At 71.1% G+C, this 112,995-nt stretch carries 101 protein-coding genes (2 of these 101 running past the window's edge); 50 read left to right on the top strand and 51 right to left on the bottom strand.

The window, feature by feature from the left end; all coding sequences use genetic code 11:
* Positions 1 to 387, top strand: partial view of a nitroreductase family deazaflavin-dependent oxidoreductase gene (locus tag ACIPTO_RS35500; protein ID WP_401198919.1) — the 3' portion only. 63 nt of this gene lie to the left of the window's left edge; the window shows 387 of its 450 coding nt (coding positions 64–450); the start codon falls outside the window, past its left edge; it ends in the stop codon at positions 385 to 387.
* Here ACIPTO_RS35500 and ACIPTO_RS35495 read toward each other — a convergent pair.
* A complete protein-coding gene (locus tag ACIPTO_RS35495) occupies positions 377 to 1,648 on the bottom strand; it encodes a geranylgeranyl reductase family protein (RefSeq protein WP_401198917.1) in 1,272 nt (423 codons plus the stop codon). The two genes, ACIPTO_RS35500 and ACIPTO_RS35495, sit on opposite strands and share 11 nt — an antisense overlap.
* Positions 1,649 to 1,780: 132 nt before the next feature.
* Here ACIPTO_RS35495 and ACIPTO_RS35490 point away from each other — a divergent pair, with 132 nt between their 5' ends.
* The 3 genes from ACIPTO_RS35490 to ACIPTO_RS35480 are packed head-to-tail and all read left to right on the top strand — an operon-like array spanning position 1,781 to position 4,538.
* Positions 1,781 to 3,136, top strand: coding sequence for a dipeptidase (locus ACIPTO_RS35490; protein WP_401198915.1), 1,356 nt, complete (start codon positions 1,781 to 1,783; stop codon positions 3,134 to 3,136).
* Positions 3,137 to 3,174: 38 nt separating this feature from the next.
* A complete protein-coding gene (locus ACIPTO_RS35485; RefSeq protein WP_401198913.1) occupies positions 3,175 to 3,471 on the top strand; it encodes a DUF1905 domain-containing protein in 297 nt (98 codons plus the stop codon).
* Positions 3,472 to 3,485: 14 nt separating this feature from the next.
* The gene (locus ACIPTO_RS35480) at positions 3,486 to 4,538 is read left to right on the top strand and encodes a protein kinase family protein (protein ID WP_401198911.1); all 1,053 of its coding nucleotides are present in this window, start codon (positions 3,486 to 3,488) and stop codon (positions 4,536 to 4,538) included.
* Here ACIPTO_RS35480 and ACIPTO_RS35475 read toward each other — a convergent pair.
* From ACIPTO_RS35475 to ACIPTO_RS35425, 11 genes are all read right to left on the bottom strand, one after another.
* Positions 4,511 to 5,581 carry an ABC transporter ATP-binding protein gene (locus tag ACIPTO_RS35475; RefSeq protein ID WP_401198909.1) on the bottom strand — a complete coding sequence of 357 codons (1,071 nt, stop codon included), beginning with the start codon at positions 5,579 to 5,581 and terminating at the stop codon, positions 4,511 to 4,513. The genes ACIPTO_RS35480 and ACIPTO_RS35475 overlap by 28 nt on opposite strands.
* The gene (locus tag ACIPTO_RS35470) at positions 5,578 to 6,675 is read right to left on the bottom strand and encodes an ABC transporter ATP-binding protein (protein ID WP_401199085.1); all 1,098 of its coding nucleotides are present in this window, start codon (positions 6,673 to 6,675) and stop codon (positions 5,578 to 5,580) included. Before ACIPTO_RS35470 ends, ACIPTO_RS35475 begins: the two co-directional genes overlap by 4 nt.
* A gap of 17 nt (positions 6,676 to 6,692) precedes the next feature.
* Positions 6,693 to 7,613 (bottom strand): ABC transporter permease, encoded by a 921-nt coding sequence (locus ACIPTO_RS35465; protein ID WP_401198908.1) that lies wholly within the window; start codon positions 7,611 to 7,613, stop codon positions 6,693 to 6,695.
* Positions 7,606 to 8,592, bottom strand: coding sequence for an ABC transporter permease (locus ACIPTO_RS35460; protein ID WP_366320406.1), 987 nt, complete (start codon positions 8,590 to 8,592; stop codon positions 7,606 to 7,608). The genes ACIPTO_RS35465 and ACIPTO_RS35460 overlap by 8 nt, the downstream gene beginning before the upstream one ends.
* 112 nt (positions 8,593 to 8,704) lie before the next feature.
* The gene (locus tag ACIPTO_RS35455) at positions 8,705 to 10,522 is read right to left on the bottom strand and encodes an ABC transporter family substrate-binding protein (RefSeq protein WP_366320408.1); all 1,818 of its coding nucleotides are present in this window, start codon (positions 10,520 to 10,522) and stop codon (positions 8,705 to 8,707) included.
* Positions 10,523 to 10,772: 250 nt separating this feature from the next.
* On the bottom strand, positions 10,773 to 11,816 hold the full coding sequence (locus ACIPTO_RS35450) for an NUDIX domain-containing protein (RefSeq protein WP_401198905.1): 1,044 nt from the start codon (positions 11,814 to 11,816) through the stop codon (positions 10,773 to 10,775).
* A gap of 139 nt (positions 11,817 to 11,955) precedes the next feature.
* Entirely contained in the window at positions 11,956 to 12,150 is a 195-nt protein-coding gene (locus ACIPTO_RS35445; RefSeq protein WP_266774491.1) for a hypothetical protein, read from the bottom strand.
* A 30-nt stretch (positions 12,151 to 12,180) separates the two neighbouring features.
* Positions 12,181 to 13,152 (bottom strand): TIGR01777 family oxidoreductase, encoded by a 972-nt coding sequence (locus ACIPTO_RS35440; protein WP_401198903.1) that lies wholly within the window; start codon positions 13,150 to 13,152, stop codon positions 12,181 to 12,183.
* 65 nt (positions 13,153 to 13,217) lie between these two features.
* A complete protein-coding gene (locus ACIPTO_RS35435; RefSeq protein ID WP_366320414.1) occupies positions 13,218 to 14,138 on the bottom strand; it encodes a carbohydrate ABC transporter permease in 921 nt (306 codons plus the stop codon).
* Complete coding sequence (locus ACIPTO_RS35430) at positions 14,138 to 15,049, bottom strand: sugar ABC transporter permease (RefSeq protein ID WP_366320416.1); 912 nt, start codon at positions 15,047 to 15,049, stop codon at positions 14,138 to 14,140. The genes ACIPTO_RS35435 and ACIPTO_RS35430 overlap by 1 nt, the downstream gene beginning before the upstream one ends.
* Before the next feature lie 40 nt (positions 15,050 to 15,089).
* Positions 15,090 to 16,358: an ABC transporter substrate-binding protein gene (locus ACIPTO_RS35425; protein WP_366320418.1), complete on the bottom strand. Its 1,269-nt coding sequence runs from the start codon at positions 16,356 to 16,358 to the stop codon at positions 15,090 to 15,092.
* Positions 16,359 to 16,623: 265 nt separating this feature from the next.
* On the opposite strand from ACIPTO_RS35425, the gene ACIPTO_RS35420 reads away from it, so the two are divergent.
* On the top strand, positions 16,624 to 18,636 hold the full coding sequence (locus tag ACIPTO_RS35420; RefSeq protein ID WP_401198901.1) for an NPCBM/NEW2 domain-containing protein: 2,013 nt from the start codon (positions 16,624 to 16,626) through the stop codon (positions 18,634 to 18,636).
* 63 nt (positions 18,637 to 18,699) lie between these two features.
* On the opposite strand, the gene ACIPTO_RS35415 is transcribed toward ACIPTO_RS35420, so the two are convergent.
* Positions 18,700 to 19,653 carry an ROK family protein gene (locus tag ACIPTO_RS35415; RefSeq protein ID WP_401198899.1) on the bottom strand — a complete coding sequence of 318 codons (954 nt, stop codon included), beginning with the start codon at positions 19,651 to 19,653 and terminating at the stop codon, positions 18,700 to 18,702.
* 205 nt (positions 19,654 to 19,858) lie between these two features.
* Here ACIPTO_RS35415 and ACIPTO_RS35410 point away from each other — a divergent pair, with 205 nt between their 5' ends.
* Complete coding sequence (locus ACIPTO_RS35410; RefSeq protein ID WP_366320649.1) at positions 19,859 to 20,896, top strand: LacI family DNA-binding transcriptional regulator; 1,038 nt, start codon at positions 19,859 to 19,861, stop codon at positions 20,894 to 20,896.
* A 19-nt stretch (positions 20,897 to 20,915) separates the two neighbouring features.
* Positions 20,916 to 21,704: a hypothetical protein gene (locus tag ACIPTO_RS35405; RefSeq protein ID WP_401198897.1), complete on the top strand. Its 789-nt coding sequence runs from the start codon at positions 20,916 to 20,918 to the stop codon at positions 21,702 to 21,704.
* Here the strand turns inward: ACIPTO_RS35405 and ACIPTO_RS35400 are convergent.
* Positions 21,650 to 23,575 (bottom strand): protein kinase, encoded by a 1,926-nt coding sequence (locus ACIPTO_RS35400; protein ID WP_401198895.1) that lies wholly within the window; start codon positions 23,573 to 23,575, stop codon positions 21,650 to 21,652. The two genes, ACIPTO_RS35405 and ACIPTO_RS35400, sit on opposite strands and share 55 nt — an antisense overlap.
* A 67-nt stretch (positions 23,576 to 23,642) precedes the next feature.
* Complete coding sequence (locus ACIPTO_RS35395) at positions 23,643 to 24,947, bottom strand: DUF6986 family protein (protein ID WP_401198893.1); 1,305 nt, start codon at positions 24,945 to 24,947, stop codon at positions 23,643 to 23,645.
* A gap of 182 nt (positions 24,948 to 25,129) precedes the next feature.
* On the opposite strand from ACIPTO_RS35395, the gene ACIPTO_RS35390 reads away from it, so the two are divergent.
* Positions 25,130 to 26,029 carry an endonuclease/exonuclease/phosphatase family protein gene (locus ACIPTO_RS35390; RefSeq protein ID WP_366320430.1) on the top strand — a complete coding sequence of 300 codons (900 nt, stop codon included), beginning with the start codon at positions 25,130 to 25,132 and terminating at the stop codon, positions 26,027 to 26,029.
* 70 nt (positions 26,030 to 26,099) lie between these two features.
* Here the strand turns inward: ACIPTO_RS35390 and ACIPTO_RS35385 are convergent, their stop codons facing one another.
* The 5 genes from ACIPTO_RS35385 to ACIPTO_RS35365 all read right to left on the bottom strand — a co-directional run bounded on the left by ACIPTO_RS35385 (position 26,100) and on the right by ACIPTO_RS35365 (position 29,287).
* Complete coding sequence (locus ACIPTO_RS35385) at positions 26,100 to 27,062, bottom strand: electron transfer flavoprotein subunit alpha/FixB family protein (RefSeq protein WP_366320432.1); 963 nt, start codon at positions 27,060 to 27,062, stop codon at positions 26,100 to 26,102.
* Between the two features lie 55 nt (positions 27,063 to 27,117).
* Positions 27,118 to 27,906 carry an electron transfer flavoprotein subunit beta/FixA family protein gene (locus ACIPTO_RS35380; protein WP_366320434.1) on the bottom strand — a complete coding sequence of 263 codons (789 nt, stop codon included), beginning with the start codon at positions 27,904 to 27,906 and terminating at the stop codon, positions 27,118 to 27,120.
* Positions 27,907 to 28,149: 243 nt separating this feature from the next.
* Positions 28,150 to 28,665, bottom strand: coding sequence for a flavin reductase family protein (locus tag ACIPTO_RS35375; protein WP_401198890.1), 516 nt, complete (start codon positions 28,663 to 28,665; stop codon positions 28,150 to 28,152).
* Between the two features lie 44 nt (positions 28,666 to 28,709).
* A complete protein-coding gene (locus ACIPTO_RS35370; protein ID WP_401199083.1) occupies positions 28,710 to 28,790 on the bottom strand; it encodes a putative leader peptide in 81 nt (26 codons plus the stop codon).
* 83 nt (positions 28,791 to 28,873) lie between these two features.
* Positions 28,874 to 29,287 carry a thioredoxin family protein gene (locus ACIPTO_RS35365; protein ID WP_366320440.1) on the bottom strand — a complete coding sequence of 138 codons (414 nt, stop codon included), beginning with the start codon at positions 29,285 to 29,287 and terminating at the stop codon, positions 28,874 to 28,876.
* 75 nt (positions 29,288 to 29,362) lie between these two features.
* Between ACIPTO_RS35365 and ACIPTO_RS35360 the strand changes: the two genes are divergently transcribed.
* Positions 29,363 to 29,779 (top strand): DUF4395 domain-containing protein, encoded by a 417-nt coding sequence (locus ACIPTO_RS35360; protein WP_366320442.1) that lies wholly within the window; start codon positions 29,363 to 29,365, stop codon positions 29,777 to 29,779.
* A gap of 184 nt (positions 29,780 to 29,963) precedes the next feature.
* Positions 29,964 to 30,692, top strand: a complete 729-nt coding sequence (locus ACIPTO_RS35355; RefSeq protein ID WP_366320444.1) for a lysophospholipid acyltransferase family protein — start codon at positions 29,964 to 29,966, stop codon at positions 30,690 to 30,692.
* Positions 30,693 to 30,696: 4 nt separating this feature from the next.
* Here the strand turns inward: ACIPTO_RS35355 and ACIPTO_RS35350 are convergent, their stop codons facing one another.
* The 5 genes from ACIPTO_RS35350 to ACIPTO_RS35330 form a co-directional block, all read right to left on the bottom strand.
* Positions 30,697 to 31,389 (bottom strand): B3/4 domain-containing protein, encoded by a 693-nt coding sequence (locus ACIPTO_RS35350; protein ID WP_401198887.1) that lies wholly within the window; start codon positions 31,387 to 31,389, stop codon positions 30,697 to 30,699.
* Entirely contained in the window at positions 31,386 to 31,970 is a 585-nt protein-coding gene (locus ACIPTO_RS35345; RefSeq protein ID WP_401198885.1) for a transglutaminase domain-containing protein, read from the bottom strand. Before ACIPTO_RS35345 ends, ACIPTO_RS35350 begins: the two co-directional genes overlap by 4 nt.
* 91 nt (positions 31,971 to 32,061) lie before the next feature.
* A complete protein-coding gene (locus ACIPTO_RS35340) occupies positions 32,062 to 33,141 on the bottom strand; it encodes a threonine aldolase family protein (RefSeq protein WP_401198883.1) in 1,080 nt (359 codons plus the stop codon).
* Entirely contained in the window at positions 33,138 to 33,884 is a 747-nt protein-coding gene (locus ACIPTO_RS35335; protein WP_401198881.1) for an SDR family NAD(P)-dependent oxidoreductase, read from the bottom strand. The genes ACIPTO_RS35340 and ACIPTO_RS35335 overlap by 4 nt, the downstream gene beginning before the upstream one ends.
* Positions 33,885 to 33,922: 38 nt before the next feature.
* On the bottom strand, positions 33,923 to 35,320 hold the full coding sequence (locus ACIPTO_RS35330) for a DUF6421 family protein (RefSeq protein WP_401198879.1): 1,398 nt from the start codon (positions 35,318 to 35,320) through the stop codon (positions 33,923 to 33,925).
* 417 nt (positions 35,321 to 35,737) lie between these two features.
* Between ACIPTO_RS35330 and ACIPTO_RS35325 the strand changes: the two genes are divergently transcribed.
* Positions 35,738 to 36,421, top strand: a complete 684-nt coding sequence (locus ACIPTO_RS35325; protein WP_366320456.1) for a glycerophosphodiester phosphodiesterase family protein — start codon at positions 35,738 to 35,740, stop codon at positions 36,419 to 36,421.
* 12 nt (positions 36,422 to 36,433) lie between these two features.
* Here ACIPTO_RS35325 and ACIPTO_RS35320 read toward each other — a convergent pair whose 3' ends face one another.
* A complete protein-coding gene (locus tag ACIPTO_RS35320) occupies positions 36,434 to 36,973 on the bottom strand; it encodes a GNAT family N-acetyltransferase (RefSeq protein WP_366320458.1) in 540 nt (179 codons plus the stop codon).
* A gap of 76 nt (positions 36,974 to 37,049) precedes the next feature.
* Here ACIPTO_RS35320 and ACIPTO_RS35315 point away from each other — a divergent pair, with 76 nt between their 5' ends.
* Complete coding sequence (locus tag ACIPTO_RS35315) at positions 37,050 to 37,442, top strand: VOC family protein (RefSeq protein ID WP_401198876.1); 393 nt, start codon at positions 37,050 to 37,052, stop codon at positions 37,440 to 37,442.
* 97 nt (positions 37,443 to 37,539) lie between these two features.
* The gene (locus ACIPTO_RS35310; RefSeq protein ID WP_401198874.1) at positions 37,540 to 38,307 is read left to right on the top strand and encodes a VOC family protein; all 768 of its coding nucleotides are present in this window, start codon (positions 37,540 to 37,542) and stop codon (positions 38,305 to 38,307) included.
* A gap of 22 nt (positions 38,308 to 38,329) precedes the next feature.
* Here the strand turns inward: ACIPTO_RS35310 and ACIPTO_RS35305 are convergent, their stop codons facing one another.
* From ACIPTO_RS35305 to ACIPTO_RS35295, 3 genes are all read right to left on the bottom strand, one after another.
* Positions 38,330 to 40,963 carry a cellulosome protein gene (locus ACIPTO_RS35305; protein ID WP_401198872.1) on the bottom strand — a complete coding sequence of 878 codons (2,634 nt, stop codon included), beginning with the start codon at positions 40,961 to 40,963 and terminating at the stop codon, positions 38,330 to 38,332.
* A 118-nt stretch (positions 40,964 to 41,081) separates the two neighbouring features.
* Complete coding sequence (locus tag ACIPTO_RS35300; RefSeq protein WP_401198870.1) at positions 41,082 to 41,654, bottom strand: MarR family winged helix-turn-helix transcriptional regulator; 573 nt, start codon at positions 41,652 to 41,654, stop codon at positions 41,082 to 41,084.
* Entirely contained in the window at positions 41,651 to 43,336 is a 1,686-nt protein-coding gene (locus ACIPTO_RS35295) for an FUSC family protein (RefSeq protein ID WP_401198868.1), read from the bottom strand. Before ACIPTO_RS35295 ends, ACIPTO_RS35300 begins: the two co-directional genes overlap by 4 nt.
* A gap of 187 nt (positions 43,337 to 43,523) precedes the next feature.
* Between ACIPTO_RS35295 and ACIPTO_RS35290 the strand changes: the two genes are divergently transcribed.
* The 6 genes from ACIPTO_RS35290 to ACIPTO_RS35265 all read left to right on the top strand — a co-directional run bounded on the left by ACIPTO_RS35290 (position 43,524) and on the right by ACIPTO_RS35265 (position 47,952).
* Complete coding sequence (locus ACIPTO_RS35290; protein ID WP_401198866.1) at positions 43,524 to 44,105, top strand: DUF5134 domain-containing protein; 582 nt, start codon at positions 43,524 to 43,526, stop codon at positions 44,103 to 44,105.
* Positions 44,106 to 44,250: 145 nt separating this feature from the next.
* Positions 44,251 to 45,186, top strand: a complete 936-nt coding sequence (locus ACIPTO_RS35285) for a M56 family metallopeptidase (protein WP_401198864.1) — start codon at positions 44,251 to 44,253, stop codon at positions 45,184 to 45,186.
* Between the two features lie 49 nt (positions 45,187 to 45,235).
* Complete coding sequence (locus ACIPTO_RS35280) at positions 45,236 to 45,880, top strand: phosphatase PAP2 family protein (RefSeq protein WP_401198862.1); 645 nt, start codon at positions 45,236 to 45,238, stop codon at positions 45,878 to 45,880.
* Positions 45,877 to 46,392 carry a hypothetical protein gene (locus tag ACIPTO_RS35275; RefSeq protein WP_401198860.1) on the top strand — a complete coding sequence of 172 codons (516 nt, stop codon included), beginning with the start codon at positions 45,877 to 45,879 and terminating at the stop codon, positions 46,390 to 46,392. The genes ACIPTO_RS35280 and ACIPTO_RS35275 overlap by 4 nt, the downstream gene beginning before the upstream one ends.
* A 9-nt stretch (positions 46,393 to 46,401) precedes the next feature.
* A complete protein-coding gene (locus tag ACIPTO_RS35270) occupies positions 46,402 to 47,118 on the top strand; it encodes an HAD family hydrolase (protein WP_401198858.1) in 717 nt (238 codons plus the stop codon).
* Positions 47,119 to 47,247: 129 nt separating this feature from the next.
* Positions 47,248 to 47,952, top strand: a complete 705-nt coding sequence (locus ACIPTO_RS35265; RefSeq protein WP_401198856.1) for a Clp protease N-terminal domain-containing protein — start codon at positions 47,248 to 47,250, stop codon at positions 47,950 to 47,952.
* Between the two features lie 108 nt (positions 47,953 to 48,060).
* On the opposite strand, the gene ACIPTO_RS35260 is transcribed toward ACIPTO_RS35265, so the two are convergent.
* On the bottom strand, positions 48,061 to 48,309 hold the full coding sequence (locus ACIPTO_RS35260; RefSeq protein WP_366320477.1) for a DUF2630 family protein: 249 nt from the start codon (positions 48,307 to 48,309) through the stop codon (positions 48,061 to 48,063).
* Between the two features lie 267 nt (positions 48,310 to 48,576).
* On the opposite strand from ACIPTO_RS35260, the gene ACIPTO_RS35255 reads away from it, so the two are divergent.
* Complete coding sequence (locus ACIPTO_RS35255) at positions 48,577 to 49,296, top strand: TetR/AcrR family transcriptional regulator (RefSeq protein ID WP_401198853.1); 720 nt, start codon at positions 48,577 to 48,579, stop codon at positions 49,294 to 49,296.
* Between the two features lie 99 nt (positions 49,297 to 49,395).
* Here the strand turns inward: ACIPTO_RS35255 and ACIPTO_RS35250 are convergent, their stop codons facing one another.
* Positions 49,396 to 49,869: a DUF6214 family protein gene (locus tag ACIPTO_RS35250; protein WP_401198851.1), complete on the bottom strand. Its 474-nt coding sequence runs from the start codon at positions 49,867 to 49,869 to the stop codon at positions 49,396 to 49,398.
* 225 nt (positions 49,870 to 50,094) lie between these two features.
* On the opposite strand from ACIPTO_RS35250, the gene ACIPTO_RS35245 reads away from it, so the two are divergent.
* Together ACIPTO_RS35245 and ACIPTO_RS35240 are read left to right on the top strand one after the other, a co-directional pair.
* A complete protein-coding gene (locus ACIPTO_RS35245; protein ID WP_401198849.1) occupies positions 50,095 to 51,441 on the top strand; it encodes an FAD-dependent oxidoreductase in 1,347 nt (448 codons plus the stop codon).
* Positions 51,442 to 51,578: 137 nt separating this feature from the next.
* Positions 51,579 to 52,934, top strand: a complete 1,356-nt coding sequence (locus ACIPTO_RS35240) for a nucleobase:cation symporter-2 family protein (protein ID WP_401198847.1) — start codon at positions 51,579 to 51,581, stop codon at positions 52,932 to 52,934.
* Here the strand turns inward: ACIPTO_RS35240 and ACIPTO_RS35235 are convergent.
* Both ACIPTO_RS35235 and ACIPTO_RS35230 read right to left on the bottom strand, forming a co-directional pair.
* Positions 52,931 to 54,217: an SGNH/GDSL hydrolase family protein gene (locus tag ACIPTO_RS35235; RefSeq protein WP_401198845.1), complete on the bottom strand. Its 1,287-nt coding sequence runs from the start codon at positions 54,215 to 54,217 to the stop codon at positions 52,931 to 52,933. The two genes, ACIPTO_RS35240 and ACIPTO_RS35235, sit on opposite strands and share 4 nt — an antisense overlap.
* Before the next feature lie 77 nt (positions 54,218 to 54,294).
* Entirely contained in the window at positions 54,295 to 55,620 is a 1,326-nt protein-coding gene (locus tag ACIPTO_RS35230) for a PHB depolymerase family esterase (RefSeq protein ID WP_401198843.1), read from the bottom strand.
* Between the two features lie 253 nt (positions 55,621 to 55,873).
* Between ACIPTO_RS35230 and ACIPTO_RS35225 the strand changes: the two genes are divergently transcribed.
* Both ACIPTO_RS35225 and ACIPTO_RS35220 read left to right on the top strand, forming a co-directional pair.
* The gene (locus ACIPTO_RS35225) at positions 55,874 to 56,824 is read left to right on the top strand and encodes a polysaccharide lyase family 1 protein (RefSeq protein ID WP_401198841.1); all 951 of its coding nucleotides are present in this window, start codon (positions 55,874 to 55,876) and stop codon (positions 56,822 to 56,824) included.
* Positions 56,825 to 56,856: 32 nt separating this feature from the next.
* A complete protein-coding gene (locus ACIPTO_RS35220; RefSeq protein WP_401198839.1) occupies positions 56,857 to 57,651 on the top strand; it encodes a pectate lyase in 795 nt (264 codons plus the stop codon).
* Positions 57,652 to 57,713: 62 nt separating this feature from the next.
* Here ACIPTO_RS35220 and ACIPTO_RS35215 read toward each other — a convergent pair whose 3' ends face one another.
* Positions 57,714 to 58,469 carry a PaaX family transcriptional regulator C-terminal domain-containing protein gene (locus ACIPTO_RS35215; protein WP_401198837.1) on the bottom strand — a complete coding sequence of 252 codons (756 nt, stop codon included), beginning with the start codon at positions 58,467 to 58,469 and terminating at the stop codon, positions 57,714 to 57,716.
* A gap of 74 nt (positions 58,470 to 58,543) precedes the next feature.
* Here ACIPTO_RS35215 and ACIPTO_RS35210 point away from each other — a divergent pair, with 74 nt between their 5' ends.
* Positions 58,544 to 60,211 carry an acyl-CoA dehydrogenase family protein gene (locus ACIPTO_RS35210; protein WP_401198835.1) on the top strand — a complete coding sequence of 556 codons (1,668 nt, stop codon included), beginning with the start codon at positions 58,544 to 58,546 and terminating at the stop codon, positions 60,209 to 60,211.
* An 87-nt stretch (positions 60,212 to 60,298) separates the two neighbouring features.
* Positions 60,299 to 62,395 (top strand): HEAT repeat domain-containing protein, encoded by a 2,097-nt coding sequence (locus tag ACIPTO_RS35205; RefSeq protein ID WP_401198833.1) that lies wholly within the window; start codon positions 60,299 to 60,301, stop codon positions 62,393 to 62,395.
* A gap of 150 nt (positions 62,396 to 62,545) precedes the next feature.
* Here ACIPTO_RS35205 and ACIPTO_RS35200 read toward each other — a convergent pair whose 3' ends face one another.
* The gene (locus ACIPTO_RS35200; RefSeq protein WP_366320502.1) at positions 62,546 to 63,130 is read right to left on the bottom strand and encodes a hypothetical protein; all 585 of its coding nucleotides are present in this window, start codon (positions 63,128 to 63,130) and stop codon (positions 62,546 to 62,548) included.
* Positions 63,131 to 63,381: 251 nt separating this feature from the next.
* On the opposite strand from ACIPTO_RS35200, the gene ACIPTO_RS35195 reads away from it, so the two are divergent.
* The 4 genes from ACIPTO_RS35195 (at position 63,382) to ACIPTO_RS35180 (ending at position 67,367) form a co-directional block, all read left to right on the top strand.
* Positions 63,382 to 64,497 (top strand): WD40/YVTN/BNR-like repeat-containing protein, encoded by a 1,116-nt coding sequence (locus tag ACIPTO_RS35195; RefSeq protein WP_401198831.1) that lies wholly within the window; start codon positions 63,382 to 63,384, stop codon positions 64,495 to 64,497.
* 133 nt (positions 64,498 to 64,630) lie between these two features.
* On the top strand, positions 64,631 to 65,308 hold the full coding sequence (locus ACIPTO_RS35190; RefSeq protein WP_366320506.1) for a uracil-DNA glycosylase: 678 nt from the start codon (positions 64,631 to 64,633) through the stop codon (positions 65,306 to 65,308).
* Complete coding sequence (locus ACIPTO_RS35185; RefSeq protein ID WP_401198829.1) at positions 65,305 to 66,348, top strand: N-acetylglucosamine kinase; 1,044 nt, start codon at positions 65,305 to 65,307, stop codon at positions 66,346 to 66,348. The genes ACIPTO_RS35190 and ACIPTO_RS35185 overlap by 4 nt, the downstream gene beginning before the upstream one ends.
* 95 nt (positions 66,349 to 66,443) lie before the next feature.
* Complete coding sequence (locus ACIPTO_RS35180; RefSeq protein ID WP_366320510.1) at positions 66,444 to 67,367, top strand: hypothetical protein; 924 nt, start codon at positions 66,444 to 66,446, stop codon at positions 67,365 to 67,367.
* Positions 67,368 to 67,464: 97 nt separating this feature from the next.
* Here the strand turns inward: ACIPTO_RS35180 and ACIPTO_RS35175 are convergent, their stop codons facing one another.
* Both ACIPTO_RS35175 and ACIPTO_RS35170 read right to left on the bottom strand, forming a co-directional pair.
* Complete coding sequence (locus tag ACIPTO_RS35175) at positions 67,465 to 68,502, bottom strand: lactonase family protein (protein WP_401198827.1); 1,038 nt, start codon at positions 68,500 to 68,502, stop codon at positions 67,465 to 67,467.
* 96 nt (positions 68,503 to 68,598) lie between these two features.
* The gene (locus ACIPTO_RS35170) at positions 68,599 to 70,107 is read right to left on the bottom strand and encodes an FUSC family protein (RefSeq protein WP_401198825.1); all 1,509 of its coding nucleotides are present in this window, start codon (positions 70,105 to 70,107) and stop codon (positions 68,599 to 68,601) included.
* A gap of 179 nt (positions 70,108 to 70,286) precedes the next feature.
* Here ACIPTO_RS35170 and ACIPTO_RS35165 point away from each other — a divergent pair, with 179 nt between their 5' ends.
* From ACIPTO_RS35165 to ACIPTO_RS35145, 5 genes are all read left to right on the top strand, one after another.
* Positions 70,287 to 70,763 carry an Lrp/AsnC family transcriptional regulator gene (locus ACIPTO_RS35165; protein WP_366320516.1) on the top strand — a complete coding sequence of 159 codons (477 nt, stop codon included), beginning with the start codon at positions 70,287 to 70,289 and terminating at the stop codon, positions 70,761 to 70,763.
* Positions 70,764 to 70,782: 19 nt separating this feature from the next.
* Positions 70,783 to 71,460 carry an HAD family hydrolase gene (locus tag ACIPTO_RS35160; RefSeq protein ID WP_401198823.1) on the top strand — a complete coding sequence of 226 codons (678 nt, stop codon included), beginning with the start codon at positions 70,783 to 70,785 and terminating at the stop codon, positions 71,458 to 71,460.
* 74 nt (positions 71,461 to 71,534) lie between these two features.
* Positions 71,535 to 73,748 (top strand): hypothetical protein, encoded by a 2,214-nt coding sequence (locus tag ACIPTO_RS35155; protein WP_401198821.1) that lies wholly within the window; start codon positions 71,535 to 71,537, stop codon positions 73,746 to 73,748.
* A 171-nt stretch (positions 73,749 to 73,919) separates the two neighbouring features.
* Entirely contained in the window at positions 73,920 to 74,624 is a 705-nt protein-coding gene (locus ACIPTO_RS35150) for a class I SAM-dependent methyltransferase (RefSeq protein WP_401198819.1), read from the top strand.
* A gap of 52 nt (positions 74,625 to 74,676) precedes the next feature.
* Positions 74,677 to 76,467, top strand: coding sequence for a SpoIIE family protein phosphatase (locus tag ACIPTO_RS35145; RefSeq protein WP_401198817.1), 1,791 nt, complete (start codon positions 74,677 to 74,679; stop codon positions 76,465 to 76,467).
* A 61-nt stretch (positions 76,468 to 76,528) separates the two neighbouring features.
* Here ACIPTO_RS35145 and ACIPTO_RS35140 read toward each other — a convergent pair whose 3' ends face one another.
* A complete protein-coding gene (locus tag ACIPTO_RS35140; protein ID WP_401199081.1) occupies positions 76,529 to 78,010 on the bottom strand; it encodes an MFS transporter in 1,482 nt (493 codons plus the stop codon).
* Positions 78,011 to 78,298: 288 nt separating this feature from the next.
* Here ACIPTO_RS35140 and ACIPTO_RS35135 point away from each other — a divergent pair, with 288 nt between their 5' ends.
* Positions 78,299 to 79,198 (top strand): amidohydrolase, encoded by a 900-nt coding sequence (locus ACIPTO_RS35135; RefSeq protein ID WP_401198815.1) that lies wholly within the window; start codon positions 78,299 to 78,301, stop codon positions 79,196 to 79,198.
* Between the two features lie 22 nt (positions 79,199 to 79,220).
* Here the strand turns inward: ACIPTO_RS35135 and ACIPTO_RS35130 are convergent, their stop codons facing one another.
* Both ACIPTO_RS35130 and ACIPTO_RS35125 read right to left on the bottom strand, forming a co-directional pair.
* A complete protein-coding gene (locus ACIPTO_RS35130) occupies positions 79,221 to 80,681 on the bottom strand; it encodes a glycoside hydrolase family 76 protein (protein ID WP_401198813.1) in 1,461 nt (486 codons plus the stop codon).
* A 34-nt stretch (positions 80,682 to 80,715) separates the two neighbouring features.
* Positions 80,716 to 82,329, bottom strand: a complete 1,614-nt coding sequence (locus ACIPTO_RS35125) for a glycoside hydrolase family 27 protein (protein ID WP_401198811.1) — start codon at positions 82,327 to 82,329, stop codon at positions 80,716 to 80,718.
* Between the two features lie 204 nt (positions 82,330 to 82,533).
* On the opposite strand from ACIPTO_RS35125, the gene ACIPTO_RS35120 reads away from it, so the two are divergent.
* On the top strand, positions 82,534 to 83,703 hold the full coding sequence (locus ACIPTO_RS35120; RefSeq protein ID WP_401198809.1) for a glycoside hydrolase family 76 protein: 1,170 nt from the start codon (positions 82,534 to 82,536) through the stop codon (positions 83,701 to 83,703).
* A gap of 2 nt (positions 83,704 to 83,705) precedes the next feature.
* Here ACIPTO_RS35120 and ACIPTO_RS35115 read toward each other — a convergent pair whose 3' ends face one another.
* The 3 genes from ACIPTO_RS35115 to ACIPTO_RS35105 form a co-directional block, all read right to left on the bottom strand.
* Positions 83,706 to 84,695 carry a LacI family DNA-binding transcriptional regulator gene (locus ACIPTO_RS35115; RefSeq protein ID WP_366320532.1) on the bottom strand — a complete coding sequence of 330 codons (990 nt, stop codon included), beginning with the start codon at positions 84,693 to 84,695 and terminating at the stop codon, positions 83,706 to 83,708.
* Between the two features lie 307 nt (positions 84,696 to 85,002).
* A complete protein-coding gene (locus tag ACIPTO_RS35110) occupies positions 85,003 to 85,437 on the bottom strand; it encodes an OsmC family protein (protein WP_366320534.1) in 435 nt (144 codons plus the stop codon).
* An 82-nt stretch (positions 85,438 to 85,519) separates the two neighbouring features.
* Positions 85,520 to 87,376 carry an N-acetylmuramoyl-L-alanine amidase gene (locus ACIPTO_RS35105; RefSeq protein WP_401199079.1) on the bottom strand — a complete coding sequence of 619 codons (1,857 nt, stop codon included), beginning with the start codon at positions 87,374 to 87,376 and terminating at the stop codon, positions 85,520 to 85,522.
* Positions 87,377 to 87,827: 451 nt separating this feature from the next.
* Between ACIPTO_RS35105 and ACIPTO_RS35100 the strand changes: the two genes are divergently transcribed.
* Entirely contained in the window at positions 87,828 to 91,061 is a 3,234-nt protein-coding gene (locus ACIPTO_RS35100; RefSeq protein ID WP_401198807.1) for an alpha-L-rhamnosidase, read from the top strand.
* An 81-nt stretch (positions 91,062 to 91,142) separates the two neighbouring features.
* Here the strand turns inward: ACIPTO_RS35100 and ACIPTO_RS35095 are convergent, their stop codons facing one another.
* Positions 91,143 to 91,571, bottom strand: coding sequence for a YjbQ family protein (locus ACIPTO_RS35095; protein WP_401198805.1), 429 nt, complete (start codon positions 91,569 to 91,571; stop codon positions 91,143 to 91,145).
* 124 nt (positions 91,572 to 91,695) lie between these two features.
* Here ACIPTO_RS35095 and ACIPTO_RS35090 point away from each other — a divergent pair, with 124 nt between their 5' ends.
* From ACIPTO_RS35090 to ACIPTO_RS35065, 6 genes are all read left to right on the top strand, one after another.
* A complete protein-coding gene (locus tag ACIPTO_RS35090) occupies positions 91,696 to 91,779 on the top strand; it encodes a putative leader peptide (RefSeq protein ID WP_365505671.1) in 84 nt (27 codons plus the stop codon).
* A 117-nt stretch (positions 91,780 to 91,896) separates the two neighbouring features.
* Positions 91,897 to 92,823 carry an ABC transporter permease gene (locus ACIPTO_RS35085; RefSeq protein WP_401198803.1) on the top strand — a complete coding sequence of 309 codons (927 nt, stop codon included), beginning with the start codon at positions 91,897 to 91,899 and terminating at the stop codon, positions 92,821 to 92,823.
* Positions 92,796 to 93,563 (top strand): ABC transporter ATP-binding protein, encoded by a 768-nt coding sequence (locus ACIPTO_RS35080; protein ID WP_401198801.1) that lies wholly within the window; start codon positions 92,796 to 92,798, stop codon positions 93,561 to 93,563. The genes ACIPTO_RS35085 and ACIPTO_RS35080 overlap by 28 nt, the downstream gene beginning before the upstream one ends.
* Before the next feature lie 42 nt (positions 93,564 to 93,605).
* A complete protein-coding gene (locus ACIPTO_RS35075; protein WP_401198799.1) occupies positions 93,606 to 94,649 on the top strand; it encodes an ABC transporter substrate-binding protein in 1,044 nt (347 codons plus the stop codon).
* Position 94,650: 1 nt separating this feature from the next.
* Complete coding sequence (locus ACIPTO_RS35070; protein ID WP_401198797.1) at positions 94,651 to 95,793, top strand: LLM class flavin-dependent oxidoreductase; 1,143 nt, start codon at positions 94,651 to 94,653, stop codon at positions 95,791 to 95,793.
* A 42-nt stretch (positions 95,794 to 95,835) separates the two neighbouring features.
* Entirely contained in the window at positions 95,836 to 96,987 is a 1,152-nt protein-coding gene (locus ACIPTO_RS35065; RefSeq protein ID WP_401198795.1) for an NAD(P)-binding domain-containing protein, read from the top strand.
* Positions 96,988 to 97,130: 143 nt separating this feature from the next.
* On the opposite strand, the gene mltG is transcribed toward ACIPTO_RS35065, so the two are convergent.
* On the bottom strand, positions 97,131 to 97,973 hold the full coding sequence (mltG, locus tag ACIPTO_RS35060; RefSeq protein WP_401198793.1) for an endolytic transglycosylase MltG: 843 nt from the start codon (positions 97,971 to 97,973) through the stop codon (positions 97,131 to 97,133).
* A gap of 43 nt (positions 97,974 to 98,016) precedes the next feature.
* A complete protein-coding gene (locus ACIPTO_RS35055) occupies positions 98,017 to 99,819 on the bottom strand; it encodes an ABC transporter ATP-binding protein (RefSeq protein WP_401198791.1) in 1,803 nt (600 codons plus the stop codon).
* Between the two features lie 130 nt (positions 99,820 to 99,949).
* On the opposite strand from ACIPTO_RS35055, the gene ACIPTO_RS35050 reads away from it, so the two are divergent.
* The gene (locus tag ACIPTO_RS35050; protein ID WP_401198789.1) at positions 99,950 to 100,477 is read left to right on the top strand and encodes a MarR family winged helix-turn-helix transcriptional regulator; all 528 of its coding nucleotides are present in this window, start codon (positions 99,950 to 99,952) and stop codon (positions 100,475 to 100,477) included.
* A 365-nt stretch (positions 100,478 to 100,842) separates the two neighbouring features.
* On the opposite strand, the gene ACIPTO_RS35045 is transcribed toward ACIPTO_RS35050, so the two are convergent.
* Positions 100,843 to 101,481, bottom strand: a complete 639-nt coding sequence (locus tag ACIPTO_RS35045; RefSeq protein WP_401198787.1) for an HD domain-containing protein — start codon at positions 101,479 to 101,481, stop codon at positions 100,843 to 100,845.
* A 158-nt stretch (positions 101,482 to 101,639) separates the two neighbouring features.
* Between ACIPTO_RS35045 and ACIPTO_RS35040 the strand changes: the two genes are divergently transcribed.
* The gene (locus ACIPTO_RS35040; protein ID WP_401198785.1) at positions 101,640 to 102,614 is read left to right on the top strand and encodes a GlxA family transcriptional regulator; all 975 of its coding nucleotides are present in this window, start codon (positions 101,640 to 101,642) and stop codon (positions 102,612 to 102,614) included.
* A 35-nt stretch (positions 102,615 to 102,649) separates the two neighbouring features.
* On the opposite strand, the gene ACIPTO_RS35035 is transcribed toward ACIPTO_RS35040, so the two are convergent.
* Positions 102,650 to 103,315, bottom strand: a complete 666-nt coding sequence (locus ACIPTO_RS35035; RefSeq protein ID WP_401198783.1) for a TetR/AcrR family transcriptional regulator — start codon at positions 103,313 to 103,315, stop codon at positions 102,650 to 102,652.
* Positions 103,316 to 103,374: 59 nt separating this feature from the next.
* Here ACIPTO_RS35035 and ACIPTO_RS35030 point away from each other — a divergent pair, with 59 nt between their 5' ends.
* A complete protein-coding gene (locus ACIPTO_RS35030) occupies positions 103,375 to 104,238 on the top strand; it encodes an SDR family NAD(P)-dependent oxidoreductase (protein WP_401198781.1) in 864 nt (287 codons plus the stop codon).
* An 81-nt stretch (positions 104,239 to 104,319) separates the two neighbouring features.
* Here ACIPTO_RS35030 and ACIPTO_RS35025 read toward each other — a convergent pair whose 3' ends face one another.
* The 3 genes from ACIPTO_RS35025 to ACIPTO_RS35015 all read right to left on the bottom strand — a co-directional run bounded on the left by ACIPTO_RS35025 (position 104,320) and on the right by ACIPTO_RS35015 (position 108,328).
* Positions 104,320 to 105,702, bottom strand: a complete 1,383-nt coding sequence (locus ACIPTO_RS35025) for a cation:dicarboxylate symporter family transporter (protein WP_401198779.1) — start codon at positions 105,700 to 105,702, stop codon at positions 104,320 to 104,322.
* Positions 105,703 to 105,879: 177 nt separating this feature from the next.
* The gene (locus ACIPTO_RS35020) at positions 105,880 to 107,562 is read right to left on the bottom strand and encodes a peptide-N4-asparagine amidase (protein ID WP_401198777.1); all 1,683 of its coding nucleotides are present in this window, start codon (positions 107,560 to 107,562) and stop codon (positions 105,880 to 105,882) included.
* A 10-nt stretch (positions 107,563 to 107,572) separates the two neighbouring features.
* Positions 107,573 to 108,328 (bottom strand): L,D-transpeptidase family protein, encoded by a 756-nt coding sequence (locus ACIPTO_RS35015; RefSeq protein WP_401198775.1) that lies wholly within the window; start codon positions 108,326 to 108,328, stop codon positions 107,573 to 107,575.
* 297 nt (positions 108,329 to 108,625) lie between these two features.
* Between ACIPTO_RS35015 and ACIPTO_RS35010 the strand changes: the two genes are divergently transcribed.
* The 3 genes from ACIPTO_RS35010 to ACIPTO_RS35000 all read left to right on the top strand — a co-directional run.
* A complete protein-coding gene (locus tag ACIPTO_RS35010; protein WP_401198773.1) occupies positions 108,626 to 110,692 on the top strand; it encodes an ABC transporter ATP-binding protein in 2,067 nt (688 codons plus the stop codon).
* Positions 110,689 to 112,470 (top strand): ABC transporter ATP-binding protein, encoded by a 1,782-nt coding sequence (locus ACIPTO_RS35005; RefSeq protein WP_401198771.1) that lies wholly within the window; start codon positions 110,689 to 110,691, stop codon positions 112,468 to 112,470. The genes ACIPTO_RS35010 and ACIPTO_RS35005 overlap by 4 nt, the downstream gene beginning before the upstream one ends.
* A gap of 438 nt (positions 112,471 to 112,908) precedes the next feature.
* Positions 112,909 to 112,995: the start of a DUF5709 domain-containing protein gene (locus ACIPTO_RS35000; RefSeq protein WP_401198769.1), read on the top strand. 390 nt of this gene lie beyond the right edge of the window; only the first 87 of its 477 coding nucleotides appear in the window; its start codon is at positions 112,909 to 112,911; its stop codon lies beyond the right edge, outside the window.

Raw genomic sequence — 112,995 nt, 5'->3', positions numbered from 1 at the left:
TGGACCACCCGCCGCGGCCTCAGCGTGTGGGGTTCGCGGGTACTGGCGGTCCGCGGCCGCAAGAGCGGCGAGTGGCGGACCACCCCGGTGAACCTGCTGACGGTGGACGGACAGCAGTACCTCGTCGCCCCGCGCGGACACGTCCAGTGGACGCACAACATGCGCGCGGCGGGCGGCGGCGAGCTGCGGCTCGGCAAGAAGGTGGACGTGTTCACCGCGACCGAGGTCACCGGCGACGACAAGGTGCCGCTGCTGCGCGCCTACCTCAAGCGGTGGAAGGCCGAGGTCGGGGTGTTCTTCGGAGGAGTCGGCCCGGACTCCTCCGACGACGAGCTGCGCCGCATCGCCCCCGACCACCCTGTCTTCCACATCACGGTCAGGAGCTGACCTCGCCCTCCACGGGCTCCTCGGCCGGCTCGACCGGCACGACCGGCTCCGCGTTCCTGCGGTCGATCGCGGTCAGCGCGCGCTGGGCCATCGGATGGCTGCGCACGAGCTCGCCCAGCGTCGTCGAGCCCCTGGTGATGTCCATGAACGCCTTCCAGGCCGGCCGGAAGCCGGTGAGCGCGGCGTGGAACAGACCCGGGCGCCGCTCGAAGATCGCGAGCATGCTCTTGCCGACGCTCATCTCCACGCCCAGGCCCGCCTTGATCGCGAACGCGTAGTTCAGCGCCTGGCGGCGGGTGTCCACCGCGTCGTGCGCCTCGGCGATCCGGACCGCCCACTCCCCCGCGAGCCGTCCCGACCGCAGCGCGAACGAGATGCCCTCCCGGGTCCAGGGCTCCAGCAGCCCCGCCGCGTCGCCGCACACCAGCACCCGCCCGCGCGAGAGCGGCGAGTCGTCGGCCCGGCAGCGGGTCAAGTGCCCCGAGGAGATGCTCGGTTCGAAGCCGGCGAGACCGAGCCGGGCGATGAAGTCCTCCAAGTACCGCTTCGTGGCGGCGCCTTCACCGCGCGCGGAGATCACGCCGACCGTGAGCGTGTCGCCCTTGGGGAAGACCCAGCCGTAACTCCCGGGCATGGGGCCCCAGTCGATGAGCACCCGGCCCTTCCAGTCCTCGGCGACCGTCTCCGGCACCGGGATCTCCGCCTCCAGACCCAGATCCACCTGGTCGGTCTTGACGCCGACGTGCGCCCCTATGCGGCTGGCACTGCCGTCGGCGCCGACGACGGCCCGGGCGAGCACCGTCTCACCGCCCTGGAGGACGACCGCGACCGTACGCCGGTCCGGGACCGCCGAGCCGTGCTGCTCGACCCGGGTCACGGTGACGCCCGTGCGCAGCTCGGCGCCCGCCTTCTGCGCGTGCTCGACGAGCTGCTGGTCGAACTCGGGCCGGTTGATCAGCCCGAACAGCATCTGCCGGGAGCGGCGGGTGCGCGTGAAACGTCCGTTGTTCGAGAACGTTATGGCGTGCACCCGGTCCTTGAGGGGCAGGTCGAAGCCGGGCGGGAGGGAGTCGCGGGAGGGTCCGATGATGCCGCCGCCGCATGTCTTGTAGCGGGGCAGCTCGGCTTTCTCCAGCAACAGCACGCGCCGTCCCGCGACCGCCGCCGCGTAGGCGGCCGAAGCCCCCGCAGGGCCCGCGCCCACCACGACGACGTCCCACACCCGCTGTTCGTCGTCCGCCGAAGAGTTCTCGCTGCTCACGATGGTCTACTGCTCCCGATCAAGCCGCTGCCGCACCTGTCCCCCGCATCCTACGGCGGACATCGCCACAGACCGCTGTGGGAGGATCGTCGGCATCATTCGTACAACGTCGCACCCACGAGGAGCGTGCCCATGCCGTCGAATCCGGTCGCCGAGACCGTCGCCTCGCTCATGCCCACGGCGCGGAGGGAGCTCACCGAGCTGGTGGCCTTCCAATCGGTGGCGGACTTCGACCAGTTCCCGAAGAGCGAGAGCGAGGGCGCCGCGAACTGGGTCGCCGACGCCCTGCGCGCCGAGGGCTTCCAGGACGTGGCCCTGCTCGACACCCCGGACGGCACCCAGTCGGTCTACGGCTTCCTGCCCGGCCCGGAGGGCGCCAAGACCGTGCTGCTGTACGCCCACTACGACGTGCAGCCCCCGCTGGACGTGGCCGGCTGGACGTCCCCGCCGTTCGAGCTGACCGAGCGCGACGGCCGCTGGTACGGCCGCGGTGCCGCCGACTGCAAGGGCGGCGTGATCATGCACCTGCTCGCGCTGCGCGCCCTCAAGGCCAACGGCGGCGTTCCGGTGCACGTCAAGGTGATCGCCGAGGGCTCGGAGGAGCAGGGCACCGGCGGCCTGGAGCGGTACGCCGAGGCCCACCCCGAGCTGCTGGAGGCCGACACGATCGTCATCGGCGACACGGGCAACTTCCGGGTCGGTCTGCCGACGGTCACCACGACCCTGCGCGGCATGACCATGCTGCGGGTGCAGGTCGACACCCTCGAAGGCAACCTGCACTCCGGACAGTTCGGCGGAGCCGCGCCGGACGCGCTGGCCGCGCTGATCCGCGTCCTGGACTCGCTGCGTGACGAGGACGGCTCCACGGCGGTCGAGGGCCTCCCCGCCGACTCCTCCTGGGACGGACTGGCCTACGCGGAGGAGCAGTTCCGCCAGGACGCCAAGGTGCTGGACGGCGTCGGGCTGATCGGTTCCGGCACGGTCGCCGACCGCATCTGGGCGCGCCCGGCCGTCACGGTCCTCGGCATCGACTGCCCGCCGGTCGTCGGCGCCACCCCGTCCGTGCAGGCCGGTGCCCGTGCCCTGGTGAGCCTGCGGGTGCCGCCGGGCACGGACGCGGCCGAGGCGACCAAGCTGCTCCAGGCCCATCTGGAGTCCCACATCCCGTGGGGCGCCCGCGTCCGCACCGAGCAGATCGGCCAGGGCCAGCCGTTCAGCGCCGACACGACCAGCCCGGCGTACACGGCGATGGCCGACGCGATGGCGGTCGCCTACCCGGGCGAGGAGATGCAGTACGCCGGTCAGGGCGGCTCCATTCCCCTGTGCAACACCCTCGCGGCCCTCTACCCGCGGGCGGAGATCCTCCTCATCGGCCTCAGCGAGCCGGAGGCCCAGATCCACGCGCTGAACGAGAGCGTTTCTCCTGAGGAGTTGGAGCGGCTGTCGGTGGCGGAGGCGCTGTTCCTGCAGAACTACGCGGCCAACTGAGCCCGGGCCGACGGACGTTGAGGAGGGGCGGTGCGGCGATGAGGTTCGTCTTCACCGGCCGGGTGATCGAGTGGCGCGGCCCGTCGCCGTACCACTTCGTCCCCGTGCCGGACGAGGAGTCGGCCGACATCCGCGAGGTCGCCGCCCTGGCCTCGTACGGCTGGGGCGTGATCCCGGTCGAGGCCAGGATCGGTGACGTGGTCTTCACCACATCGCTCTTCCCCAAGGACGGCGGCTATCTGCTGCCGCTGAAGAACGCGGTGCGCGCGCCGCGAGGTCTCGCGGCGGACGACGAGGTCACCGTGGAGATGGCCGTCCGGCTCGGCACCGCCTGACCGAGGAGGGTGGCATGTCCCGCACCGAGCGCGTCGCCGCGCACACCGGCATCGCCACGCACCTCGCCCTGCTCTCCGACCGTGAAATCGCCGAACTGGTCGACGCGGGCACTCCGTTGGGGGTCGGTATCGGGGGGCGCTCGGTACTGATCGAGGTGGACGGCCGGAAGGTGTTCGTGAAGCGGATGCCGCTCACGGATGTGGAGCGGCGGGCGGAGAACGTGCGGTCGACGGCCAACGTGTTCGGGATGCCCGCCTATTGCCACTACGGTCTCGGAAGCCCGGGCTTCGGTGTCTGGCGCGAGCTGGCCGTGCACACGATGGCCACGAACTGGGTGCTGGCGGACCGGTTCCCGGGCTTTCCGCTGATGCACCACTGGCGGGTACTGCCCGACACGCCCCAGCCCCTGCACGAGGAACTGGCCGATGTGGAAAGGGTCGTGGCCTACTGGGGCGGCGCCCGACAGGTGCGTGAGCACATCGAGGCCCGGCGCACGGCGAGCGCGAGCCTGACCCTGTTCGTCGAGCACTTCCCGCACACACTCCACGACTGGCTCGACGAGCAGCTGCGCACCGGCGATCCGGACACCGCCTGCACCCTCGTCGAGCAACGGCTCAAGGCCACCACCGGCTTCCTGGACGAGCAACGGCTGCTGCATTTCGACGCCCACTTCGAGAACATCCTCACCGACGGCCGCCAGCTCTATCTCGCCGACTACGGCCTGGCCGTCTCCTCCCGCTTCCGACTCGCCCCCGAGGAGCGCCAGTTCTTCGACCGGCACCGGCACTACGACCGCTCCTCCACCACCGCCCGGCTGGTGAACTGGCTCGTCGTCGCCCTGTACGGGTACGGACTCCCGGAGCGCGAGGCCTTCGTGCGCGCCTGCGCCGACGGCGAGCGGCCCGGCGGAGTCCCGGACGCCGCCGCCTCGATCATCACCCGGCACGCGCCGCTCACCGCCGTGCTGGCGGACTTCAACCACCGTGTGCAGAACGAGAGTCGGCTCACCCCGTACCCGGGCGACGAACTGAACCGCGTCTACAACAACTCCACGCTCTCCGCGTAGTGACAGGCGACCGGGTTGCCGCCGCCCCGGTCGACCAGCGCCGGTACCTCCTCGACGCACGACGTCCTTTCGCTGTCGGTGAGCTGGCCGGCGAACTTGGGGCAGCGGGTGCGGAAGCGGCAGCCGCTGGGCGGACGGACCGGACTCGGCACATCGCCCTGGATGGTGATGCGGGTACGGGCCCGTTCCTTGCGCGGGTCGGGCAGCGGGATGGCCGAGACCAGGGCCTGGGTGTACGGATGCGCCGGGCGCGCGAACAGCTGCCGCGCCGGGGCGATCTCGACCAGCCGCCCGAGGTACATGACGGCGACCCGGCCCGCGACGTGCCGCATCACCGACAGGTCGTGGGCGACGAAGAGGAAGGACAGGCCGAGTTCGCTCTGCAGGTCCATCAGCAGGTTGAGGACGCCCGCCTGGATCGACACGTCGAGCGCCGACACCGGCTCGTCGAGGATGACCACCTTCGGGTGCAGGGCCAACGCCCGTGCGATGCCGATGCGTTGGCGCTGTCCGCCGGAGAACTCGTGGGCGAAGCGGTTGCCGTGCTCGGGGTTGAGTCCGACGAGACGCAGGAGTTCGCTCACCTCGCCGCCCGCCCCGACCCCGTACCGGCCGTGGATGCGCAGAGGTTCGGCGACGATCTCGTGGACGGTCATCCGCGGATCGAGGGAGGCGTACGGATCCTGGAAGACGATCTGCAACTCCCGCCGCAGGGGCCGCATCTGACGTCGACTCAGCTCCGTGAGCTCCTGCCCGCCGTATCGCACCCGGCCCGAGGTGGCCCGCTCCAGGCCGAGGACGGTGCGGGAGATCGTGGTCTTGCCCGAGCCGGACTCGCCGACCAGGCCCAGGGTCTCGTTCTCGTGGAGGTCGAAGGAGACCCCGCACACGGCGTGCACGTCGCCGACGCGGCGGCGGACGACGCCCTTGGACATCACCGGGAAGTGCTTCACCAGGTCCCGCACCTGGAGGACGGGTTCGCCGGTGCCGCCGTGGCCGGGCAGGGGCGGCAGCGGGTCGGCGGCCCGCACGGGCGCGGTCATACGGCGTCCTCCTCGGGGTGCGTGGCGGGGGCGGCGTCCGCGAAGCGGGCCAGGGCCTCGGCGTCCGCGCCGACCGCGCCGAAGACCTGGCCGGCGCCGGTGTCGACGAGGTCGTCGGCGAAGTGGCAGGCACTGAGGTGCAGGTCTCCCCCGGCTCTGCGCAGGGCCGGTTCGTCGGTGTCGCACACGTCCCGGCGCATGGGGCAGCGCGGTGCGAAGGGGCAGCCCGGTGGCAGGTTGAGCAGGCTGGGCGGTGAGCCGGTGATGGGGGTGAGACGTGCCTCCTCGCGGTCCATGCGGGGCAGGGAGCCGAGCAGGCCCAAGGTGTACGGCATGCGCGGGGTGTAGAAGATGTCCTCGACGGAGCCGGTCTCCACTATCCGTCCGGCATACATGACCGCGACCCGGTCGGTGTGGCCGGCCACCACACCGAGGTCGTGGGTGATGAGGACGAGCGCCGCGCCGGTCTCGGCGCGGGCGGTCTCCAGGGCCTCCAGGATCTGCGCCTGCACGGTGACGTCGAGGGCGGTGGTCGGCTCGTCGGCGATGATGACGTCCGGGTCGTTGGCCATCGCGATGGCGATGACGACGCGCTGGCGCATGCCGCCCGACATCTCGTGCGGGTAGGTGTCCACGCGCCGTTCGGGGCTGGGGATGCCGACCGTGCCGAGCAGGTCGACCGCCCGCTTGCGGGCGTCGCCGCGTTTCATCTCGGGGTTGTGGCGGAGCAGGGTCTCGGCGATTTGATAGCCCACGGTGTAGACGGGGTTGAGGGAGGTCATCGGGTCCTGGAAGATCATCGCGATGCCGCTGCCGCGCAGGTCGGACAGGCGTGCGTCGGACAGCCCGAGGAGTTCGGTGCCCTCGAAGCGGACCGAGCCGCGCACCCTGGCGCCGGACGGGAGCAGCCCCATCACGGCGAGCGCGGTGACCGACTTCCCGGACCCCGACTCCCCTACGATGCCCAGCGATTCGCCCCGGTCGAGCCGGTAGCCGACGCCGCGCACGGCCCGTACGGGACCGTCCTCGGTGGCGAACTCCACGCTGAGGTCCTCGACTTCGAGCACGGCGGACGTCACGGGGACCTCCCGCACTCCATGACTCGTGGTCGTCACTGTCGCACCCTTTGCTGCCGGGGGTCGAAGGCGTCGCGCAGTCCGTCGCCGATGAAGTTGATGGTCAGCGCGATGGCGATGATGAACGCGCCGGGGATGTAGAAGAGCCAGGGCCGGGTGTCGACCGCCGTCTGCGCCTGGGAGACCAGCAACCCCAGGGAGGTGTCCGGGGGTTGGACGCCGAAGCCGAGGAAGGACAGCGCGGTCTCGGTGAGGATGCCGGTCGCCACCAGGATCGTCGCGTTCACGATGATCGGGCCCAGCGCGTTCGGCAGCAGGTGCCGGAAGATGATCCGGGTGTCCGAGGCGCCGAGCGCCCGTGCCGCCTCGATGAACTCCTTCTCGCGCAGCGACAGGACGGCCGAGCGCACCACGCGGGCCACGTACGCCCAGGTGAGTCCGGCGATCACGATGGCGATCCAGTACCAGGAGCCGCCCGTGCGCGAGGAGATGACGAGCGCGATGGCGAACAGCGGCAGCGTCAGCACCAGGTCGGCGATGCGCATCATGACCGCGTCGACGATGCCCCGGTAGAAGCCGGCGACGGCTCCCCAGACCGCGCCGAGCAGGGTGGAGCCGAGCGCGATCATGATGGCGATCTTCAGTGAGGTCTGGGTGCCGCGCATGACCTGTGCGTAGCCGTCGTAGCCCGAGGAGTCGGTGCCGAACGGGTGCTTGAGGGAAGGGGGTTGGGAGTTGTCCTCGGTGTACTTCCGGTACGAGTAGTGCCACAGGTGCGGGCCGATGAACGCCCACAGGATGATCAGCACGAACACGACGAGGCTGACCATCGCGGCCCGGTGGCGCAGGAAGCGGCGCAGCACCAACTGGGTCTGGGTGCGCTGTCGTACGGTGAACTCGTTGTCTCCGCGCGGTAGTTGAGTACCCGCGGACCCCGGTGCCTCGATGTCAGTCATAGCGGATCCTCGGGTCGAGTACGGCGTAGAGCAGATCGGCGATGAGGTTGAACCCGATGACGACGACGGCGGAGAGCAGCAGCCAGGCCATGGTGCGGTAGACGTCGAGCGTGGTCGCCGCCTGGACCAGCATCTCGCCCATGCCGTGCCACTGGAAGATCGTCTCCGTGATCACCGCGCCGCCCAGGATGATCGCGATGTCGAGCGCGGTCACGGTGGCGAGCGGGATGAGGGCGGTGCGGAGCGCGTGCCGGGTCATCACCCTGCCGCGCCGCAGCCCCTTGGCGCGGGCGAGCCGTACGTAGTCGCTGTTGAGGACCTCCAGCATGGAGGCGCGGGTGTAGCGGGTCCAGGACGCGAAGGAGACCAGGGCGAGGGTGATGGTGGGCAGGATCAGATGGCCCACGTGGTCGGTGAACTGGTTCCAGGTGGTGTCGACTTCGAGGTACGGGGACTTCTCGCCGATGGTGCCGAGGAACTGGCTGCCGGTCTTCTGGTTGAACCAGATCCCGGCCTGCTTGAGCAGCACCGCGAACCAGAACACCGGCATGGCGAGGAACAGGAAGCCGAAGAAGGTGATGGTGTAGTCGGCTGCGGAGTACTGCCGGATCGCGCTGAACACCCCGAAGACCACGGCCAGGATCAGCGCGAGGACCATCGCGGCGGCGACCAGGGTGATGGTCACCTTGAAGCGGGTGAACAGGTCGTGGCCGATGTTCAGGTTGGCCTGCACGGACGGGCCGAAGTCGCCGTGCAGGACGCCGGTGATCCAGTTCCAGTAGCGTTCCATCACCGGCTGGTTGGCGTGGATGTGGCGGGCGAAGGCGGCCACCGCCGCCTTGCTGGGCGCGGGTTGGCGTGAGGTGGCGAAGTTCGCCACCGGGTCACCGGAGTTGATGACCACGAGGAACACGACGAACGTCGAGACGATCAGGACGGGTATGGAGACGAGGATGCGACGCACGGTGTAGGCGAGCATGCGGTCTTCTCTCGGGGCCGGCGGGTCGTGGATGCCGTCCGGGCCGGACCCGGCCCCGCTGCCGGCGGGGCCGGGCTCGACGGGCGTGCCGGTGGAGCGGTCGGCCGTGGGACTACTTCTTCAGGCCCCACTCGGCGGTGTTGTAGGCCGGTCCGACGTTGGTGGAGTTGTTCCGCATGTTGACGAACCGCGTCTGCGTCGCGAAGAACGTCGGCTTCTGGTAGAGCGGCAGGACGTAGGCGTCGTTCACCATGAGCTGGTCGGCCTGGTTGAGGAGCGCGGCGGACTTCGTGGCGTCCGTCTCGCCCACGGCCTGCGAGATCAGGGCGTCGGCCTTCTTGTTGCTGTAGCCGCCGTAGTTGCCGCCACCGCCGGTGAACCAGTTCTGCTGCGCGCCGCTGCTCGGGAACGGGGCCGCGACCCAGGCGAAGACGATGATGTCGTACTGGTGCCCGGCGAGGACCGTGCCGAGGTCGGCGGCGCCGATCGGCTTGATGGTGATCTTGATGCCGAGGCTCGCCAGGTTGCTCTGCAGGATCTGGCACTCGCTCTGCCGGATCTGGTTCCCGGTGGTGTAGCGGCAGTTGAAGGGACCGACGGCCTTGCCGTCCGGGGTCTTCAGCGCGGTGCCCACTCCGGTGAACTTGGCGGCCGTGAGGTAGGCCTTCGCCTTGGTCAGGTCACCCGACCCCTGGCCGGTGCCGCTGACCACGTCCTTGTAACCGGCCTGCCCGGGAACGAAGTTGTGGTTGCCGAGCGGCTTCACGACCGGGTCGAACTGGCCGACCGTCTTGGCGATGATGTCCTTGGTGTTGATCGCCGTGAACATCGCCTGCCGCAGCGCCAGGTACTTGCCGATCACCGGATCGTGCAGGTTGAGGTCGAAGTGCTCCCAGGTCAGCCCGTTGCCGATGACGTACGTGATGCCGGGGATGTCCTTGACCTGGTTGACCAGGTCCACCTCGGGCTGCGGGTAGATCGCCTGGACCTCGTTGTTCTTGAGGGCGGTCGGCTCCTGCGTGGCGTCCGAGATCACCTTGAAGATCAGCCGCTGGAGGGTGGCCTTCTTGGCACCGGTCCACTTGGGGTCGGGCACGTAGGTGGCGTGGTCGTTGTCGACCCACTGCTGCATCTTGTAGGCGCCCGCCGTGGGGTACTTGGTGGGCGGCGTCTTCAGGAAGTACTGCCAGGCCTTGGCCATCTGGGCGGCCGTCATCGCGGTGGCGTCACCGGCCTTGGCGCCGGAGATCTTCTCGGCGGTGTGGGCCGGGTACAGCGGATAGCCCGCGCCGAACAGGGACTTCCAGTCCGAGTACGGCTGCGACATCACCATGGTGACGGTCTTGCCGTTGTCGGAGGGCGTGAGGGACTTGATGCGGTCGTAGCCCGCGGTGCTCTGCGGCAGACAGCCGTGGGTCTGGGTGGAGTCGCTGGCGGGCGGCGGCGGGCAGTCCTTGCCGTTGTTGGTGCGCCAGTAGTACGTGAAGTCGTCGGCGGTGATGGGCGTGCCGTCGTTCCACGCCGCCTTGGGGTTGATCTTGTAGACGATGGTCTGGGGGCTGGTGCTGGTCTGGGTGGCCGAGGTGACCAGGTCGGTGTTGAGGGCGACCGTGAAGTCCGGCTGGGGGATGAACACCTGCGGCAGGACGACCTCCAGGGCCTCCCCGTTCTCGAAGGTGTTGCCGTTGACGTCCTGGACGTTCCACTGCTGGATGTTCTTCTCCAGCACATAGGTGAACGTTCCGCCGGACTTGGTGGCGGCCGTGTTGCAGGTGTTGGCCTTGCCCACGGTGTTGCAGGAGGTGAGTCCGGCCGAGCTGCTCTTGCCGGAGCCGCCGCCCCCGCCGCCGCTGCTGCAGGCGGTGAGCACCAGGGTGAGCCCGGCGGCGAGGGTGAGGGCCCGGGTGAGGGCGGAGGATGGCGCGCGCATGTTCCTCTCCTTCGACCGGCGATGTGTCCGGTCCCGTCAAGGCGGCCGGCGGCCGCGAGAGAACTGAGCTGCGCAAAGACGTTAGAGCTCGGATGTACCTTCTTCACGTTCTTGTTCATACCGGGAAGGCGACAATTCACCCTCGCTTTGTTATCGGAATGACCCACGCTCCGCAAAGTCGCCAGGTGGTGTTCCCGAAAGCGCAAAGTCCCGACCAACATCGTTGATCAGCAAGCGCGTTGACGGGCTGTCAGCCCACGGGGACGCCCGCCTCCAGATACAGCGCGGCCCCGCGCTCCCGGGCCCTGAGCGCCCAGCGCAGCCGCTCGTAGCGGACCGGCGGCAGGAGGTCAGCGGCCTCCTCCTCGGAGGCGAAGCACCAGCCGCGCAGCTCCGGTCCGGGCAGGAGCAGTTGGCGGGCCACGGCGGCGTCGAGCCGGCCGCCGTCGAAGAGGAAGCGGAGTCCGCCGTAGCCGGGCGGCGCGGGCGGTTCCCAGTCGACGACGAGCAGTCGGGGTACGTCGTCGAGGACGAGGCCGGTCTCCTCGGTGACCTCGCGCATGCCGGCCCGGGCGGGTGCCTCGCCGGATTCGACGACGCCGCCGGGGAACTCCCACCCCGCCTTGTAGGTGGGGTCGACGAGCAGCACGCGGTCGTGTTCGTCGAAGAGGAGCACACCGGCCGCGAGGGTCTCGGAGGTGGGCTCCGGGGTCTGCACGATGTCGCACACGGGCACGGTGCCGCTGCCGACGGCGCCGGCGATGCGGACGGCCGTCTCGTACGGGGTGAGCGCGCTGGTGTCGACGGGGTGGGCGTCGGCGGTGAGCCAGGAGCCGAGTGCGGCTCGGTAGGTCTCGATGTGGTCGTAGGCCCACTGCCGGGTCCTGATCTCGCCGTCGGGGAGGTCCGGTGGGATCTCCCGGCCGGATATTCGCTCGCGCAGGATCGTTTCCGCCGGAGCGAGGAGGACATGCCGGACCGCGACCCGGCGGGCCGCGAGACCACCGAAGATCTCGTCCCGGTACTCCTGGCGCAGCAGGGTCATCGGGACGACGAGGGTCCCGCCCAGCTCGGCGAGCATCGCCGCCGCCGTGTCGATCACGAGCCGCCGCCACATCGGCAGGTCCTGGAGGTCGCCGACCTCCGCGAGGTGCTTGGGCGGGAGCAGCTGAGGCAGCGCTCCGCCGATGACATCGGGGTCGAAGAGTGTGCTGTTCGGGATCAGGTCCACCAGTTCCCGTGCGGTGGTCGTCTTCCCCGCACCGAAAGCGCCGTTGATCCAGACGACGGTCACAGTTCCCCCTCTTCTGTTGGCCCCATGAGGCTTGCCCGTTCCACCCTGCCACGGAAACCAGCCGCAGTTGAGGGCGCGCATACGACGGCGCCGGTGCCCCCTCCGACGAGGCACCGGCGCCGAGCTCTTCCGGGTGGTATCAGGTGTTCTGTCCCAGGACGCCTTCGTCGGCGGCGAAGCTGCCGTCGCTGACGAGGTGATCCATGGCACCCACGGTGTCCTTGACGTTCAGGTCGCCGAGCACGTCGTGGTCGTGGGAGTGCGACGGGGTGATCGCGGCGACGACGAACCCGGTGGCGAGGGAGGCGATGGCCAGCATGCTGCGCTTCTTCATGCCCCGTTCAACTGACGAGGCGCGCAGGGGTCACGCCCGAACCGGCCGCCGGGCGGAACCCGTCCCGTGCCGGGCCCGCCGGACGAGGTCGACGGCGGCCTCGGGCCAGTGCGGATGGTCGAAGGCGAACCCTTCGTCGAGCAGCCGTCCCGGGACGACCCGTCGGCTCTTCAGGAGGAGTTCGGTGTCGGAGCGCAGGGCGAAGGCGCCCAGTTCCGCCATCCACTTCGTGGCGGGCAGGCCGACGGGGAGGCCCCGGGCGGCGCGCAGGACGCGCATGAAGGCGCGCTGCGGGAGCGGGCCGGGGGCGGCGAGGTTCACCGGTCCGGCGATGTCGTCCCGGTCGACGAGGAACTCGACGGCGCGCACGAAGTCCTGGTCGTGGATCCAGGAGACGTACTGGGCCCCGCCCGCGACCGGACCGCCGAGGCCGAGCCGGGCCAGCCCCAGCAGGACGTCGAAGACGCCGCCGCGGTCGGGGCTCATCACCATGGCGGTACGCAGGGCGACCTTGCGGGTGTGCGGGGTGTCGGCGCGGTCCTGCGCGCGTTCCCAGGCCTTGGCGATGTCGACGCTGTAGGACCAGTAGGCGGGCACGCCGGGCTCGTCGCCGCCGATCACGCCGGTGGCCTCGTCGTTCGGGGCGTCGTGGCGGTGGGCGTAGATGGTGGCGGTGCTCATCTGGAGCCACACGCGCGGCGGGTGCGCCGCGGCCGCGACGGCCTCGCCGACGACCCGGGCGGAGTGCACGCGCGAGTCCATCATGGCCCTGAGGTTGGCGGGGGTGTAGCGGCAACTGACGCTGCGGCCAGCCAGGTTGATCACGACGTCGCTGCCGTCGATCTCCCGGGCCCAGGAGCCCGGGGTCGCGCCGTCCCACCACACCTCGCGGTCGCGCGTCGGCCGCCGGGTCAGGACGACGACCTCGTGGCCGGCCCCGGTCAGGGCGCGGTCCAGGACCGCGCCCACCTGTCCCGTGCCACCGGGAATGACGATCTTCACCGGGCTCCCCCTTCTGTCGGGAGGAGCCTAGCGCAGAAACTTGAACGCGTTCAAAACCTAGCGCGTCACCCCTTGGTGGAGCCCAGCGTCAGCCCCGCGATGAAGTGCCGCTGCAGCAGCAGGAAGACGAGGATCGTCGGGAGGGCGACCAGGACCGAGCCCGCCGCGAGGAGGTTGTAGTCCGTGAAGAACTGCCCGCGCAGATTGTTCAACGACGAGGTGATCGGCAGTTTGTCCGGGTTGGAGATGAAGATCAGGGCCCACAGGAAGTCGTTGTAGACCCAGGTGAACTCCAGGGTCGCCAGCGCGGCCAGGGCCGGACGGCAGAGCGGCAGCGTGATGCGCCAGAACTGGGTCCACACACCGGCGCCGTCCACGATCGCCGCCTCCAGGATCTCCTGGGGCAGCGTGCGCATGAAATTGGACAGCACGAAGACGCAGAACCCCATCTGGAACCCGATGTTGACGATCACCACGGCCCACAGGGAGTCGTACATCGTCAGCGAGTCGGACATCCACCAGGGCAGCGGGACCTTGTTGAACAGCACGTACAGCGGCGTGACGATGACCTGTTGGGGCAGCAGGTTGCCCGCCGTGAAGAACATCAGCAGGACGATGCCGCCGCGCAGCTTCAGCCGGGACACCGCGAAGGCCACGAAGGAGGAGAGGAAGAGCGTGACGATCACGGCGGGGATCGCGATCGTCAGGGTGTTGGTGAAGTACTTCCCCATGTCGGACTGGGTGTAGGCCTGGCGGTAGTACGTGAGGGAGATGTGCTTCGGCCAGGAGAAGTAGCCGTGCTGCGCCGTCTCGTCGTACGGGCGCAGCGAGGCGTAGACGGCGAGCAGGAGCGGTGCGACGAACGCCAGCGAGACCGCCGACAGGAAGATGTGCACGCCCCAGCGGCCGCGCCGGGGGCGGGGCTTGGGGGCGGTGGCCGGTGCCGCGGCCGGGCGGACGGGTGCGGTGCGGATGTCTGCGGCCATCAGTCGCGCGCACCTCGCAGCTCTTGGACGAGGAACGTCACGATGGACCCCAGGGAGACGACGAGCAGGACGACCGCGATGGCGGAGCCGAAGCCGATGCGGCTGGCCTCGCCGATGATGTTGTCGGTGATCAGCACGGACAGCAGTTCCAGGCCGTTGCGGCCCTTGTTGACGGCGTAGACGATGTCGAAGGCCCGGAGTGCCTCGATGACCGTGATGACGCCGACGATGACGTTGACCGGGCGCATGGCCGGGAACACCACACGGAAGAACGTCTGCCGTTCGTTCGCGCCGTCGATCGCCGCCGCCTCCTTCAGCTGCGGGTCGACGGACTTGAGGCCGGCCAGGTACAGGATCATCACGTAGCCGACGTGCCGCCAGCTCGCCGCGATCATCATCATCCAGATGTTGAGGTGGGCGTTGCCGAGCCAGTCGACCGGATCCTCGCGGTTGTTGAGGATCGTGTTGACGACCCCCTGGTCGGTGCCGAGGATCAGCTGCGAGATGAAGCCGACGATGGCCAGCGAGAGCACCACCGGCATGTACAGGATCGACTGGTAGAAGCGGCTGAAGCGCACCCCCCGGTCGATGACGACGGCCAGCAGCAGGCCGAACGGGGTCGCGATCAGGCCGAGGAAGAGCAGCCACAGGATGTTGTGGCGGACCGCGGGCCAGAACGGCGGGTAGTTGGTCGCGAGGTTCTTGTAGTTGTCCAGGCCGACCCAGTGGATGTCGCCGATGCCGTCCCAGGCCGTGAAGGACAGGCCGATGGAGGCCAGCGTCGGGCCCCAGATGATGACGACGTCGAGCAGGACGGGTATGCCGAGCAGCACGCCGAGGACGACGACGTCACGGCGGGTGAACCGCCTCAGTCGCCGTCCTCGGGCGCGCCGTGGAGAGGTGAGCGCCACGGAACGTATCTCCCAGTGAACGGATCGTGTCTCGCGGTGATCAGCCGACGGGCTGCGAGAAGATGCTCTTCTTCTGCCGTTCGATGCTGTTGCAGAGCCCGTCGACGTCCTTCGGGTTGCCGATGAACTGCTGGATGGACTGGATCATCACCGTCGAGGCGAAGTCGGGGCGGGTGTCGCGGTCCATGAACTGCGAGATCTGCTTGGCACTGGAGACCAGCGCGGCGGACTTCTTCTGCAGGGCGCTGTACTTGGCGGTGTCCGCGCCCGAGTTGACGGCCACGTTGTTCGGGTCGAGGGCGAGGTAGTCGTCCTCCGCCTCGGGGGTGCCGAGCCACTTGAGCAGGGCCTTGGCGCCGGTGATGTTCTTCGACTTCTTGGCGATCAGGAAGCCGTCGATGGGCGCCTCCACGGCGTCCTGGCCGTACTGCGGGTCGATCTCGGGGAAGGCGAAGAAGTCGATGTCGTCGCGCTGGTCCGCCGGGAACTGGCTGCCGGGGTGCGGCATCCCGAAGACGGCCATCGCGGTCTCGCGCTTCTGGAGACCCTGACCGGCCTCCTCCCAGGTCCGGCCGAGGGCGCCCTTCTGGTAGTACGGCATAAGCTCGCGCCAGGTGTCGAACACGTTCTTGACCTTGGTGTCGGTCCAGGACTTCTCGCCGGCCATCAGGGCCTTGTGGAAGTCGTAGCCGTTGAGGCGCATGTTGATGTAGTCGAACGTGCCCATGGCGGGCCAGCCGTCCTTGTCGCAGAAGGCGACCGGTGTGCCGTCCTTGCTCATCCGCTTGGCCAGCGCGATGAACTGGTCCCAGGTCGTGGGCTGTTCGTAGCCCTTCTGCTGGAAGAGGCTCTTCCGGTGGAACACGGCCCACGGATAGTAGTAGTACGGCACGAAGTACTGCTTGCCGGCGTGCGTGGACTGTGCCTTGAGCGCGTCCGAGAACCCGTTGAAGGAATTCCAGACATCCGTGATCTCGCTGAGCAGCCCCTTCTCCGCGAAGTACTGCATGCGGTATCCCGCGAACCACATGAAGACGTCGTCCGGAGAACCCTGCAGATAGCGGTTGATGTTCTCCTGGAAGTCGTTGTGGTCCTTGGTGTTGACCTTCACCTTCTTGCCGGACTTCTTCTCGTACGCGGCAAAAGCCGCGGCAAAGGCTTTCTTCGGCACCGGGTCCGACGCGTTCGAGCCGACGGAGACCTCGTTCTTGTCCCCGCCGGGCCCCGAGCCGCACGCCGACAGCAGGGCGGGCAGCGTGACCGCGCCGACCCCCAGGGCCGCACCACGCAGGAGTTTCCGTCTGGACATCCGATGTCCTGGCGCGTCTGTAGGCAGAACGAGCCCATCGAACGATGACTGTGCCATGTCCCCCTCCTCGGGGTGCCACCCAACACAACCGAACGCGAGGGTTGGATCTCACCCTCATGTGACCGTGCAGTCAAGAGGTCTGACGAGATATCGAACAACCGTTACTCAAGTCTTCCAACAGAGTCCGACACGTCCTACCGTAAACGCGCACCATGACACGTACATGCAGTCATCCCATCTTTCGCGAGTCCGGAGGAACGTCACGATGCGTCACCTTCACACCCGCACGACCCGCAGAAGACTGGTCGGAGCCGTCGTCACCGGGCTGTTGTGCACGGGCGGCCTCACCGTGCCGGCCGTCGCACAGGACCCCGTGTCCCCCGCTCTTGCGGACGGTCAGGCGCTCACACCTCCCATGGGTTTCAACAACTGGAACTCCACCAACTGCCGTCCCGAGTTCAACGAATCCATGGTCGAGGGAATCGCGGACATCTTCGTCGACAAAGGCCTGAAAGCGGCGGGTTACCAGTACGTCAACCTGGACGACTGCTGGGCCCTGCCGAACCGCGACGCCGACGGCAAACTCGTCCCCGACCCGGTCCGATTCCCGCACGGAATCAAGGCGGTCGCGGATTACGTGCACTCGAAAGGGCTCAAACTCGGCATCTACACCAGTGCGGGCACCAAGACGTGCAACAGCGCGGGATTCCCCGGCGGGCTCGGCCACGAGTACAGCGACGCCCAGCAGTTCGCCGACTGGGGCGTGGACTACCTCAAGTACGACAACTGCAACAACCAGGGCGTGGACGCCAGGACGCGCTACACCACCATGCGTGACGCTCTGAAGGCGACGGGCCGTCCGATCGTCTTCAGCATCTGCGAATGGGGAGAGAACAAACCCTGGGAATGGGCCTCGGACATCGGACATCTGTGGCGCACGACCGGCGACATCAGCGACAACTGGGGCTCGATGCTCTCGATCCTCAAGCAGAACCTGCCCCTCGCGCAGTACGCCGGTCCCGGGCACTGGAACGACCCCGACATGCTGGAGGTCGGCAACGGCGGCATGACCGACACCGAGTACCGCTCGCACTTCTCGCTGTGGTCGATCATGGCCGCCCCGCTCCTCATCGGCTCGGACCTGCGCACGGCGACCCCGGCGACCTTCGGCATCCTCGGCAACAAGGAGGTCATCGCGGTCGACCAGGACCCGCTGGGCAAGCAGGGAAACGTTGTCACGTCCGAGGGCGGACGCTGGGTCGTCGCCAAGGAGATGAAGGACGGCAGCCGTACGGTCGCGCTGTTCAACGAGTCCGGCAGCCCGCAGCGCATCGCCACCACCGCGGCGGCCGTCGGCCTCCCCGGCGCCCGCGCCTACACCCTGCGCGACCTGTGGCAGCACCGGAGCTACAACACCGCGGGCACGATCTCCGCGACCGTCCCGGCCCACGGCACCGTCCTGGTACGGGTGTCGGCCGACCGGCACACGCTCACGAACCCACCCGCCGTCGAACTCGGCCTGAGCGACGCACCGTTGGTGCAGGCGGCCACTCCGGCCCCGCTCACCACGACGGTCACCGACCTCGGCCGGACGACCGCGGGACACGTCTCCACCGGCCTGACCGGGCCCGCGGGCTGGAAGATCCGGGCCCTGTCCCCGACGACCGCGAGCGCCGTACGGACAGGCCGGACCCTGCGCACGAAATGGACGCTCACCGCGCCCGCCGGGACACCGACGGGGTCGTACGACCTGACGCTCAGGGCGAGTTACCGCTCGCCGTCCGGTGCCCGGGTCACCGGCACGCTGCCGTTCACCGCGACCGTGGTGGTCGCGCCGCCGGCCGGGACCTCGTATCTCGGTGACCTTCCGTGGCTGTCGGCCGCCAACGGATACGGGCCGGTCGAGCGCAACACGAGCAACGGGGAGAGCGCGGCCGGGGACGGTCATCCGATCACCTTGGGCGGTGTCGTGTACCCCAAGGGGCTCGGTGTCCACGCCGAGAGCGAGGTGCGGTACTACACCGGGAAGGCGTGCGAGAAGGTCACCGCCGACGTCGGTGTGGACGACGAGAAGGGCGCGGGCGGCACCGTCGCCTTCGAGATCTGGGCGGACGGCACGAAGGTCGCCTCGACCGGCGTCCTCACCAACGCGATGCCCGCCCAGCCGGTCACGGCGGACGTGACCGGCGCCCAGGTGGTCCGACTCGTCGTCACCGACGGCGGCGACGGGATCGACTCGGACCACGCGGACTGGGCGGACGCTCGACTCACCTGCTGAGCCGGACGAACTGCCGTTCAGGGGGCATAGGCCGCCGAACGAACGTTTCGGCCGCTCGGCGTCTCACACCACGGCCGAGGTCGTGCTCGTCCGCCCCGCGAGCGCGGCCGCGGCCGCTCCCACCAGCCCCGCGTCCGTCCCCATCTGGGCCGGCGTCACCGTGAGGCGCTGCACGAAGGACAGCGTCGCGTAGTCGCTCAGCGCCTTGCGCAGCGGCGTGAAGAGCACGTCTCCCGCCTTGCCCACGCCGCCGCCGATCACGGCGATGTCGATCTCCACCAGGGTCGCGGTGGCGGCGATGCCCGCGGCCAGGGCCTGCGCCGCCCGCTCGAAGGAGGCCACGGCGACCGGGTCCCCGGCACGGGCCGCGGCGGCCACCGCGGCGGCCGAGGCATCGCCGTCCGGACCCGGCCGCCAGCCGCCCTCGACCGCCCGCCGGGCGATGTTGGGACCGCTGGCGATCCGCTCGACGCAGCCGCGCGAACCGCACGGGCAGGCGTCGCCGTCCAGGTCCACGCTGATGTGGCCGATGTGGCCCGCGTTGCCGGTGGGGCCCGGATGCAGCTGGCCGTTGAGGACGAGGCCCCCGCCGACGCCCGTCGAGACGACCATGCACAGCGCGTTGTCGTGTCCGCGGGCGGCGCCCTGCCAGTGCTCGGCCGCCGTGATCGCCACGCCGTCGCCGATCAGCGCGACGGGCAGGTCTCCGGTCGCCGCACGCACCCGCTCCACCAGCGGAAAGTCACGCCAGCCCGGCACGTTGACCGGGCTGACGGTGCCCGCGGAGGCGTCCACGGGACCCGCGCTGCCGATGCCGAGGGCGCCCGCGCGGGACCACGAGGGCGAAGCGGTGAGTTCTCCGAGCACCTCCTCCACGGCCCGCATCACGGTGTCGCCGTCGTCCTGCGAGGGTGTCGGGCGCTGTGCTCGCACCAGGATCTTGCCGTGGCCGTCCACCAGCGCCCCGGCGATCTTGGTGCCGCCGATGTCGAGCGCGGCCACGAGGTCGGTGTGCATCAGTGTCAGATCTCCCCGTCAAACATGAGAACCACCAGAAGGTGAGATGGGCCGGTCTCGCGGTGGGGGCGCAGGCCGGAGATATCGGTGGACAGTCTCTCTCGCACATGACAACGTTGTCCAGGCTCTATGCTCGACGCCACATCCTCATACAAACCCATGGACCTATGCATCCCCCGTGGACGACAGGACAGGACAGCGCATCGTGCCAGAGACCGCCCGCCGCCCCGAGAACCGCTACGGCAACCGTCCGACCATGAAAGACGTGGCCGCACGCGCCGGTGTCGGACTGAAAACGGTGTCGCGCGTGGTCAACGGCGAACCGGGCGTCACCCCGGACACCGAGCGCCGGGTCCAGGAGGCCATCGACGCGCTCGGCTTCCGCCGCAACGACAGCGCCCGCGTCCTGCGCAAGGGCCGCACGGCCAGCATCGGCCTCGTCCTGGAGGACCTCGCCGACCCGTTCTACGGCCCCCTCAGCCGCGCCGTCGAGGAGGTCGCCCGCGCCCACGGCGCCCTGCTGATCAACGGCTCCAGCGCCGAAGACCCGGACCGCGAGCAGGAGTTGGTGCTCGCACTGTGCGCCCGCCGGGTGGACGGTCTGGTGGTGATCCCGGCCGGGGACGACCACCGCTATCTGGAGCCCGAGGTCAAGGCAGGCGTCGCGACGGTGTTCGTGGACCGTCCGGCCGGGCAGATCGACGCGGACGTCGTCCTGTCGGACAGCTACGGCGGCGCGCGGGACGGCGTCACCCACCTCATCTCGCACGGCCACCGGCGCATCGGCTTCATCGGCGACATGCCCCGCATCCACACGGCCGCCGAGCGACTGCGCGGGTACCGGGCGGCGATGGAGGACGCGGGCATAGAGGTCGAGGACGCCTGGATGTCCCTCGGCGTGACCGACCCGGTCCGGGTGCGGCGGGCCGCCGAGGAGATGCTGACCGGCCCCTCCCCCGTCACCGCGATCTTCGCCGGCAACAACCGTGTGACGGTCACCGTCGTCCGCGTCCTGGCCGAACAGTCGCGCCGGATCGCCCTGGTGGGCTTCGACGACTTCGAACTCGCCGATCTGCTCCAGCCGGGCGTGACGGTCGTCGCGCAGGACGCGGCGGCCCTCGGCCGTACGGCGGCCGACCGGCTCTTCCGGCAGCTGGACGGCACGCTGATCGCGCCGGAGCGCATCGAGTTGCCGACCCGGCTGATCACCCGGGGATCGGGTGAACTCCCGCCCGCGGAGTGAGCGGCGCGAGGACGAGCGCATGAGCGACCGCGCGGACCGTACGCTGGAGGCGCTGGGGCTTGACCGGGCGCCGCGTGAGGAGCCGCTCCTGTATCCCGGCGCGTGGCCCGCCGAGTCCGGACTCCTCGTCGGGGACCGGCTGTTGCCGCTCGACGCGCACGCGGCGTACGAGGGCCGCACACCCGTCCTGGCCATCGGCTCCAACGCCTGCCCCGCTCAACTGCGGCACAAGATGGCGGAGTTCGCGATCACGTCGCCCGTCCCGATGGTGAAGGCACGGGTCACGGGGATCGGCGTCGGTGTATCCGCGCATGTGAGCCTGGTCGGATATGTGTCGGCGTCGCCGGTCCACGCACCCGGTGCGGTGCGGGAGTTGTTCGTGACGTGGTTCGACGAACGGCAGCTCGCGGTGGTGGACCTGAGCGAAAAGGCTTATGACAGGGCGTGGTTGCCGGGGTCGGCCGTCCATGTCGCGCCGGAGGCGGGGCCGTCGCTGCGGGGCGTGTACGTCTACGTCAACCGGAACGGTGTCCTGCGGGACGGTACGGGTGCACCGCGCCGGCATCCGGGCGAGCGGGCGCTGCTGACCGAACTCCTCGGCGGCTCGGCGGAGTTGAGGAGACTGTTCGGGCGGACGCCGGAGGAGTTCTGCGCGCGGGCGCGGGCCGACCGGTCGCTGTGCGAGCGGGGTACGCGGCTGTTCCTGGAGGAGGGGCTGGTGACGGTGTCGGGGCTTGAGCGCTTCGTACGGGCTCAGCAGACCGGGAGCCCCGGGACCGGCTCGTCGTTGTCGCCGCCCTTGAGGTAGACGGCGCTGACGTAGACGTTCGTGTTGCCGCTGTCGTCGTCCGTCTTCGCCCACCAGGTGTTGGTCCACCGGCCGTAGGTCTCGCGGCGGCCCAGGTTCTGCTGGCAGAAGAAGTAGTTGGTACCCGCGCCGAGGACGCCGGCTTCGGCGCCGGACGCGGTGTAGGACGTGGCGCTGCGCCACACCTGGCAGTCGTACTTGCCGCCGCCGATGGCCCGGCAGGCGGCGGCCGGACCGGGCGAGCCGGAGCCGTCCGTCGAACCCCCGCTCCCCGAACCGCCGTCGGCGCCGCGGGTCGTACTGCCGGCCGTGGGCTCGGCCGGGGCCGGGGCGGAGCCCCGCTCCGAGGGCGTGGCTCCGCTGTGCCCGCCCCGTGTCCCGGCCGGGGCCGGAGTCCTCTCCTTCCCCTGCCCCGTGGGCCTGGGCGAGCCCGAGTGACCGGCGTCGGTGTGCCCGGTGGGCGAGGAGACGGCACTGGCCGGAGCGGACGCCACCGAAGGCCGCGTGCCGGCCTCGTTCTCGTGCGCGTTGTGCAGGGCGTAGGCGACGCCCGCGCCGACGAGGACGACGGCACCGGCCACGGCGGCGATCAGGACGCGCGCCCTTCGGCGGGGCGGGGTGGCGGGGTCCAGAGGGCCGGTGGTAGCGGACGTGTGGGGTGCGGGGGCGAGGGGCGGGCCGAAGCCCTGCGGTGCGGCCGGGGACGGAGCTGTCGAGCCAGGACCTTGCGGGTGCGCCGCCGCGCCGAACTCTCCCGAGGAACCAGGGGGCTCCGCCGCTGTCTCCGCCGGGTACGCCGACGCCCGGGGGTTCCGCGGTGGCGCGGGTGCCGGTGTGTCCTCCCGCCCGGGGCTGTCGGCGCCAGGGTTCCCGGCCGCCTGGGCACTCGGCTGCCGGGACGGGTCGGCACTGTGCCGCGCCGCGGCGGCCCCGCCGTTCGGCACCCCGTGCGCACCGCGCAACACGGCCGTGGGCAGATCCGTCCCCGCGCTCCGCGCGACCCTCTCCAGCATCTCCCGCGCCCGCTCGGCGTCGGGGCGTGACTCCGGCCGCTTCTCCATCAGTTGGCGCAGCACGGGCCCGAGTCGCCCCGCCCGTACGGGTTCCGGCAGCGGCTCGGAGACGATGGCCGTGAGGGTGGAGTACGTGGACGTGCGGCGGAACGGGGAGGTGCCCTCGACGGCCGCGTACAGCGTGGCGCCCAGGGCCCAGACGTCGGACGACGGGCCGGGGTCGGCGCCCTGCGCGCGCTCCGGGGCCAAGTAGTCCAGGGAGCCGATGAGTTCGCCGCTGCGGGTGAGGTGCGTGGCGGAGCCGTCGCCCGGGTCGTCCATCGTGGCGATGCCGAAGTCGGTGAGGACGACCCGGCCCGAGCGGTCCAGCAGGATGTTCCCGGGCTTCACGTCGCGGTGCAGGACACCCACGGCGTGTGCGGCGGCCAGCGCCTCCATCACCTTCGCGCCGATCCCGGCGGCCTCGCGCGGGTCGATCGGGCCGCGTTCGCTCACCACGTCGTCCAGGGACGGGCCGTCGATCAGTTCCATGACGATCAGCGGGCGTCCGTCGACCTCGGCGATGTCGTGCACGGCGACCACGCCGGGGTGGCGGATCCGCGCCGCGGCCCGTGCCTCGCGCTGCATCCGCAGCCGCAGATCGGCGAGTTCGGGGCCGTGCGCGTCGGTGAAGGTGCGCAGTTCCTTGATGGCGACCTCGCGGCCGAGGACCTCGTCGAGGGCCCGCCAGACGACACCCATGCCGCCGCGCCCGAGCCGCGCCAGGACGCGGTACCGCCCGGCCAGCAACCGGTCGGCCCCGTCCGCGCGTTCGCTGTCCCCCGAAGGCACCGCCGCTCCGTCCCGTGGCACGTCCATGAACGCCGTACAGCCTACGGGGCGGCGGTGACGGCGGCGGCGGGCACCAACACCTGTGACGGGTCCGCTACTTGGCGGAGGCCGTGAGGTCGCCCCGGCGGGGTGACGCGAAGCCCTCCAGGTCCATCCGGGTCAGGCCGGTCGCCCTGGCCACCTCGGCGATGTCGAGCGCGCCGCAGTCCAGGCCGCGCAGCAGATAGCCGCTGAGGGCCTTGGCGGTGGCGGGCTCGTCCATGACGTCGCCGCCGGCGTGGTTGGCGTAGCGGGCGAGGCGCGCGGCGGCCTGCTCGAAGCCCTCGCGGTAGAAGGCGAAGACGGCCGCGTAGCGGGTCGGGATGTGGCCGGGGTGCATGTCCCAGCCCTGGTAGTACGCGCGGGACAGGGCCCGGCGGGTGAGGCCGTAGTGGAGGCGCCAGGCGTCGTGGACCTTGGCCGTCGGGCCGACCGGCAGCACGTTCGTCGAGCCGTCCGACACGCGTACGCCCGTCCCCGCCGCCGCGACCTGCATGATCGCCTTGGCGTGGTCGGCGGCGGGGTGGTCACTGGCCTGGTAGGCGGCGGAGACGCCGAGGCAGGCGCTGTAGTCGAAGGTGCCGTAGTGCAGGCCGGTGGCGCGGCCCTCGGCGGCCTGGATCATGCGGGCGACGGTGGCGGTGCCGTCGGTGGCGAGGATGGACTGGCTGGTCTCGATCTGGATCTCGAAGCCGATCCGGCCCTGTTCGAGCCCGCGTGCCTTCTCGAAGGCCTCCAGGAGGCGGACCATCGCGGTGACCTGCTCGGCGTAGGTGACCTTGGGGAGGGTCAGGACCAGGCCGTCCGGGAGTCCGCCGGCCTCCATGAGCCCGGTGAGGAAGATGTCGAGGGTGCGGATGCCCCGGTCGCGCACCGGCGCCTCCATGCACTTCATACGGATGCCCATGTACGGCGCCGCGGTGCCCTGATCGTAGGCCTCGGCGACGAGACGGGCCGCGCGGGCGGCGGCCGCGTCCTCCTCGGCGTCGGGGCGGTTGCCGTAGCCGTCCTCGAAGTCGACGCGCAGGTCCTCGATCGGCTCGCGCTCCAGCTTGGCCCGCACGCGCGCGTGGACGGGCTCCGCGAGGTCGTCGGAGAGGCCGAGGACGGCGGCGAAGGAGGCCGCGTCGGGGGCGTGTTCGTCGAGGGCGGAGAGCGCGCGGTCGCCCCAGGAGCGGATGGTGTCGGCGGCGAAGGCGTCAGCGGGGACGTAGACCGTGTGGACGGGCTGGCGGGTGCCGGGGTCGCCGGGGTAGCGGCGCTCCAGTTCGGCGTCGACCGGTGCCAGGGAGGCGCTGATCTCCTGGCCGACCGCGCCCGCGAGGCTCGTCGCCACCTTCTCCTGCTCGCCCTGACTCATGTCCACACCCTCCAGTTTTCCGCTCTACGGAATCAACAATCCGTAGAGCGAAGTTATCCATGGAGCTTCGCGCCGGTCAACACCCTGTCCACGCCGTGAACCGTCGTGTCACTGCCGCCCCGAGGCCCTCTTCCGCCCGGCGCCGCGCACCCTCATCCTGACTCGCAAGGGGAGGGATGCACATGCCGACTGCCAGGACGGTGACCCGGCGCACGGGCCTGACCACACTGGTGGCCGCCGCCATCGCCCTGCCACTGATCGGAACCGTACGCGCCGCGTCCGTCCGGAAGGAGACCCGCCTGTTGGACGTCATGACGTTCAACCTGCGCTATGCCGACACCACCGAACCCAACAGCTGGAAGGTCCGCCGCCCGGTCATGCGCGACCTGCTGCTCCGCGCGGCCCCCGACGTCATCGGCACCCAGGAGGGCCTCTTCGCGCAGCTCCAGGACATCAAGCAGGACCTGGCGCCGCACTACGACTGGATCGGCGGCGGCCGCAAGGGCGGCAGCTTCGACGAGGAGACGGCGATCTTCTACGACACCCGCCGGCTCGCCCCCGTCGAGTACGACCAGTTCTGGCTCTCCGACACGCCCGCCGTGATCGGCTCGAACACCTGGGGAGGCGCCCACCCGCGCATCGCCACCTGGATCCGCTTCCGCGATCTCGGGGACGGCGGGCGGGAGTTCTACGTCCTCAACACCCACCTCGACAACGCGAGTCAGTACGCACGCGAGCGTGCCGCCACCCTCATCGCCGAACGCCTGGCCCGCCTGGACGGCTCCCTGCCGTTCGTGGTGACCGGCGACTTCAACACCGCCGCGTACACCACCTCGGTGTACTCCACGCTGCTGGCGGCGGGCCCGGGCCTCAGGGACACCTGGGACGCGGCGTCCGCGCGCGGGCAGCTCTACGGCAGCTTCCACGGCTACCGCGCGCTCGTTCCGGAGGGCCCCCGCATCGACTGGATCCTGGTCTCCCCCGGGATCACCGTGCGCCGGACGGCTCTGGACACCTTCTCGGAGAACAGCCAGTTCCCGAGCGACCACCTGCCCGTGCGGTCCACGATCAGCCTGGGGTGAGCGGGCCGGGGACACGCGAGAGGCCCCCGCGACCGCTCCGGTCGCAGGGGCCTCTCGGCATCCGGGGAGATCAGCCCTTGCGGGACTTGACCTCGTCGGTGAGCTGCGGGACGACGTCGAAGAGGTCGCCGACGACGCCGTAGTCGACGAGGTCGAAGATCGGGGCCTCGGCGTCCTTGTTGACGGCGACGATCGTCTTCGAGGTCTGCATGCCCGCGCGGTGCTGGATCGCGCCGGAGATGCCGTTGGCGATGTAGAGCTGCGGGGAGACGCTCTTGCCGGTCTGGCCGACCTGGTTGGAGTGCGGGTACCAGCCGGCGTCCACGGCGGCGCGGGAGGCGCCCACGGCCGCGCCGAGGGAGTCGGCGAGGGCCTCGATGATCGCGAAGTTGTCCGCGCCGTTCACCCCGCGTCCGCCGGAGACGACGATCGCGGCCTCGGTCAGCTCCGGGCGGCCGGTCGACTCGCGCGGGGTGCGCGCGGTGACCTTGGTGCCGGTGGCCTTGTCCGAGAAGGTGACCGCAAGGGCCTCGACCGCACCGGCGGCCGGGGCGGCCTCCACGGCGGCCGAGTTGGGCTTCACGGTGATGACCGGGGTGCCCTTGGAGACGCGGGTCTTGGTGGTGAAGGAGGCGGCGAACACCGACTGCGTGGCCACCGGGCCCTCGTCACCGGCCTCCAGGTCGACGGCGTCGGTGATGATGCCGGAGCCGATGCGTACGGCCAGGCGGGCGGCGATCTCCTTGCCCTCGGCGGAGGACGGCACCAGGACGGCGGCCGGGGAGACGGCGTCGTAGGCGGCCTGGAGGGCGTCGACCTTGGGGACGACGAGGTAGTCGGCGTATTCGGAGGCGTCGTGGGTGAGCACCTTCACCGCGCCGTGCTCGGCGAGCGCGGCGGCGGTGTTCTCCGCGCCGGCGCCGAGGGCGACCGCGACGGGCTCGCCGATACGGCGGGCCAGGGTCAGCAGCTCCAGGGTGGGCTTGCGGACGGCGCCGTCCACGTGGTCGACGTAGACGAGAACTTCAGCCATGGGAATGGTCTCCTGCGTGCGTGCGAAGTCTGAGGGGCGGTGGGCGGGTCGGGGCTCAGATGAACTTCTGGCCCGCGAGGAACTCGGCGAGCTGCTTGCCGCCCTCGCCCTCGTCCTTGACGATCGTGCCGGCGGTGCGCGCGGGGCGCTGGGCCGCGGAGTCGACGGCGGTCCAGGCGCCTGCGAGGCCGACCTCGTCGGTGTCGATCTCCAGGTCGGAGAGGTCCCAGGCCTCGACCGGCTTCTTCTTGGCGGCCATGATGCCCTTGAAGGACGGGTAACGCGCCTCGCCCGACTGGTCGGTGACCGACACGACGGCCGGCAGGGAGGCCTCAAGCTGCTCGGAGGCGGTGTCGCCGTCCCGGCGGCCCTTGACGACGCCGTCCTCGACGGAGACCTCGGAGAGCAGGGTGACCTGCGGGACGCCCAGCCGCTCGGCCAGCAGGGCGGGGATCACACCGGCGGTGCCGTCGGTGGAGGCCATGCCGGAGACGACCAGGTCGTAGCCGGCCTTCTCGATCGCCTTGGCCAGCACCAGGGAGGTGCCGATGGCGTCGGTGCCGTGCAGGTCGTCGTCCTCGACGTGGATCGCCTTGTCGGCGCCCATGGACAGCGCCTTGCGCAGGGCGTCCTTGGCGTCCTCCGGGCCCACGGTCAGGACGGTGATCTCCACGTCGTCGTCCGAGTTCTCGGAGATCTGCAGCGCCTGCTCGACCGCGTACTCGTCGAGCTCGGAGAGCAGACCGTCCACGTCGTCCCGGTCGACGGTCAGGTCATCGGCGAAGTGCCGGTCGCCAGTGGCGTCGGGCACGTACTTCACAGTGACAACGATCCTCAAGCTCACGCCGGCTCTCCTACTGCATCGTCATTTTCGGCTGCCTACTTCCAGGCAGCATAGGCGCCCTGAACGGCCGTTCCCGGTGGGGGCGACCGGTGCTCCCGACGAAATATTACTCGCCAGTACGCACCTCTACGCTCCCCCAACGGGTGCCCGCTAAGCAAGCGCTTTGAACTGTGACCTGTGCAACGCAGCGTAATCGGAACTCGACGCTTCCGCAGGGTGGCCCGTCACCCACCCGGAGTGGCCTCAGTCACGCAGTCCGTTGAAGCGCCCCTGGTGGTAGAGGAGCGGACGACCGGAGTTCGAGTGGTCCCCGAGGACGACCTCGGCCAGCACGATGCGATGGTCCCCCGCGGGCACCCGGGCGACGACCCGGCACACCAGCCAGGCGAGCACGCCGTCGAGGACCGGCACGCCGTCGGGACCGTCGTGCCAGACGGTGGGCGCCCCGAACCGGTCGGCGCCGCTGCGGGCGAAGGTGGCCGCGAGTTCCTCCTGGTGCTCACCCAGGACGTGGACGCCGACGTGACCGGCCTCGGCTATCGCGGGCCAGCTGGAGGCGCCGGTGCCGACCCCGAAGGACAGCATCGGGGGCGTGGCGGAGACGGAGCTGAGCGAGGTGGCGGTGAAGCCGACCGGGCCGTTCTCACCGCGCGCGGTGATCACCGCCACACCGGCCGCGTGCTGCCGGAAGGCGGACCTCAGCAGGTCGGGAGAGGCGTGCCGGGGAGTGCGGGTGCCGAGGTCGGGCGTGGCCGTCATGGACGTGTCCTTCTGCCGGGGGGACGGGCTGGGGCCGTGGCTGCTCAACAGCCCGGACAGCGCGCGCTCGCGGTGCGGGCCAGGTCGACGTGCACCCGTCCGTAGAGAAGGAGGTCCGAAGGCATACGGTCAGGCTGACGATAGGTGGCACGCACAGTCAAGTACGTTCCGGCATATGGGAGATGGCTCACCGTCATCGTCACAACCGTCAAACCGCCTCACCCAGAGCCGCGATGACGTCCGCCTTGCGGGGGAGGCCGGTGGCCCGCCGGACGACCCGCCCGTCGGCGTCCAGGACGAGCACGGTGGGGGTCTTCAGGATGTCGAGTTCCCGTACGAGGTCCAGGTGATCCTCGGCGTCGATCTCGATGTGGCTCACTCCCGGGACCATGCCGGCCACCTCGCCCAGCACCCGGCGTGTGGCCCGGCAGGGCGCGCAGAAGGCGCTGGAGAACTGCACCAGGGTGGCCTTCTCGCCGAGGTCGCCGCCCAGCTCGGCGGAGCCGAGCCGTTTCCCGCCGTCGCGCCCACGCACGCGTACTCTCCCGCTCCGCCGCCGATGCAGCACTCCGTAGGCGCTCGCCGCCGCGAGCACCACCACGCACACCACGAGTCCGGTCATCGGTCCTTCCAGCGTTCACGAGACTGCAAAGATTCCCGGTGCCCCGAATCCTTTCCGCTGCGGAATCCTTGATTCATGGACATCGACGCGAGAGGACCGCGCTTCGGGGCGGCCCTGACGACCGTAGTACTGGCGGTCGTGCTCATCACCGGCAGCTTCTGGCTGCTGGCCTGGCAGACCCTGGCGTTCGCGCTGGGCGCGGCGGGCGGCGTGGGCCGCTCCCCGTACGGCTGGCTGTTCCGGACGGCCGTACGGCCCCGGATCGGGCCGCCGACCGAGTTCGAGGCGCCGGAGCCGCCGCGGTTCGCGCAGGCGGTCGGGCTGGTCTTCGCCGGGGTGGGGCTGGTCGGCTTCGGCGCGGGTCCCGAGTGGCTGGGACTCGCGGCGACCGGGGCGGCACTCGCCGCAGCGTTCCTCAATGCCGCGTTCGGGTACTGCCTGGGGTGCGAGATGTACCTGCTCGCGCGGCGAGTGACAGTTCGCGCACAGTAAAGGAAACTTAAAAGACCGAGGTGGATCAAGCGATGGACGTGACGAGGATCTCGCCGTTCTGGGGCACGGGGACTGGCCACCCGTCCGTTCTTCGGGCACGATCTGCGCAATGCCGTAAACCTACGGCTGCGTAACTTCCCGCCCGGAGCACCCCTTCAGGCAGAGAGAAGGGTCCACCCCGTCCATGGCTGAGCTTGTCTACCGCCCCGTCATCGGTCTCGCCCAAACGCTGTTCAAGGCCTGGGACCTCAAGATCGACTGCAAGGGGTCGGAGAACATTCCGCGCTCGGGCGGCGCCGTGCTGGTCAGCAATCACATCAGCTACCTGGACTTCATCTTCGACGGCCTGGCCGCCCTGCCGCAGAAGCGCCTGGTGCGCTTCATGGCGAAGGAGTCGGTCTTCCGGCACAGGATCTCGGGACCGCTGATGCGCGGCATGAAGCACATCCCGGTGGACCGCAAGCAGGGCGAGACGGCGTACCAGCACGCGCTGCAGTCGCTGCGGTCCGGCGAGATCGTCGGCGTCTTCCCGGAGGCGACGATCTCGCAGTCCTTCACCCTGAAGAGCTTCAAGTCGGGTGCCGCGCGCATGGCGCAGGAGGCCGGCGTCCCGCTGATCCCGATGGCGCTGTGGGGCACCCAACGCCTGTGGACCAAGGGCCACCCGAAGAACTTCAAGCGCAGCCACACCCCGATCACCATCCGGGTCGGCGAGCCGGTGGAAGCCCCGCAGGACCAGTACGCGGGCGCGATCACCCGCCGTCTGCGCGAGCGCGTCCAGGAGCTGCTCGAAGCGGCCCAGCGCGCTTATCCGGTACGGCCCAAGGGCCCGGACGACACCTGGTGGATGCCGGCCCACCTCGGTGGCACCGCCCCTACCGCCGAAGAGGTCAAGGCCGCCGAGGCGCGCTGAGTCCTCACGCCGGGGCGTGGACGGTGATCCGCGCCCCGGGGCTGAACTTCCCGAGCAGTTCGGCGAGTTCGGCGCCCGCGGTCTCGACCTCGGCGACCGGCATCGGCGCCAGGCTCTCCAACAGGAAGACGGCGGACGTGGATTGCTCCGTCAGCCGGGTGCGCGGCCCCTGCCGCCAGTTCCAGCGGCGGCAGGTGACACCGGCCTCGTCCCGCCACACCACCTCGCCCGCGTCGGGATGCTCGACGACCTCCTCACCACCGGCGACGGTCACGAACTCCTCGTCCCCCACAGCCCGTTGAAGGACCATCCCGCCCTGGATGCGGTCGATGTCCTCGCCACCCACGGGGATCAGGTGCGCGACGCTGATGGCGTTGTAGAGGTCGACCAGCACGTTGATCCGGGGCAGCCCCGCGTCCGTCAGCGCCCTCTTGGCCAGCGCCTCCGCCGAGTTGCGCGTCCGCGACGGCTTGGACCCGAACGCCGTGTACACCTCGCGCCAGGTCGCCATGTGCGGGTCCTCGTGCGGCGCGCGCCCGTCCAGGCGGACGGCGAGCCGCCGGGCCGCGTCGTCGAGCAGCGCCGAACTCGCTTCGGTGCTGGGCCCGTTGACGAGTCCGTGGGCCTCGATCGCGACATGGGTGAACCCGGGCGCGAGGGCGCGGACCTCGTCGGACACGGTGAGCGTGAGCGTCATGACTTGCCTCGGAGTGCGGTCGGGAGCGTCTTCCAGAGATGCGGCCGGTCGGGGGCGGCCTTGAGGGCGCTCAGGACGGCCGGGTGCGGTTCAGCGTACAGCACCGGATAGTCCATCTCATTGAACTCCGGGTCGGGCACGAAGGCCAGCCGCTCCCCGTCGAGCGAGAACTGCGCGTCCACGCCCGGTTTGTTGCCGCGCGGATCCTGCCGGTGCCAGGCCCCGTTGAACCGCACGGCCACCAGCCCGTGCACCACGTCGAACTTCTGATAGCAGAACGCCGTCGGAATGTCCTCCGCGCGCAGCAGCGCGGCCAGCGCGTGGGCCTTGGCGTAGCAGATCCCGGTGCCCTGCTCCAGGACGTCGGAGGCCCGCCAGGTGACGCGCGGATCACCGGAGTCCTGGGAGTGCGGAATGGCGTCGCGCACGAACTCGAACGCCAGTCGCGCATACCCATACGAGTCGGCGGCATCCCTGGCCAGTCGCGCGGCCGTCTCCCGAACCCGGGGGTGGTCGTGGTCGATGACCTCGTCGGCGGCCAAGTAGGCGGAGAGGTCGGGGGTGTTCTGGATCAGCTCCATGGCTGCAGAGCATAGGAAAGCGATCACCCGACAGTCAATGACTTTTCAGGTGACCGCATACCTATGCATGAGGGATTCCGTGCCGTCCAACCTAGCGGGCCATCTCCTCCTTGAGCGCTGCCACGAACGCGTCCACGTCGTCCTCGGTCGTGTCGAAGCCGCACATCCAGCGGACGTCTCCGGCCGCCTCGTCCCAGAAGTAGAAGCGGAAGCGCTTCTGCAGGCGCTCGCTCACGTCGTGCGGGAGGCGGGCGAAGACGCCGTTGGCCTGCACGGGATAGAGGATCTCCACGCCGTGCACCGCGCGCACCCCCTCGGCGAGGCGCTGGGCCATCTCGTTGGCGTGCCGGGCGTTGCGCAGCCACAGGTCCTTGGCGAACAGCGCCTCCAACTGCACGGAGACGAAGCGCATCTTGGAGGCGAGCTGCATGGACAGCTTGCGCAGGTGCTTCATGTGGCTGACGGCGTCCTGGTTGATGACGACGACCGCCTCACCGAAGATCGCGCCGTTCTTCGTCCCTCCCAGGGAGAGGATGTCGACGCCGACCGCGTTGGTGAACGTCCGCATCGGGACGTCCAGGGAGGCGGCGGCGTTGGCTATCCGTGAGCCGTCGAGGTGGACCTTCATCCCGTGCGCGTGGGCGTGGTCGCAGATCGCGCGGATCTCGTCGGGCGTGTACAGGGTGCCGAGTTCGGTGCTCTGGGTGATCGAGACGACCTGCGGCATCGCGCGGTGCTCGTCGTCCCAGCCGAAGGCCTGCCGGTCGATCAGCTCGGGCGTGAGCTTGCCGTCCGGGGTCGCCACCGTGAGGAGCTTCAGGCCGCCCATGCGCTCGGGGGCGCCGCCCTCGTCGACGTTGATGTGGGCGCTCTCGGCGCAGATCACCGCGCCCCAGCGGTCGGTGACCGCCTGGAGGGCGACGACGTTCGCGCCGGTCCCGTTGAAGACCGGGAACGCCTCGGCCGCGGCCCCGAAGTGGCTGCGGATGATGCCCTGGAGGTTTTCCGTGTAGTCGTCCTCGCCGTAGGCGACCTGGTGGCCGCCGTTGGCGAGGGCGAGCGCGGCGAGGACCTCCGGGTGGGCGCCGGCGTAGTTGTCGCTGGCGAAACCGCGGATCTCCGGGTCGTGATGGCGACGGGCCTGCGTGAAGGGAGCCTTCGGAGGGTTCACGGCTTCTCGGTCAGCCACAGACGGTTTCCGTTCACTTCGGTGGCGGGCTTGTCCCAGACGCCGGCGATGGCCTCGGCGAGGTCCTTGACGTCGGTGAAGCCGGCGAACTTGGCGTTCGGGCGTTCGGCGCGCATCGCGTCGTGCACCAGCGCCTTGACCACCATGACGGCGGCGGCGGAGCTGGGCCCGTCCTCGCCGCCGGCCTTGCGGTAGCCGTCGGCCATGGCGAGGGTCCAGGCCTCGGCGGCGGCCTTGGACGCGGAGTACGCCGCGTTGCCCGCCGTGGGCTTGCTCGCGCCCGCCGCGCTGATCAGGAGGTAGCGTCCGCGGTCGCTGCGCTCCAGGCCGTCGTAGAAGGCCAGGGAGGTGTGCTGGACGGTGCGGATGAGGAGTTTCTCCAGCAGGTCCCAGTCGGCGAGGTCGGTGTCACCGAAGGACGCGCTGCCGCGCCAGCCGCCGACGAGGTGGACCAGTCCGTCGACGCGGCCGAAGTCCTTCTCGATGTGCTCGGCCCACTCGCGCGTCGCCTGCGGGTCGAGCAGGTCGACGGTGTCCCCCACGACGGTGGCGCCGCCGTGCGCGTAGCGGGCCGCGTCCACGGCCTCCGCCAGTCGTTCGGGATGCGCGTCCGCCCCGACGACGGTCGCACCCGCCTCGGCCAGCCGCAGCAGCACGGCCCGGCCCGCGGGCCCGCCCGCTCCCGCGACCGCGATCACCGCGCCGTCCAGCGCCCCGTTCCCCATGGTCCTCGCCTCCTGAGCCACTTCGGTCGTACGGCCGCTCACGCGGCGATCCGCTCTGCGCTCTCCGCCGTGATGCCCCGCGTGGAGGCGATCACGTTCTTCAGCTTCTTGGAGAGGGCCTCATAGAACATGCTCAGCGGAAACTCGTCCGGAAGCACGTCATCCACGAGTTTCCGCGGCGGCAGACTCAGGTCCAGCGCGTCCGGGCCCTTGGCCCAGCGGGAGCCGGGGTGCGGGGCGAGGTAGGTCGCGACCAGCTCGTAGGCCTTGAACCAGTGGACGAGCTTGGGGCGGTCGATGCCCGCGCGGTAGAGGTCCTCGATCTCGGCGCACAGCTGGTTGGTGACCTCGGGGGCGCGCTGCCAGTCGATGTGCAGGGTGTTGTCGGTCCAGCGGACGACGTCGTGCTTGTGGAGGTAGGCGAAGAGGAGCTGGCCGCCGAGTCCGTCGTAGTTGCGGACGCGTTCGCCGGTGACCGGGAAGCGGAACATGCGGTCGAAGAGGACCGCGTACTGCACGTCACGGGCCTGCGGGACGCCGTCGGCCTCCAGCTTCACGGCCTCCTTGAAGGCGGTGAGGTCGCAGCGCAGCTCTTCGAGGCCGTACATCCAGAACGGCTGGCGCTGCTTGATCATGAACGGGTCGAAGGGCAGGTCGCCGTGGCTGTGGGTGCGGTCGTGGACCATGTCCCACAGGACGAAGGCCTCTTCGCAGCGCTTCTGGTCGTCGACCATCGCGGCGACGTCCTCGGGCAGGCTCATGCCGAGGATGCCGACGGCGGCCTCGGTGACGCGGCGGAAGCGGGCAGCCTCGCGATCACAGAAGATGCCGCCCCAGGAGAATCGTTCCGGCGCCTGCCGTACGGCGATGGTCTCCGGGAAGAGGACGGCCGAGTTGGTGTCGTAGCCGGAGGTGAAGTCCTCGAAGGTGATGCCGCAGAACAGCGGGTTGTCGTAGCGGGTCGCCTCCAGCTCGGCCAGCCAGTCGGGCCAGACCATGCGCAGGACGACCGCTTCGAGGTTGCGGTCCGGGTTGCCGTTCTGCGTGTACATGGGGAAGACGACCAGGTGCTGGAGTCCGTCCCGGCGGTTCGCGGCGGGCTGGAAGGCCAGCAGCGAGTCGAGGAAGTCGGGCACCTGGAAGCCGTCGTCGGCCCACCGGCCCAGATCCCCGGCGAGCGCGGCGTGGTAGGCGGCGTCGTGTGGGAGCAGCGGGGAGAGCTCCTCCACCGCGCCGGTCACCCGGCGCACGGCCTCCTCGGCCTCCGCGCGGGCCGGTGCGCCCTCGGCCGCGAAGTCGATCGAGCCGTCCTTCGACTGCCATGGCCGGATCCGCTCCACGGCATCCTTGAGCACGGGCCACGCCGGATGCTCCACCACCCTGGTCATGGGAGGAAGCCCCTGCTCCGAACCCACCTGCACAAGAATTTCCGTCATGTCCCATCCTCCACGGGAGAACCTCGCGTATGGACACCGTATGCGTTCATGGATTCCCCTAGCAAGGCAAGGCTCCGGAAATTATCCTGCACCCCTTGCTCGCCACCGCTCTTTTTCCTGCCGGACACATGGAAGGCGATTACTTCCGCCGTAGCGGGGTAGATAGGTCAACCCTCCACGATCACGGGCCACCGGGGACCGGTTTCGGTCAGGGCCCGGCGGACCCGTCCACGGCCGAGCCTCGGCGGCGCGCGGTGCGGCGCGGAAACACCTCGGCCATCACCCGCGATCCCCCGTGTACGCACGGGTACATCGCCGGGCCCGGCCATTAGGCTGCGGCTCTGCCGCGTGGACGCCGGTGTCCGGCCGCGCTCACGCGCGCATGCCGAGCCGCTGTCGACGGAAGAGAGTTGAACCTTGAACTTCCTTACCATCGGTCACCGCGGAGTCATGGGTCTCGAACCCGAGAACACGCTCCGCTCCTTCGTCGCCGCCGAGCAGGCCGGCCTCGATGTCATCGAACTCGATCTGCATCTGAGCCAGGACGGCGCCCTCGTCGTCATGCACGACGCCGACGTGGACCGCACGACCGACGGGACCGGTCCGATCGCCGGGCGGACCCTCGACGAGCTGCGCACCCTGGACGCGGGCCGCGGCGAGCGCGTCCCCGTCCTCGAAGAGGTCCTGGACGCGGTCCAGTCGCCGATCCAGGCCGAGATCAAGGACCTGGCGGCGGCGCGGGCACTGGCCGAGGTCATGCAGCGGCGCAACCTCGTCGAGCGGGTCGAGGTGTCCTCGTTCCACGACGAGGCGATCGTCGAGATCGCCCGCCTGGTGCCCGGCGTACGGACCGCGCTGATCGCCAGCCGCTTCGGCCCCGACGTGGTGGAGCGCGCCACCGAGGCCGGTGCCGGGACGGTCTGCCTCAACATCCGGCGCCTCACCCTGGAGGTCGTCGAGGCGGCCCGCAAGGCGGACCTGAAGATCATCGGCTGGGTGGTGAACACCCAGGACCAGCTGCGCCTCGTCCGCGCCCTGGGCCTGGACGGCGCGACCACCGACTACCCGGAGATCAAACGCACCGGCCGCTTCACGGCGTGACACCCGTGACGGCTAAGCGAGTTCCTTGACCAGCAGCTCGAACCGCAGGTCGTCGCGCTGCGGAATGCCGAACCGCTCGTCGCCGTACGGGAACGGGGTCATCCGGCCCGTACGGCGATAGCCGCGCCGCTCGTACCAGGCGATGAGGTCGTCCCGCACGGAGATCACGGTCATGTGCATCTCCCGCACCCCCCAGGTCTCCCGCGCCGTGCGCTCCGCCTCCGCGATGATGACCTTGCCGAGCCCCGCGCCCTGGAGCCGCGGGCTGACGGCGAACATCCCGAAGTAGGCGTGCTCACCGCGGTGTTCGAGCTGGCAGCAGGCGACCACACGGCCCTCGCGCTCGACGGCGAGCAGCCGGCTGTCGTCCGACTTGATGACCGCGAGCACGCCCTCGGGATCGGTCCGCTGCCCTTCGAGGATGTCCGCCTCGGTGGTCCAGCCGGCCCGGCTGGCGTCTCCCCGGTACGCCGACTCGATCAGCACGACGAGGGCGTCCACATCGGCGTCGGTGGCGTCGCGGAAGGTCAGTCCGGTGGCGGCGGTGTCCATGGTGCACAACTCCGATCAGGGCGCGGCTCAGGCAGAGAAGAGGGTAACGCGGCCCGTGCCACTAGGCTCCGGCCGCATGGTCCACGTACTGAGCAGCCGCGTTCTGCTGCGCCCCACCGATCCCGACCGCTCCCGCGCCTTCTACGGCGAGCGGTTGGCCCTGCCCGTCTCCCGCGAGTTCGGCACCGGCCCGGAGCGCGGAACCGTCTACTTCCTCGGCGGCGGCTTCCTGGAGGTCTCCGGCCGCTCCACCGCCCCGCCCTCCCCCGCCGTACAGCTGTGGCTCCAGGTCGAGGACGCGGATGCCGCGCACGAGGAGCTGCTGGCGAAGGGCGTCGAGATCGTCCGGCCACCGCTGAAGGAACCCTGGGGCCTGGTCGAGATGTGGATCGCGGACCCGGACGGCACCCGGATCGTCCTGGTGGAGGTACCGAAGGACCACCCGCTGCGCCACCGCCCGGGCATCTAGCCCTACGACGGCCGGGGCGCCCCTTCCGCGCCGGATGGCCGGGGTCGCGGGCCGGGCATAGCGTGCTGGGTGGGGAACCCTCCGCGGAAGGAACGCCATGAAGCTCGAAAGGCCGGTGCCCGGCGGACCCTGCTGGACCGAACTGGGGACCAGTGATCCGGCGGCGGCCAAGGAGTTCTACTCGGCCGTGCTCGGCTGGCGTCCGGAGACCGATCCCCGGCCGGAGGCGGGCGGCTACACGGTCGCGCACGTCGGGGACGCGGCGGTGGCCGCGCTGACCCCGCTGTTCCAGGAGACGCAGCCGGTGGCGTGGAACGTGTCCTTCGCGGTGACGGACTCCGACGCGACGGCGGAGACGGTGCGGGCGGCGGGCGGGACGCTGCTGATGGAACCCGTCGACGTGTTCGACATCGGGCGCTTCGCGGTCGCCCTCGACCCGGGCGGCGCGGTGTTCCAGATGTGGCAGGCGCGGACCTTCCCGGGCGCCGGACTGTTCAACGCGCCCGGCGCGCTGGGCTGGGTGGAGCTGCTGACCCGGGCGCCCGAGCGCTCGGAGGTCTTCTACACGACGGTGTTCGGCTGGACGGTCCGCCCCTCGGAGCACTACCCGCAGTGGGGCATCGACGGCGCCGACTTCGGCGGCATGATGACGATGGACGCGAAGTTCCCGCCGGAGGTGACGCCGCACTGGCTGCCGTACTTCGCGGTGGCCGATGTCGATGCCACCGCCGCCGCGGCGTCCGGCGCGGGCGGCACGGTGCTGATGGAGCCGACGTCCATCGCCGGCGTGCGCCGGATCGCGGTGCTGCGGGATCCGCAGGGCGCGGTGTTCGGGGTGTACGCGGCGGGCGACGCGGGGCACTGAGCCACCCGCCCGCGTCCCGTGCTCAGGCCAGCGGTGTCACCGTCACGGTGTCAATGACCGGTGCGTACGCGCTGCGTTGGCCGTACTGGTTCCTGGAGTGGCCGTCGTGGTCGGGGAGTTCGTCGGCCGTGAAGGTGAGGGTGTTGGTGCCCTCGTCGAGGGTGACGGGGACCGAGAGGGTGTGGAAGTTGTTGAAGTGGAAGGTGGTCGGGAACAGCACGCGCAGCGGGGCGCCCCCGTTGACCGCGATGTCCGCGTGCCGGCAGACCGGGTCCGGGTTGTAGTGGGTGGCGGGCGCCTGCTCGCCGTTGGAGTAGCGGATCGTGAGCGCGTGCCGACCGCTCCGCTCCGCCGTCACGGCGAGCGTGAGCGCGTTCGCGGGGCCGCGGCCGATGCCGTCGACCGCCTTGCCGCCCGTGGCGAAGGTGTGGGCGCCGGTGACGCGCGCGCCACCGGTCGTGGTGCCGTCCTCGGCCGGACAGGTCGAGGCGGGGAGGAGGCCTCGTGAGGCGCCTACCTGGAGGCGGTCCAGGACGAGGAGGTCCGAAGTGGCGGTGACGGTGACCTTGTTGATGCCCGCCGCGAGGAACAGCGGAACGCCTGATCGTTCGACACCCCCCGCGTTCCCTCCTTCCACGGTCCTCACGTCCTCTCCGCCCACCGACCCCACGTTCTCGCCGTTGACGGTCAACTCGCCCTCCCCCGGGCCGATCCGGTCGACGGTCACGGTCGCTTCCCCGTCGTCCGCCGCGTGCACCCAGAAGGTGGCGGTGCCGCCCCGGGGCAGTACGGCGGCGCCGGGACCCGAGGCGCCGCGCCGCCCGTGGTCGACGCGCGCGCCGCCGCCGAGGGCCGCGAACTCCGCGTCGTACAGCGCGGGCCCGGTCACCCGGTCGTCGCGCAGGGCGAGGTCGATCCGGTCGACGACCGCGTCGCCGCGTGTGACCCCGAGGTCGGGGTCCTCGGCGGCGAGGGTGATCGTGTGCGCGCCGGCGGTCAGTTCGACCCGGGTGTCGGTGTGGCCCCACACGGCCCACTTGTAGCCGAGCGGCAGCCGGAGTTCCCGCGGGGCGTCGCCGTCGACGCGGAGGAAGACGTTGGTGGGGCCCTGTTCGCGCACCGCGTCGGCCAGGTTGCAGGAGTTGGCGAAGACCCGCACGTCATACGTCCCGTCCTGCGGGACCTCCACGGAGAAGACGAGCACGCCGTCGGAGCCGGTCCGCAGTCCGCCGACGTGGTAGCCGGTCGAGCCCGCGAACCTGTCGACGTCGGACGGGGATCCCTCGGGCCCGTTCAGGGAATGCCCGTCACCGATGTAGGCGGCGTCCTCCGCCTGGTACGAGCGCCGCCAGCCGACCGAAGGGGGCAGTGCCGTCGCCCCGTTGCCGCCCGGGGACAGGATCACCTGGTACGCCGACATCTCGTCCAGGCCGGTCAGACGGAGCGTCACCGTACCGTCCACGACGGCGAGTTCCTGATCGGCGAGTCTCAACGGCTGCGCGGAGGCGCCGACTTGGCCGGTCCAGGGGATCTCCAGGAGCCGCGTGTGGACGGTCGTACCGAAGATCTCGGGGTCCACGTGCTCGAAGACGACGTCCGCCGAGCCGCCCGCACCCCCGAGCAGGGCCCGTGCCTGGCGCTTGGCGCGGTCGAGGGCGGCGACGCCCTGGAGCGTGTACTGGACGTTGGGGTGAGGGGCGTGGACCTGGACCGTGTGTCCGGTGAACTGGCCGTAGGCGTTGAACAACCACCACTGGCCGTTGCCCTTGTTGGCCTCCACCACCGAGTCGTTGAGGTTGCCGTCGATGTTCCAGTACGCCATGTCGGCGTCGACCTTGGACTCCTCGATCGCGGCGATCCACTGGATCATCTGGCCCGGCACGGACAAGTGGTAGTTGTGGGCGTACTCGTTGATGTTGACCGGCAGCGGGCCGATGCCCAACTCCCGCTCCAGCGCACGGTACTTGGCCACGCTCGTGCGGATCGCGTCGGGCGTGGTCAGCTCGTGCCAGGTGACGACGTCGGGCAGGACGTCCTCGGCCTCGGCGAACTCCAGGAAGCCCCGGACCTCGTCGTACAGGAGGCAGGTGTTGGGGCCGGCGATGCGGGCGCCCGGGTCGAGTTCCTTGATCAGGCGGTGGATGTCGCGCCAGGCGGTGAAGTAGTGGTGCGGGTCGGTGCGCCAGGAGGTCCGGTCGTAGCTCCACTCCTCCGTCCCGAACATGTTGCCCTCGGGTTCGTTGAACGGGACGTAGACGACATGGGCGCGGTACGCGCCGAGCGTCAGCACCTGCTCCACCTGGCGGCGGATGCGCGCGGTGAAGTCGGCGAGGCGTTCGGCACCGGTGGCGCCGGGCCATTCGTAGGGGAAGCCGCGGTAGATGTCGCTCATGTAGACGTAGACGTCCCGGCCGCCCGCCTCGACGAAGGGGCGCAGGATCTCCAGGGCGTCGGCACCCGGGTGCTGGACGCCGTCCTGGGCCTTGGTGGCGACCGTGCGGACGTACATGCCCTCGACGGCGGCGCGGGTGGGGACGCCGTCGCCGTACAGGCCGTACAGCGTGCCGCTCGCGCCGCCGTGGAAGGGGCCCGTGTCGGTGCCGAGGTCGATGGTGAGCTTCGCGGAAACGGGCGCGGCGGAGGCTTCGGCTGCCACGGCATCAATCCCTTGTTCGACATCCCGTACGTCAGCCGGTTTCCCGAACCGACCTGGTCGAACGTAGAGAGATCACCCGGTTCGCGTCAACGGTCCCCCGGCGCCCGCGCGGGGCCGCTCAGACGCGGAGCATGCCCATCCGGCCTTCCAGCTGGACCAGCAACTCACCCAGCCGGGACGCGAGTTCGTCCTGCGCGGGATGGTCGAGACCGGCGAGCACGGTCGTCTCGTAGGCGAGCTGCTCGGGCAGGATCGCGTCGACGAGCTCGCGGCCCGCGTCCGTCAGGCGGACGTGGGCGACGCGCCGGTCACGGGTGTCGCCGCGCCGCTCGACCAGCCCGCGTTCGGTCAGCAGCTTGAGGCGTTTGGTGACGGCGGCGCCCGAGGAGAAGGTCTCCCGGGTCAGCTCGCTCGGCGTCAGCTCGTGCCCGGTGCGGCGGAGCGCGCCGAGCAGGTCGAACTCGGGGCGGCTGAGCCCGGCCCGGCGCAGCGGCGCGTCCTCGGCCTGCTGGAGCAGGGCGGCGCACCGGTTGATCCGGCCGATGATCTCCATCGGGCCGGTGTCGAGGTCGGGGTGCACGGCCTGCCACTGCCCGACGACGGCGGCGACGGTGTCACCCCGGGTCGTACCCGGAGGGACCGGGCGGGCCGCGCCGTCCCCGTCGACCGGCCGTCCGTTCATCGCCGTCATCCCCGTACGCCCTCCGTCTTTCCGTCCGTGCGCCGATCCGCGGCCGGCCAGGAGTGCGACTCCCGGCGTCGTACCGTCGCGGCGAGCGTACGGTGTCCGGACCGCTCGGCGAACACGACCCGCTCCTGCGGCAGCGCGCGCTGCCACCACTCGCCGGACGCGGCGTCGACGGTGGCCCGCAGCTCGACCAGCGCGGCGGCGAGCACTCGATGCGCGGATTCCAGGGTTCCGGGCGCGGGAGCGGGCTCCGCCAGGAGGCGCGCGGCCCGCTCACGGGCCCGTTCCACGGCGGTCAGCGCCTCCTCGATACGGTCCGTCGCCCGCCGGTTGGTGACGACGGCCGCGGCGGCGAGGCCGACCAGCGCGCCGACGAGGGTGTCGACGATCCGCTCGGTGATCAGCTCACCGGGCTGCTGGGCCCGCGCGAACTCCGTGATGAGCAGGGCCATCGGGGTCACACAGACGCTGCCGAGCCAGTAGTTGCGGCCGATCAGCGCCTCGGCGCCGAAGTTGAGGGCGAGGCAGCACAGCACGAGGGCCGCCGGGTGGGCGTGCGCGAACGGCACGACCGCGGCGAACACGAGCACGCCCGCGAGGTTGCCGACGACCCGCTGCACGCCACGGCCCCAGGTCAGGGTGATGTTGGCCTGGTAGAGGGAGGCGGCGGTGACCAGCGCCCAGTAGGGGCGGCCGACGCCGAGCGCGAGCGAGACGTACCCGGCGAGCGCGCAGCCGATCGCCGTGCGCAGCACGAGCGGGGTCAGCGGGCCGAGCCGGGTCCACAACGGCCGCGCGGGGGCGTCGAGTTCGGCGTCCACACCGAGCAGTTCGGTCACGGCCGCGTCGTCCGCCCGCGGGACCGGTCCCGTGCCGCGCAGGTCGCGGGCCCAGGCGCGCAGCCGCTCCGGGTCGGCGTCCGCGGGCGCGGCGAGCGCGACCTCGGCGCGGACCACCAGGCGTTCGAGAGCGCGCCGGGGCGCGGTGCGGGCGCCGGTCGCGAGGAGGGACTGCCAGGCGGCGTGGACGGCCGCCGCCGCGGCGGCACGCGCGCGTGCGTGCGCGGCGTCCTCGGCGCGGGGTGCGTCGGCGTAGGCCGCGGCCGCGTTCAGCGCGTGGGCGGTGGCCCGGCGCTCGGGGCCGTGGGGCCGGACGAGGGCGGGGGCCATGCCGACGAGCCAGGCCCAGGCGCCCGCGACGGCGGCCAGGGCGAGGTGACCGGGGACCTGGCCGAGCGTCTGGGGCGCGAAGAGCGAGGCGGAGCTGATGAAGGCGAGGACGACATTGCCGGGCGGGCCGATCCGGGTCGCGTCGCACAGCCCCTTCTGTACGGCGGCCAGAACGGCGCCGACCGTGACGAGCACGACGGCGTTGGTGGTCAGGGAGGCGGTGACCAGCGCGACGGCGAGGCCGCCGATCATGCCGAGCACCACCCAGACCAGGGCGCGGGCCCGGGCGGCGTACGGCTTGTTGTGGGCGTAGAGCGCGCACAGGGAGCCGGCCATCGTGTACATCGCGAGGTCGAGGCGGCCGAGGGCCAGCAGGGTCAGGTTGGGCGGCGCGACCGAGGCGACCGCGCTGAGCGCGGGCTTGAACCAGATGTCGGAGGGCCGACCGAGGCGCAGCACACCGGCGAGCGGAAGGCGTCGGACGCGTCGGGCGGGGGCGGAGGTCGCACTGCTCATGACGCATAAGCTTAGCAGGTGTTTTACTCGTAAAGCATTTATGTGGACCCGGCCACGGCGCCCGGCCGACCTGCGCGCTCCGTCCAGTGCTCCCCACGTACTCCGTTGCGCTCGGTTGCGCCCCGTGCGGCACGGGCATCCTGTGACCGAACGTCGACGGAGAGCGATGTCCGGGACGGAACGGGGGATGCGCGTGCATGGTGGACCGGCTTCGCCCGGCTGGCTGCTGGTCGCGCTGTGCGCGGCGACCGGCGCCTACTGCCTGCTGCGGATGCGCAGCCCCGTCGAGGAGCAGCGCCGGGCCGCGGGCGGCGAGGCGCTGATGGGCTTCGGCATGGCCGCGATGGCCGTGCCCGCCGCCGTGTTCACCCCGCCGCCGTGGACGTGGCCCGTCTACGCGGGGGTGTTCGGCGCCGCCGCGCTGCGCGCCCTGTGGGGCGCCCGCAGAACCCCGCACCACCTGCACCACCTCCTGGGCACCGCGGCCATGGTCTACATGGCGCTCGCGATGGCCGCCTCGCCCGCGCACCACCACGAGCACGGCGACTCCGGCATCCCGCTCGTCACCGGCCTGCTGCTGCTCTACTTCGTGGGCTACGTGCTGTTGTCGGGCATCCGGCTGGTACCCGTCACCGGCACGGTCGGCGGTGTGGTCGGCGGCACGGTCGGCGGGCGCGGGAGCGTCGGGTGGGGCGACCGGCCGGAGGTGGCGCGGGCGTGCCGGCTGTCGATGGGGATCGCCATGGTCGCGATGCTGCTGACGCTCTGAACCGGGAGCGAGGCAGGCACCTCCGGAGGAGGCGGGAAGCGGAAGGACCTGACGGCACGGATGCCGTTGTACGAAAGCGTGGTCTGCGTCACTTTGCCGTGACAAGCCGTACCCCTGATCACCGCGGCGCTCATAGGGTGCTCCCATGATGGTCCCCGCGGCACTGTTGCTGCTCGGCGCCTTGGCCGCCGTCGTCGCCCCACGGCTGCTCGCCCGGGCCGACTGGCCGGACCATGAACCGGTCCTCGCGTTGTGGGTGTGGCAGTGCGTCGTCGCGGCCGTCCTCCTGTGCTGCGCCCTGTCGATGACGTTGAGCGCCGCCGCCGCGTGGCAGGCGGTTCGGGGCCATGTGTTCGCCAACGCCCCGCACGGGGTCGTGGACGCCTATCCCCTGGTCACGACAGGCCCTTGGGCCGCCACCACCGCGGTCGCCCTCGCCTGCGGCGGCGCGTGGACCGCCGCGATGCTGGTCCGTGAAGTCGTACGGGCCCGTGCGCGACGCCGGCAGCGACGGGCCGAACTCCTCGTGCGCGCACCGGTGTTGCCCGGCGAGGAGCCCGGTGCCGAACCGCTGGTCATCCTGGAGGGAGAGCGCCCCGACGCCTGGTGGCTGTCCGGTGCCGCACCCCAACTGGTCATCACCACAGCCGCGTTGAGACGGCTCAAGGGGCGCCAGCTGGACTCGCTGCTCGCGCACGAACAGGGGCACGCCCAAGCCCGGCACGACTGGCTCCTGCACTGCTCGGGCGCCCTCGCGAACGGGTTCCCGCAGGTACCGGTGTTCGCCGCGTTCCGGGACGAGATGCACCGGCTGGTCGAACTCGCCGCCGACGACATGGCCTCCCGCCGCTTCGGCCGCCTGACCACCGCGCTCGCGCTGGTCGAACTCAACGAGGACCGCGGGGTGTTCGGCCCCTGCCCCACCCCGCACGCCCATGTGCCGCAGCGGGTCCACCGCCTGCTCACTCCCCCGGACCGGCTCACGGCCCTGCGCCGCCTGGGACTGACCGCGACGGCGGCGCTGGTCCCGGTGGTGCCCGTACTGGTGGCGTTCGTACCGGGGTTGCGGGCGCTCGGCTGAGCGCGTGGCGGGCGACTGAGGAGTGGCGCGCGTCGGCGAGGATCGTTCCATGCGCTCCCCCACCCGCCCGACCGTCCTGCGGACCGGCGTGACCCTGGCCCTGTGCTCCGCGCTGCTCCTCACCCTGGTCGCGGTCGAGTGGCGTCCGCTGATCGAAGCCGATGAGCGGATCGCCCGCACCACGCACCGCTGGGCGGTCGACGAGCGCGGGCTGACACAGGCGTTCCGCATCCTGACGGACTGGGTCTGGGACCCGCTGACCCTGCGCCTGGTGTGTGCGGCAGCCATGGTGTGGCTGGTGTGGCGCCGGTCTGCATGGTGGACGGCTCTATGGCTGGCGGTCACATGTGCACTGGGCACACTGCTCCAGCAGACCCTGAAGGCACTGGTCGACCGCCCGCGCCCGGTCTGGCCCGACCCCGTCGACTCGGCCCGCTATTCCGCCTTCCCGTCGGGCCATGCCATGACCGCCACGGTGGTCTGCGGCCTGCTGCTGTGGCTGCTCCACCGCTACGACGCCGGACGCGCGGTGTGGCGTACGGCCATGGTCGCGGCCGTGATCTCCGTGGTCGGTGTGGGCCTGACCCGTGTGTGGCTCGGGGTGCACTGGCCGTCGGACGTCCTGGGCGGCTGGATCCTGGGGGCCTTCGTGGTGACGGTGGCCGTGGGGGCGTACGAACGGCGGCGGGTGTGAGCACGGCCGGACGGCGACACGGGTACATCGGTCCGGCGGAGCCGCTGGGGACGGTACGGCCGGGCGCGGAGGGCCGCGTCGTGCGGTCGGCCCGGGACCTGGACGCCTGGCTCGCCGCACGGGACCGGGCCGAACTGGCCGAGCCCTTCACCTACGTCGTCGATCTCGACGGGCTGCTCCGGCTGGCGCCGCGCCGGAGCGAGCATGTGGCGTGTGCCGGGGGCGCCGACGTCCTGGGCGCGGGCGAGATGGGGTTCGAGCGGACGGCGGGGCGCTGGACCGTCCGCGAGGTCAGCAACCAGTCCACCGGGTACTGCCCGCGCCTAGAGTCCTGGGACGCGGTGGCGCGGGCCCTCGACGGGGCCGGTGTCGGCCGACCCGCCGGCTTCACGTACGCCGTGGTGTTCCGCCGCTGTCTGACGTGCGGGGAGATCAACATCGTGCGCGAGGGCGACTTCGTCTGCGTGTTCTGCGGCGGTGATCTTCCCGGCGAGTGGAATGCGGCTGCGTAGGATCACCGCATGAACGCCGTTCTCTTCGACTTCTCCGGGACCCTCTTCCGCATCGAGTCCACCGAGGCCTGGCTGCGTGCCGTGTTGCGCGAGGCCGACATCGCGCTGCCCAAGCCGGAGTTGACCGAGGCCGCGCGGGCGCTGGAGGCGGCGGGCGCGATGCCGGGTGGGGCGCAACCCGAGCAACTGCCCGAGGAGTTCGCGGAGATGTGGGCAATCCGGGACGAGAGTTCCGCCCTGCACCGGGCCGCGTACACCGGCGTCTCCCGCCAAGTCCCGCTCCCCGACCCGGCGTTGCACGACGCGCTGTACGACCGGCACATGACGCCGGCCGCGTGGACTCCGTACCCGGACACGGCTGACGTGCTGCGGACCCTGCACGAGCGCGGGATCGGAGTGGGCGTGGTCAGCAACATCGGCTGGGATCTGCGGCCGGTGTTCCGCGAGCACGGACTCGACCCCTATGTGGACGCCTACGTCCTGTCGTACGAACACGGCATCCAGAAGCCGGACCCGCGCCTGTTCACGGTCGCCTGCGAGGCGCTCGGTGTCGATCCGAGGGACGTGCTGATGGTCGGCGACGACCGGCGGGCGGACGGCGGGGCGGCGGCCCTGGGCTGCGGGGTGCACTTCGTGGACCATCGGCCGGTGACAGAGCGGCCGGACAGCCTGCGACCGGTGCTTGAGCTGGCCGGAAGGGGCCGTTCCGGGCGTTCGTCCGCGTGAAGCCCCGCCGAGACCCCGAAGCCCCGAAGCCCCGAAGCCCCGAAGCCCCGAAGCCCCGAAGCCCCGAAGCCCCGAAGTAATCGTCAATTAGAAGTTGACGCTCGCCGATCGTCAACTTAAGATTGACGCATGAGCCCACTCGACATCAGCCTCGCCGATCTGATCGCCCGGCTCGACGAGGAACTGCCCGAATCCAGCGAACTGGCCCGCATCAGCGAGGCACGACTGCGCGCCCAGACCCTCTCCGACCTCGGTGACCAGCTCATCGACCACTACGTCAGCCAGGCCAAGCGGGTCGGGGCGTCGTGGACCGAGATCGGTGACGCCATCGGGGTCTCCAAGCAGGCAGCCCAACAACGCCACGCACCCGCCGCGTTCGAGCGGTTCACCAACCTGAACCGGCACGGCATCGTGCTGGCCCAGGAAGCCGCCCGCACCCACAAGCACGACTCCATCGGCACCGAACACCTCCTGCTCGGCCTCCTCGGCGAACCGCGGGGCCTGGCCCACGAGGTGCTGGTGGCGAAGGCCGGATCGGAACAGCGCGTCCGTGACGCGATCGAGGGGGCGATGCCGCCGGCCGGACCGAAGGCGCTGCGCGGCCACATCGCCTTCCACGCGGACTCCAAGGAAGCCATCGGACAGGCCCGCCGCGCGGCGGCGGAGCTCGGCCACGACTGGGTCGGCACCGAGCACATGCTGCTGGGCCTGATGCGCGTCGAGGAGAGCCCGGCGGCGCGCGTCCTGCGTGAACTCGGTTTCACACAGGACGAGTTGCGGGAGACGGTGACGACCGTGATCGCCGAACGGCTCGCCACACACGGCGAGCGGTAAGCGACAAGGACGGGCGGCGAAGAACCGACCGGTGGCCGCGGAGAGCCGGCCCGCGCGGCCACCCCACCCGTCGAGTCCGCCCGCCGAGCCCACCGGTGACCGGTCACCTCACCCCTGATACCCCTCCACCTCGGACTCCGGCCGCACTCGCGCGTCGTCCGGGTTCTCCCCGAACTCCACCTTCGCGCGCCGCTGCCTCAACAGGTCCCAGCACTGGTCGAGTTCGCGCTCCAGTCGCCCGAGTCGCTCATGCTCCGTCGCGCTGTCGATGGCGCCGGAGGCGACGGCCTCCCGGAGCTTGCGTTCGTCGTCGACCATCTCGTTGATCCGCGCGAAGATCTGCTGGTCCTGCCCCATGCCCGTACTCCTCGTCCTCGTCGGCTCGACACCCGTGCCCACTCTATGGACGGTTCACGTGCCGTGCGACAGATGTGCGGGAAGGGGCGCCGGACGTCGATCAAAAAGTCGCCCAAGGAAACCATTACGAGGAAAAGGAGCCGCCCGCCTGAGACGATCCCCCGCGTCGCCCCAGACGGACGGCAGCATGCGCCAGGCCCCCTCTGCGGGAGACCCGGACGTCCTGAGTATAGTTGGCTGGTAGCCAGTCAACGCAGGAGTTACAGCATGTCCCCGCGAAGCGCATCGGTCAATGAAGAGTTGCGACGGCGTTCCCGGGAGCGACTCCTCCAGGCGGCCGTGGAGCTGGTCGGCGAGCGCGGCTTCGAGGCCACGACCTTGGGAGACATCGCGGACCGGGCCGGTTCGGCGCGCGGCCTGGTGTCGTACTACTTCCCCGGAAAACGCCAGCTCGTCCAGTCCGCCGTACACCGTCTGATGCACCGCACACTGGAAGAGGCCCTGGAGCGCGAGCCCCGGACCGACGACGGGCAGGAGCGGATGGCCCGTGCGATCGACGCCATCCTGGGGCTGGCACACGACCGGCCGGTGCTGATGCGCCAGCACATGGCAAGTCTCCTCCAGGGCGAGGGCTTCGTGCAGTGCCCGGAGCAGCAGCGTCTGTCCGAGCTGCTCGGGGAGACGATCGCGCGCTACGGCTCGGGGAACGTCCGCTCCGACTACCCGATGCTGCGCGCCCTGCTCATGGGCGCGGTCTACTCGGCACTCGTGCCGGGGGTGCCCATGCCGATCCCGGTCCTGCGCACCGAGTTGTTCGACCGGTACGGACTGGACTGGGAGTTGGGGATCCCGCCCGAGACCGGCGCACGTCCCGGGACCGCCGACACGGACCTGTCGCGTTTCTTCGCGACGGACGACAGGTCCGCCTCCCCGCACACTCCGGAGGGCCCGGCCGACGACCGCCCGAACGAACCCTCCGGCTCCTGACCGCCTTCGAACGCCCTGACCGCTTGACTGCCTTACCTGACGTGGCTGCCTTAGCCGACGTGGCTTACTCAGCTGCCTCGACTGCCCCGACCGCCTTGTTCAGCGCCGAGCGTGACGTGGCGTCAGGAACCCGGCGTCCCGCGCCTGCGAGATGAGCCGGAGCGACCTGCGCCTGCTGTGTCCGGTCGCGCACATCACCGCGAGGACGGGATCAGTACCCTCCTCCTGCGCGGCCCGGTACTCCTGGGCGATCAGCCACCGCCCCTCGATGCCCCGCGGCCAGGCCGGCCGGGCCCGGCGCGCTCCGCCCGACTCCGCCCCCTCCTCGCCCGGCTCGCCCTCCGGCTCCAGGCCGCACGCCTCGACGAGCGGTGTCTCGATCCAGTCGGCCAGCATCGTCAAGTCGTCGAGGGACAGGGCGGGTTGGGCCCGTACGTCCTCGACGGAGACGTTCTCCTCGCACACGACGGCGAGCGCGTCGACGCGGGCGCCGTCGGGAAAGGCGAGCCGGACATGGAACCAGGACGTGGCGCCGTCGCGCTCCTGCACTTCCCACGCGGGCCACACGGACACCGCACCATCCGTCGGACAACGATCAGAAAGATTAAGAAAGGATGCTTCCAGCACACACGCAACGTAACCGCATGATCACATTCCATACAAACGGACACGCGCGCCCACCCGGTACCGGTCGGCACCGCACCCTGTCAGCGGAGCACCGGTGGTGCGATCCTGGACGTGCAAGTGGTCTGGCGAGTCAGCGATCTCCTGTGTGCCTGACGGGTGAGGAGTTCCGCCGTGCTGCGTGTCGCCGTCGTCGGCTCCGGTCCGAGCGGGGTCTACACCGCCCAGAGCCTAGTCCAGTCGGAACCCGGGGCACTGGTCGACGTCCTGGACCGACTGCCGTGCCCCTACGGCCTGGTGCGCTACGGCGTGGCACCCGACCACGAGAAGATCAAGTCGCTGCAGAGCAGTCTGCGGGCGGTCCTGGAGCATGAGCGGGTGCGGTTCCTCGGCGGGGTGCCCGTGGGCCCGGGCGGGCTGTCGGCCACCCGGCTGCGGGAGCTGTACGACGCCGTCGTGTACTGCGTGGGCGCCGCCACGGACCGCCAACTGGGCATTCCCGGCGAGGAGTTGCCGGGCAGCTGGTCGGCGACCGAGTTCGTGTCCTGGTACAGCGCCCATCCGGACGCCACCGCCGCCGGTTTCGTGCGCGGCGCACGTTCGGCCGTGGTGATCGGCGTGGGCAACGTCGCCGTGGACGTGACGCGGATGCTGGCGCGCGGCGCGGCCGAGCTGAGCCGTACCGACATTCCGCAGGCGGCGCTCACCGAGCTGGCCACGAGCGGGATCACGGACGTCCACATGGTCGGCCGCCGCGGCCCTTCGCAGGCCCGGTTCACCACCAAGGAGCTGCGCGAACTGGGCGGCCTCCCGAACACCGAAGTGACCGTGGATCCGGCCGAGTTGACGCTGGACCCGGACTGTCTCGACCCCTCCGCGCTGCCCGCCGTCCGGCGTCGCAACGTGGAGGAGCTCCGCAACTGGTCCGCGCTCCCTCCCCGGGGCGCGCCACGCCGTATCCACCTGCGCTTCTTCCTCCGCCCCGTCGAACTCCTCGCCGACGCGGGCCGGGTGGCCGCCGTACGCTTCGAACGCACCGCGCCGGACGGCCGGGGCGAAGTGCGGGGCACGGGCCGACTGGTCGACATCGGGGCGCAGTTGGTGCTGCGCTCGGTGGGCTATCGCGGGGTCCCGCTGGACGGGTTGCCCTTCGACGCCGAGCACGGCACCGTGCCGCACCGTGCGGGCCGGGTGATGCGGGAAGGGCGGACCGTACCCGGTGTGTACGTGGCCGGCTGGATCAAGCGGGGTCCGACCGGTGTCATCGGCACCAACCGCCCGGACGCCAAGGAGACGGTGACGTCACTGCTCGCCGACGCCTCCCTGCTCGTGACGGAGAGGCCGCCCGAGGATCCGCTCACCGTGCTGCGCACCGAGGGGTTCGAGCCGGTCGAGTGGGGCGGGTGGGAGGCCATCGAGCGGGCGGAGGCCGAGTTGGGGGTCTCGCTCGGGCGAGGTGGCGTGGTGAAACTGCCGGACTGGGATGCCCTTCTGGCGGCGGCACGCGAGGCACGCGCCTAGCGATATGCGGGGCGCACACAGAGTGGCCGGGCAAGACACACGGCGGCAACAGCCCGGACATCAACAAACTGTTCAAGGCGCCTACGGTCTCGAACTGTTCGCATGTTCCCCATCCCCTCCGCCGCCCAGGAGTGTCCATGGCCACGACCGTCCCCGTGCATCCCGTCGACGAGGTCCCACCCGTACGGCACCTGGCCGCCTTCGGACTTCAGCACGTGCTCGCGATGTACGCGGGCGCGGTCGCGGTACCGCTGATCGTGGGCGGGGCGATGAAGCTGTCGGCAGCCGATCTGGCGTATCTGATCACCGCTGACCTGCTGGTGTGCGGGATAGCCACGCTCATCCAGTGCATAGGCTTCTGGCGGTTCGGGGTGAGGCTGCCGATCATGCAGGGCTGTACGTTCGCCGCGGTGTCGCCGATGGTCCTGATCGGTACGACGGGCGGCGGACTCCCCGCGATCTACGGCTCGGTGATCGTCGCGGGGCTCGCCATCGCGCTGCTGGCCCCTGTCTTCGGCAGGCTGCTGCGCTTCTTCCCGCCGCTGGTGACCGGCACGGTGATCCTGATCATCGGTCTGTCGCTGCTGCCCGCGGCGGGCAACTGGGCGGCCGGGGGCCAGGGCGCGAAGGACTTCGGTGAGCCGAGGAACATCGCTCTCGCCGCGTTCGTCCTGGCGGTCGTCCTCGGTGTGCAGCGGTTCGCGCCCGCGTTCCTCAGCCGGATCGCGGTGCTGATCGGCATGGCCGTGGGGCTGGTGGCCGCGGTGGTGTTCGGGTTCACCGACTTCAGCGGGGTCGGGGACGCCGACTGGGTCGGCATCAGCACGCCGTTCCACTTCGGTGCGCCCACCTTCCGGGCCTCGGCGATCGTGTCGATGCTGGTGGTGGCTTTGGTGACGATGACCGAGACGACGGGTGACCTGATCGCGGTCGGCGAGCTGACCGACCGCCGGATCGAGCCGCGTTCGCTCGCCGACGGGCTGCGCGCCGACGGCCTCTCCACCGTCCTCGGCGGGATCTTCAACACCTTCCCGTACACGGCGTACGCACAGAACGTCGGCCTCGTCGGCATGACCCGCGTCCGCAGCCGCTGGGTCGTCGCCGTCGCCGGTGGCATCCTCGTCGTCCTCGGTCTGCTGCCCAAGCTCGGCGCGGTGGTCGCTGCGATCCCGGCGCCTGTGCTCGGCGGCGCCGGTCTGGTCATGTTCGGCACGGTCGCCGCGAGCGGTCTGCGGACCCTGGCCCAGGTCGACTTCAAGGACAACCACAACCTCACCGTCGTCGCCGTCTCGGTGGCCGTGGGCGTCCTCCCGGTCGGGGTGCCGACGATCTACGCCCAGTTCCCCGACTGGTTCCAGACGGTGATGAACAGCGGGATCAGCGCGGGCTGCCTGACCGCGATCGTGCTGAACCTGCTCTTCAACCACTTTCCCGCGAAGGGCGGTTCGCCCGTCGCCGCGCCTGCCGCCGCGGTGCAGGAACCGGCGGCCTAACGCAGCAGTCCGGCGGGGACCGCGGCGGCCAGTACGCCGTACCCCGCCGGATTGAGGTGCAGCCAGTCGCCGACCTGGAGGTCCGGAAGCAGACGGCGCGGGTCGGCGGGGTCGCGTACGGCCCGGTCGAAGTCGAGCACCGCGTCGAAGCAACCGGCCGCGCGAATCCAGGAGTTGACCGCCCGGCGAGTGGTCTCGCGTTCCCCCGCCGGGTCGTCGTAGGTGTTGCCGCCGAACGGAAGCAGGGTCGCGCCGTACACGCGGATGCCCTGGGCATGGGCGCGGACGACGATCTGGCCGTAGGCCGCCAACAGGTCCTCGGCGAGCCGGTGTTGGGCGGCGGGGGTCGCGTCGGCGGTGCCGATGTCGTTGACGCCCTCGAAGACGATGAGCCGGGTGACCCCGCTGCGGGAGAGGACGTCGCGGTCTAGGCGGGCCAGGGCGTTGGGACCGAGGCCGTCGTCGAGGACGCGGTTGCCGCCCGCGGCCTGGTTCAGGATCGCGAGGGACGCGGAGGCGGGACGGGCGCGGAGGCGGTCGTGAAGCTGGTCGGGCCAGCGGTCGTCGGCGTTGGTCGTGGAGCCCCGACCGTCGGTGAGCGAGTCGCCCAGGATCGCCACGGCCGTGGTGGCGCGCGGGGCCAAGACCTCCACGTCGCTGAGCAGATACCAGTGGTCGACCGGAGTCGCCCCGGGCTGCAGGTCCTGGTCCTCGGTGTGGTCGCCGGTGCGGAGGTACGACGTGGTGCGCGAGCCCGGGTGCGAGGTGAGCGCGAGCGAGGGCTGGCCCGTCGCCAAGTAGGTCGTCACGGTCACGACGGACGCTGGGCGCAGCTCCACGTCCAGCGGATCGGAGACCAGTTGGGCGCCTACGGGGACGGTCGCCGCCCGGCGTCCGGCGAAGGTGACCGGTCTGCCACTGCCGGGCACGATGGCGCTGGCCCCCGCCGCGCCGCCCTGCGGGAGAGCCAGCGTCACGGCGGTGAGCGGGAGCGGGGTGTCCCCGTAGGCGTTGGAGAACCGCAGCCGGAACCGCCGGCCGCCGGTGGTGACGCGGAGCGTCTGGCGCAGGGTGGTGTCGGCGAGGACCGAGGCGGCTCCGGTGAAGGGAGCGGGCGGCAGGTTGGCGGGCTCGGTGAGCTGGGGCATCGCCGTCCAGGTGTGCACCCAGTGCACGGCGGACGAGGCCGAACCGTCCTCGGCGCGTGCGGGGTCGGTGGCAACCAGGGCGGACAGTGCCGTGGTGGTCGTGGCGACGATCGCGGTCCGTCTGCTGGGCTGCACGGAGCCTGCCTTCCGCTGGCGGGAGTTGGGGGCAGCGGGGTGCGCGCCGGGGTGATGGGCGCGCACCCCGGGCGGGGTCAACCGACCGTGCAGGATGTCCCGTTGAGGGTGTAGGCCGTCGGCGCCGCGCTGTTGCCGGTGTGGCTCGCCTGGTAGCCGATGGTCACGCTCGCGTTCGGCGCGATGGTGGCGTCGTAGGAGACGTTGGTGGCCGTGACCGCGCCGGAGGCCGGTGCGTAGGTCGCGCCCCAGCCGTTGGTGACGGCCTGTCCGGCGGGCAGGGTGAAGCCCAACTGCCAACCGTTGACGGGACTTGAGCCGGTGTTGGTGAGGGTCACGGAGGCGGTGAGGCCCGTGTTCCAGGCGCTGGTGGTGACGGTCACCTTGCAGGGGCCGGTCGTGGGCGGGGGCGTGGTGCCGCCGCCGGTCAGGCCGAAGAAGGAGAGGACGCGGGCGCCCATGCCGTAGGTGTAGAGGTTGTGGGTGACGCCCTGAAGGCTGATCGCCTCCACGGGGGCCTGGTCACCAGTGGCGCCGTAGCGGGTGCGGGTCCAGCCGGTGACCGGTGAGTCGGTGGCGGCCGGGGTCTGGTCGACGCCCAGCACGTTGGTCCACTGTTTGATCTCCTCGCCGAAGTTGGGGTAGCGCAGCGTGTCGTCGGCGGTGCCGTGCCAGAGCTGCATGCGGGGGCGCGGGCCGGTGTAGCCGGGGTCGGCTCCTCGGACCAAGTCGCCCCATTGCTGGGGGGTTTGGATCACGGTGCCGTTGGCGCAGGCGGTGTTCCACTCGGAGCCGTCGGTGGTGGCGAAGCAGCCGAACGGCACGCCGGCGAAGGCGGCGCCGGCCGCGAACACGTCGGGGTAGTCGCCGAGGAGGACGTTCGTCATCATCGCGCCGGAGGAGATGCCCAGCGCGTAGACGCGGGAGGTGTCGGCGGCGTAGGTGGCGGTCACCCAGTCGACCATCGACTTGATGCCGACCGGGTCGCTGCCGCCGTCGCGGTGCAGGGCCTGCGGCGAGGAGACGTCGAAGCACTTGCTGGCCCGGGTGACCGAGGGATAGACGACGATGAAGCCCAACTGGTCCGCCAGAGAGGCGTATTCGGTGCCGGAGTACATCGCCGGGCCCGATCCCCCGCAGTAGTGCACGGCCACGACGATCGCCGGGTGCGCGGTGACGGCGGCCGGGACGTACACGTACATCTGCAGATTGCTGGGGTTGGCGCCGAAGCCGGTGACCTCGGTGAGGGTCGCGGTGGGGAGGGCCTCGGTGCGGGCGGCGGCCGGGGGTGCCATGAGGGTCAGGGCCGCGAGTAACGGCACCAGCGCTCCGAAGAGGGCGACAAGTACCGAACGCTGGGGTTTTCTCGCTGAGTTGAGGGTCGTGCCGGCTGTGGGGCGCACGTCTTCGTCCCTTCCTGATCGCGGCTCGTGCGGCATCGTTCGGGGAGAACAATCGGGGAGAACAAACGGCATCGTGGCATGGACACGAACCTCGTGGAAGCGCTCCCACGCATCGAATAGTTTCTGCACAAGCGTTGACTAGAAAGCGCTTGCACTCTACGTTCCGTTCAGAAGTGTGACCGCGCGGTCCTTCATGGCGTACATCGTTCACGTACACGATCAACCCATTCCCCCACGGAAGGGACGCACCCGCATGCGTACTCGTAGATCAGCTCTGACGGCGATCGCTCTCGCCGCGGCGGCTGTGCTCGTTCTCCCCCACTCCGCATCGGCCGCCGACGCCTCGCCCGTCGGTTTCGGCGCCGGGACGACCGGTGGCGGCAGCGCCTCGGCGGTCACGGTGTCGACGCTGGCCGCCTTCAAGTCGGCTGTCACCGGCAGCAGTTCGAAGGTCGTGAAGGTCAACGGGCTCATCTCACTGAGCGGTCAGGTCGACGTCGGGTCCAACACGACGGTCCTGGGCGTCGGTTCGGCGTCCGGGTTCACCGGCGGCGGGCTGCGCCTGAAGAACGTGACGAACGTCGTGGTCCGCAACCTCGTCATCAGCAAGTCGGTCGCGCCCGCCGACGGCATCACCGTGCAGGCCTCGACGAAGGTGTGGATCGACCACAACGCCTTCTCGTCCGACCTCGACCACGGCAAGGACTACTACGACGGCCTGGTCGACATCAGCCACGCCTCCGACTACGTCACCGTCTCCTGGAACACCTTCAAGAACCACTACAAGGGCTCGCTCGTCGGCCACAGCGACAACAACGCGAGCGAGGACACCGGGCATCTGCGGGTGACGTACCACCACAACTGGTTCGACCAGGTCAACTCCCGTATTCCCAGCCTGCGTTTCGGCACCGGGCACTTCTACGACAACTACGTCGTCGGCGCCGAGACGGCCGTGCACTCGCGCATGGGCGCCCAGATGTTCGTCCAGAACAACGTCTTCCGTGACACGGAGGTCGCCGTCACGACGAACCGGGACAGCGACGTGGACGGCTACGCCAACCTCAGCGGCAACGACCTCGGCGGAGCCGCCACCGAGATCTCGCAGGTCGGCACGTTCACCAGCCCGCCGTACAGCTACACCGCCGAGCCCGCCTCGACCGTCGTCGCCTCGGTGACCGCGGGCGCGGGCACCGGAAAGCTCTGACCACTCCCCCACCTCGGAGAAGGAATCGGGACATGACTTCTTCCATCCGGCCACGCGCGCTCACCGGCGCGGTGACCACCTTCGGACTCGCGGTTGGCATGCTCATGGCATCCGGGACGCTGTCCCCGGCCGACGCCGCCACCTGGCCCACCGCGAGCGGCAGCAAGGCCGTCACCTCGACGATCTCGGTCTCGGGCACCAAGGACTACGCAATGCTGCGGCTGTACGGCAGCGGTGACCTGGGCACGGGCAGCCAGGACGAGGACCAGGGCCCCATCCTGGAACTGGCCCCCGGCGCGGTCGTCAAGAACGTCATCATCGGCTCGCCGGCCGCCGACGGCATCCACTGCCTGGGCGCCTGCACGCTGCAGAACGTCTGGTGGGAGGACGTCGGCGAGGACGCGGCGACCTTCCTCGGCTCCTCGTCGTCCAACGTGTACACCGTGAACGGCGGCGGCGCGAAGGAGGCCAGCGACAAGGTGTTTCAGTTCAACGGCGCCGGCACGCTCAACGTCTCCAACTTCGCGGCGCAGACCTTCGGCACGTTCGTCCGCTCCTGCGGCAACTGCAAGACGCAGTACAAGCGCACGATCAACCTCAACACCATCGAGGCGACCTACAAGGGCAGCCGGATCGTCGGCATCAACACCAACTACGGCGACAGCACGACCCTGAAGGCGATCACGATCGTCGGGGACACCAGCAAGAAGATGATCCCCTGCCAGAAGTACATCGGAAACAACACGGGCGCCGAACCGACCACCAACGGCACGGGCGCGGACGGCACTTACTGCAAGTACGCGAGCTCGGACATCACCTACAAGTAGGCCCCCACGGTGACGGCGGCCGTCCGGAGCACCCCCTACAACGCTCCGCACGGCCGCTCAAGCTAGGCCGGGTTCCCCAGTACGGTCGCGGTCAGCTGCCGTTGGTGGTGGGTGTATGCGGTGCGCAGGGCGGGGCCCGGCCAGGCGGGGGGCAGGAGTTCGGGGGGCAGGACCGGGTCCGCGAGCAGGTGTCTCACGGCGGCGGCCAGTACCGTGAAGCGGTCGGCCGGGTGGGACGCGGTGGCGGTGATCCGGTCGAGCAGTGCCTCCGCAGTCCTCGCCCAGGCGTCGAGCGGCCAGAGGGTCGCGGCCAGTCGGCGGGCGGACTCCTCGGGGCGGGAGGTGAAGTGCCGGGCGATCTCGCCGAGTTCGCGCGGTCGGGGGCGTAGGAGATTGGCCGGGCGGAGCCAGACACCCTCGCGGAGTTCCGCGAGCCGGAGGGCGGTCAACTCGGCGCGCAGTTCGGCACGTTCGGCGGGGCCGCGGCCGGTCGCGGTGACGACGGTCATCTCCCAGTCACCGTCCCAGGGGCGGGTCTCGGGATGCACGGCGATGTCCTGACGGCGCTGGCGGTCCAGGAGGCGGTCGCTCAGGCGGTAGACCGCGTCCGTGCTCCGCAGATCACCCGCGGCCACCATCCGGCTGAGCGCGGCGCGGAGCGTGGAGCCGGCGACACCGAGGGGCTCGACGGCGCGCAGCAGGTCCCGTACGGGCAGCTCGGGCGGATGCGTGCCGAGCAGCAGGCTGAGGACGACCGACCGCGCGGACAGCGGGCGCAGGTCCACCTCGCCGGTCCCTTCTGACACGTTCATCCGCATGGCCTCGTACTCTACGGCGCGATTCTCGTGTTACATTATTGATGCGACCGCAGAGATAGTGCAACACTGCCCGTATGGCTCAGACACTCGCGCACATACCACCGCAGCCGCGGAACGCCACGCACGACGTCACCAACCAGCCCCCGCCCCTGACCCCGTACGACTCCTCCGAGGACGCGGCCCTGCTGGAGGGGCTGCGCCGGGAGGGCGCCGGCTGGGCCGAGGAGGACGTGCGGCGGCTCGGGCGGGCGGCGGGCAGCGCGGAGGCGCAGGAGTGGGGCGACCGGGCGAACCGGCACGAGCCGGAACTGCGCACGCACGACCGCTACGGCAACCGGATCGACGAGGTCGAGTTCCACCCCAGCTGGCATCGGCTGATGGGCGTCGCCGTCGCCGAGGGGCTGGCCGGAGCGCCCTGGGCGGACGAGCGCCCCGGCGCCCATGCGGCCCGTACGGCAAAGGGGTTGGTGTGGGGGCACACCGAGGCCGGACACGGCTGCCCGACGTCGATGACGTACGCCGCCGTCCCCGCTCTGCGCGCCACCCCCGAACTGGCCTCCGTCTACGAGCCGTTGCTGACCAGCCGGGTGTACGACCCCGTCCTGCGCGTCCCCACCGAGAAGCGCGGACTGCTCGCCGGGATGGGGATGACGGAGAAGCAGGGCGGCTCCGACGTCCGCACGAACACCACGGTGGCCACCCCCACCGCCGAGCCCGGCGTGTACACCCTGCGCGGCCACAAGTGGTTCACGTCGGCGCCGATGTGCGACGTCTTCCTCGTCCTGGCACAGGCGCCTGACGGACTGTCATGCTTCCTGGTGCCGCGGGTGCTGCCCGACGGCAGCCGCAACACGTTCCGCGTCCAGCGGCTGAAGGACAAGCTCGGCAACCGGTCCAACGCGTCCTCGGAACCCGAGTTCGACGGAACCGTCGCCTGGCTGGTCGGCCCCGAGGGGCGCGGCGTCAAGACCATCATCGAAATGGTCAACTGCACCCGTCTGGACTGCGTGATGATGTCGTCGACCCTCATGCGCAAGACGCTCGTCGAAGCGGGCCACCACGCGCGGCACCGGTCCGCGTTCGGCGCCCGGCTCCTCGAACAGCCGCTGATGCGGAACGTGTTGGCCGACCTGGCGCTGGAGTCGGAGGCCGCCACGACGCTCACCCTGCGGCTGGCCGGTGCGGCCGACCGGTCGGTACGCGGGGACGACGCCGAGTCGGCGTTCCGCCGTATCGCCACCGCTGTGGGCAAGTTCTGGGTCACCAAGCGCGGCCCGGCCTTCACCGCGGAGGCCCTGGAGTGCCTCGGCGGCAACGGCTACGTCGAGGACTCGGGCATGCCCCGCCACTACCGCGAGGCCCCTCTCCTCTCCATCTGGGAGGGCTCCGGGAACGTCAACGCCCTGGACGTACTGCGGGCGTTGACCCGCGACCCCGGCACGGCGGAGGCGCTGTTCGCCGAACTCGCCCTCGCCCAGGGCGCGGACGCCCGCCTCGACACGTCCGTGAGCCGCCTGAAGGACGAGTTGAACCGGGCCGGCGAGAGGAACGCCCGCCGCCTCGTGGAGCACATGGCCCTCACGCTCCAGGCCTCCCTCCTGGTACGACACGCCCCGGCCGCCGTCGCCGACGCCTTCTGCGCGACCCGGCTGGCCGGCGACTGGGGGCACTCCTTCGGCACCCTCCCCGACTCCGCCGACCTCGAAACGATCCTCGCCCGCGCTCTGCCCGCGGGAGATTGACCCTCGGTCACCCTCCGATTCCGCTTCGTTGTCAGTGACGTGGTGCAGACTCACGATCGGTCGGGCACTTCGTCTGGGGAGGGCAACGTGTTCACGGGGATCGACGAGGTCGGCTGGGCCTCACTTCGACACGCGTACGGCAGCGCGGAGGACGTGCCCGCGCTGCTGCGGGCACTGGCCTCCACGGACCCCGTCGAGCGGGCGACCGCGCTCGACGGGATGTACGACGCGGTGCACCACGAGGGGATCGTCTACGACGCGACGCTCGCCTGCGTCCCGTTCCTGTTCGCGCTCGCGGCCTGCGAACAGGTCGCGGACCGGGGCGGGTTGGTGGAGCTGCTGACCAGCATCGGACGGGGGCACGGACCGGAGGAGGGCGCGGAGAACGAAGGTGGGACGGACGCGGGCCGTGGCCGTACGACGACGGACGCCGACCGCAGCGGCGCCGCGGCGCACGCGGAGGTCCGTGCGCGGGCCGAGGTGTTCGTATCGCTCCTCGGGGACCGGGACCCTGATGTGCGCCGCGCGGCGGCCGAGGCGCTCGTCCGGTTCCTCGCCCAACCCCCGCGCGTGCTCAGCCTGTTGCGGCAGCGCATCACGGTGGAGCGGGACGACCGGGTGCTGCTCGCCCTCACGGAGAGCCTCGGCCTGTTCGTACGACGGCACCCGGCCCACGCCCCTGAGGCGCTCGATATCCTCTTAACACTCGGCACCCCGCCGTACGACCCCGGTCTGCGGCTCGCCGCGCTCGGCCAACTCGCGGGCTGCGCACCGGATCTACTCCCCGCCGACCTGGTCCCGACGGTCGTCGAGCTGCTCGGGGAACGGTCCGAGCGGCGCCGCACGGGCCTCTCGGCACCGGCCGAGGACGGCTCCCCGGCCCCTGACTCGCTGGCGGGCCGGTTACGGCGGCTGCGGCCCTCGGACGAGGAGGGCGCACTGCTGCTGCGTACGCTGCACACCGCGCTCGGCCCCCGGGTGGGAGACCGGATCGCCCTGCTGGAGGGGCAGTTGGCCAGCCCTGACCCGGCCGACCGGTGCAACGGGGTGTGGATGGCGGCGGGGTTGTTCCGCGAGTGGCGCGCCGACTACGCGGTGCCTGTCGAGTTGATCGGTGGGCAACTGGGCGCGGAGGCGCGGCTGTTGCCCGGTGCTGCGGTGTCGGACCGGTTGCGCGATGCCTCGGTCTCCGTCCTCGGGGACCTCTTCCACCTGGCCGCACCGGCCGCCGACCACCTCCACACGCTGGTGACCGCCCGTGCCGACCTGTGGATCCACCGCTGGCAGCGCCGGGCGCCGACTCTCGGCGATCCCCTCAAGTCCCTTGCCCGCAGCGGTGATCCACGGGCGGTTCCGGTCCTGGCCCAGGTCCTCGCCCAGCCGGTCCCGCCCGACGACCTGGGCCGCGTGATCGTCCATCTCGGCCGCTCCGCCGCTCCCCTCGCCCCGGCGCTGCGGCAGCGGCTCGGCCGTGTCCCCCTCGACTCCCCCGACACGTACGACCGTGCCGTACCGCTGCTGTCGGCGCTCACCGCGCTCGCCGACCGGGAGGCGGTGCCGGAGGTGTTGCGGCTGGTGGGCGGGATGGCGGACGGGGTACGGCTGAGACCCCGGGTCGTGGAGTCGGCGGTGCGGGCGCTCGACGTGATCGGGGCTGGCGCGGAGGAGGTCGTACCTGTGCTGCGGGGGCTGCTGGACTCCGGGTGCGCCGGTCTCGCCGCGGGTGCGCTGTGGTCGGTGGAGGGGGATGCCTCGGCCGTACTGCCGTTGTTGATACGGGAGTTGGCGGAGGCGGACGCAGAGCGGCGCCGGGTTGCCGCGGAGATGCTCGGGCGGCTGGGGTCGTCCGCGCGGGCGGCGACGCCGGAGCTGGCGCGGATGGCCGGGGCGGGGTGCGTGTGGGAGCGGGTGGCGGCCGGGTGTGCGCTGTGGCGGGTCGGCGGTGAGGCGGACCGGGTGCTGCCGGTGCTGCGCTCGGCCTGGGTGGAACAGCCGGGGGTGCGGGGTGCCGTGGCCGCGTGTCTGGCCGACATGGGGAGGGCGGGAGCGCCTCTCCATGACCTGGTGACGGCGGAACTCGGCGCGCCGCGACGGCATTTGGTGCGGTCGGGCGGACACGGGAGCCAGGACGTACTGGAGGACGAACGATTGCTGCGGGTGTGCCGGGAGGTGCTGGCCGGGTGAGATCGGGCGGGAGCTGAGGGAGACCCGGCGAGGCCGCTTCCCTTGAGGTCAGGGCGACGTGGGGCCGGACAGGACCGTTCGTCGGGCGCGAGGAGAGCCCCTGCCCGCGATCCGTGGAACAGGGGCGCTCAGCGTCGTACGCCGGAGTGTTCAGCCCGTCTTGCGTCCCCACAGGGGGCCGAAGCGGGCCCACTCCTCGTCCCACTGCTCCATGCGGCGGCGTTCCAGGCGGCCACGCAGGGCCCGGGAACCGACGAGGGGGACGGCCGCCGCGCCCACGCCGAGGAGAGTGCCGATCAGGATGGCGCGCAGCTGGGCCTGGGAGGCGGTGGCGGGCTTGGTCACGAGGTGGCCCTGCGGGTCGGTCCAGACGGTCACCGGGGTGCCGATCGCGCTGCCGGAGGGGACGCGTATCTGTCCGCTGTGCGAGGAGCCGTCGGTGGCCGTCCAGCGGACCTTCGCCCAGACCGGCTCACCGCTCGTCCGGTGGGAGCCGGCCGGTGCGGTTCCTGGAGGGTCCTGGGTCACCAGAGCCACCACGGGCTTCCACTCGACGCGTTCCCGGGCCAGTTCGTGTGCGACGGAACGGGTCGCCGTCAGACCGACGAGCACTCCGGCGAGGACGGTGATCAGCCAGGCGCCGAGCACGATCCACGATTCCACCGCGTCGGCACGCCGCTTGAGCGGATTCCGCCGCCATCGCCACAGCCATACCTTCGGACCTCGGAACGCCATCGAAGGCATCCTCCTCATGAACGCACTGACATGCCGAACCGCCCTCCCATACGGGAGACGCCTCCTCGATGCTCACGACGAATACCCCGACTCGACGTTCCCATGGCGGCCCGGGCCGGCGCAGGCACTTCGCGAGAGGCATCGGCAAAACCGCCCACGCGGGCCGGTATCGGCGCCCTGGCCTGCGGTGATGCCGGTTCCGGGGGTGACTGTCAGTGGTGGGGTGCACACTGGCGAGTGGTGGGGTCGAAATGGCCAAAAGCGCGGCGGAGGTGATCGGAATGACGGAGGTTCTGCTCGCGGTGGGCACGCGAAAAGGCCTGTTCATCGGGCGGAGGCGGGGTGGCGTCTGGGAGTTCGATGCGAGTCCGTACTTCAACGCGCAAGCGCTGTATTCGGTCGCCGTCGACACCCGTGGCCCCACGCCGAGACTGCTGGCCGCCGGTGACAGCTCGCACTGGGGTCCCTCGGTGTTCCACTCCGACGATCTGGGGCGCACCTGGGCCGAGCCGGCGCGGCCGGCGGTCAGGTTCCCGAAGGACACGGGGGCTTCGCTGGAGCGGGTGTGGCAGCTGCACCCGGCGGCGGCCGAACCCGACGTGGTGTACGCGGGCACGGAGCCGGCCGCGCTGTTCCGCTCCGAGGACCGCGGCGAGAGCTTCGAGCTGGTCCGTCCGCTCTGGGAGCATCCGACCCGGTCGCGGTGGGTGCCGGGCGGCGGCGGAGAGGGACTGCACACCGTCCTCACCGATGAGCGCGATCCGCTCGCCGTGACGGTCGCGGTCTCGACGGCCGGGGTGTTCCGCACGGGCGACGGCGGCGAGAGCTGGGAGCCGTCCAACTCCGGTGTCTCCGCGGTGTTCCTGCCGGAGCCGAACCCGGAGTTCGGGCAGTGCGTGCACAAGGTCGCGCAGGACGCGGCGACCCCGGACCGGCTGTATCTGCAGAATCACTGGGGGGTGTACCGGAGCGACGACGCGGGCGCCCACTGGACGGACATCGGCGAGGGGCTGCCGTCCACGTTCGGCTTCGCGGCGGCGGCCCACCCCCATCGCGGCGACACGGCGTACGTGTTCCCGATCAACGCCGACGCGGACCGGGTGCCGGCCGAGCACAGGTGCCGGGTGTTCCGCACGGCGGACGCGGGCCGGAGCTGGGAGCCGCTGTCGGCGGGGCTGCCGGCCGAGGACCACTACGGCACGGTGCTGCGGGACGCGCTGTGCACGGACGGCGCGGACCCGGCCGGTGTGTACTTCGGCAACCGCAACGGCGAGGTGTTCGCGTCGGACGACGACGGCGACAGCTGGCGGCAGTTGGCGTCCCATCTGCCCGACGTGCTGTGCGTACGCGCGGCGGTGATCGCGTGAGGACGGCAGCCGCGATGGGGGCAACTCCCGGGTGGGGACGCTTCGTTCAGGAGAGGCGACGGTCCGGTCGTTCCCGGTCGGGCTCGGGCCACCGGTTGATCGCCGGGCCCTGTACGGCAGTAGGGTGACGCCCGTGGCACCACGACCGTTGCATGAGATCGTCGAACCGGGCTGGGCGAAAGCCCTGGAACCCGTGGCCGGACGCGTCGCCGGGATGGGGGACTTCCTGCGCGCGGAGATCGCCGCCGGACGCACCTATCTACCGGCGGGACCGAATGTCCTCCGAGCCTTCCAGCAGCCCTTCGACGACGTCCGCGTCCTGATCGTCGGGCAGGACCCGTATCCGACTCCGGGGCACGCCGTGGGGCTGTCGTTCTCGGTGGCCCCCGAGGTGCGTCCGCTCCCGCCGAGCCTGCTCAACATCTACCAGGAGCTGAACACCGACCTGGGTCTGCCCCAGCCGTCCAACGGCGACCTGACCCCGTGGAGCCGGCAGGGGGTGCTCCTCCTCAACAGGGCGCTGACCACTGCCCCGCGCAGTCCGGCCGCACATCGCGGCAAGGGCTGGGAAGAGGTCACCGAACAGGCGATACGGGCACTCGCCGGGCGCGGCAAGCCGCTGGTGTCGATCCTGTGGGGGCGTGACGCCCGCAACCTGCGCCCGCTGCTGGGCGACCTGCCCTCGGTGGAGTCCTCGCACCCGTCGCCGATGTCCGCCGACCGCGGCTTCTTCGGCTCCCGCCCCTTCAGCCGCGCCAACGACCTGCTGGTCCGGCAGGGAGGACAACCGGTGGACTGGCGTCTGCCGTGACCGTCCCGGGCTTTCTCGCCGTGGACTCCGGAGGCTCCGGTCTCCGGGTCCTCGTGGGCGAGACCGGCGGTGGCCGGACGTCCGGCCCGCTGGTCTCCAAGGAACCCGTTCGGACCAGCGCCCGCGGGATCGACGCCGGCCACTTCATGGAGCAACTGGTGCCCATGGTGCGGGCGTTGACCACGGTGTCCGAGACGTCCGGGCCTTCCGACCCGTCTGCGCCGTCGCAGGCGGCCGAGCCGGCCGAGCCGGTCGCTGTGGGCACGGTCGTGATCGGGGCCGCCGGGCTCGCCACGCTCGGGGACGGGTTGCGGGAGGAGTTGCCGGAGGCGTTGGCGCGGGAGTTCGGGGCGCGGACCGTCGCGCTCGCCGCCGATGCCGTCACCGCCTACGCCGGCGCCCTCGGGACACGGCCCGGTGCCGTGGTGGCCGCCGGGACCGGACTCATCGCGACCGGAACCGATCTCGTCAGCTGGCGGCGGGCCGACGGGTGGGGCCATCTGCTGGGTGACTGCGGGAGCGGTGCCTGGATCGGACGGGCGGGACTGGAAGCCGCCCTTCGTGCGTACGACGGGCGGGACGGTGGATCCGGGGCGCTGCTGACCTGCGCCGAGAAGCAGTTCGGGGCGATGGCGGGGTTGCCCGGCCAGGTGTATCCGCGGGCGGACCGGCCCGCCGTGCTCGCGGCGTTCGCGCCCCGCGTCGCCGAGTGCGCTCCGGACGATCCGGTGGCCGCCGGCATCCTGCGGGCCGCCGCCCGGCACATGGCCGAGTCGGCCGCCGCCGTCTGCCCGGCCACCGGAGAGCCCCACGTCGCCCTCACCGGTGGGCTGTTCAGACTGGGCGAGCCTCTCCTCGTACCGCTGCACGAGGAGTTGGCGGAGCGGGTGCCGCATGCGCGGGTGGTCACCGCGGAGGGTGATCCGCTGGACGGTGCCGTGCGGATCGCGCGCGATCTCGCCGCGGGCGCGCTCGCGTTGCCGACCGACGAGCTGATGCTGTCCGTGGTGTCACCAATGGGACGCGGTGATCACTTCTGATCCGTACGTAACTCATCAGACAAAACAGGACGGATACCGCTCACCTGCACCCTCCCCGAACAAGGGAGCCCAGGAAGCCAGTAACATGCGTCGCCATGAGCTCCCCCACTGGGCCCGCGTCCGGCCTGCCAGTACGAATGCCGCGACCTCGCCAGCCCGGTCGGCACCGCCGACCCGAGCCGCTGGCGGCTCCCGAGGGCGCGCCCGCGCTCGTCCTCGCCGTGCCGGGCACGCCCAGCGCCGCCACGCGCAGCCTCGCCGAGGAGGTCGTGAGCATCGCGCGCTCCGAGCTGCCCGGTCTCGACGGCCGCATCGGTTATCTCGACGGGGACGACTCCGAGTTCCCCACGCTGACCTCCGTGCTCTCGCACGCCGCCGAGGAGCGCACCGCCCGCTTCGAGCAGGCCAGGGCCGCCGGCGCCGATGTCAAGGAGCCCGACGGGCCGGTGGCCGTCGTCGTCCCGCTGCTCGCCGGCCCGGACAGCGCGCTGCTGCGCCAGATCCGCCAGGCCGTCATGGACAGCCGGGTCGCGGCCGATCTGACCGATGTGCTCGGTCCGCACCCGCTGCTCGCCGAGGCGCTGCACGTGCGGCTGTCCGAGGCGGGTCTGGCCCGTGCCGACCGCGCCCGGCTGTTCACCGTGGCGACCGCGGCGGACGGCATCATCCTCGCCTCCGTGGGCGGCGAGGAGGCGGTGCAGGCGGCCGGTATCACCGGCATGCTGCTCGCCGCGCGCCTCGCCGTGCCGGTGATGGCCGCGGCGCTGGACCAGGAAGGTTCGATCTCGGCGATCGCGGAGCAGCTGCGGTCCTCGGGTTCGCAGCAACTGGCGCTCGCGCCCTACCTGATCGGCCCCGAGATCGACCCGGGTCTGCTCCAGGCCGCCGCCGCCGAGGTGGGCTGCTCCGCCGCCGAGGCGCTCGGCCCGTACCCGGCGATCGGCAAGCTCGCCCTGGCCAAGTACACGACGGCCCTGGGCATCGCCCCGCCGCAGCCGCAGGGCGCTCCGGTTCGCTGATCCACCCCGTACACGTATCGCCGTAGCGCCGAAAGGGCCCCTCCTCATGTGGGAGCGGGCCCTTCGGCGTGTCCGGGGGCGGACCGTGTGTGCCCGGTCAGTCGAAGATCACGCAGGACGCGGCGGGCACCTTGACCGAGCCGCTGCGGCTCGGGAGGCCGGTCGCCGGGTCGAGAGCGAACCATGTGACGTCACCGGAGCGCTCGTTCGCGACGTAGAGGTGCCCCTCGGCCTCGGTGATCGCGCGCGGCCAGTGGCCCTCGCAGGGCACCGTGCCGATCAGCCGCAGCCCGTCGTTCTCGACGGCGAGCACGGACAGGACGTCCTCACCCCGGGTCGCCGTCCAGACGAAGCGGCCGTCCGGGGAGGCCACGATGCCCGAGGGGTAGGCGGCGTCGCCGTCCGGCGGGCCCGGCAGCACCGACACCTCGGTCAGCGGCTTCAGCGAGCCGCTCCCGGCGTCCCAGCGGCAGACGGTGACGGTCGGGGTGAGTTCGTTGAGGACGTAGGCATGACTGCCGTCCGGGTGGAAGGCCAGGTGGCGGGGGCCCGAGCCGGGCCGCAGCGCGATCTCGCGGTGGAGCACGGGCCGGCCGTCGTCCAGCGTGCACACCCGCACGGAGTCGGTGCCGAGGTCGACGCTGACCGCCCAGCGGCCACTCGGGTCGGGCTGGACCTGGTGGGCGTGCGGGCCCTGTTGGCGCTGCTGGTGCGGGCCCGAGCCGGTGTGCCGGAGCTGTCCGGAGGGGCGGTTCGCGAGCGTGCCGTCCGCGCGGACCGGTACGGCGCTGACGCTGCCGGAGCCGTAGTCGGCGGTCAGGACATGGCCGTCGAACAGGCTCAGGTGGGTCGGTCCTGAGCCTCCGACGCGTACGGGCGGCCCGAGCGGTTCGGGCTTGTCGCCGTGCACGCGGAATGCGGCCACCGCGCCCTCGGCCGTCTCGCTGACGGCGTACAGGGTGGCTCCGTCGGGGGCCAGGGCGAGGTACGAGGGGTCGGGGACGCCGTCGACGGCGCTCAGCACGGTCAGCGCGCCGCTGTCCGCGTCCACGGCCGCCGTGACGACACCCGGGCCGCCCGCCGCCGTGAACGACCCGATGAAGGCCCGCCGTTCCCGCGTGTCGCCGTCTGCCACCGCTGTCCCCTCTCGGTCTGCGCTCCGGTCCCTGCTCCGGTTCGTGCTCCGGGCCGGTGCTGTCGGGGGTGACGGTAGCAGTCGATCAAGACCGGTCTAGACCAGAGTGCCGAGCCCGTTCCAGCGGGGCCCGCCGGACCGCTCGCGCAGCGGCTCGGCGAGGTCCGCGAGGGCGCGCTCCAGGCCGTGGAGGTGGGCCAGCGCGGGTTCGGCGGGCGCCCGGGCGGCGGTGGCCGTGAGCGGTGACGTGTCGCCGTCGGTGAGCGCCTCGACCGCGGCCTCGACGCGCCAGCACGCGGCGGCGAGGCGGGCGTCGTGCGAGGCCTCCGGGTCCGCGGCCACGGCGACGAGGCCGCGGATCTCACGGGCGCAGTCGTCGAGCAGGGCGAGCACGCGGCGGGCGCGGCGCTTGCGGCCCAGCACGGGGTTCAGTGGATGCACGAGGGGTGCGACGGACAGCCGGACCCGGCCGAGGAGCTGCTCCAGTTCCGCGACGCGTCCCGCGGGGTCGGCCGTGGCGGAACCGGCGAGCCGGGCGGCGGCCTCGGCGGTGCAGGCGTGGACGCAGCGCAGGGCGCGCTGGATCCAGGCGTCGGTGGTGGTGTGGGTGGTCACCGGCAGCACGAGCAGGACGGCCAGTACGGCGCCGAGCGCGCCGACGCCGGTCTCCGCGAGGCGCAGGGCCAGCAGCGCGGGGTCCAGGACGCCGAGGAGTCCGTAGAGCAGTTCTGCCATCAAGGTCACCGCGAGCATCATCCAGGTGTAGGAGACGGCGGCCGAGTAGAAGATCACGAAGACGCAGGCGGCGACCAGGATGGCGGTGGGGACGGGGGCGCCGTGGACCGGGACGGCGACGAGCAGGCCCAGGGCGATGCCGAGGACCGTGCCGAGGACGCGGCGGAAGCCCCGGACCACGGTCTCGCCGCGCGAGGCGGTGTTCACGAAGATCCACCAGGTGGCGCCGACGGCCCAGTACCAGCGCTGTCCGGACACCAACTGGCCCACCACGAGGGCGAATCCGGCACCGGCGGTGGCCTGCACGGCCTGCCGGGTGGTCACACGGGCCAGGCCGCGGCCGGCGGTCGGAGCGGGTACGGCGGCCGGGGGCAGCCGGTGTTCGTAGCACCAGAAGCCGAAGCGGACCGTCGCCGCGGTGAGCACGGAGAGGCCGACCGCCGCGTAGAGCCTGGGCAGTTGGTCCGTGGTCGCGTGCAGGAACTGGGCGACGAAGAAGGTCATGAACGCGAAGACGCCGAGGCTGTGGCCGCGCGGTCCCCAGCGGCGCGCGTAGACGCCGGCGCCGACCACGGCGAGGAAGGTGAGGTCGCGGGCGACGGGGTGGTCGTGCAGTCCGGCCGCGGCGGCGAGCACCGGCAGGCCCACGCAGGGCAGCAACGCGGTGGTGACGGCCTGCCCGCGCACGGTGGCGTCGGTCACAGTGAACAGGGCGAGCAGCGCGGCGAGACCGCCGGTCACGGCGCCCGCGAGGGACTGCCCGGTCAGCCCGCAGACGACGACCGCGAGACCGATGCCGAGCACGGCCCGGCCGGCGAACCGCAGCCGCACGCGCCCCGGGTCCGGAGCCACGAACACCCTTTTCAGCACTGCTTCCCGCCCCCCCTGCGCGCACCCGGACACCGGCATGAAAAAGGCGCCGCGGAGGTCCGCAGCGCCATCGACATACCCATGAGAGCATCATCGGGTCGAGTGGCTCAAGTCGTTCGCGATCGACTGGTCCATTGGCCCGAACCCAGTGCACTGGACCATTGGTACAGTCGTTCCTCATGAGCGTGGACGAACTCGACACCCGGATCCTGAGGCTGCTTCTGGAGCAGCCGCGTACCAGCGTGCGGGAGTACGCCCGCCTGCTCGGGGTCGCCCGGGGCACCCTCCAGGCGCGGCTGGACCGGCTGGAGCGGGACGGGGTGATCACCGGCACGGGCCCGTTCCTCTCCCCCGCCGCGCTCGGCCACCCGGTGCTCGCGTTCGTGCACATCGAGGTCACGCAGGGGCATCTCGACGAGGTAGGGGACGCGCTGGCCGCCGTGCCGGAGATCGTCGAGGCGTTCTCGATCACCGGCGGCGGGGACCTGCTCACCCGGGTCGTGGCGCGGGACAACGGTCATCTGGAGGACGTGATCCAACGGCTGATCAGCCTGCCGGGCGTGGTCCGCACCCGCACCGAGATGGCGCTGCGCGAGCGGGTCCCGCACCGGCTGCTGCCGCTGGTGGAGTCGATCGGCCGCGCGGCCTCCACATGATCCTTGGCATCCTGAACCCATGAGCAACCTCGGCACCCTCTCGGTCATCTTCGATCTCGACGGAACCCTCGTGGACAGCGAGCCCAACTACTACGAAGCGTGCCGGCAGACGCTCGCCGAGCACGGCGTCCCGGACTTCACCTGGGCCCAGCACGAACGCTTCGTCGGCATCAGCACCCGGGAGACGCTCGTCCTCCTGAAGGAGCGCCACGGCCTGAAGGCCCCGGTCGAGCAACTGCTCGCGGAGACGAACCGCCGCTATCTGGCGCTGGCCCGGGCCGCGACGCGCGTGTACCCGGAGATGCGGAAGTTCGTGGAGCTGCTGGCGGCCGAGGGCGTGCCGATGGCGGTGGCCTCGGGATCGTCGCCCGAGGCCATCGAGGCGATCCTGACCGGCACCGGCCTGGCCGCGTCGCTGCGGACGGTGGTCTCGGCCGACGAGGTGCCGCGCGGCAAGCCCGCACCGGACGTCTTCCTGGAGGCCGCGCGCCGCCTGGGTGCGGCCCCGGCCGACTGTGTCGTCCTGGAGGACGCGGCGCCGGGCGCGGCGGCGGCCCACGCGGCCGGGATGCGCTGCATCGCCGTCCCGTACGTGGCGGCGCAGGCCGACGCCCCCGAGTTCGCGACGGCGGGGCTGCTGCTGCGGGGCGGGCAGGCGGAGTTCAGCGCGCGGGCCGCGTACGACTGGCTGGCCTGACGTCCGGTCCGCGGCCGGGGCGCTGCGGGAAAACCCGAATGCGCCCGCTTGTTCGGTTCTGGGACCATGCCGGAATGATCGACCGACTCGAACCACTGGTCATCCGGCACACGTTCCGCATCCCTCTCCCCACCGGCCCCGCAGGCGAATCCACGGGCTCCGCCGGGGAATCCGCAAGCCATGTGGCCGAAGGCGCCGTCGCGGCGCGGCAGTTCGACGCCGTGCTGCTCTCCGTCGGCTTCAAGCTCGCCCCCGACCTGCTGGCACGGCTGTCGGAGCTGCCCGCGAAGACGGTCGTCCGCATCGCCACGCGCACCCTGCGGACCGTCCGCGAGCTGGTCGGCGATCACGTCCGGCACAACGCCTACTTCATCGGCTTCCCGGCCAACGTGCCCTCCACCGAGGAGTTCTGGACGGAGTGCCTCTTCGGCGCGCTCCGCGACGAGAAGACCCGTGCCGGCACACTCCGCCGGCTGCGGTCCGGCGTGGTCAACCTGCTCAGCCTCCCGGCCTACGGCAGGTACCAGCACACGTACGCCGAACTGCTCGCCGCACAGGACGAGTTGATCGCGGCGGCGAGCGACCGGCTCACCGTGCTGCACGCGGGTGGTGAGCTCGCCGACGAACTCACCGCGCTGTACCTGGCGTTGGCGGGCAGCACCACTCCCCTGAGCGAGGAGCACCGGGCCGATCTGCTGGCGCTGGCCGAGCGGTGCGCCGACGGGCCGCAGCCCGAGGCGATGCCGGTGCGGGAGAACCGCGCGATCGTCAACCAGGCCCGTCTGAGGGCGGGTTCGGCGCTGCTGCTGGACACCGTGACCGATGTGCTGCGGCTGGCCTGCGCGCTGTCGGACGGCGATGTGACGCTGTTGGAGCCGACCCGTTTCCGGTCGCCGTCGCGTCCGGTGCGGCGGGCGCTGCTCGCGGGCCTGGACTCGGTGATCGCCGCGTCCCCCGCGAAGCTCGCCGACGTGCACGCGCACCGCGAGGCGTGGAAGCGGCTCGGTGAGCGGCTGCACGCGCACGAGTACCCGCGATGGCCGCACGCCGCCGAGGTGTTCGCGGTCGCGCGCGGTGAGCTGAAGGCCCGGTCGTTCGACAGCCGGGTCGAGGAACTGCTGGCCAGGCAAGACGTGTTGGCGGCGGTGGAGCTGCTCGCGTCGGCGCCGGGCAAGCTGTTCCGGGCCCTGGACCGGCTGCTGCGCACGGCGCTCACGCAGGAGGAGCGGGACGCCGTCGTGGCCGCCGCCGAGCGGGTCGTGCCGGAGGTGTCGGGCCGGGTCGTGCTGTCGGTGCGCGAGCATCTGCACAACAGGGCCCGGGAGAGCGGGGAGTTGCGGGTCTTCGTGAACCGGAGGGGCCGCGTCTGGGTGGCCGACGACGAGCGGCCGATCGTATGGCCGGCCGAGCGTGAGCGGCTGATCGCCGTGCTAGACGACGAGACACGGCGTCGACTGCCCTCCCCCGAGCGGCTGTTGATCGATCCGGAGGTGCTGGACGTGGCCCTGCCGCTGAGCGGGAAGGCGACGGCGGCCGGGCTCGGTGTGCTGCCGCGCGGGTCCCTCTCCGCGGTCGAGGGCGAGTTGCTGCGGTTCTTCGTGTACTGGAAGGAGACCGAGCAGCGCACCGACTTCGACCTGTCGGCGCTGATGCTGAACGCGGACTACTCGACGCACTCGTGGCTGTCGTACACCGCGCTCACCGAGGTCGAGGGCGAGCACTCCGGGGACATCACCGAAGCGCCGGACGGGGCCTCGGAGTTCATCAACCTGCGGCTGGGCGCGGTACGCGGGACGTTCGTCGTGCCGCAGGTCAACATCTACGCGGGCGAGGGCTTCGAGGAGGTCGAGGAGTCGTTCTTCGGGTTCATGCTGCGCGAGGGCGAGCAGCGGGGGCGGCCGTTCGAGCCGCGCACCGTGCGGATGAAGTCGGAGCTGCGCGGTGCGGGCCGGGTCGCGCTGCCGCTGGTGTTCCTGCGCGGGGAGGACGGCACCTGGCGCGCGAAGTGGCTGCACCTGTACCTCAGGGGCACCCCGTCGGAGAACCGGGTGGAGGAGAACCGGGTGACGGTGGCGAACCTGCTGCGCGGGATCGTCGAGCGCGAGCAGCTCACCGTGCGCCATCTCGTCGGCCTGATGGCCGGTGGGACGACGGCCGTGACGCTGTGGGACGGGGCGACGGTCCCCGACGGACCGGTCACCTACATCGGTCTGCGCCGCCCGGACGAGCTGCCCGCGGGATCTCTCGTCATCACTCCCGAAAATCTGCGCGACCTGATCCCCGCCTGACTGATAGCGTCGGCTTCGGCGAGGCCATGAACGGGCTTCCTTCTCAACTTTCCTGAAACCAGTCCGTTCGCTTTCCTCGCCCTCGACGTTCCGTGAGGGGTGCCCCCAGGGCGCCCCTCACTTTCTTTTCCCGCCAAACCCTCACTTCACGGACTTGTGGGACAATCCTCTATGCGCGGACGAAAGGCCAGTCCAGTGATCGGAACGCACGACGGGTCCGACTACGAGAGTCTGCGGCCCGACCGATCAGGTCAGGCCGAGGCCTTCGATGCCATCGGGGACCGGTACGACGAGGCCTTCCCCCACAAGGAGGGCCAGCTCGGCGCCGGCGCCTGGCTCATCGAGTCGCTCGCTCCGGGCGCCCGCGTGCTCGACCTCGGCTCCGGCACCGGCGTACCGACCGCAAGGCAGCTCGCGGAGGCGGGCTTCGACGTCGTCGGCGTGGACCTGTCGGCCCGGATGGTGGAGCTGGCCCGGGGGTACGTCCCGGCCGCCACGTTCCACCGGCTCGACCTCGCCGACCTGCGCCCCGGCGGCCCCGCCGACCTGGGCCGTTTCGACGGTGTCGCCGCCTTCTTCTCCCTGCTGATGCTGCCGCGCGCGGAGATCCCGCTCGCCCTGCGCACGATCCACCACCTGCTGCATCCGGGCGGACTGTTCGCCCTGTCGATGGTGGAGGCCCATGTGGACGACTTCGAGATCCCCTTCCTCGGCCACACGATCAGGGTCTCCGGCTATCTCCTCGACGACCTGCGCGGGATCCTCGACACCGCGGACTTCGAGATCGTGAAGGAGACCTCGTACACCTACGCCCCGGCGACCGCCGACGTACCGCCCGAGGAACAGGTCTTCCTCTGCTGCCGACGGCGCGGCTGAGGCCGTAGGACCGACACGGCGGCGACGCCGCACCAGTGGACGGGACGAACGTGTGACGGAGTATCCCAGCCCTCGCGAGGACCCCGCCGGAACCGCCCGGCGAGGCCCTCCGGAGAACGGCCCCGCACCCGTACCCGTCGTACCGCTCGACCGGACATCCGTGCGGCAGCTGGACCGGCTGCGGTACCTGGACGTGGCCACCCGGCGGATCGCCCGGGGCATGGACCTGGACGAGACGCTGCGGGAGCTGCGGTGGGCGGCGGTGCCCGCCTTCGCGGACGCGATCGTCATCCACCTGCACGATCCGCTGCCCGTCGGGGACGAGAAGTCGGCCGCGCCCGTCGTCCTGCAGCTGCACAGCATCGACCGGGCGCCGGAGGCCAGGACCGCGCTGCTGATGCCGCACGCCGCGTACGAGAACGTCGCCGAGCGGGTGCAGCCGGACCTCACCGGACGGCTCGCGCAGCTCCTGCTGGCCGGGCGGCCGGCCTTCGGCGACACCCCGGACGTCCACCCCGCCGTGGCCGAACTGCTCGGGCCCGCCGCGAGCGCGCGGGGGACGCTGCCGCCGGGCCGCCGGCTGATCATCGCCCCGCTGCACGGCCGCCACCACGTCATGGGCACGGTCGTCCTGCTGCGCCGCCCCGGCCGTGCCGCGTTCACCGCCGACGACCTGCTCGTCGCCTCCCAGCTGGCCACCCACACCGCGATCGGCGTCCAGAAGGCGGTGATGTACGGCCACGAGGCCTCCGTCGCGGACACGCTCCAGCACACGATGCTGCCGTCCTCGCTGCCCGAGCCGACCGGCATCCGGCTGGCCAGCCGCTATCTGCCCGCCTCGAAGACCGCGCAGGTGGGCGGCGACTGGTACGACGCGATACCCCTGCCCGGGAGCCGGGTCGCGCTGATCGTCGGTGACGTCATGGGCCACTCCATGACCTCGGCGGCGATCATGGGCCAGCTGCGCACCATCGTGCAGACCCTCGCGGGCCTCGACCTGCCCCCGCACGAGGTCCTGCACCACCTCGACGAACAGGCCCAGCGCCTCGGCAGCGACCACATCGCGACCTGCCTGTACGCGATCTACGACCCGATCTCGCACCGCCTGCTGATGGCCAACGCGGGCCACCCGCCCGCCGTCCTGCTGCGCCCGAACGGCCATGCGGAGGTCCTGCACGTCCCGCCGGGCGCCCCGATCGGCGTCGGCGGTGTCGTCTTCGAGTCCGTGGAGATGCCCGCGCCCACCGGCACGACGCTGGTCCTGTACACCGACGGCCTGGTCGAGTCCCGTGACACGGACGTGGGCACGGGCGTCGAGGCCCTGCGCGCCCATCTCCGGTCCACCCCGCACCGGCACCGCCACGCCTCGCTGGAGCGGCTGTGCGACCGCGTCCTCTCCGCACTGGCGCCGGGCCCCCGCGACGACGACATCGCCCTGCTCACGGCGCGCTTCGAGGGCTTCCCCCCGGACAGCGTCGGCTACTGGCACCTCGACCCCCACCCCCTCACCGCGGGGCAGGCCCGCCGGCTGACCCGCAGGGTGCTGCACCGCTGGGGTCTGGACGCCCTGCTCGACACCACGGAACTCATGGTCAGCGAGGTCGTGACGAACGCCGTGCGGTACGCCTCGCGCCCCGTCTCGCTACGGCTGCTGCGCACCGACGTGCTGCGCTGCGAGGTGACCGACGACTCGCCCCAGGTGCCCCGCATGCGGCAGGCCGCGCCCGGCGACGAGGGCGGCCGGGGCCTGTTTCTCGTCGACCGGCTCGCCCAGCGCTGGGGGGCGACGCGGCTGAGCACGGGCAAGGTCGTGTGGTTCGAGCAGCAGATCCCGACGTACTAGTCCCCTGGGGGGAGTTGGCGGTCGTACGAGCAACATGGCCGCCGGACAACGGAGTTGACGGTCACGGTGGGCCAACGCCCGTGCCGCCCTTGAGGCGTTCGAGGTCGGAGGGGCGGACCTGGATGACGAGGACCGCGATGAGCGCGGCGACGAGGGTGAAGACCGCCGCCGTGACGAACGCGGCCGAGGCCCCGGCGGTGAGGACCTGATCGCCCCAGGTGCCGGGGAGTTGGCCGGTGCGCCGGAACTGGAGGCGTTCGGCCGGGGTCGCCTGGGACAGGAACGCGGGGATGCGGTCCCTCGCCTCGTTGCGGCTGGCCGTGCCGAACATCGTGACCAGGATGGACAGCCCGAGCGAACCGCCCACCTGCTGCATGACGTTGAGGAGTCCGGAGGCCGCGCCGGTCTCCTGGACGGGCACGTCGGAGAGCGCCATCAGGGTCAGTGACACGAACTCCATGCCCATGCCCAGGCTGAACACCAGCATCGGCCCGAGGACACTGCCCAGGTAGGTGGAGTGGACGTCCGTCAGCGTCAGCCAGGACAGGCCCGCCGCGGCGAGGACCGCGCCCGCCACCATGAACGGCTTGGGTCCGTACGTCGGCAGGAACCGCGAGGCCAGGCCCGCGCCGACCGCGATCACCGCGCTGACCGGCAGGAAGGCGAAGCCGGCCACGAGCGGGCTGAAGCCCAGCACGTCCTGCACGAAGAGCGTGAGGAAGAAGAACATGCCGAAGATCGCGGCGGCGAGGCAGAGCATGATGCCGTAGGTCCCGGCGCGGTTGCGGTCGCGGAACATGTGCAGCGGGGTGATCGGCTGCCGGGAGCGCCGCTCGACCAGCACGAACAGGGCGAGGACGACCACGGCCGCGCCGAACGAGGCCAGGGTGAGCCAGTCCCGCCAGCCCTCCTGCGCGGCCCGGATGAAGCCGTAGACCAGGAACACCACGCCCACCGTGGAGGTCAGCGCGCCGGTGATGTCGAAGTGGCCCGGGTGGCGTGCGGACTCCTTGATCCAGCGCGGGGTGGCGAGGACGATGAGCAGTCCGATCGGGACGTTGACGAAGAGGACCCAGCGCCAGTTCAGCCACTCGACGAGGATGCCGCCCATCAGCAACCCGATCGCGCCACCGCCGGCCGAGACACCGGCGAAGACCCCGAACGCCCGGTTGCGTTCCGGGCCTTCACGGAACGTGGTGCTGATCAGGGCGAGGGAGGTCGGCGAGGCGATGGCACCGCCGACGCCCTGCACGGCGCGTGCGGCGAGGAGTTGACCGGCGTTCTGGGACAACCCGCCGAGCAGCGAGGCGAGTACGAAGAGCAGCACCCCGAACACGAACACCCGTCGCCTGCCGAGGATGTCCCCGGCCCGCCCGCCGAGGAGCAGCAGACCGCCGAAGGTGAGGGTGTACGCGTTGACGACCCAGGCGAGGCTGGTGGTGGAGAAGCCCAGCGAACTCTGGATGTGCGGCAGCGCGATGTTCACGATGGTGATGTCGAGGACCACCATCAGCTGACAGGACGCGATCACCAGCAGCGCCATCGTGCTGCCGCCACCGCCGGTGTCCGGGGTGGTGGTCCGAGCTGGGGAGGCGTGCTGGGGGTTGCTCATGGAAAACCGCGCTCACGGGGTCCGGCGGACGGTTCCGTCCGCCTGCTGCCCACCGTTCGACGGTACGCCCGGCCCCTGCTCCACACCACTCGATCATCGCGGGCCCAGGCGCTAGGTTCACCCGTGACGGGACGTGGGGAGACGCTCTTGGTCGCCTGGGTCGTCGCGGACGGACAGACGCTGTTCGAGCACACTGAACGCCTTGGCGGGAGAAGCGACATGACCAACGTCGACGTACACCAGCATCTGTGGACCCCCTCGCTGGTGACGGCGCTGCGCGCCCGCCGCGAACCGCCGTTCCTGGACGGCTGGACGCTGTACCTGGACGGTGAGCCGCCGTTCGGGATCACGCCCGCCGACCACGACGTCGCCCGGCGCGCGGACCTCGCCGTCGCCGACGGTCTCGGCCGGGTCCTCGTCTCGCTGTCCGCCCCGATCGGCGTGGAGTGGCTGCCGGCCGCCGAGGCGCGGCCCCTGCTCGACGCCTACCACGAGGGCGCGGCCTCGCTCCCGGAGCCGTTCGGCGCCTGGGCCGCTGCCTGTGTGCGGGACATCGACGCCGAGGCCACCGCCAAGGACCTCGACCGGGGCTTCGCGGGCCTTCAGCTACCCGCCGACTCCCTTGCCGACGCGGGCGGTTACGCCCGCTGCGCGCCGCTCCTGGACCTCCTCGAAGAGCGCGACCTGCCGCTCTTCGTCCACCCCGGCCCCGCGCCCGGCTCCTCGGCGGACCCCGCCTGGTGGCCCGCGATGGTCCCCTACGTCCAGCAGATGCACGCCAGTTGGCACGCGTTCCGCGCCTTCGGCCGCCCCCGCCATCCGCGCCTGCGGGTCTGCTTCGCCCTGCTGGCCGGCCTCGCCCCGCTCCACGGCGAACGCTTCACCGCCCGGTCCGGCCACCAGCAGCCCACCGACCCCGGCATGTTCGTCGAGACCTCGTCCTACGGCCCGACCGCCGTCGAGGCCATCGTGCGCGCCCTCGGTGTCGACGCCGTGGTCCAGGGCTCGGACCGGCCCTACGCCGAACCGCCCCGGCACCCCGGGTACGGCCTGGGCGGAGCCGCCGCGTACGCCTTCCGCATCGCCAATCCGCGACGGCTCCTCACCGGGGAGGGGTGACCCGATCCGAGGTGACGAGGCGTCAGTTCGCCGCGTTCATCAGGTCGAGCGCGCTCTGCTGCCGGGCCGCGTCGGTCGAGTCCAGCGGTCCGGCCCAGTGCAGGCCGTACGCGTCGAGGGAGTTGCGGTCGTTCGCGTACGCGCTGTCGGCCTGACGCTTGATGTAGGAGGTGTAAGGGCGGTCGGACAGACGGGAGTTGAACGCGCTCAGACCGCGCAGGTACGCCCCTTTGAAGGAGGGCCCGTCACCGCCGCACCCGTTCGCCTCGCACGGTTCCCGGAGGATCCCACCGGAGTTGAGGGCCGCGGACGTGGTCGAGGCGTCCCCGATCTGACGGCCGGTGGTGAGCAGGGAGGAGTCCCCCGTCGCCCGGTACAGCTCCGACAGACCGCCGAGCAGCACGCCCTGGTTGTACGACCACGTCGTGTCGCCGTTGTTGCCGCAGGTCGAGAGGTTGATGCCGTCGTTGACCAGGTGAGAGCCGTTGATCATGCCGCTGCCCTTGAACCACGACCACTCGGCGTTGGCCCGGCCGAGGTACGTCGTGTCGCCCGCGACGCGGTTGTGCAGGGCCGCGTTCAGCTCCAGGTAGAGGGAGTTGGCGATGGCGTTCTTGTAGGTCTTCGCGGTGCTCCACCACACCCCGCCGCCGCAGGTGCTGTCCCAGTAGCGGGCCATGTGATCGGCGTCCGCGCGGGCGGTACTGAGGTAGCGGGAGTCACCGGTGAGGTCGTAGGCGTCGACCCAGGCCAGTCCCCACCAGCCCGTGTCGTCGATGTAGTCGTTGGTGAAGTTGCCGCCCTGGGCGCCGATGTTGCGGTCGTAGGTGGTGGCGATCGCGTACGTGTAGCTGCCCATGCCGGTGACGCGGATGTTGTCGATGAGGGCGGTCAGGGCGTTGGCCGAGTTCCACCAGCCGGTGGTGTCGAAGAGGCCGGTGCCCAGGTTGTACGACTGCATCAGCGCCGTGGCGGCGGCAGTTGACCGGCTGCCCGCGTTCCACGTCGTGCGGGCCCAGGGCGTGCAGGCGATCTCGGCGCGGTCACCCGCCTTGCCGCAGGCCCGCAGCGCGCCGACGCCGAGGGCGTTCCAGTCGTCGACGTTGTACATCAGCGTGCGCCAACCCCCTTGGCCGGCGGGGATGGTGGTGTCGCCGAGCTTGCTGCCCGAGCTCCAGGTGCGGCCGCCGTCGAAGGAGCGGTCGAGCCAGACCTCGTCACCGGGGCTGCCGTTGGTGATCGAGGCCCAGCCCATCGCGTCGGTGTCGTCGAAGTGCAGGGTGATGGAGCGGGAGTAGATGCTCGCGCTCACCGGCTGCCGGTCCCCCGGGGAGAGGGCCGGATCGCGGGCGTCGCAGTACTTGTTGCACACGCCCGCCTGCGCGTCGGCGACCGCGGTGCCGCCCAGGGCCGGGACGAGAAGGGCGAGGACGGCGGTCAGGGCGGCTGCGGTGCCGCGGACGCGCACTGCTGTGGATGTCATGGCGGCTCCATCGGGGTGGGGGGATCGCGGGCGGTCAGCCCAGGCGCCACTGCTGGTTGGCGCCGCCGTTGCAGGACCAGAGCTCCAGCGGGGTGCCGTTGACGTTGCCCGCGGGCTGGTCGCCGCCCGTGACGTCGAGGCAGAGGCCCGACTGGGTGCCGGTGACGGTGCCGTTGGGGTTGACGGTCCATTTCTGGTTGGCGCCGCCGTTGCAGCCGTAGAGCTGCACCTTGGTGCCGTTGCCGGTCTGGTTGTCGTAGGCGTCCAGGCACTGGGTGCCGCCGTAGAGCCGGAGTTCACCGGCGGCGGTGAGGGTCACGGCCTGGTTGGTGCCGCCGTTGCAGTCCCAGATCTCGATCTTGGTGCCGGGGGTGGTGTCGCCGTTGTAGGCGTCGAGGCAGCGGTTGGAGGAGGCGCTGATCAGCGGGCGGGTGCCGCCGACGCTGGTGCCGCTGCCGACGGAGACCCGGTACATGACCGAGCCGTGGCCGGGGACGCTCGCCGAGATCGAGCCGCCGGTGCTGCTGACGACGTGCGACCAGAGGTTGTCGAGCCGGTACGAGGAGGCGGCGGGGAGGCCGGCCGCCGTCGCGGTGGTGGTGATGGTGGCGGCGGCGGAGTTCTCGTTGAAGAGGACCACCGAGACGTCGCCGTCGGCGAGGGACTTGGTGAGGACGTGCAGGCCACCGGAGTTGGCGATCTCGGTGCCCTGTCTGCCCAGGGAGTCCTGGTCGACGGCGATGACGTCCTTGTCGCCGTAGAGCGAGAGGGTCGCGGCGGAGGCCTTGCGCAGGTCGGTGCCCGCGATCAGCGGGGCGGCCATCTCCGACCAGAGGCTGAAGTGGGAGCGGTCCTCGGTGAACGACATGCCGTTGCCGACCTCCAGCATGTCGGGGTCGTTCCAGGCGCCCGGCTTGGCGTACGCGGCGAGTTTCACGTTCGCCTTGTAGATGGACGTCACCGTGGCGAAGTCGACGTTGATGTCGCCGGTGGTGCGCCAGCTGTTGCCGACGCCCGCGCCCCAGGTCCACACGTCGGCGAGGCCCCAGTTGCAGAGGCTGTAGACGATCGGGCGGCCGGTGTTCGCGAGCGCGTCGCGCATCGCGGTGTAGCGCTGCTGGTCGGGCACGTTCTGGTGGTTGCAGTTGTCGTACTTGAGGTAGTCCACACCCCACGCGGCGAAGCTGTCGGCGTCCGTCTGTTCATGGCCGAGGCTGCCCGGGTAGCCGGCGCAGGTGGCGGTGCCTGCGCTCTCGTAGATGCCGAGTTTGAGGCCCTTGCCGTGGACGTAGGCGGCGGTGCCGCTGATGCCGTCGGGGAACTTGAGGGGATCGGGGACGAGTTGGCCGGCGGAGTTGCGGGCCGAGGTCATCCAGCAGTCGTCGATGTTGACGTACTGGTATCCGGCGTCCTTCAGCCCGGAGGAGACGAGGTAGTCGGCGGTCTGCTCGACGAGTTGCTCGGTCACGTCGCAGCCGAAGGCGTTCCAGTCGTTCCAGCCCATCTGGGGTGTCCTGGCAAGGCCGTTGTCGAGGGCCTGCGCGGGCGGCGCGGCGCGCAGCACCAGCAGGGCCGGGACGAGGGCGAGCAGCAGCGCCATCGTGAGAGCGGCGCTCAGACGTCTGGTGACGAGGGACGGGACGGTCATCTCGTTGTCTCCTGTTTCGCCGTGTGGGGCCGGACGAACTCACCTGTGGAAACGTAACCATCGTGCAGGTTCCATCAGCCCGGCGTCACCGTCAATGGTCCGGACTTAAATCCCGCGGGGAGTGAACTGCCTGTCCGGTCAGCCGCGTTGACGGCCTCCTGTGTCGATGACAACGTTTCCCTCACCCGCACCCTTGGAGGCCTCATGTCCCCGCGTCCCTCCCGGCGAGTGATGATCGGCTCCGGCCTGGCCGCCCTGACGGCGACGGCCGCCGCACCCGCCCACGCGGCCGAACGACCGGGCTCCGCACGGGCGTTGTCCCGGGCCACGGCCCTGTACGCGGCCCTGAGAGGACACCTCGACGCGACCGACGGCTCCGGCCTGGTCCGCGAGCAGGTCCCGGCCGCGGCCGACGACAACCCGTACTCGTACGAATGGCCCTTCTCACAGGTGCACATCGCCGCACTCGATCTCACCGTCATGGACCGGGAGTTCGAACCGGAACTGGCCCGGCGGGCGGCGGCCCAGGAGCACTACTGGAACGCGGGCGGCGGCACGACGAAGCTGCCCGGGTACGCCTCCTACCCGGTCGCGCCGTACGGGGCGGGCGGCGACATGTTCTACGACGACAACGAATGGGTCGGGCTGGCGAAGGTCCAGCGGTATCTGCAGACCGGGGACGCCGCCGCACTGGCCCGCGCGAAGGAGATCTTCGCGCTGGTCAGGTCCGGCTGGGACACCGACAGCGGTCACGCCGCCCCGGGCGGGGTCTTCTGGACGCAGGCCGAGTGGAGCCAGGACCGCAACACCGTCTCGAACATGCCGGGAGCCCAACTCGCCCTGCGACTGCACCAGATCACCGGCGAGGCCGGCTACCTGGACTGGGCGAGGCGCTTCCACGACTGGACGAACACGCATCTGCGGAGCCCGAACGGCCTGTACTGGGACCACCTCGACCTGCGGGGGACGATCGAGAAGACGCTCTGGTCCTACAACCAGGGAGTGCCGGTCGGTGTGGCCGTGCTGCTCTACCAAGTCACCCGCGACCGCGCCTACTTGCGCCGGGCGGAGCAGGTCGCCGCCGCCGCGTACGCCTACTACGTGACTCAGGGGCGGCTGTTCACCCAGCCGGTGTACTTCAACTCGATCTTCTTCAAGAACCTTCTGCTGCTGGAGTCGGTGACCGGGAAGGACACCTACCACCGGGCGATGGCCGACTACGCCGACCGGGTGTGGGACACGATGCGTGATCCCGCGACCGGCCTCGTGCACTTCGACTCGTCCGGCGGCACCCAGGCCATCCAGCAGGCGGCCCTGGTCCAGCTCTACGCCGTGCTCGCCTGGCCGCGCGCCAAGTGGCGGATCCTGTACTGACGTTACGGGTGGCCGATCTCCCCGGTGCCGCGTGCGATCAGCCGCACCGGGAGGACGGTCCGGTGGGAGGGGCTGTCGTCGCCGTCGATGCGGTCCAGCAGGATGCGGGCGGCCCGGCGGCCGAGTTCCCCGGTGTCGGAGGTGACGACGGTGACCGGGGTGGGGAGCATGTCGGCGAGCTTGAAGTCGTCGAACCCCACGACGGCGACGGCGACTTGGAGGTCGCGGCAGGCGCGCAGGACGCCCTCGGTGAGGAAACCCGTGGTGGAGAAGACCGCGGTGGGCGGGTTCGCCGAGGTGAGCAGGGCGCGGGTGGCGCCCTCGGCCTCCTCGGCGGTGCCGCGGCGCAGGGTGACGACGAGGCTGTCGTCGGGCTCGACGCCGCCGCGGCGCAGGGCCTTGCGGTAGCCGCGCAGCCGTCGGCCGGTGCTGTAGTAGGAGGGCGCGACCAGGATCGCGATACGGCTGTGACCCTGGTCGAGGAGGTGCCGGGTGGCCCGGTACCCGCCGTCCTCGTTGTCGACCAGGACGACATCGGCCTCGACACCGGTGGCCGGCCGGTCCACGAAGACGATGGGCACCTGGTCGTGGCCGTTGATCTCGTCCAGGAAGGCGTGGTCGCCCTGGTCGGGGACGATGATGAGCCCGGCGACACGGCGGCCGATCAGCTCGCCCACGGCCCGGCGCTCGACCTCGGGATCCTCGTCCGCGGTGCTCAACAGGACCGCGTAACCGGCCTCGTTGGCGACCTCGACGGCGGCCTTGGCGAGGGAGGCGTAGAACGGGTTGGTGAGGTCGCCGAGGAGCAGCCCGAGGGTCATGGAGTTCTGGCCGGGGCGCAGCGAGCGCGCGATCTCGTTGCGCTGGTAGCCGATCGCGGTGATCGCCGCGTGCACGCGCTCGGCGGTCTCCTCGCGGACCGTGCCGACGCCGTTGACGACGCGGGAGACGGTGACGACGGCGACTCCGGCCCGCTCCGCGACGTCGCGCATCGTGGGCCTGCTGCTCTGACGGTGCGGGGGACGACTTCTCACGTGAGGTGCGGACCAGCCTTCCATCGCGTACCGGGGGTCGGGACCGACCTCAGGATACGTTTCGATGCCGGCCCGCCGTGGCGGCCGTCGGTCTCCTGTCACCTGAGGCCGAACCTCCGCCGCCGTGGACTCAACTCCCGCGCAGAGAGCGGCGATCCCTCGGTCCGCTCCGGGATCGCCGCCGTGTCCGAGCACCACTTCGGAGGTCGCTGTGACGCCGGAGGCGACGGCGTCACAGACAACCTCGTGGACGGGGACGGGAGGGTCAGGCGTCCTTGATCGTCGTGGTGACGGGCGTGCCGGTCTCCACCGTGCGGCTGACCGTGCACAGCCGCTCGTGCGAGACGGTGACGGCCCGGGGCAGGATCGCGCGCGCCCGGTCCCCGGCCTCCCCCTCCGGGAAGGTCACGGCGAAGGTGACCGCGAGATCGGTCATCCGGTTGCCCAGGTCGTCGCTGACCTTGTTTCCGGTGACCGTGACGGTGAACCCGTCCGGCTCCGCGTGCCGCGTGGTCGCCACGTCGACATCGGCGGCGGTGCAGCCCCCGATCGCGGCGAGCAGCAGCTCGACCGGGGTGAACTCGGTACCGCCACCGACGGCGGTACCGAAGTCGATCGTGCCGCCGCGCGCGTTGGTCGCGGTGAAGCGGCCGAGGGCGGTGCGGTCGACGGTGACGAGGCGTTGGGGGTTGTCGCTCATGGGGTGATCCTCGCAGAACGCCTCGCCGAAGAGCGTGCACCGGTGCGGGCGGCACTCACGTGTGCTGCCCGCACCGCCCGTGTCAGGACACCTGGGAGGCGTCGACCAGGACGACCCGGTGGTTGTACTGGATGGTGTAGTACATGGCGGCGCCGGTGACGTAGGTGTCGCCCGAGACGAAGAAGTCGTCGGCGCTGACGGGAGGTTGGGTGGCGACGTAGGCCTGGCCCGCCGGGAAGCCGTAGACGGTCAGGGGTTTCTGGGTGGACGGGGAGAGACCCGAGGGGTACTCCGAGGGCTGCGGGTAGCCGGAGCCGTAGAGGGTCGCGGGCAGGTCGCCGGAATGGAGGATCCTGGCGCCCGGCGCGGGGCGGGTGTTGCTGCCGCCGGGGTTGTGGAACCACACCTTCGAGCCGCTGAACCAGATGGCGGTCCAGTCGCCGCGGACTCCGGCGACCACGAACTGCTGGCCCGCCTGGACGGTGCTGCCCCAGTCGTGGATCGAGTCGGTGCCCGCGGTCGCGCCGGGGTGGACGGCCGGGTCGGCGAAGAGGGGCGCGTCGGCGCTCGGACCGGTGCGCACCGGAAGGAAGTTGGCGGGTGCGGTGGTCTCGGTGCAGGCGGTGGTGGCGCCCGTGGGGTCGTCGGCCGGGCAGATCTGGACGGTCTGGCGGTTGGTCGCGAACCGGGGGCTGACGGTGACCGCCGAACCCACCTTCGGGGTGTGCCGGGACGCGCTCTGCGGGTGCCGCGCCTTCGACGGGGCGACCATGTCCATGAACCTCGTCCAGTCCCAGTACGGACCGGGGTCCCAGTGCATGGCCGGCACGTAACTGTCCTGCGGGCCGGGCACGTTGTCGTGGCCGATGATGTGCTCGCGATCGAGCGGGATGTCGTACTTCCTGGCGAGGTACCGCACCAGATCGGCCGTCGCCCGGTACTGCGCCTGCGAGTACCAGGTGGCGCCGTGCGCGGCGTAGCCCTCGTGCTCGATGCCGATCGAGTGCATGTTGAACCAGTAGTTGCCGGCGTGGAACGCGATGTCCTTGGTGTGGGTCATCTGCGTGACGGCCCCGTCCGAGGCCCGCATGACGTAGTGCGCGGAGTCGCCGGAGCCCACGGTCTGGAACGTCTTGATCGCGGCGTCGTAGGACGACTCGGTGTCGTGCAGGACGATGTACTTGATCCGCACGCCGTCGCCGGGACGGCCCGCCACCTGGCCGTTCGAGGCGGCCGCGGCGAGGAACGTGCAGTCGACCGTGCGCGGGCACTCCGTGTCGGTGGCCGTCGGCGCGGCCTTCAGCTTCAGGGCGGACAGTTGCCGGGTCTCCGGGTGGACCGCGCCCTGCGCCGCGAGCCGGACGCGCTGTCCGTCGACGGTGGTGCGCGCGGCGCCCGAGGCCACGGTCGTGAAGACGCGGTCGGCGAAGAGCTGTGCGGCCCTCCGGTCCGAGGACCGGCTGTACTCGGCCACCGCGCCGTACCAGTCGGCCGGGTCGGCGGACCCCTTGCCCGTCAACTCCCGCTGATAGGAGGCGAGTAGCGCGGCACCGGCCCGGATGTTCTCGCGGTCGTCGGTGCGCAGCCTCGCGGCCGGGGCGCCGATGAGCTTGGCCGCCGCGTCGAGGGTGTGCAGGGCCGGGTCCGCCGTCAGCCCGGCGAGATCACCCCGGCCCGCGGCACCGGCCGCGCCCCCGGGCACCATCTGCGCGGTGACGTCCGTCAGGTTCATCGGGCCGTAGCCGCCGGAGGTGTTGTAGTGCCCGTCGTGGTCGTCCCACTGCGACTCCTGGTACGACACGGCGAGGAGCACGGGCAGCGGTACGCCGAACTCCTCGGCCGCGTCGGCGAAGGAGGTCTGGCGGTCACCGTCCGAGGACTGCGCTGGCTGCGCGGCCTGCGCCGTCGACGGCATGACGGCGAAACAGCCGGCGGCCATGGCGCCCCCGGCCAGGATCCCGGCCAGCGTCTTCCGGCGGGATCTTCTACGCGAGGACTGCTGCAAGGATCTTCCCCTGTGTCGGTTCCTCTGAGGCGGACGTACGGTGCGACGCCCGCCCGAAGCACTGTGCGGAAGCATCCAGCATCGCCCACGGGACGCCACAACTCGCCCAGGCGGCAGGCGAGTCGGCGTCTTTCCCGGATCCGGTGAGCACGACCGGGGTGACCCGGCAGCACCCGCGCCAAGTCCCGTACTCAGGGCTGCGATTGAAACCGTTCAATCACCTCGCCGCCACCTTGCGCGTCGCCTTCGTCCGGGGAAAATCGCGAAGTATCCGTGTCAAGAAAACAGTTGCAGACGATTGACCCCGACCTCACCAGGCTCTACGTTACCCACGCCTCTCGGTAATGAATCGATTCATTCCATTCCGTGCGAGTGAGGAGTCGTCATGATCAGCAGGAGGAACATGCTCGCGGGCGCGGTCGCCACGGTCGCGGCAGCGGCCATGGACAGCGCGCCGGCGACGGCCGCACCGGCATCCGGCCAGGCGCAGGCACAGACAGCGGCACAGACACAGGGCGGCGGACTGCTCGTCGCGGCGCCGACCGTGGAGTACGTCCAGCACCCACTGGGGATCGATGCCCAACGCCCCCGGCTGAGCTGGCCGTTGACGTCCGACGGGGTGGATGTGCGCCAGAGCGCCTACCAGATCCGCGTCGCCACCACCGCGTCGGGCCTGTCCCGCCCGGACGTCTGGGACAGCGGGAAGGTCACGTCCGGCGAGTCCGTTCTGGTGTCCTACGGAGGTCCCGCCCTCAAGCCCCGTACGCGCTACCACTGGTCCGTACGCGTGTGGGACGGCGACGGGCACGTCTCCGGCTGGAGCGCGCCCTCGTGGTGGGAGACCGGCCTGATGAACACCCGGCAGTGGAACGCCGACTGGATTTCCGCACCGGCGAGCCTCGTGGACGCGCCGTCCTTCGAGGGCGGTTCCTGGATCTGGTTCCCCGAGGGTGATCCGGCGAGCAGCGTTCCGGCGGCCACCCGCTGGTTCCGCGGTACCGCCCGCCTGCCCGACGGCATCACGTCGGCCACCCTCGCCATCACCGCCGACAACGTATATGCCGTCTCGCTGAACGGAGTCGAGGTCGCGCACACCGATCTCGACACCGACAACGAGGACTGGAAACGCCCGGCGGTGATCGACGTACTGGCACGCGTGCGAGCCGGTGACAACGTTATCGCCGTCGCCGCCACCAACGCGACCGAAGGCCCGGCGGGGCTCATCGCGGTCCTGGTCGTCCGGACCGCCTCCGGCGAGGAGAAGGTGTTCACCGACGCCTCCTGGAAGGCCACGGACCAGGAACCCGCCGCCGGATGGCGGGAGTTGGAGTTCGACGACGCGGGCTGGCCGGCGGTCCGGGTGGCGGCGGCCTGGGGCGGCGGACCGTGGGGGCGGGTCGTCCCCGTGTCGTACGCCGTCACGCAACTGCGGCATGAATTCCGGCTGAAGCGCGGGAAGGTGGCCCGCGCCCGGCTGTACGCCACCGCGCTCGGCCTGTACGAGAGCCACCTCAACGGCAGCCGGGTGGGCGTCGACCAGCTCGCTCCCGGCTGGACGGACTACCGCACCCGTGTGCAGTACCGGACGTACGACGTCACCGGGCTTCTGCGGCCCGGCGCCAACGCCATCGGGGCGTATCTGGCGCCCGGCTGGTACGCGGGCAACGTGGGCATGTTCGGGCCCGGCCAGTACGGTCAAGTCCCTGCGCTGCTGGCGCAGTTGGAGGTGGAGTACGCGGACGGGACGAGCGAGCGCATCGTGTCGGGCGCCGACTGGCGGGCCGCCGCCGGACCGATCGTCGCCGCCGATCTCCTGAACGGCGAGACGTACGACGCCCGCAAGGAGACACCCGGCTGGGCCTCACCCGGCTTCGACGACACCGGCTGGCTCGCCGTACGGCGCATGGGCGGCGTCGGCGACATCGGCCCCGATCTGATCGTCGCGCAGGTGGACGGTCCGGTGCGGGTGGAGCAAGAGCTGACGCCGAAGACCGTGACCCAACCCAGGCCCGGCGTCCACGTGTTGGACCTGGGGCAGAACATGGTCGGCTCGGTGCGGCTGCGGGTGTCGGGTGACGCGGGCACGACCGTCCGGCTCAGACACGCCGAGGTGCTCAACCCCGACGGCACCCTCTACACCGCGAACCTGCGGACCGCGGCGGCGACCGACACGTACACCCTCAAGGGCGGCGGGAAGGAGGAGGTCTACGAGCCCCGGTTCACCTTCCACGGGTTCCGGTACGTGGAGGTGACCGGATTCCCGGGCACGCCGTCGACGCGGACCGTCACCGGACGCGTCATGCATACGTCCGCACCCTTCACCCTCGACTTCGAGACCGACGTACCGATGCTCAACCAGCTGCACCACAACATCACTTGGGGCCAGCGCGGCAACTTCCTCTCCGTGCCGACCGACACACCCGCACGCGACGAACGGCTCGGCTGGACGGGAGACATCAACGTCTTCGCGCCCACGGCCGCCTACACGATGGAATCGGCCCGCTTCCTGTCCAAGTGGCTCGTCGACCTCCGCGACTCCCGGACCGCGGAGGGCTCCTTCACGGACGTGGCGCCGATGGTCGGCACGGTCGGCAACGGCACGGCGGGCTGGGGCGACGCGGGTGTCACGGTGCCCTGGTCCCTCTACCAGGCGTACGGCGACCGCCAAGTCCTCGTCGACGCCTGGCCGTCCGTCCAGACCTGGCTGACGTACCTGGAGAAGAACAGCGACCGGCTGCTGCGCCCGGACCAGGGATACGGCGACTGGCTGAACGTCGAGGACGAGACCCCCAAGGACGTCATCGCCACCGCGTACTTCGCGCACAGCGCCGACCTCGCGGCCCGCATGGCCGGCGAACTCGGCGTCGACGCCGCCCCGTACGCCGATCTCTTCGAGCGGATACGCACGGCCTTCCAGAACGCGTACCTCACCTCCGAGGGCAGGATCAAGGGCGATACGCAGACGGCCTACGTCCTGGCGCTGTCGATGAACCTGCTGCCGGACGCGTCACGGACGGCGGCGGCCGACCGCCTCGTCGCCCTGATCGAGGCCAAGGACTGGCATCTGTCGACGGGCTTCCTCGGCACTCCCCGGCTCCTGCCCGTCCTCACCGACACAGGCCACACCGACGTCGCCTACCGCCTGCTGCAACAGCGCTCCTTCCCCAGCTGGGGCTACCAGATCGACCGGGGCTCCACCACGATGTGGGAACGCTGGGACTCCATCCGGCCCGACGGCAGCTTCCAGGACGCGGGCATGAACTCCTTCAACCACTACGCCTACGGCTCTGTGGGGGAATGGATGTACACGAACATCGCCGGCATCTCGGCGGGCCGGCCCGGCTACCGCGAGATCGTCGTCCGCCCCCGCCCCGGAGGCGCCGTCACCACCGCCGGCGCCACGTTCACCTCGGTCCACGGCCCGGTCTCGACCCGTTGGCGGCTGCGGTCCGGCCGGTTCACGCTGACCTGCGAGGTGCCGCCGAACACGACCGCCGAGGTGTGGATCCCCGCGTCCTCCCCGGACGCGGTGACCCACACGCACGGGACCTACCTGCGCCAGGAGGACGGCTGCGCGGTGTACCGGGTCGGCTCCGGCACCCACCGCTTCACCACCTGACCAAGGCGGTTCGGGCCGCCCGGAACGGTCACCGGGCCGGGCGGCCCGAGCCGGGTCGGCGCTCAGGGACCACGGACGGCGTCACGACCCCGCGAGGAAGGTGAGCCGTACCTTCCGGTCGGGGTTGTCCCTGTTCGTGTCGACCAGGCACACCGACTGCCACGTCCCCAGTTCCAGCCGTCCGCCCACCACCGGCAACGTCGCGTGCGGCGGTACGAACGCCGGCAGGACGTGGTCGCGGCCATGGCCGGGGCTGCCGTGGCGGTGCTGCCAGCGGTCGTCGGCGGGAAGGAGGGTGTGGAGGGCGGCGAGGAGGTCGTCGTCGCTGCCTGCACCCGTTTCGAGGACCGCGATGCCCGCGGTGGCGTGCGGGACGAAGAGGTTGAGGAGGCCGTCGCGGCCGGCGGCGGCCTCCCTCAGGAACGCCTCGCAGTCGCGGGTGAGGTCCATGACCCGCTCCCTCGAACCGGTGGTGACGTTCAGGACGCGGGTGGTGAAGGCAGCAGACATGTCTCCATCCTGGCCCATGCGGCGGACTCGCCGTCCGCTTCGGGCCGCCCGGACCGTGATACGGAGGGTCCAGTCCGCGAGACACCGTTGACCGTGGCACGCCATCTGACCTATTTTCTGCCGCATGTTGCGTTCAGCTCTGCTCACCACGCGCGGTCACATCGACCTGCTGCGGGTGGCCTCCGCCGCGTGTCGCCGCGGCCACTGACGCCTTCTCCCGCCTCACCCCCGCACTCCGTCGCGCCCGCACACATCGTCGTGACGCGGCGGCACTGAGGCGTACCTCCCTCCCCACCGGACGCTCTCCCCCACCCGTGGAGCACCCATGAGCATCAGCCATGCACCACCCGACCCCTCCGGGCCCGACATTTCCGCCATATCCTCATCCTCATCCCCCTCTTCTCCTTCCCCTTCTCCTTCTACGGCCGAGTCGGGTGCCGTCGCTCCACCCGAACTCGTCCCCCTCGTCCCCACCTCCTCGCGCCGCAGCCGTGTCCCCCGCTGGCTGCGTCGCACCACCGGCCCCCTGGCCCTGCTCGCACTGTGGCAACTCCTCAGCTCTACGGGCGTGTTGACCTCCGACGTACTCGCGTCGCCCGGGCGGATCGCCCATGTCGGCTGGGATCTGATCGACAGCGGTTCACTGACCTCCGCGATGGCCACCTCGCTCCAGCGGGTGGCCCTGGGACTGCTGCTCGGAACCGTCATCGGCACCGGACTCGCCCTCGTCTCCGGCCTGTTCAGGATCGGCGAGGACCTGGTGGACGCCCCGGTGCAGATGCTGCGGACCGTGCCGTTCGTGGGACTGATCCCGCTGTTCATCATCTGGTTCGGCATCGGCGAGGCCCCGAAGGTCGCCGTCATCACGCTCGGCGTGACCTTCCCGCTCTACCTCAACGTCTACGCCGGAATCCGGGGCGTGGACAGCCAGTTGATCGAGGCCGGCGAGTCGCTCGGGCTGTCCCGCTGGGGGCTCGTACGGCATGTCGTGCTGCCGGGCGCGCTGCCCAACGCGATGACCGGGCTGCGCTACTCCCTCGGGATCGCCTGGCTGGCGCTCGTCTTCGCCGAGCAGATCAACGCCGACGCCGGGATCGGCTTCCTCATGGTGCAGGCGCGTGACTTCCTGCAGACCGATGTGATCGTCGTCTGCCTGATCGTCTACGCCTTCCTCGGCCTGCTGGCCGACTTCCTCGTCCGCACCCTCGAAAGGCTGCTGCTGCAATGGCGACCGACGTTCACGGGCCGGTGACCAGCCGGCCGGCGCCCCCCTCACCGGTGGCCGCGCAGGCGGTGCGCGTCGAGGAGCTGACCCGCTCCTTCGACGGCCGGCCCGTCATCGACCGGCTCCGACTCGACCTGCAGCAGGGCGAGTTCGTGGCACTGCTGGGCCGCAGCGGCTGCGGCAAGTCAACGCTGCTGCGGATCCTCGCCGGGCTCGACCGGGACATCAAGGGCACCGTGCTCGTCCCGCGCCGGAAGGCCGTCGCGTTCCAGGCTCCCCGGCTGATGCCGTGGAAGAAGGTGTGGCGCAACGTCCTGCTCGGACTGCCCGGGAAACCCCAACGGGCCGTGGCGGAAGGGGCGTTGGCGGAGGTCGGGCTCGGGGATCACGCCGACGCCTGGCCCAGGACGCTGTCCGGTGGCGAGGCGCAGCGTGCCTCGCTGGCGCGGGCCCTGGTGCGCGAGCCCGATCTGCTGCTGCTCGACGAGCCGTTCGGGGCGCTCGACGCACTCACCCGGATCAAGGCCCAGCGACTGGTGGGCGAGCTGTGGCAACGGCGCGGCTGCGCCGTCCTGTTGGTGACCCACGACGTCGAGGAGGCGGTGCTGCTCGCCGACCGGGTCCTGGTGATGGACGACGGCGTCATCGCGCACGAACAGCGGATCGACCTCGACCGGCCGCGCGACATCACCGACCCCCGGTTCGCCGAGCTGCGCGCCGGACTCCTGGAACGCCTCGGCGTCGACACCGCCGCCGAAGCCGCCTGAACTCCCCCACGCACGACTCCAGTCACCGAGAACGGATCCCCCATGCGACGACGTCTCGTCCCCGCCGCTCCGCTCCTCCCCCTCGCTCTCCTGCTCCCCCTCACTCTCCTGCTCGCCGCCTGCGGCGGGAACTCGGCCGCCGAGACCTCGACCGGAACCGACGGCAAGGGCTCCCTCACGCTCAACGTCGGTGACCAGAAGGGCGGTTCGGAGGCGGTACTGCGGGCCGCCGGTGAACTCAAGAACCTGGACTACAAGATCAAGTGGTCCACGTTCACCTCCGGACCGCCCCTCCTGGAAGCCGTCAACGCGAAGGCCGTCGACATCGGCGGGGTCGGCAACACCCCACCGGTGTTCGCGGCGGGTGCCCACTCGAAGATCAAGGTGGTGGCCGCCTGGCACGGCACGTCCGACGGGGACGCCGTCCTCGTACCGAAGGACTCGAAGCTCTCCCGGCCCCAGCAGCTCAAGGGCAAGTCCATCGCCGTGGCGCAGGGTTCGTCCGCGCACTTCCAACTGGTCGCCTCGCTCAGGGCGGCCGGGCTCTCCCTGAGTGACGTCAAGGTGAAGTACCTCCAGCCCGCCGACGCGCTGGCCGCGTTCGTCTCCGGCAAGGTCGACGCGTGGGCGGTGTGGGACCCGTACACCTCGCAGATCCTGCAGGCCAAACAGGGTCGCGTCCTGACCTCCGGCGAGGGCGTGACCAACGGCCTCTCCTTCCAGGTGGCGGCGCCCGGCGCGCTGGCGGACAAGAGCAAGGCCGCCGCGATCAAGGACTACCTCGACCGGCTGCGCCGCGCCCAGACCTGGGTGTTCACGCACCAGGAGGAGTGGGCCAAGGTGTGGGCGAAGGACACCGGGCTGCCGTACGAGGTGGCGCTGGCGTCGGTGAAACGGACCAACTCCACCCGGGTCCCGGTCGCCGTCGACAAGCCGCTCATCGCCTCCGAGCAGCAGATCGCCGACACCTTCACCCAACTCAAGCTGATACCGCGGAAGGTGGACTTCGCCGACTTCGTGGACACGCGCTACAACGACGATCTGCCGGCTTCGACCTCCGCTCCGCGCATCACGGGAGGTTCGTGACATGAGCGTGCGTCTGCACTGGTTCCTGCCGACCGGCGGCGACGGTCGCACGCTCGTCGACCGGCACGCCTACGGCCCCCACCGCGCAGGCGCGGTCCGCGGGGTGCGGCCTCCGGACATCGAGTACCTCGCTCAAATCGCCAAGGCGGCCGAGCAGTTGGGCTTCGAGGCGGTACTGACGCCGACCGGCACCTGGTGCGAGGACGCCTGGCTGACGACGGTCGCCCTCGCGCAGCACACCGAACGGCTGAAGTTCCTGGTGGCGTTCCGTCCCGGGGTGATCTCACCGACGCTCGCCGCGCAGATGGCGGCGACCTATCAACGCGTCACGCGGGGGCGGCTGTTGCTCAATGTCGTCACCGGGGGCGACTCGGCCGAGCAGCGGCGGTTCGGCGACCGTCTCGATCACGACCAGCGGTACGCGCGCACGGACGAGTTCCTGTCGGTCGTACGCGGGGTGTGGCGCGGAGAGCCGTACGACTTCGACGGTGTCCACTACCAGGTCGAGGGCGGGCTGACGGCGCTGCCGCCCGATCCGGTGCCGCAGGTGTTCTTCGGCGGGTCGTCGGCGGCGGCCGGACCGGTTGCCGCCCGGCATGCGGACGTCTATCTCACCTGGGGAGAACCACCGGCGCAGGTCGAGGAGAAGATCGGCTGGATCCGCGGGCTCGCCGAGCGGGAGGGGCGGGACGTGCGGTTCGGGGTACGGCTGCACACGATCTCGCGGGACTCGTCGGCCGAGGCGTGGGCGACCGCGAACCGGCTCCTCGACGACCTCGACCCGGACACCGTCGCCGCCGCGCAGTCCGCGCTCGGGCGCAGTGAGTCGGTGGGGCAGCAGCGGATGCTCGCCCTGCACGGCGGTTCGCGGGACCGGCTGGAGATCCATCCGCACCTGTGGGCGGGCGTCGGTCTCGTCCGGGGTGGTGCGGGGACCGCGCTGGTCGGCAGCCATGCCGAGGTCGCCGACCTGATCGAGGAGTACCACTCGCTGGGCGTCGAGCACTTCGTGCTGTCCGGATATCCGCATCTGGAGGAGGCGTACTGGTTCGGGGAGGGCGTGATGCCCGAGCTGGCGGCGCGCGGGCTGGTCGAGGGGAGGACGGAGGGCGGCCTGCCGCTGCTCGTGAGCGGCGGACGCTGAGCGCGGGGGAAGATCCATGGCGCCGGTGCTGTTCGTACAAACGTGAACAACACGCGTGAGGTCGACGTGGTCGTCATCGGCGCCGGGCAGGCTGGACTGGCCGGCGCGTACCACCTGCGGCGCGCCGGTTTCGAGCCGGAGCGCGACTTCGTGGTGCTGGACCACGCGCCGGCGCCGGGCGGGGCCTGGCAGTTCCGGTGGCCGTCGCTGACGTACGGCAAGGTGCACGGGATGCACGCGCTGCCGGGCATGGAGCTGACGGACGCGGATCCGGACCGGCCCTCCGCCGAGGTGATCGCCGAGTACTTCGCCGCGTATGAGCAGGCCTTCGACCTGCGGGTACGGCGGCCGGTCGATGTGAAGGCCGTGCGGGAGGGCACGGGCGGCCGACTGCTCGTCGAGACGGCGGACGGGGTGGATCTGGCGGAGGGATCGGAGAGGTCAGCGGGATTGGAGAGGCCGGACGTCACGTGGTCGGCGCGGGCGCTGATCAATGCGACGGGGACGTGGGACCGGCCGTTCTGGCCGCGCTATCCGGGTCAAGAGACGTTCCGGGGGCGGCAGTTGCACACCGCGCAGTATCCGGGGCCCGAGGAGTTCGCCGGGCTGCGGGTGGTCGTGGTGGGCGGGGGCGCGTCCGGTACCCAGCATCTGATGGAACTCGCTCCGTACGCGGCGGCGACCACGTGGGTGACCCGGCGTCCGCCGGTGTTCCGCGAGGGGCCGTTCACCGAGGACGTGGGGCGGGCGGCCGTAGCGCTGGTGGAGGAGCGGGTGCGGCAGGGGTTGCCGCCGAAGAGCGTGGTGTCGGTGACCGGGCTGCCCCTGAACGACGCGATCCGGCAGGCGATCGCGGACGGGGTCCTCGACCGGCAGCCGATGTTCGACCGGATCACGCCCGACGGCGTGGACTGGGCCGACGGCCGCCATGTGGACGCCGATGTCATCCTCTGGGCAACCGGCTTCCGCGCCGCGATCGACCACCTGGCACCGCTGAAGCTGCGCGAGCCGGGTGGCGGGATCCGGATCGAGGGGACGCGCGCGGTCGCCGATCCACGGATCCATCTGGTCGGCTACGGCCCGTCCGCGAGCACGATCGGAGCGAATCGGGCGGGGCGGGCGGCGGTGCGGGACATCAGGCGGCTGCTCGCGGGAGAAGCGGTGGATACGGGGGCGGTCGCCCCTGTGGGCTGAGGGCGTGGCGGTTCCGGGCGAGGGGCTCGGGGCGGCCTGGCGCGAGAACAGCACGTCAGGCGGCCGTGTCTCCTCTCGCCGAGCCCGGCATCAGGCGACTTCCCGTCAGGAGGGCGGGTGTCGCCCGGTGCCGCTTCTCGTGGTCACTTCTTGGGCTGGGTGCTGGCCTTCTGGGCCGCGTTGAACTCGGCGACATTGCGCTGGTGCTCTTCGTAGTTGGCCGTGAAGCGGGTGTCGCCGGGCTTGACGGTGACGAAGTACAGCCAGTCACCCGGGGGCGGGTTGATCGCGGCGCGCATCGCGTCCTCGCCCGGGTTGTCGATGGGGGTGGGCGGCAGGCCCATGCGCTGGTAGGAGTTGTACGGGCTCTCGACCCGGGTGTCGCTCGACGACGTCTTCAACGTGGCGCGGTTCAGCGCGTAGTTGATGGTCGAGTCCATCTGCAGCGGCATTCCCCGCTCCAGCCGGTTGAAGATGACCCGGGCCACCTTGCCCATGTCGGCCTTCGTGGCCGCCTCGGCCTGCACGATGCTCGCGATGGTGACGGCCTGGTAGACGTTCATCGCGTTGCGCTGGGCGCCTGCGGCGACCGGGGCTCCGTTGAACTTCTTGTTGGCGGTGTTGACCATGAACGACAGCAGCGACGTGGGCGTCGACTTCTTCTCCAGCGGATACGTCGCCGGGAAGAGATAGCCCTCGGGGTTGCCCTCCGCGTCGTTCGGCAGCTTCAGGCCGGCCTTCGCGATCGACTTCTTCGTGCTGCCGACCGGCAGTGCGAGGGCCTTGTCCACGGCTTCGTAGATCTGGCCCGAACGCCAGCCCTCCGGAATCACCAGGGACGTCGGACGGGACTCCCCCTCGCTCTCCAGGCTCAGCAGCGGCACCGCCACGGCGGTGCCGGCCACGACGGCCCCCGTCGCGATGAGGGCGACCCGGCCCCTGCGGGTCAGTCGAATCGTGCTCCGTGGCGGAGTGTTCATCTGCATGCGGGCACGGTAACCCGCATAAGGTCATAAACCCGGCATATCTTCAGCTTGTCGGTTCCAGTTGGGCATCCCGGCGTACGAGGGCCGCGTACCGCCCGTCCTGATCGAGCAGTTCCTCGTGCGTGCCCCGCTCCGCGACATGCCCTGAGTCGAGGACCACGATCTGGTCGGCGCCTCGGATGGTGGACAGCCGGTGCGCGATGGTGAGCGTGGTGCGGTTGGCCGACAGGGCGTCGATGGCGTCCTGGACGGCGGCCTCGGTGCGGTTGTCCAGGGCGCTGGTCGCCTCGTCCAGGATGAGGACCGGCGGGTCGCGCAGGATGGTGCGGGCGATGGCCAGGCGCTGCTTCTCGCCGCCGGAGAACCGGTGGCCGCGCTCGCCGACGATCGTGTCGTATCCGTCGGGGAGGCCCGCTATGTGCTCGTGGATCTGTGCCGCGCGCGCCGCCGTGTGCAGCTCCTCGTCGGTGGCGTCCGGCTTGGCGAAGCGGAGGTTGTCGGCGACCGTCGCGTGGAAGAGGTACGTCTCCTGGGAGACGACTCCGACGGCACGCGCGAGCGTGTCGAAGTCCAGGTCGCGGACGTCGACCCCGTCGAGGGTGACCCGGCCGCCCGTCACGTCGTAGAGCCGGGGCACGAGATAGCCGAGGGTCGACTTTCCGGCGCCGGTCGGGCCGACGATCGCGAGGCTGTTGCCCGCGGGGACGGTGATGTCGACGCCGTCGAGGATCGGGCCGCTCTTGTCGTCGTAGTGGAACTCGACGTCCTCGAAGCGGACTTCGCCCTTGATGGTGTCGAGGTGGATCGGGTTCTCGCGCTCGGTGATGTCGATCGGCAGGTCGAGGTACTCGAAGATGCGGGCGAAGAGCGCCAGCGAGGTCTGGATCTGGACGCCGGTCGACAGCAGGCTGACGGCCGGGCGGAACAGGCCCTGCTGGAGCGAGACGAAGGCGACGATCGTGCCGATCGAGACGTCCGGGCCGCCCAGGTGCAGGGTCATGCCGGCCGTCCAGTAGATGACGGCGGGCATCGCGGCCATGACGATCGAGATGACGGCCATGCGCCAGCGGCCGGCCATGTTCGACCGGACTTCGAGGTCGACCAGGCCCTCGGACTCCTCCGAGAAGGCGCGGGTGAGCGAGTCCGAGCGGCCCATCGTGCGGCCGAGCAGGATGCCGCTGACGGACAGGGACTCGGTGACCGTGGCGGCCATCTCCGCCATCTGGCGCTGACGCTGGGTGGCGATCTTCTTGCGTTCGTTGCCGACGCGGCGGCTTATCCACACGAAGACCGGGAGCAGCAGCAGCGAGACGACGGTCAGGCGCCAGTCCAGGGCGATCATCGCGATGATCGTGGCGACCACGCTGGTGAGGTTCGAGACCAGGGAGGTGGCCGTGGAGGTGACGGTGGCCTGCATGCCGCCGATGTCGTTGGCTATGCGGGACTGGACCTCGCCGGTGCGGGTCCGGGTGAAGAAGGCGAGCGACATGCGCTGGAGCCGGCCGTAGACCGCTGTGCGCAGGTCGTGCATGACGCGCTGGCCGACCGTGGTGGAGATCAGGGTCTGCAGTACGCCGAAGATGCTGGTCAGGACGGCGCTCAGGATCATGCCGAGCGCGAGCAGGCTCAACAGGCCGGTGCGGCCCTGCGGGATCGCGGTGTCGAGCGTCGCCTTGAGGAGGAACGGGGTGGCCACGGTGACCAGGGACGCGGCGCCGACCAAGAGGCCGACGACCGCGAGCCGGGCGCGGTAGGGCTTGAAAAGCCTGAGGATGCGACGCACCTGCCGAGGCTGGTCGGTCGAGGTACCGGGGGACGGCGTCCAGTTGATTTCGTCGCGGGGCATGGTCTCCTACGGATGGTGAGGCGATCAGGACTGGTCGAGCGCTCAGAGCCGGTGAAGCAATGAGACTTGATGGAGCATAGCTCATTGTTACCTATACTCACAATGAACCAGGTCCTGATATTGTTCCCGTATGACCACCCCGGATTCCGACGGCCTGCTCGCGGAGCAGTTGCTGCGGCTCACCCGCCGGGTGCACCGCATCCAGAAGCGCCATCTGGAGCAGCGCGACCTCGGCATCACGCCCGCCCAGTCCCGGCTGCTGCGCACCCTCGCGCACTTCGACTCCCCGCCCCGCATGGCCGACCTCGCCGAGCGGCTGGAGGTGGTGCCCCGCGCCGTGACCACGCTGGTCGACGGCCTGGAAGCGAGCGGCAAGGTGCGGCGGGCGCCCGATCCGTCGAACCGCCGGGTGATCCGCATCGAGATCACGGACGACGGCCGCAAGGCGCTACGCGAGCTCCGGGGTGTGCGGCGGAGCGCGGCGGACGAGATCCTGGCGCCGCTGACGGATGTGGAGCGGGCGGTGTTGCGGACGTTGCTCGACACGTTGGTGGACGGGGTGGCGGAGGAGCATGGAGGGCACGGAGGGCACGGAGGGCATGGAGGGCACGGGGAGCATGCGGCGCCGGAGGGGTGTGGGGGTGGTGGGTCCCGCTGACGCGGGGGCGTGTCGGGCGGCCGAGCCGTTGGCGCGCGAGGCTGTCTGACCGGCTGATCAGCCGACCGGCGGCTGCCCTGGCGACTTGCCGACTCGGCTTCCCGCAGACCTACTTGCCCTGCCGGTCCACCGACCCGGCCCGCGCACCGTCCGACCCGGGATCGATCGGCGCGGCGGTTATTCGACCCGCCGACCTGTCTGCCCCGCTGCCGCACTGCTCCGCTGACCTACCTGCCCCGCTGGCCCCCTGGCCCGCTGGCCCGCTGCCCGCTGCCCGCTGCCCGCTGCCCGCTGCCCGCCGAGCCAGGCCACGCCGTAGCCACGGCGCCCGGCAACCCCACCCCCTCGCTCCACCTCGCTCCCCCTCACTCCCCCCAGTCCGACCCCTTGATCAGCTCGACGAAGTCCCCCCGTACGAACCCCGGCACGAAGTGCTCCAGTACATCCGCCTTGATATTGCCGAACGTGGTCTCGGGGCGGTCCTTGATGCCCTCGGTGAAGGCGGCGAGGATGCCGTTCTTGAAGTCGGGGCGGGGGTGGGCCGCCACGACGGCGGCGCGCTGTTCGTCGGTGACGGCGTGGTAGTCGATGCCTACGACGTCGAGTCCCACACCTCGGTTGACCAGGGCGATCTCGGCGGACATGTGCAGGGGGATCTCCTGCGTGGTGTGCAGCGCGATGCTCGCCCAGACCCGGTCGGCCGGCTCTCCGGTGACGCCATGGGCGTGCAGGAAGCGGCGGGCCTCGTCGGCGCCGTCGATCTCGAAGCGCTGGTCGGTGCGGCGGTACGTCTCGGTGAGCCCGAGGTCGTGGAACATCGCGGCGACGTAGAGCAGCTCGGGGTCGTAGTCGAGCCCTTGGTCCCGGCCGCGCAGGGCTCCCCAGAGGAACACCCGTCGGGAGTGGTCGAACAGCAGCGGCGACGCGGCCTCGCGCACCAGCTCGGTGGCCTCCCGCGTCAGGGCGCTGTCCGGGATCTCCACGCCTGCGATCACTTCGCTCATCGTTCCTGCCTCTCCTCGGTGCCGTACGACCCGATGCCGCCCCAAGCGGATCGACGTCGTGCGGCTCGATGTCCTGTGCCTCCACTTTCGTCGTCGGCGTACGCTGGAACCATGTCCTCAGAGCCAGGTGAACCACAGATTCAGACATGCCTCCCGGCATGAGACACCGCGTCGCGTTCCTCGTCTTCGACGGCGTCACCCTGCTCGATGTCAGCGGCCCCGCCGAGGTCCTGCACCAGTCGGGCAAGCTCGGCCACCCCTACGAACTCGTGCTGGTCTCCCCTCACGGCGGCACCGTCACCGCCGCCAACGGACTGGCCCTGAGTGGCACGGTGACCGCGGCCGAGGCCGGCCAGGTCGACACGGTCGTGGTCGCCGGGGGCGACCGGCTGGCCCAACAGCCCGCCGAGGAAGCCCTGTTGGCCGTGGCCCGTGCCCTCACCGAGCGCGCCGCCCGCGTCACGTCCGTGTGCACCGGGGCCTTCGTCCTCGCCGAACTCGGCCTGCTGGACGGCCGGTCGGCCACGACGCACTGGCGGCAGGCCGCGACGCTCGCCCGCCGCTACCCCCGGGTGCGTGTCGAGCCGGACGCCCTTCACGTCCGGGACGGGCGCTTCGTGACGTCCGCGGGCATCAGCGCCGGCATCGACCTGGCGCTGGCCCTCGTCGAGGACGACCACGGAGCGGACGTGGCCAGGGACATCGCGCGAGAACTGGTCGTCTTCATGCAACGCCCGGGCGGGCAGTCGCAGTTCTCCACCGCGACGACCACTCCGCCACCGCGTACCGATCCGCTGCGGTCCCTGATCGCGTCGGTGCTGGCCGATCCGGCCGCCGACCACAGCCTGCCCACGATGGCGGCGGCCGTCGCCGTCAGCCCCCGGCACCTGACCCGCCTCTTCCGCACCGAACTCGGCACCACTCCCGCCCGCTGGGTCGAACGGGTCCGGCTCGACCGCGCCCAGCACCTCCTCCTGGAGGGCCACAGCGTGACCTCCGCCGCCCATCACAGCGGCCTCGGCACCGACGAGACCCTCCGCCGCGCCTTCGCCCGCCACTTGGACACCACGCCGACGCACTACCGCAGCCGTTTCGCCAGTACGCGGCAGCGGCACGAGACACCGACGCCGTGAGCAGCGACTGCGAGCAGCAGCCGTGAGCGGCGCCCCTAGCGATCCGTCGGCGCGGCGCGCAGCCCCATGAGCAACGCGGCGAGGATGCGCGTCAGTTGGGGCTCGACGTCGACCCGCGCATGTGCCAACTCGGGCCGGGCTTCGTACAGTTCACGGAGTCGCGTCCCCGGTGCCGCCATCTGCCACAGCGCCCCGGCCATGCTGGTGGCCGTGGCGATCACGTCGACGGCCGCCTGCTCGTCGATCGCGAACAGTCGGCACAACTCCGTGGTCAGCGCCGCGACTTCGCCGAGCGCGACGGTCTTGAACGCGTACGCCGCCTCCAGCGAGACATTGCGCTCCAGGTTCAGCGGCGCCTGAGCGAGCAGGTCACAGAAGAGCGGCCGTGCGACCAGCGTGCGCGCGATGACGGCGGCGACGGCCTCGGGGTCACCGGCGGTGAACTCCCCCGTGCGCGACCGCACTTCGGCCGACCACTCGCGCCAGCCCTCGGCGGTCAGCGCGAGGAAGATCTGCTCCCGGGTCTCGAAGTACCGCAGCATCGCGGACTTGTGCATGCCCACGGCGGCGGCGATGTCCGTGAGCGTGACCTCGCGCACGCTGCGTTCGGCGCCGAGGGAACGGGCGGCGTCGAGGATCGCCTGCTCGCGCTGCTGCTTGGCCGCCGCGCTGCGGGCGCGCTGGGGAACGGGCGTGCTCATGACCCAGAGCATAGCGCAACCCGGTTGCACTAATAACGAAACAGTGTTTTGCTAAATCCATGACGCAGACATGGTTCATCACCGGTTCGTCCCGCGGCTTCGGCCGCAATCTCACCGTCGCCGCCCTGGAGGCGGGCGACCAGGTCGTCGCCTCCGCCCGCAGGCCGGAGCAGCTGGACGATCTCGTCAAGGAACACGGCGACCGCGTACTGCCCGTGGCCCTCGACGTCACCGACCGGTCCGCCCCAACAGCCGCTCTGCAAGCGGGAGTCGACCGCTTCGGCCGGATCGACGTCGTCGTCAACAACGCCGGGTACGCCAACGTCTCCCCGGTCGAGACGACCCCCGAGGACGACTTCCGCCGACAGTTCGACACGAACTTCTGGGGCGTCTACCACGTCTCGACGGCCGCCCTCCCGATCCTCAAGGCGCAGGGCGGGGGCACGGTCGTACAGTTCTCGTCCATCGGTGGCCGGGTCGGCGGGACGCCCGGGCTGGGGTCGTACCAGGCGGCGAAGTTCGCCGTCGACGGTTTCACCCGTGTCCTCGCGGCCGAGACCGCGCCGTTCGGCATCAGGTACCTCGTCGTGGAACCGGGCGGGTTCGCGACCGACTGGGCCGGTTCGTCCATGCGGATCCCGGACGTCCCGGCGGACTACGACGAGACGGTGGGCGCGCTCGTCCGCCTCTTCGACAGCTCCGTGACCGCCGCGGGCGACCCGAAGCGGGCCGGCGAGATCCTGGTCCGCATCGTCAAGGAGCCGGACCTTCCCTCGCATCTCCTGCTGGGCGCCGGCGCCGTCGAGATGGCGGAGACCTACTCGCGCGGCCAGCTCGCCGAGGCGGCCACCTGGGAGGCGGTCAGCCGCTCGGCCGACTTCGGCCAGGAGTACCCGGTCGGCCTCCCGGGCAACGGCGCGTAGGACACCGTGCCGGCGGAAGGACGGGCCGCGACCACGCCGCCGTAGCGACGGATCGGGAGTCACGGCCCGCAGCGATCAGCCTCAACGGAGGTCTGGGGCAGTCTCCTTGACGAGTGGTGCGGGGAGCTTCGGCTCGTCCCGGTCGTCGCGCGTGGTCTCTTCCGCCGCGTCCGTGAGCTCGCCGTCGAGGACCCTCCTGGCCCGCTCCATGTCCAGCGCGCCCTCCCAGCGGGACACCGCGAAGACGGCGACGCAGTTGCCGAGGAGGTTGGTGACGACGCGCATCGAGTCCATGATGCGGTCCACGCCGAGGAGCAGGGCGACCGCGCCGGCCGGGATCGCGCCGAGCGAGGACGCGGTCACCGAGAGGGCGAGGAAGGCCGAGCCGGGGATGCCGGCCATGCCCTTGCTGGTGAGCATGAGCACCAGGACGACGGTGATCTGCTGGCCGAGGCCGAGGTCGACGCCTACGGCCTGGGCGATGAACAGCGTGCCGATGGAGAGGTAGAGCGAGGCGCCGTCGAGGTTGAAGGAGTAGCCGGTGGGCAGGACCAGGCCCACCGCGTCGTCCCGGGCGCCGGCCCTGCGCAGCTTCTGCATCACGCGCGGCATGACCGACTCGGTGGAGGCGGTGCCGAGCGCGAGGAGCATCTCCTCGCGGATGTACCGAAGGAATTTCCACAGGCTGAGCCCGGTGACCAGTCGTAGCGCGACGGCGAGCAGCGCGAGGAAGAGTGCGGCGGCGACGTAGCAGAGGACGATCAGCTTGGCGTAGGTCCTCATGACGCCGAGGCCGTACTGGCCGACCAGGACGGCCATCGCGCCGAACACGGCGAGCGGCGCGAGGCGCATGACGAAGCCGACGATCGCGAAGACGATCTCCTGGGCCTGCTCGATCGCGGGCAGCACCTGCGGCACCTTGGTGTGGCCGAGGTGGAGCAGCGCGGCGCCCACCAGGCAGGCCAGGATGAGGACTTGGAGGAGCGAGTTCTCGGCGAAGGCGCCGACGAAGCTGGTGGGCAGCGCGTCGACGATGAACTCGGTCGTCGAGGGCAGCGCGGCGCCGCCCGTCTTCGCGTCCACCGCCGAGGTGTTGAGGGTGGCCGGGTCGACGTGCATGCCGGAGCCGGGCCGGACCACGTTGGCGAGGACGAGCCCGATGATCAGGGCGGCGGTGCTGGCCACCTCGAACCAGATCAGCGCCTTGAGGCCGATCCGGCCGAAGGCCTTGAGGTCACCGGCTTTGGCGATGCCGACGACGACCACGCAGAACACGAGCGGCGAGATGATCGTCTTGATGAGCCGGGTGAATCCGTCACCGAGGGGCTGGAGGTCCGCGGCCAGGTCGGGCCAGAGTTTCCCGACGAGGATGCCGAGGACGAGCGCGCAGGCCACCTGCGCGAAGAGTGAGGTACGCAGTATGCGTGCGACGCGTCGCGGCAGAGGCGGGACGGACGGCGGCACGGGCACTCCTTGAGGGGGGACGGTCGCTCGCGGAAGTCGATCGAGGGGGGTTACTTCTGCGATACGGAAAGCGGCTTCCAAGTGGCCACTCTGGAGCCGCTGTTGATCGTCCGGAAAACCTCCGTGTGACGGCCGTGTAAATCACGCACCCGAGTGACGCATCGCACGCACAGCGGGTCAGCAGCCGCCGCGGTCCTCGGTGAGCACCCCCTGCACGGTCGCCAGCGAACGGTCGTAGCAGCCGCCCGAGCCGTACAGCCGGTAGCGCTCGCTGGACGTCCCGACCGCGTGGCGCTGGTCGCGGGGCACGTTCAGCGTGTACGTCGCGTCCCCGCAGTAGGTGTCGTCGAGCCGCGACCACCCGGCCCGCCGCCCGTCCCTCGTCTCGACGACCGCCGCCCGGTCGCCGAGCGCGAGAACGGTACGCAGCCGGTCGTCCGACCCGATCGTCGTCGCGCCGTTCATCGTGTACGTCCGGTGCGTGGCCGTCGTCCGCGCCGGTCCCCGCCCGGCTACGGTCACCGACTCGTCGTCCGTCCAGGTCGCGTCGAGGGCGTCCATGTTCTCGCCGTCGGTCCAGCGGTGCACGGAGGTGTTCGCGAGCGTGCGGTCGACGGTGGTCCGCACCCGCCCGTGCGAGGTGTCGACGTAACCGGCGGTGGTCAGCCGATGGCTCGCGTCGGTGTCCACGCGCTCCTCCGAACCCGGCGTGTACGTCGCGGAGTTGGCGAGTACGCCCGCCTTGTCGAGGGTGAGTCTCCCGGTGACGTGGGCGCGCCGCGCGTCCTGCCAGACGAGCACGTTCACCGGCGCGCTCCACCCGCTCTGCCCCTCGGGCACTCCGACGACGGAGACGTCGATGCGGTGCGGACGGCCGTCGTTGAGCAGCCCGGCGAAGGGGGTGAGGTCGTACGTGATCGGCTTCACGTCGAAGGCGCGCGGGGCCGGAACGACGTACCAGAGAAAGGGATTCGACCAGCCGCCGGTCCACACGTTCGGGAACGGGGCCGCGATGCCCGCGAGTTGACCGTCGACCTTGATCTGCACCTCGCGGTAGGGGCCCTTGTCGGCCTGGCAGGAGTACGGTGCCGAGCCGGGCACCGCGAGATACCAGAACTCCTCGCAACCGCCGCCGGAGCCGGTGGCGTAGACCTCGGCGACGATGCGTTCGGTGTTGCGCGGAGTGGTGAGTGTCGCGTCGGCGGCGAGGGTGAGGACGCGGTCGGGGGTCTGTGCCGCCGGGGGGCTGCCCTCGTAGAACGTCAGCGTGGCCTTGACTCCGATGACTCCGGTGTAGGTGTCGTCGACGACGTTGCCGATGAGCATCTCGACGTCCTGTGCGCTGCGGAAGGTGGCGCTGTAGCGCGTGACGTCCTTCTCGACGGACCACTTGATGCCGTCGGGCGAGGGCTCGGGGGTGGAGGTGCGGAGGATCTCGACGCCGCCGACGTGCAGATAGCCGAGCCGGTCGTACTGCCGGCCGGCGACCGTTCCGTCCAGCCGCAGGACGACCTTGCTCCAGCGGTCACCGCACGCCGTGGGCGGCTCGTACGTCCCCCTGTACGGGGTGAAATCGCGGAACTCGGCCTCGGCGAGGGTGACTTGGCAGGACTTCGCCGCGGGTCTGGCGACAGGTGGGGCGGCGGTGAGGGGGTCGTGCCAGTCGGTGCCGAACTCGGCCGGGACGTCGGCGACTTGGCGCTTCGCGGTGGCCACCGGGGTCTTCGCGTCTGGCACTTGGGCCTTCACAGCCGGCACTCGGGCTTTCGCCACGGCCGCTTGAGCGGGGCCCGCTCCGAGGAGGGTGCTCGCCAGGAGGGTCGCTCCGACGAGCATGGACATGACTATCCGGCTTCTCATGGGCGGTGTTCTACCCCTTGAGGTCCGCCCTGTCCCCCATCAGCACCACGGGATGCCGGGCCGGTTCGAGGGTCCGCAGCAGGTACTCCATCGCGTCCTTGGACATGCTGACGCAGGCCGACGTACCGCCGCCGTGGTCCAGGTGCAGCCAGATCCCGCCACCCTTGTCCTCGCCCAAGGGCTGCTCCGCGTCGTCGGGCGGGGTGCCCGGAACGCGGTTGTAGTCGATGGCGATGACGTAGTCGAAGTCGTGCCAGTGCGACTCGTCCCAGTCGCGCGGCGCCTCGAACGACTCGTCCTGCGTGTACGGCAGCGCCGTGCCCGGGTCGTCGAGGACACCGCCCGCGGCGGTCAGCGTGAACACACCGACCGGGCTGCGCTCGTCGCCGAGGTGGTGGTCGGTGGTCCAGCCCCGCTTGCCGTTGTGCGTGGGCCACTCGGCGGTCCGCTCCCAGGTCGACCCGTTCTTGGTGAACAGGACGGCGGTGGAGTTCGGGGAGTCCTTGCCGTCGCCGTAGACCGTGAGGACCTGGGTCGTGTCGGCGGGCAGGGCCCGCTGGAGCCGGTCGCCCACGTCCGGGATGCGGGTCGGGGCGGCGGGGGTGACGGCCGGCCTCGGGTGGGTCGCCTGAGCGCCGGGTCTCCCTTCCGTACCGCCGGGGTGTCCGGTGTGCGCGCGTCCGCACGCGGACAGGGTCGTCATCGTCAGGAGGGAACCGAGAGCCGCCATCGCGACCGTCGCACGTCGTGTGCCGCCACTCTGCATCGGGCCATGGTCACATCGCATTCCACGCCATCACGTGAGGTCACGGACATCTCACCCCTGATGGGTGAACGCCGGTTCCGACCCCTGGCCGGGAAAACCGCTTGCTTCCGAGCACGCTGCGACGCGAACCTTTCACGGTTTGTTGCCGAACTCCGCTCGCGGTGTGTCGCCGCGCTCAGCGGTTCCCCCATTCCCAATCCCCATCCCCCAGTCCCCATCCTCCGGCCCCTCCTTCGCCTCCCCGTCCGCCCACCCCCTGATCCCCCTTTCCGCCTGAACAAGATCCACTGGGACGTCATGCAGATTCAAGACCTTCCGTATCCCGACCCGGGTGTGCCCGACGCACGCTCAGGGCCCCGATTCCTGTGGTGGCTCGGCCGGAATCAGCTCGGTGGACAGTTCAAGTCGCTGGCCTGGGGGCTGCTGCACTTCGTGTCGGTCTCCGCACTGCCGTTCTGCGTGGGGTTCGCCGTGCAGGCCGTGGTCGACCGCTCCGGGAACCGGCTGGCCCTGACCGGCGGCCTCCTCCTGCTGTGCGGAGCGGGCATCGCCGTGGGCGACACCTTCCTGCACCGGGCCGCCGTCACCAACTGGATCACCGCCGCCGCCCGCGTCCAGCAGTTGCTGGCCCGCCAGGCCGCCTACCTCGGCTCGGCCCTGACCCGGCAGGTCGCGGCCGGCGAGGTCGTGGCCGTGTCCACCGGTGACGTCGAGAAGATCGGCTGGTTCGTCGAGGCGCTCTCCCGCTTCCTGGCCGCCGCGCTGACGATCGTCATCGTGTGCGTCGGCCTGTACGTGTACGAGCCCGCGCTCGGTGTCGTCATCGCCGTGGGCGTGCCCGTCCTCGCGGTCTCCGTGCTGCCGCTGTTGCCCCGCGCCACCCGGCGTGCCGACATCCAGCGCGAGAAGGCGGGCCGCGCCACCGAGCTGGCCTCCGACACCGTCGCCGGACTGCGGGTGCTGCGTGGCATCGGCGGCGAGGAACTGTTCCTCGACCGCTACCGCCGCGCCTCCCAGGAGGTCCGCCACGCGGCCGTGCGCAGCGCCCGGATGTGGGCGGTCATCTCCGCGCTCCAGGTGCTGATGCCGGGGCTGCTGCTGATCGCGGTCGTCTGGTACGGCGTGCACCTGGCCCGCCAGGGCCGGATCACGGTGGGTGAACTGGTCACCGTCTACAGCGCGGTGATGATCATGTCCTACCCGCTGCGCCACTTCGAGGAGATCGCCATGGCGTACTCCTTCTCCCGGCCCTCGGCCAGGCGCGCCGCGCGTGTGCTCTCCCTGGAGCGGGTCACCGACACCGTCGGAACGCGTGCCGCCGAGCTGCCTGGCGGAGATCTGTTCGACCCCGACACCGGACTGCTCGCCCCTTCCGGCCTGCTCACCGCCGTGGTGTGCGGGGACCCGGACGCGGCCGGGCGGCTCGCGGAACGGCTCGGCGGACACCCCGCCGAGGCGGGCGCCTCCGTGCTCCTGGACGGCGTACCGCTGGACGAACTGCCCCGCGACTCCGCCCGCACCGCCGTCCTCGTCCAGGACAAGGACCCGGTGCTGCTGTCCGGTTCGCTGCGCGAACTCCTCGACGTGCCCGCCTCGGGTGCGGTCGGGGCGGAGGAGGCCCTGGCCGCCGCGCAGTGCGGGGACGTGCTGGTGGCGCTCGCGCAGGGCTCGCTCGGCGTCGAGGACCCGATGGACACCCGCATCACCGAACGCGGACGCTCCCTCTCCGGCGGCCAGCGCCAACGGCTCGCCCTGGCACGGTCGTTGATCACGGACCCGGAGGTCCTCGTCCTGGACGAGCCGACCTCAGCCGTCGACTCCCACACCGAGGCCCGGATCGCCGACGGTCTACGCGAGGTGAGGACCGGCCGGACCACGGTGGTATTCACCTCCTCGCCGCTGCTCCTGGACCACGCGGACCGGGTCGTGCTCGTGCACAAGGGCAAGGCGGTCGCGGTCGGCACACACCGCGACCTGCTCCGGGGCGAGCCTCGGTACCGGGCGGTGGTCACGCGGGAGACGGAGGACGAGACGGCTTCGCGTGGCGACCTGGACGGTGAAGACGGTGAACAGGGCGGTCTGCGGGGCGAGTTGGACGACGGTGAGGCGACTCTCCGAGACGCGTCGGACAACGACGAGGGTTCGCAGCGGCGTGCGTCGGACAACAGCGAGGTTCCGCTCCGGGACGCGTCCGGCAACGGCAAGGCGCCGCTCCAACCCGCATCGGACAACGGCAAGGCTCCGCTCCAACGCACATCGGACAACGGCGAGGCTTCGCTTCGACGCGCCTTGGGCGATGACAACGACCTGGACGACGAAGCCGCTCTGCGGAGCGCACTGGAAGAAATCGAGGAAAGCGCATGATCGGCGTGGCGCCCCCGGCCTACGACCCGGCGGCCCCGACCACGGCGAGCACCCTGCCGGTCGGCGCCCCCGCGACCGTACGCGCCTACGTGTCCGAACTGTTCCGACGGCACCGCCGTGCCTTCCTCCTCCTCATCACCGTGAACACGGTCGCCGTGATCGCCTCGATGGTCGGCCCCTATCTGCTCGGCGATCTCGTCGAGCGGGTGTCGGACGGGGCGCGGCAGCTTCATCTCGGCCTGACCATCGGGGTGTTCGTGGTCGCGCTCGCCGTCCAGGCCGTGTTCACCCGGCAGGTGCGGCTGCGCGGCGCGATGCTCGGCGAACGGATGCTGGCCGACCTGCGCGAGGACTTCCTCGTACGGTCGGTCGGCCTGCCCCCGGGCGTCCTGGAGCGGGCGGGCACCGGCGACCTCCTGTCCCGTATCACCACGGACATCGACCGGCTCGCCGAGGCGATGCGCGAGGCCGTGCCGCAACTGGCCATCGGTGTGGTGTGGGCGGTGCTGCTGCTCGGCGGGCTGGTCGTCACCGTGCCGCCGCTCGCTCCTGCCGTGCTGATCGCGGTACCGGTGCTGGTCATCGGCTGCCGCTGGTACTTCAAGCGGGCACCGTCCGGCTACCGCTCCGAGGCCGCCGGGTACGCCGCCGTGGCCGCGGCCCTCGCCGAGACCGTGGACGCCGGCCGCACCATCGAGGCGCACCGGCTCGGCGAACGGCGCATCGCCCTCTCCGAGCGCCGCGTCAAGGAGTGGACCGCCTGGGAGAACTACACCCTCTGGCTGCGGTCGGTGCTCTTCCCGGTCATCAACGCCACGCACGTCACCGTGCTCTGCTCGGTGCTGATGCTCGGCGGGGTCTTCGTCCTGAAGGGCTGGATCGGGGTGGGCGAGCTGACGACGGGTGCCCTCATCGCGCAGATGCTCGTCGACCCGGTGAACCTGATCCTGCGCTGGTACGACGAGCTCCAGGTCGCCCAGGTCTCGCTGGCCCGGCTGGTCGGCGTCCGCGACATCGAGCCCGACGCCGGGGACGCCGGCCTGTCCCCCGACGGCCGGGACGTGCACGCTGACCGGGTGCACTTCGGCTACCTCGAGGGGGTCGACGTGCTCCGCAAGGTGTCCCTGGAGGTCGCCCCCGGCACCCGGCTGGCCCTCGTCGGCCCCTCGGGCGCGGGCAAGTCCACCCTGGGCAGGCTGCTCGCCGGCATCTACGCGCCCCGGGACGGCCGGATCACCCTCGGCGGCGCCGAACTCTCCCTGATGACCGCGGAACGCGTCCGCTCCCATGTGGCCCTCGTCAACCAGGAGCACCACGTCTTCGTGGGTTCCCTGCGCGACAACCTCCTGCTCGCCCGGACCGACGCGGGGGACGCGGAGCTGTGGGCGGCGCTGGGCGCGGTCGACGCGGACGGGTGGGCGCGGGTGCTGGACGACGGCCTGGACACCGAGGTCGGCTCGGGCGGGCTCGCGCTGACCCCGGCCCAGGCCCAGCAGATCGCGCTGGCCCGGCTGGTGCTGGCCGATCCGCACACGCTGGTCCTGGACGAGGCGACCTCGCTGCTCGATCCGCGTGCCGCCCGTCATCTCGAACGGTCCCTGGCCCGCGTCCTCGACGGCCGCACGGTCGTCGCCATCGCCCACCGGCTGCACACCGCCCACGACGCGGACGTCATCGCCGTCGTCGAGGAAGGACGCATCAGCGAGCTGGGCAGCCATGACGAACTCGTGGCGGCGGAGGGAGCGTATGCGGCGCTTTGGCGGTCGTGGCACGGGTAGCTCCGCTGGTAGGGCGGTGGCTGGGGTACGGGTTGCTCCGGTTGGTGGGCGGTGACCGGGTTCGGGTCGGTCTGCCTGGTGGGCGGAGACCGGGTTCGGGTCGCTCTGCCTGGTGGGCGCTGACTGGGGTTCGGGGGGCTGTAATGGCTGGGCGACGGCTCGGGCGCGGGTCGATGCAGTAGCTGGTTGGTCGAGGGTGCGGTCGGCCTGTGGGGCGGTGGGGAGGGCCGGCTGGGCTGGTAGTGGCTGATCTGCGGGTCCGTGGGCCGGACGGGCCGTGGATGATCTGGCGGTCCGTGGGGGCTGGGCACGCAGTTCCTCGCGCCCCTTTGGGGGGCGCCTCGGCGGGGCGGGGTTGGATGCGTGGCGTTGCGCGGGGGGAAGGAGGGGTGGAAGGGTGGGGGAGAACGGGGAGGTCCCCATCACCTGGAGGTATCCGTGAACAGCGTCGACGGATGGGGAGACGACGTCTACCAGCCCGACGGGTCCGAGGTGCAGGACGACGCGGGTCTGCTCGACGCGGAG

Source organism: Streptomyces sp. NPDC090083, from assembly GCF_044747445.1.
Classification (GTDB): Bacteria; Actinomycetota; Actinomycetes; order Streptomycetales; family Streptomycetaceae; genus Streptomyces.
This window is presented reverse-complemented; position numbering and strand designations above follow the sequence as displayed.

Coding starts and splice junctions, on each gene's coding strand:
- ACIPTO_RS35490 (WP_401198915.1), top strand. CDS start 1,781: ATGCCGTCGAATCCGGTCGCCGAGACCGTCGCCTCGCTCATGCCCACG.
- ACIPTO_RS35485 (WP_401198913.1), top strand. CDS start 3,175: ATGAGGTTCGTCTTCACCGGCCGGGTGATCGAGTGGCGCGGCCCGTCG.
- ACIPTO_RS35480 (WP_401198911.1), top strand. CDS start 3,486: ATGTCCCGCACCGAGCGCGTCGCCGCGCACACCGGCATCGCCACGCAC.
- ACIPTO_RS35475 (WP_401198909.1), bottom strand. CDS start 5,581: ATGACCGCGCCCGTGCGGGCCGCCGACCCGCTGCCGCCCCTGCCCGGC.
- ACIPTO_RS35465 (WP_401198908.1), bottom strand. CDS start 7,613: ATGACTGACATCGAGGCACCGGGGTCCGCGGGTACTCAACTACCGCGC.
- ACIPTO_RS35460 (WP_366320406.1), bottom strand. CDS start 8,592: ATGCTCGCCTACACCGTGCGTCGCATCCTCGTCTCCATACCCGTCCTG.
- ACIPTO_RS35455 (WP_366320408.1), bottom strand. CDS start 10,522: ATGCGCGCGCCATCCTCCGCCCTCACCCGGGCCCTCACCCTCGCCGCC.
- ACIPTO_RS35445 (WP_266774491.1), bottom strand. CDS start 12,150: ATGAAGAAGCGCAGCATGCTGGCCATCGCCTCCCTCGCCACCGGGTTC.
- ACIPTO_RS35435 (WP_366320414.1), bottom strand. CDS start 14,138: ATGGCCGCAGACATCCGCACCGCACCCGTCCGCCCGGCCGCGGCACCG.
- ACIPTO_RS35425 (WP_366320418.1), bottom strand. CDS start 16,358: ATGTCCAGACGGAAACTCCTGCGTGGTGCGGCCCTGGGGGTCGGCGCG.
- ACIPTO_RS35420 (WP_401198901.1), top strand. CDS start 16,624: ATGCGTCACCTTCACACCCGCACGACCCGCAGAAGACTGGTCGGAGCC.
- ACIPTO_RS35415 (WP_401198899.1), bottom strand. CDS start 19,653: ATGCACACCGACCTCGTGGCCGCGCTCGACATCGGCGGCACCAAGATC.
- ACIPTO_RS35405 (WP_401198897.1), top strand. CDS start 20,916: ATGAGCGACCGCGCGGACCGTACGCTGGAGGCGCTGGGGCTTGACCGG.
- ACIPTO_RS35400 (WP_401198895.1), bottom strand. CDS start 23,575: ATGGACGTGCCACGGGACGGAGCGGCGGTGCCTTCGGGGGACAGCGAA.
- ACIPTO_RS35395 (WP_401198893.1), bottom strand. CDS start 24,947: ATGAGTCAGGGCGAGCAGGAGAAGGTGGCGACGAGCCTCGCGGGCGCG.
- ACIPTO_RS35390 (WP_366320430.1), top strand. CDS start 25,130: ATGCCGACTGCCAGGACGGTGACCCGGCGCACGGGCCTGACCACACTG.
- ACIPTO_RS35385 (WP_366320432.1), bottom strand. CDS start 27,062: ATGGCTGAAGTTCTCGTCTACGTCGACCACGTGGACGGCGCCGTCCGC.
- ACIPTO_RS35375 (WP_401198890.1), bottom strand. CDS start 28,665: ATGACGGCCACGCCCGACCTCGGCACCCGCACTCCCCGGCACGCCTCT.
- ACIPTO_RS35370 (WP_401199083.1), bottom strand. CDS start 28,790: ATGCCTTCGGACCTCCTTCTCTACGGACGGGTGCACGTCGACCTGGCC.
- ACIPTO_RS35365 (WP_366320440.1), bottom strand. CDS start 29,287: ATGACCGGACTCGTGGTGTGCGTGGTGGTGCTCGCGGCGGCGAGCGCC.
- ACIPTO_RS35360 (WP_366320442.1), top strand. CDS start 29,363: ATGGACATCGACGCGAGAGGACCGCGCTTCGGGGCGGCCCTGACGACC.
- ACIPTO_RS35355 (WP_366320444.1), top strand. CDS start 29,964: ATGGCTGAGCTTGTCTACCGCCCCGTCATCGGTCTCGCCCAAACGCTG.
- ACIPTO_RS35350 (WP_401198887.1), bottom strand. CDS start 31,389: ATGACGCTCACGCTCACCGTGTCCGACGAGGTCCGCGCCCTCGCGCCC.
- ACIPTO_RS35345 (WP_401198885.1), bottom strand. CDS start 31,970: ATGGAGCTGATCCAGAACACCCCCGACCTCTCCGCCTACTTGGCCGCC.
- ACIPTO_RS35335 (WP_401198881.1), bottom strand. CDS start 33,884: ATGGGGAACGGGGCGCTGGACGGCGCGGTGATCGCGGTCGCGGGAGCG.
- ACIPTO_RS35330 (WP_401198879.1), bottom strand. CDS start 35,320: ATGACGGAAATTCTTGTGCAGGTGGGTTCGGAGCAGGGGCTTCCTCCC.
- ACIPTO_RS35320 (WP_366320458.1), bottom strand. CDS start 36,973: ATGGACACCGCCGCCACCGGACTGACCTTCCGCGACGCCACCGACGCC.
- ACIPTO_RS35315 (WP_401198876.1), top strand. CDS start 37,050: ATGGTCCACGTACTGAGCAGCCGCGTTCTGCTGCGCCCCACCGATCCC.
- ACIPTO_RS35310 (WP_401198874.1), top strand. CDS start 37,540: ATGAAGCTCGAAAGGCCGGTGCCCGGCGGACCCTGCTGGACCGAACTG.
- ACIPTO_RS35300 (WP_401198870.1), bottom strand. CDS start 41,654: ATGACGGCGATGAACGGACGGCCGGTCGACGGGGACGGCGCGGCCCGC.
- ACIPTO_RS35295 (WP_401198868.1), bottom strand. CDS start 43,336: ATGAGCAGTGCGACCTCCGCCCCCGCCCGACGCGTCCGACGCCTTCCG.
- ACIPTO_RS35290 (WP_401198866.1), top strand. CDS start 43,524: ATGCGCGTGCATGGTGGACCGGCTTCGCCCGGCTGGCTGCTGGTCGCG.
- ACIPTO_RS35285 (WP_401198864.1), top strand. CDS start 44,251: ATGATGGTCCCCGCGGCACTGTTGCTGCTCGGCGCCTTGGCCGCCGTC.
- ACIPTO_RS35280 (WP_401198862.1), top strand. CDS start 45,236: ATGCGCTCCCCCACCCGCCCGACCGTCCTGCGGACCGGCGTGACCCTG.
- ACIPTO_RS35270 (WP_401198858.1), top strand. CDS start 46,402: ATGAACGCCGTTCTCTTCGACTTCTCCGGGACCCTCTTCCGCATCGAG.
- ACIPTO_RS35265 (WP_401198856.1), top strand. CDS start 47,248: ATGAGCCCACTCGACATCAGCCTCGCCGATCTGATCGCCCGGCTCGAC.
- ACIPTO_RS35260 (WP_366320477.1), bottom strand. CDS start 48,309: ATGGGGCAGGACCAGCAGATCTTCGCGCGGATCAACGAGATGGTCGAC.
- ACIPTO_RS35255 (WP_401198853.1), top strand. CDS start 48,577: ATGTCCCCGCGAAGCGCATCGGTCAATGAAGAGTTGCGACGGCGTTCC.
- ACIPTO_RS35240 (WP_401198847.1), top strand. CDS start 51,579: ATGGCCACGACCGTCCCCGTGCATCCCGTCGACGAGGTCCCACCCGTA.
- ACIPTO_RS35225 (WP_401198841.1), top strand. CDS start 55,874: ATGCGTACTCGTAGATCAGCTCTGACGGCGATCGCTCTCGCCGCGGCG.
- ACIPTO_RS35220 (WP_401198839.1), top strand. CDS start 56,857: ATGACTTCTTCCATCCGGCCACGCGCGCTCACCGGCGCGGTGACCACC.
- ACIPTO_RS35215 (WP_401198837.1), bottom strand. CDS start 58,469: ATGCGGATGAACGTGTCAGAAGGGACCGGCGAGGTGGACCTGCGCCCG.
- ACIPTO_RS35210 (WP_401198835.1), top strand. CDS start 58,544: ATGGCTCAGACACTCGCGCACATACCACCGCAGCCGCGGAACGCCACG.
- ACIPTO_RS35200 (WP_366320502.1), bottom strand. CDS start 63,130: ATGGCGTTCCGAGGTCCGAAGGTATGGCTGTGGCGATGGCGGCGGAAT.
- ACIPTO_RS35195 (WP_401198831.1), top strand. CDS start 63,382: ATGGCCAAAAGCGCGGCGGAGGTGATCGGAATGACGGAGGTTCTGCTC.
- ACIPTO_RS35180 (WP_366320510.1), top strand. CDS start 66,444: ATGAGCTCCCCCACTGGGCCCGCGTCCGGCCTGCCAGTACGAATGCCG.
- ACIPTO_RS35165 (WP_366320516.1), top strand. CDS start 70,287: ATGAGCGTGGACGAACTCGACACCCGGATCCTGAGGCTGCTTCTGGAG.
- ACIPTO_RS35160 (WP_401198823.1), top strand. CDS start 70,783: ATGAGCAACCTCGGCACCCTCTCGGTCATCTTCGATCTCGACGGAACC.
- ACIPTO_RS35155 (WP_401198821.1), top strand. CDS start 71,535: ATGATCGACCGACTCGAACCACTGGTCATCCGGCACACGTTCCGCATC.
- ACIPTO_RS35150 (WP_401198819.1), top strand. CDS start 73,920: ATGCGCGGACGAAAGGCCAGTCCAGTGATCGGAACGCACGACGGGTCC.
- ACIPTO_RS35140 (WP_401199081.1), bottom strand. CDS start 78,010: ATGGCGCTGCTGGTGATCGCGTCCTGTCAGCTGATGGTGGTCCTCGAC.
- ACIPTO_RS35135 (WP_401198815.1), top strand. CDS start 78,299: ATGACCAACGTCGACGTACACCAGCATCTGTGGACCCCCTCGCTGGTG.
- ACIPTO_RS35130 (WP_401198813.1), bottom strand. CDS start 80,681: ATGACATCCACAGCAGTGCGCGTCCGCGGCACCGCAGCCGCCCTGACC.
- ACIPTO_RS35125 (WP_401198811.1), bottom strand. CDS start 82,329: ATGACCGTCCCGTCCCTCGTCACCAGACGTCTGAGCGCCGCTCTCACG.
- ACIPTO_RS35120 (WP_401198809.1), top strand. CDS start 82,534: ATGTCCCCGCGTCCCTCCCGGCGAGTGATGATCGGCTCCGGCCTGGCC.
- ACIPTO_RS35115 (WP_366320532.1), bottom strand. CDS start 84,695: ATGCGCGACGTCGCGGAGCGGGCCGGAGTCGCCGTCGTCACCGTCTCC.
- ACIPTO_RS35110 (WP_366320534.1), bottom strand. CDS start 85,437: ATGAGCGACAACCCCCAACGCCTCGTCACCGTCGACCGCACCGCCCTC.
- ACIPTO_RS35105 (WP_401199079.1), bottom strand. CDS start 87,376: ATGGCCGCCGGCTGTTTCGCCGTCATGCCGTCGACGGCGCAGGCCGCG.
- ACIPTO_RS35100 (WP_401198807.1), top strand. CDS start 87,828: ATGATCAGCAGGAGGAACATGCTCGCGGGCGCGGTCGCCACGGTCGCG.
- ACIPTO_RS35095 (WP_401198805.1), bottom strand. CDS start 91,571: ATGTCTGCTGCCTTCACCACCCGCGTCCTGAACGTCACCACCGGTTCG.
- ACIPTO_RS35090 (WP_365505671.1), top strand. CDS start 91,696: ATGTTGCGTTCAGCTCTGCTCACCACGCGCGGTCACATCGACCTGCTG.
- ACIPTO_RS35085 (WP_401198803.1), top strand. CDS start 91,897: ATGAGCATCAGCCATGCACCACCCGACCCCTCCGGGCCCGACATTTCC.
- ACIPTO_RS35080 (WP_401198801.1), top strand. CDS start 92,796: ATGGCGACCGACGTTCACGGGCCGGTGACCAGCCGGCCGGCGCCCCCC.
- ACIPTO_RS35075 (WP_401198799.1), top strand. CDS start 93,606: ATGCGACGACGTCTCGTCCCCGCCGCTCCGCTCCTCCCCCTCGCTCTC.
- ACIPTO_RS35070 (WP_401198797.1), top strand. CDS start 94,651: ATGAGCGTGCGTCTGCACTGGTTCCTGCCGACCGGCGGCGACGGTCGC.
- mltG (WP_401198793.1), bottom strand. CDS start 97,973: ATGCAGATGAACACTCCGCCACGGAGCACGATTCGACTGACCCGCAGG.
- ACIPTO_RS35055 (WP_401198791.1), bottom strand. CDS start 99,819: ATGCCCCGCGACGAAATCAACTGGACGCCGTCCCCCGGTACCTCGACC.
- ACIPTO_RS35050 (WP_401198789.1), top strand. CDS start 99,950: ATGACCACCCCGGATTCCGACGGCCTGCTCGCGGAGCAGTTGCTGCGG.
- ACIPTO_RS35045 (WP_401198787.1), bottom strand. CDS start 101,481: ATGAGCGAAGTGATCGCAGGCGTGGAGATCCCGGACAGCGCCCTGACG.
- ACIPTO_RS35040 (WP_401198785.1), top strand. CDS start 101,640: ATGAGACACCGCGTCGCGTTCCTCGTCTTCGACGGCGTCACCCTGCTC.
- ACIPTO_RS35035 (WP_401198783.1), bottom strand. CDS start 103,315: ATGAGCACGCCCGTTCCCCAGCGCGCCCGCAGCGCGGCGGCCAAGCAG.
- ACIPTO_RS35030 (WP_401198781.1), top strand. CDS start 103,375: ATGACGCAGACATGGTTCATCACCGGTTCGTCCCGCGGCTTCGGCCGC.
- ACIPTO_RS35020 (WP_401198777.1), bottom strand. CDS start 107,562: ATGAGAAGCCGGATAGTCATGTCCATGCTCGTCGGAGCGACCCTCCTG.
- ACIPTO_RS35015 (WP_401198775.1), bottom strand. CDS start 108,328: ATGCAGAGTGGCGGCACACGACGTGCGACGGTCGCGATGGCGGCTCTC.
- ACIPTO_RS35010 (WP_401198773.1), top strand. CDS start 108,626: ATGCAGATTCAAGACCTTCCGTATCCCGACCCGGGTGTGCCCGACGCA.
- ACIPTO_RS35005 (WP_401198771.1), top strand. CDS start 110,689: ATGATCGGCGTGGCGCCCCCGGCCTACGACCCGGCGGCCCCGACCACG.